Source organism: Oceaniradius stylonematis (genome assembly GCF_003149475.2).
GTDB lineage: Bacteria > Pseudomonadota > Alphaproteobacteria > Rhizobiales > Rhizobiaceae > Roseitalea > Roseitalea stylonematis.
In genome coordinates this window covers 1-113,563 of record NZ_QFWV02000009.1, presented here as the reverse complement: position 1 = coordinate 113,563, position 113,563 = coordinate 1, and the positions used below count along the sequence as shown (strand labels likewise).

Here is a 113,563-nt window from a genome sequence, read left to right as displayed (position 1 = left end):
CCGCGAAATTGACCTCGTCGACATCGGCCGCAACGGCCCGCTCGAACCCGCGCTCGTTCAGCGCAAGACCGACATAGGTAACGTCGTCGCGCGCCGGCAAGCCGGCCATCACCGCCTCCGCGTCGGCCATTTGCGGCACCTTCTTCGGATTGACGAAGCTTGCCACCTCCATGCGCCGCACGCCCGCGTCGAGCGCCTTGCCGATCAGCGCCAGCTTGTCTTCTGTCGACAGCAACGTCTTTTCATTCTGGAGCCCGTCGCGCGGCGACACTTCCACGATCTCGATGGTCGTCATCGTCTTTCTCCGGCCTGCACCGTTCGCATCCGGCACCGGACATGCGGCCGGCGGCCATGCCTGTCAACAAGGGCGCGCAAACCGCTTGATCAATTCTTGAGAATACGTATTCTCAGGCCAACAGGGAGTGATTGCCATGTCGATCCGTCATCTCAAGACCGCCAAGCCGGAAACCGAACGCGCCGAGGACGATGCCAGGGTGCGCGCCATCGTCGAGCAGACGCTCGCCGACATCGAGGCGCGCGGCGATGCGGCCGTGCGCGACCTGTCGGAGAAGTTCGACAATTACACGCCGCCGGCGTTCAAGCTCTCGCAAGGCGAGATCGAGGCGCTGCTGGCACGGGTTTCACCCCGCGACATGGACGACATCCGGTTCGCCCAGGAGCAGGTGTGCAACTTCGCACAGGCCCAGCGCGATTCGATGCTGGACATCGAGGTCGAGACGCTGCCCGGCGTCATCCTCGGCCACAAGAACATCCCCGTCCAGTCGGTCGGCTGCTATGTGCCCGGCGGCAAGTTCCCGATGGTCGCCTCCGCCCACATGTCGGTTGCCACCGCATCGGTCGCCGGCGTGCCGCGCATCGTCGCCGCCACCCCGCCCTTCAAGGGCGAGCCGAACCCGGCCGTCATCGCCGCCATGCATCTGGGCGGCGCGCACGAGATTTTCGTCCTTGGCGGCATCCAGGCCGTCGGCGCGATGGCCATCGGCACCGAAACCATCGATCCGGTGCACATGCTGGTCGGTCCGGGCAACGCGTTCGTCGCCGAAGCCAAGCGGCAGCTCTTCGGCCGGGTCGGGATCGACCTGTTCGCCGGTCCGACCGAGACCATGGTGATCGCCGACGAGACGGGCGCGGACGCCGAACTGTGCGCCACAGACCTGCTCGGCCAGGCCGAGCACGGCTACAATTCGCCCGCCGTTCTCGTCACCAACTCCGAAAAGCTCGCGCGTGACACGCTCGCCGAAATCGATCGCCTCCTCAACATCCTGCCGACCGCCGACACGGCATCGAAAAGCTGGGAGGATTATGGCGAGGTGATCGTCTGCGACAGCTATGACGAGATGCTGGCCGTCGCCGACGACATCGCCTCCGAGCATGTGCAGGTGATGACCGATCGCGACGACTGGTTTCTTGAAAAGATGACCTGCTACGGCGCGCTTTTCCTGGGCGCGCGCACCAATGTCGCCAATGGCGACAAGGTGATCGGCACCAACCACACGCTCCCGACGAAGAAGGCAGGCCGCTATACGGGCGGGCTGTGGGTCGGCAAGTTCCTGAAGACCCATTCCTACCAGAAGGTTCTGACCGACGAGGCCGCTGCGATGGTCGGCGAATATTGCTCGCGGCTGTGCATGCTGGAAGGCTTCGTCGGCCATGCCGAACAGGCCAATGTGCGCGTGCGCCGCTATGGCGGGCGCAACGTGCCCTATGGCGCCGCCGCCGAACCCAAGCTGGCCGCCGAGTGACCCGCAATGGACTCTGACCGATCCGATCCGCCAAGAGGCGGGCCCGGCAAGGTGACATCGCACGATGTCGCCGCACGCGCCGGCGTCAGCCAGCCGACGGTCAGCCGCGTCTTCTCGTCGGACCCCAAGGTCTCGCCCGATCTGGCCAGGCGCGTGCGCCGGGCAGCCGACGAGCTGGGCTACCGGCCCAACCGCCTCGCCCGATCCCTGATCACCGGTCGGTCGCGTACGATCGGGCTCGTCCTCGCCTATCTCGACAACCCCTTCTACGCCGAGGCCATCGCACACCTCTCCGCCGCGTTGGAAGCGCGCGGCTATCACATCATGGTCCGCATCGCATCCAACCTCGCCGAAGAGGTCGACGGCGTCGTCGACGACATGGTCGACCACCAGGTCGATGGCATCATCCTTGCGTCGGTCTCCATGTCCAACGCGCTGACCGGGCGCCTGCGCGACGCGAAAATCCCCTTCGTCCTGTTCAACCGGGGTCAGGAAGACGCTTCGCTCGCCACCGTCACCTCGGCCAATTTCGATGGCGGCCGGCGCGCCGCCCACTTCCTCGCCGCCGGCGGACACGAACGCATCGCCCATATTTCCGGCTGGCAGAAATCGCTCAACGGCCGCGATCGGCAAGCGGGCTTTGTCGCCGGCTTGGCCGAAAACGGCCTTGAACCGATCGACATCATCGACAGCCATTACAGCCGCGACATCGCCGCCGCTGCCACGCGCGAACTGTTCAAGGGCACGATCCGGCCCGACGCCATCTTCGCCGGCAATGATCATATGGCGTTTGCGGTGACCGAGACGCTTCGCTTCGGCCTTGGCCTGAAGGTTCCGGGAGATGTTTCCGTTATCGGTTATGACGATGTGGCGATGGCGGCCTGGCCGAGCTTCGACCTGACGACGCTGCGCCAGCCGGCCCGGCGCATGGCCGAGAGCGCCTCCGCGCTTCTGCTTGACCTGATCGCCGGCAAGGCGCCGAAGCGCAACCGCATCGAGATCGACAGCGAACTCATCGTGCGCGGCAGTGCCCGAATACCGCCCGGCTGGAAACGCAGCGCGAGAACCGGACCTTCACCAAATGGCGCGCTTTCGCACGCCCCAAGGAGACCAAAATGACACCGCAAGAGCTTGACGCGCGCATCGTCCGCTATGGCGATCTGGTGCCCTGCAAGACCGCCTTCATCGACGCCCACACGCCGGGCTCCGACCAGAAGGAAAATTTCACCATCATCGGCGGTGGTGTCTCGGAAAGCCCCGATCAGCATGTCCACATCAAGGACACGCCCGGCTTCAACATCGGCGCGGCCGGCCAGCCGCCCAAATGCCGCAACTCGCTGCATTCCCACCGCACGGCGGAAGTGTTCTTCGTCCTCAAGGGGCGCTGGCGCTTTTTCTGGGGCCGCTGGGGCACTGCCGGCGAAGTCGTGCTCGAAGAAGGCGACATCTTCAATATCCCGACAGGCATTTTCCGCGGCTTCGAGAACATCGGCACCGACTATGGAATGATCATGGCGATCCTGGGCGGCGACGATGCCGGCGGCGGCGTGATCTGGGCGCCGCAGGTGATCGAGGATGCGCGCGACCACGGGCTGGTGCTCGCCGAAACCGGCCGGCTCTACGACACCAAGAAAGGCGAGGCCCTGCCGGACGGCGTTTCGCCGATGCCGCTTCTCACGGACGAGGAACTGAAGACTTATCCCGAACCCGCCGCCGCCGACGTGATCCCCGGTTTCGTCGCCCGCTATTGGGACCTGATGGCGCTCGCCGCCGGCGAGCCGGCCAGGGTGATCGGCCCCGATGCCGTGCTCAAGGACCGGCCGGGCTTCGAGGTCGATTTCATCACACGCGGCTCGATACCCGAAGATGCGACCACCACGGACCGGCACGAAGTGCTGATGCCGGTGCGCGGCCACTGGAAGCTGACCGTCGACGGCGTTGCGACCGTGCTCAATCCCGGCGACACATGCGCGGTCCCGCCCGGTTCGGCGCGCAGTCTCGCCCCGGCCATGACGGGAGAAGCCAGCCTCTACCGCATCCGCAACACGGACGATCCGGCCGGCGCGACCAAAGCCGGCTGAACGCCTGTACCATCTGAACGCAAACGGCCGGTCGCCATCGACCGGCCGTTACAATTGCCGCGGGGTGCGGACGGCTCAGACGCCGCCCATGCAGACATATTTCATTTCGAGATAATCGTCGGCGCCGTACTTGGAGCCCTCGCGGCCGAGACCCGACTGTTTGACACCGCCGAACGGCGCGCCCTCGTTGGAGATGATGCCGGTGTTGACGCCGACCATGCCATATTCGAGCGCCTCGGCCACCCGCCACACGCGCGACAGGTCACGCGCGTAGAAATAGGCGGCGAGCCCGAACTCGGTCGCGTTGGCCTGCTCGATCACGTCCTCGACCGTGTCGAAGCGGAACAGCGGCGCCACCGGTCCGAACGTTTCCTCGCGCGCGACCTTCATCTCGCGCGTGACGTTGCGCAGAACGGTCGGCTGGTAGAACAGCGCGCCGGCGTTCGACCGGCTTCCGCCGGTGACCAGTTTGGCGCCCTTCGAAAGCGCATCGGCGACATGGTCTTCCACCTTGGCCAGCCCCGCCTCGTCGATCAGCGGCCCCATATCGACACCGTCCTCGAACCCGTCGCCACCCTTGAGCGCTTCCGCCTGCGCCGCGAACTTTTCGGCAAACGCGTCATAGACGCTGTCCTGCACATAGATGCGATTGGCGCAGACGCAGGTCTGGCCGGCATTGCGGTATTTCGACATGATCGCGCCTTTGGCGGCCGCATCGAGATCGGCATCGTCGAAGACGATGAACGGCGCGTTGCCGCCCAGCTCAAGGCTCAGCTTAAGAATCTGGTCGGCGCCCTGCCGCATCAGGATGCGGCCCACTTCGGTCGACCCGGTGAAGCTGAGCTTGCGAAGCTTGGGATTGGCGCACATTTCCTTGCCGACCTCGGACCCGCTCGTGCCGACGATCAGGTTGAACAGCCCCGCCGGCAGGCCCGCTCGCTCGCACAGGACCGCGATCGCAATGGCCGACAGCGGCGTCTGTGCGGCCGGCTTTGAGACGACGGCGCAACCGACCGCCAGCGCCGGCGCCATCTTGCGCGCCAGCATGGCGTTCGGGAAGTTCCACGGCGTGATCATGCCGACGACGCCGACCGGCTGCTTGAGGACGACAACACGCTTGTCGGCCTGCTGGCCAGGCAGCACGTCGCCATCGATCCGCTTGGCCTCTTCGGCGAACCATTCCAGATAGGACGCGCCATAACGGATTTCGCCGCCGGCCTCGCCCACCGGCTTGCCCATTTCCGAGGTCAGGATGACCGCCAGATCGTCGACATGGGCAAGCATCAGATCATTGAGCTTGCGCAGCATCGCCGACCGCTCCTTGGCGGTCTTGGCGGCCCATTGCTTCTGCGCCACATAGGCCGCATCGATCGCCCGCGCAGTCTCGGCGGCGCCCATGTCCGGCAGGGTGGCGATCGTCTCGCCATTGGCCGGATTGGTGACACCGAACGCCTTGCCGCTGTCGGATTTTGCGATCCACTCGCCGTTCAGATAGCCGGCGGCCGGCAGCAGGCCGGGGTCTGTGAGTTTGCCCAGAAGTTTATCGGAAATCGCCATTCATGCCTCCCGTGCAGCGCGGATGGACGCTTCGAGAATGTCGAGCGCCTCGGAGAAAATCTCGTCCTGGATCGTGATCGGTGCGAGAAACCGGATGACGTTGCCATAGACGCCGCACGTCAAAAGGATCAAGCCCCGCGAAAAAGCTTCGGTGCGGACGCGGGTTGCAAACGCCGCATCGGGGGATTTGGTTGCCGCATCGTTGAATTCGACCGCGTTCATGAAACCCGGCCCGCGAATATCGGCGATCTCCGGTACGTCGTCCCGCAGGCTTTCGAGGCGCTGCTTGAGGCGCGCGCCAAGCTGGTCTGCCCGCGCGCACAGCCCCTCCTCCTCGATCACGTCGAGCACCGCATGGGCTGCGGCGATGCCGATCGGACTGCCGCCATAAGTACCGCCAAGACCGCCCGGCGCCGGCGCATCCATGATGTCCGCCTTGCCTGTCACCGCGGCCAGCGGGAAGCCGCCGGCCAGGCTCTTGGCCATGGTCACCAGATCCGGCTCGATGTCATAATGTTCGGTCGCAAGCAGTTTGCCCGTGCGCGCAAAGCCCGTCTGCACCTCGTCCATGATCAGCAAAATGCCGTGCTCGTCGCAGATTTCACGCAGGCGCCGGAGGAAGCGCGCGGGCGCCTGGTAGAAACCGCCCTCGCCCTGCACCGGCTCTATGGCGATCGCCGCCACCCGCGCCGGATCGACATCGGCCTTGAAAAGCTTGTCGAGCGCGGCCAGCGCATCGTCCTCGGTCACGCCGTGCAGCGGCACCGGAAACGGCGCATGGAACACGTCCGCCGGCATCGCGCCGAAGCCCAGCTTGTAGGGCGCGACCTTGCCCGTCAGCGCCATGCCCATGAAGGTGCGGCCATGAAAGCCGCCCGAAAAGGCAATGACCGCGTTGCGGCCCGTCGCGGCCCGCGCGATCTTCACCGCGTTTTCGCACGCCTCCGCGCCGGTCGTCACGAACACCGTTTTTTTCGGCGTCGGACCCGGCACGATTGCGTTCAGACGCTCGGCGAGCGCGACATAGTTCTCATAGGGCACCACCTGATGGCAGGTGTGCGTGAAGCGTTCCAGCTGGCCACGCACGGCTTCCATCACCTTCGGATGCCGGTGCCCGGTGTTCAGAACCGCGATACCCGAGGCGAAATCGATAAAGCGTTGGCCCTCGGCATCCCAGATTTCCGCATTCTCCGCGCGGTCCGCATAGACCTGTGTCATCATGCCGACACCGCGCGCAATGGCGTCCGTCCGGCGGGCCTGAATCTGGGCGTTGATCATGGCGGGCTCCTCAAAGCGAATATCGGTGCCAGCCTTTCAATATATGGATCAGATTGTCAAATATATTAATCACACTGCCGACGCACGCTTGCTCGAAACCGACCTGCCATGACACAAGATGAGCCATCGCATCGATCCGGGAGGGGCGCGTGACCGAAAACGAGGTGGCCGAACGCCTGCGCGGCGTCCGCGAGGAGCGCGGCCTGTCACAACGCCAACTGGCAGCCGCCGCCGGCATCACCGGCTCGATGATCTCGATGATCGAGCAGGGCCGCACCAGCCCTTCGGTCGCCACGCTCAAGAAGATCCTCACCGGGCTCGGCATGTCGCTGGGCGACTTTTTTGCCGACGACGAAACCTTCACAGGCCAATGGCACTACAAGGCCAATGAACTGCGCGAGATCAATCCCGAGACGACATTCGGCACCCAAAAGCCCGACGCGGCCAGCCGCATCAGTTTCCGCCAGGTCGGCGCGGCCGGCCAGAGCACAATCCAGATGCTGCACGAGCATTATCCGCCCGGCGCCGACACGGGTCCGGAACGCTATGCCCATGAGGGCGAGGAAACCGGCATCGTGATCGAGGGTGAAATCGAGATCACCGTGGGCGGAGATACACGGACCCTGACCAAGGGCGATGCCTATCTGTTCGACAGCCGACAGCCGCACCGGTTCCGCAACGTCTCCGGCAAGCCCTGCACCATCGTCAGCGCCTGCACCCCGCCGACATTCTGAGCTCGGTGGGGATCGGACGGCGGGCCCTTGTGCCCGGCGCACCGATGGACGATGAGACGGGAACGCCATCGAGCCTGCGCAGGGAAGACATGAACACACGCGAACTTCTCGGCCGCCTGATCGCCTTCGACACGGTCAGCCACCGGCCAAACATGCCGCTTATCGTCTTCTTGCGCGATCTTCTCGAAGACGCCGGCGCGGACGTTCAGCTGATCTCCGATGAGACGGGCACCAAAGCCAATCTCTACGCCACGATCGGCCCACACGACCGGCCCGGCATCGCCCTTTCGGGGCACACCGATGTCGTGCCGGTCGAGGGCCAGGCCTGGACCGTCCCGCCGTTCGAGATGACCGAGCGCGACGGCAAACTGTTCGGACGCGGCACGGCAGACATGAAGGGCTTTGTCGCCGCCGCGACCGCCGCTGCCTTGAAGGTGGCCCGAACCGATCTGCAAACACCGCTGCATCTGGCGTTCTCGCACGATGAGGAAATCGGCTGCATCGGCGTGCGCAGCCTTATCGGCATGCTCGCCAAAGCGCCCTTCCGGCCGCGCTTCTGCATCGTCGGCGAGCCGACCTCCATGCAGGTGGGCACCGGCCACAAGGGCAAGACCGCATTGCGCGCCGTCTGCACCGGACGCGAGGCCCATTCCGCGCTGGCGCCGACCGGCGTCAACGCCATCCATCTGGCGACCGATCTGGTGGCCCGTCTGCGCCAAATGCAGGCAGACATCGCCGACCGGGGGGCGTCGGACACCGCCTATGACATTGCCTACACGACCGTGCACGCCGGCATCATAACCGGCGGCGTGCAGGTCAACATCGTCCCCAATCGCTGTGTCCTCGACTTCGAGATCCGCAATCTCGCCGAGGACGATCCGGCGGCGATGATCGCTTCGATCAGTGAAGCCGCACACGCGATTGCCGCGCAATATCATGACGTTGCGCCCGAAAGCGGAATCGAGATCGCAACGCTCTTTTCCTATCCCGGCCTTGAAACGCCCGTCGACGCCGACGTTGTGTCCTTCGTCAAATCGCTGACCGGCGGCAACGACACGATCAAGCTCGCCTACGGCACCGAAGGCGGGCTGTTTCACCGCGATCTCGGCATCCAGACGGTGATCTGCGGTCCCGGCTCCATGGCCCAGGGCCACAAGCCCGACGAGTTCGTGACGGTGGAACAGCTCGAACGGTGCGATGCGATGCTCGATGCACTGATCGACCGGCTCAAAGGCGGCGTCTAACCGTCCATATCCCGCAGATAGCTGTTCCGCTCCCGGCTCGCCGCAAAGGCATCGGGATCGACATCGGCGACGATCAGCGCATCGCCCTCGACCGGCGCCGATGCCAGCGCGGTGCCGTCGGGCGCGACGATGGTCGACATGCCCTGATAGGCAAAACGGCCATCGGTGCTGCAATTGTCCGCATAGGCGATGAAGAGCTGGTTCTCGAACGCGCGCACGGGAACCATGGTCGAGGCGATGAAGGCCGCGTCGGGCCCGAGCGGCAGGGCCGTCGGAACGGCGATCAGATCGGCGCCGGCCAGCGCCAGCCGCCGCACATTTTCCGGGAACTCCACGTCATAGCAGATCAGCATGCCGATCTTCAGCCCGCCAAGGGTGACGATCACGGTTTGCGGCGCCGCCGGATCGAACAGGTCCTTTTCGTAGGGCCCGTAGAGATGGGACTTGCGGTAGATGACGGGCGCCGCACCGCCCGTCACGAAGGCGGCGCTGTTGTGAAGGCACGCTTCGCCCTTTTCGGCGAACCCGGCCACGATTGCGATGTCGTGCGCTTCGGCCATCGCGCCGAGTTGCACGAGCGGCGCGTCACCGGGCGAAAGGCCGGCCATGGCCTCTCCCGCGCCATAGCCGCCGAGCGCCAGTTCGGGCGCGACAAGCACTCGGGCGCCCATGTCCGAGGCACGCGCAGCCGCATCGCCGATGCGTGTCAGATTGGCATCCACATCGCCGGGCACGGCCTGCATCTGGAGGACAGCGACCCGCATCGTCAGCCCTCCGACCGCATCGCGCCCAGAAGCCGGCGGATATCGCCAAACCGGGCGATCAGGCCGAAGACCAGTGCGGCCAGCAGCACGAAGACGACCGATGCCGACGCCATGGTCGGCGTGTATCCGTAGCGCAGCGCATTGAAGACCTTGATCGGCAGCGTCTCGACGGTGAACCCCACCGTCATGTAGGCGATGATGTATTCGTTCAGCGACAGAACGAACGCAAACGCATAGCCCGAAATGATGTAGGGCACGATCAGCGGCAGGATGATGGTGCGCACGATGGTGCGGTCGTCGGCGCCCATGGTCGCCGCCGCTTCGAGCAGGGCGCGGTCGATGGTGGTGAAACCCAGTGAGATCGTCACCAGCGGCAGCGTCACGAAGAAGATGGCGTGGCTGATCACCGCCGTCACCGGCTGGCCGTAAATGCCCGCCGTCGCCCAGAAGCTGAGGAAGCCCAAGGCCGTGATCACCGGCGGCAGGATGAAGGGCGCAACCCCCAGAAGCCGGAACACGTTGGCCCAGGGCGCGATGCGGCGCCACAAAAAATAGGCCAGCGGCAGGGCGATGATCACCGCAAGCGCGGCGGCGAAAGCGGCCAGAAGGAGCGAGGCGACCAGCGCGCCGCGCCAGCCCGGATCGGTGAAGAGTTCGCCATACCAGGCCAGCGACAGGCCGTCCGGCGGGAAGGTCAGCGACTTCTTCTCGTTCACCGACACGCCGGCGACGACGATCAGCGGCATGGCGAGGAAAAGGCCGACCAGCCCCAGGAACACATGCTGCAGGATGCGGCCAGCCATCATGCCTCCCTTCGTCCGCCGGCCATCACCGTCAGGCCGACCAGCGCAAGCGAGATGAGGACAAGGAAGACCGCCATCGCCGCGGCGAACGGCATGTTGGATTGCAGGATCGCCTGATCGGTGATCAGCACCGACAGCGTCCAGTGCCGCGGCCGCCCCAGGATCTGCGGCAGCAGATATGAGCCGAGCGCGAAGACGAACACCATGATCAGCGTCGCGACAATCGTGTTGCGCAGGGCCGGGATCACCACGTTGAAGAACGCCCGTGTGGGCGAGGCGCCAAGCGTCCGCGCCGCTTCCATCAGCGTCGGGTCGAGCCGGACGATCGCCGGATAGAGGATCAGGATCGTGTAGGGCAGCGCCTGATAGACCATGCCCGTCAGCACGGCGCCGAAGCCGGGCAACAGCGCGCGCGGCGCCTCCATCAGCCCGATCGCGACGAACAGGTTCGTGATGCCAGCGGTCCGCGACAAAAGCGTCGACCAGGAAAAGCCGATGATCACCTCGGACAGGGACAGGACCGACAGGAGCGCGACCAGCCAGAGCGTCTGCGCGCGGCGCGAGGCGCGCGTCAGAAGGACCGTGAACGGCACCGACACCGCAACGCAGATGATGGCCACCAGGATCGCAAGCAGCAGCGAAAAGCCCAGCACCGATCCGAAAAAGGGCGACAGGAAGCGCGCATAATTGTCGAAGACGAAATCGGGCGAATAAAAGCCCGCCGGATTGCGCCGGAAGAAGCTGACCGCGAGCATGATCGAGAACGGGATCACGAAGAAGATCACCAGCATCGCGCCCGGAAAGACGATCGGCGCGTAATCGGCGGCGTTTCTGGGCGGTTCGCGCCTCATCGGGCAAGCACCACGCACGCCTCGGGCGGAAAGACGACGCCGACGGGATCGCCGGCCTTGATGCCGGTCCTGTCACGCGGTGTCGTCACGGCGACGATGGTCGTGCCGCCGATATTGACGAACGTCTCTATCGTCCCGCCCAGATCGCGCACAAAGGTCACGGTGCCGGCATGACCCTCGCCTGGACTGGCGATGTGCACGTCCTCGGGCCGGATCGAGATGCGCCCCTGGCCCAGCCCGTCGGGCGCTTGAAGGCCGGCAATTACCCCGCCGAGCACCTCAAGGCGCCCCGCGCCGTCGGTCCGGAAATCGAGCAGGTTGGTCGATCCGATGAAGTCGGCGACGAACGCATCGGCCGGCTGCCGGTAGATCTCAACGGGCGCCGCCGCCTGCCGTATGCGCGCTTCGCCCATAACGACCACCAGATCGGCCATCGTCATCGCCTCGCGCTGGTCATGGGTCACGACGATGGTCGTGATTCCCAATTGCTGCTGCAACTGGCGCAACTCGACCTGCATCGCTTCGCGCAGCTTGGCATCGAGCGCCGAAAGCGGCTCGTCCAGCAGGAACAGTTTCGGCGAGAGCGCGAGCGCGCGGGCGATCGCGACGCGCTGGCGCTGGCCGCCCGACAATTGCGAGATGCCCCGGTCGGCATAGCCGGACAGATGGATCAGCTCCAGAAGCTCGTCGACGCGCGCCCTCTGTTTGACGCTGTCGATACCGCGAATGCGCAGCGGATAGGCGATGTTCTCGCCCACATCGAGGTGCGGAAACAGCGCCAGCGACTGGAACACCATGCCCAGATTGCGCTTGTGCGTGGGCACGGGCGTCATGTCCTGGCCATCGATGACGATGGACCCGTCCGTCGGCTCCTCGAGCCCCGCGATCATGCGCAAAAGCGTCGTCTTGCCGCAGCCGGACGGTCCCAGCAAGCATACGAACGTGCCGTCCGGAACGTTCAGATTGATGCTGTCCACCGCCGTGAACGTGCCAAACCGCTTGGTCACGTCACGCAGTTCAAGGCCCGACATCGCGCCCCCCGCTCATGTGATGGCACCCCGCCCCGGCGATCCCCGCGGCGGGGCGGGATCGCAAAATCAGCCGACGATCAGCTCGGTCCATTTCTGGTTCAGCCAGTCGCCCTTCTCCGTGTAAAGATCGTAGCGCGGCACGATCGGATCGATCTCGGACGACACGGCCGAGAACTCCTCGTCGGTCAGGTCGAGCACGCCGCGTGCAAGCGTCGGCGCGGTGCCCACCTTGCGCGACAGCAGACCCTGGGTTTCCGGCCGGCTCATGAAGTCGATGAAGACATGGGCTTCGTCCGACTTGACGGACGCGCGCGACAGGCACCAATTGCCCGAATCCAGAATGCCGCCCTCCTTGGGGAAGGTCGACCGCACCGGATGGCCATCGGCGGCCGCAAGGCCCGTCACATCGTGGTAGTACTGCCCCATCGGGATCTCGCCCGACTTCAGCGCCTGCTCGAACTGCGCCTCGTCGCGGTACCACAACCGCACGTTCGGCTTGACCTCGGCGAGCTTCTCGAACGCGGCCAACTGGCCCTCTTCGGTGTCGAGCGCATCGGTTCCGCCCATATGCGTCTTGGCCGTCACCTCGAGCAGGAACGAGTTCGAGACCAGCGCAAGAAGGCCGAGCTTGTCCGCATTGGCCTCGTCCCACAGCGCCATCCAGCTTTCCGGCGCCTCGGGATAGGTGTCGGTGTTGGTGACCAGCGTGATGTACCAGGCAACGGCGCCGACCCCGGCCAGCCGTCCATCGGGATATTCGGCGACGAAGGTCGGCAGAAGATCGTCGAAATTGGAAATGCGTGACGGGTCCAGCGGCGCCCAAAGATCGGTGGTCATGCCGCGGCGGGTCGGCGTCTGTGCCATCATCGACACGTCGGCCGGAGCCTGGCCGGCACGGGCCGCCTGCTCGAGCTGCACCAGCCAGGCCTCGCCGGTCGGCTCGGCGATCGATTCAACGGCAATGCCGGTCTCTTCGGTGAAGACCGGGAAGATGTTGGCGTCGAACGAATCCTTGAAGTAGCCGCCATAGACGCCGACCTTCAGCGAGCGGTCCTGGGCCCGCAGGATGGACGGCATGGCCAACGTGCCGGCCATCGCCGCCGCGCCGCCAAGCACCGTGCGCCGGCGCATCGCCTTGTTGAACAATTCAGTCATCATCGTCTCCCTTGTGCGTTTGAGCGCCCGGCGCATCGGCACCGCCGCCGCATGGCCCGTCTGTCCCGTCTATGTGTTTATCGCGCCGATGGCCGGGCTGAAAACCATCAGGCTCAATATCTCGAACAACACCTGCGCGCCCGCATGCGCCGTGTTCGTGGTCGCATCATATTGCGGCGCCACCTCGACCACGTCGCCGCCGACCAGGTTGACACCCTTGAGCGCGCGCAGCAATTCAAGAACCTCGCGTGTCGTCAGGCCGCCCACTTCCGGCGTTCCCGTGCCCGGCGCAAACGCCGGATCGATGGAATCGATGTCGAACGACAGGTAGACCGGGCCGTCGNCTCATGCCGCTTTCCGCCGAGAACTCCCACAGATATTCCGCCGAACCCCGAATGCCGATCTGGATCGTCCGCTCGGGATCGAGAACGCCGTCGAGCACCGCGTTGCGGAACGGTCCGCCATGATGGAACTTGGTGCCATCGAACGCGCCGCCCGTATCGCAGTGGGCGTCGATATGGATCATGCCGACCGGACGTTCACGCCCGACGGATTTGAGGATCGGATGGCTGATCGAATGATCGCCGCCGGCGGCCAGCGGGGCAACGCCGGCGGCGACGATCGCATCGACATAGCGTTCGATGTCGTCATGGCTCTGTTCGAGCCGAAAACGGCTGGCAAACGGCACGTCGCCAATGTCGGCGACAGCCAGATCGAAAGCCGGCGCCGTCTCCAGCACGTGATTGTAGGGTCCGATCCGTTCGATGGCGCGCAAAGCCCTGGGCCCGAACCGCGAACCGTTCCGGTTGGTGACGCCGAGGTCCATAGGCACGCCGAACAGGGCGACCTGAAGCCCCGACAGGTCGGGTGCTGCGGGATCGATCGGCCGGTAGGGCGCGCTGAGAAGCGTGGGCAGCCCCGCATAGGGAGCAAGGCGCGTGCCGTCCTTCGAAAAGATACGGTCTCCGACCGCGCGGAATGCGCGATCGTGAATTTGCCCGCCATGGCCCTCGCCATACTTGTCGCGCAGGGCATTCAGCTTCTTTTCGTTCATGCCGCTCCACCGCCGAATTGACGATGAAAGCGTCGCAAGCGTCCTTTGAAAAATCAATTGATATTGTTAGAGAGATTTCTGTGAACATTTCTCACATCAATGACAGCATATGAAACGCCGCCTGCCCCCGCTCAATCCGCTGCGCGCCTTCGAGGCGACCGCCCGCAACCGGTCGCTGACCAAGGCCGCGCTTGAACTGTCGGTCACCCATGGCGCGGTCAGCCACCAGATCAAGGCGCTGGAAGCGGCACTCGGAGTTTCCTTGTTCCGCCGCGAGGGCCGTCAGCTCGATCTGACCGAACACGGCGCCGAACTGCTGCCGTCGGTTTCCTCGGCCTTCGACGAAATCGCGGCGGCCACCACGCGGATGACCCGTCCGGCAACCTCGGGCAGCCTTTCGGTCTCCTGCGTTCCGGCGCTTTTGTCGCTCTGGCTGATCCCGCGGCTGACCGATTTCACCGCCCGCTTCCCGCAGGTCCGCCTGAGCGTGCATGCGGGCAACGACGCCGGACAGATCCAGAATCCGGACATCGACATCGCCATCCTTTATGGCGATGGCAGCTGGCCCGACTGCTGGGTCAGGCTGTGGACGCGGCTGAACCTTTTTCCGGTGGTCAGCCCGTCATTGCTCAACACCCATCCGGTTCGGTCGGTTCGCGACATCGCAAAACATACCATCCTGCACGCCGACGACGGCATGGAGTGGCGGACGTGGCTGACCGCCGCCGATGCGCTCGACCTGGAGCGCGGTCCGCACCATTTCATGAGCGATGCCCGCCTTGCCATGGAGGCCGCACTCGTCGGCCATGGCGTGGCCCTTGGCGACAGCCTGACGGTCGCCGGCATGCTCAAACGGGGCCAGTTGGTGGCGCCGCTCAATCTTGCCGTGCCAGCGTCTCACAGCTTCTTTCTGGCCTGCCGCAACGATGTGCGCGCCGCGCCGATCGTCGAGATGTTCATCACCTGGCTGACCGAGCAGATCGAGGAACCCGACGCGCGCGTCGAACCGCATCTCGTCGCGCGCCGGGCCTTGCGCAAGAGCGCCGGCAGCCGTACGGGCAAGTCGCCCGCCAACGCAAAGCGGGTTCGCCAGACCGCCCGCAAGCGCACCTGACACCGCGCCGTTCCGGACATCACGATGACCCACCCGCCCTTCAATCCGCTCGTCGCCGGCGTTGCCCCGCCGCCCATTCCCGAAATCATGCGCTGGGCGCGTGACTATGACGGCGCGCTCGGCCCGCCGATCGACATGTCGCAGGCGGTACCCGGCTATCCGCCGCACCCGGACCTGTTGGGATGGCTCGGCGAGATGGCGGCCTCTCCCGCCTGCGCCGGTTATGGCGATATCGAGGGCGAACCGGCCCTGCGTGCCGCCTACGCCGAATGGTCCGCCGCCCTTTATGGCGCCGACATCGCGCCGGACGACATCCACGTCACCGCCGGCTGCAACCAAGCCTTCTTCGCCGCCGCCATGGCGCTGGCCGGTCCCGGCGATACGATGTTGCTGACCAATCCGAACTATTTCAACCAGGCGACGACACTGGCCATGCTCGGCATTTCCGCCAGAACCGTCACCTGCGATCCGGCCCATGGCTTCCTGCCCGATCCGGCACAAATCGCCGATGCGATCCACGACAGCGTGCGCGCGCTCGCCATCGTCACACCCAACAACCCCACCGGTGCGGTCTATCCGCCCGACCTGCTCTCCGAACTTTTCGCCATATGCCGCAAGCGGGGCGTCTGGCTGATCATCGACGAGACCTATCGGGACTTTCTGCCGCCGGGCGCCGGCGCGCCGCACCGCCTTTTCGAACAGCCGGACTGGCGCGACACGCTCATCGGGCTTTACAGCTTTTCCAAGAGTTTCTGCATTCCCGGCCACCGGCTCGGCGCGGTCACCGCCGGCGCGCCGGTCATCGCCGAGATCGCCAAGGTGATGGACAATCTTCAGATCTGCGCGCCAAGGGCACCGCAGGCCGCGGTGGCGCGTGCCATTCCCGCACTGCAAGGCTGGCGCGAGGCCAACCGGCAGGTGATCGCCGACCGCGCAACAGCGCTGCAGGGCGCGCTGGCACACGCGGCGGGCTGGTCGATCGATGCGATCGGCGCCTATTTCGCCTTCGTGCGCCACCCGTTCGATGAGCTGAGATCGACCGAGACCGCACGGTATCTGGCGCAGAAGGCGGGCATCGTGACCGTTCCCGGCGCCTGCTTCGGCGACGGACTGGATGCCTATCTGCGGGTGGCCTTCGCCAATGTCGACGAAGCCGCCATTGCCAAGCTGGCCGATCGCCTGCCGCGCTGACCGGCCCATGACCTTCCAGCACATGGCTGCGGCCGGCCTTGGTGACGGCGGTCCGGCAACCCTCCAATTCCGTTGTTACGCCGGACGGGCCAGCCAGGCGGCAAGCGCCGCATTGACCGCGTCGGGTGCCTCGAGCGTCGTGATATGGCCGGCGCCTTCGACGATCACGAGATCGGCGTCCGGCAACAGCGCGGCCATCTGCTCGTGGATGACGGGCGGGCACATACGATCCTCGGCGCCACACAGGACCAGTGACGGACCCGCAAAGCCCGACAGCGTGCCGGTCTGGTCCGGCCGGTCGCGCAAGGCCAACGACTGACGCGCGAACACATCAGGTCCAAGGATCATCGCCATGTCGAGGAACAGGCCGTTGAGGTCGGTGTCTGCACTGTTCGCCTCGGCCAGATAGTGCGGCTTCATTTCGGTCAAGAAGAGCTCGCGCAGCCCGCCGGCTCGCGCGCGTGCGATCTGATCGTCGCGGATGGCCTTGCGGCGGTCGCTGTCGGCTCCGAAGCTCGTATCGAGCAGCGCGAGGCGCATGACGCGTCCGGGTGCCTTGCGCGCCATCTCCTGGGCGACGATGCCGCCCATCGACAGGCCGGCCAGGTTAAAGCGATCCGGCAGTTGCGCAAGCAGACCGTCCGCCAGCCCGGCCATCGTCTCGGCGCCGGTGATGTCGCCAATGACGATGTCATGGTCGGTGCCAAGCGCATCGACCTGAGGCGCAAACAGCCGCCCGTCGCACATCATGCCCGGGAGGAGGCAAAGCGTTTCGCGGGCCATGGTGTCAGGTACGATCCGATGCCAGTTGCGCGCCTAGGGCAAGCGTGGCCAGCTTGGCATAGGCGATCTCCGGATCGACCGCGCCGAAGCCGGCGAAGGTTCCGAAACCGCAATCGGAGCCGGCGATCACCCGGTCGGCGCCGACAATGCCGACGAAACGCTCGATCCGCTGGGCGACAAGTTCGGGGTGCTCGACGAAATTGGTCGTTGTGTCGACCACACCCGGAACAAGGATACGATCGTCGGGAATCTCGGCTTTCCGGTCGCGGAACACGGTCCATTCATGGGCATGGCGCGGATTGGAGGTCTCGAACAGAAGGTAGCGCGCCTTGGCTTTCATCAGCACGGGAAAGACCTGCGCCATGTCGATGTCACACACATGCGGGCCTTCATAATTGCCCCAGCAGATATGCACACGCACCCGCTCCTGCGGCACGTTCTCGAGCGCATGGTTGAGCGCCTCGACATGGCTCTCGGCGATCTTCACGAATTCGGCGTCGGAGAGGTCGGTGAACAGCATGTGGCGCGACAGCGCCAGATCGGGGCAATCGAGCTGCAGGTCGAGACCGGCGGCGACGATCGTCTCATATTCGGCGCGCATCGCGTCGGCGAGCGCGGCGAGATAGGCATCGCGCGTCGGATAATGCTCGTTCTGCAGGAACAGCGAGATCACGCCGGGCGATGCGGCGTTCATGAAGCCGCGCGCCGCGCCGTGCGTCTCGATGCCGGCCTTGAGGTTGGCGATGTCCTTTTGCAGTTCGCCCTGCCCCTTNGAATGTGGGAAACCGCTTGAGATCGGCCGGCGCGTTGCGCGGGCTGTCGCCGGAAAAGCCGGTGTAGCGATCCTTGACGTAGGTCGCATAGGAGATTTTCGAGGTTTCGCCGTCCGAGACGATGTCGATGCCCGCCTCGACCTGGCTGCGCACGGTTTCGCCGACGGCCTCGGTCATCGCCGCATCGAATTCGGCGGGGTCGTATGGCTCCTCGCGTTCGCGGGCGAAGATGAAGTCGACGACCTTTTGCGTGCGCGGCAGCGAGCCGACATGGGTGGTTGCAATTCTGGTCATGAGCGGCAGCCCCTATCCCGTCTGCAGAGCGATCTGCTTCCAGATCGCCGTTTCGTCATAGAGCACATATTCGCGCCGAAGGCCGCGCGGGCCGTATTCGGCGTGGCCGATGCCCAAAACGTAGACGTCGGCGCCGGTCGGACGGCCAAACGCGCCCCACCCGTCATGCTTTCCGGTCAGCGACCAGCGCACCGCCGCGCGCGGGCTCATCATCGCGTCCTGATTGCCCATCACATGGTCGATGCTGAAAGTCGCCGAAGGGAAGGATGCGCGCAGGCCCATCCAGAACCGGTCGGCCGCCTCGCGTCCGTGCGCGGTCGCGCCGCCAGGATGTTCCAGATGGCATCCCCGGTCATATTCGGTACCGATCACCGCCATCTCGGCATCCATGATGCGCGTCAGCATGTCGGCGTAACGCGCGCCATAGGCGTCATCATTGCCCTTGCCCCCGTAGGGTCCCGGCCGGTCGTTCGCCGGCGTCAGCGGTTGGACGCAGGCGTCCGGTCCGCCCTCGCGATCGATCTGCGTGCGGGCATAGTCGGCCGGGTCCCAACCCATCTGCCGCACGATGGCGCCCTGATCGCGGATCAGCCATTCATCGTCGATCCGGTTGTCGATGGCATGGCAGTCCGCAAGGATGCGGTAGGTCAGTCTGGTGCCCGTGGCCGCGCCATAGACGCCGTCGCCCTCATGGGTCGCTGTCGACACGATGCGGTGCGAGGACAGCATCCCGGTCTCCGGAGTGCCGCACCAGATCACGTCCTCGCCCAGCAATTGCCGGTCTGGAAACTCGGCCAGCGTCGCCATCGTCGCGGCGATGACGCCCTGATTGCCGACCACGACCGAACCGGGCGAACGCACGACGATGTCGTCGGCATAATAGCGGTGCAGCGTGTGAATGCCGCGATCTTCCCAGATTTCCTTGGTGATGCCCAAAATGTAGTCGGGAAAATCGGTGAACCGGTCGTCAAAGCCCTTCATGTGTCCCAACCCTCGGGTATGCGCGCGGAGCCCCGCACGACCAATGGTGCGGGCAGCACGTGCTGCTCGGCACGGGCGCCGGGTTGCTCGATCATCTTCAATAGCGTCGCGACGGTGCGCTCGACCATCAGATTGGCGCGCTGGCGGACGGTCGTCAGGTCGTAGGCCGGCCATGAGGCGGGCGGCACATCGTCGAACCCGACGACCGACACGTCGCCGGGCACCGACAGACCCAATTCGTAGCGCAAGACGTCCATGACGGCGAACGCCATGTGGTCATTGGCCGCAAAGACGGCATCGGGGCGGTCAGGACGGTCGAACATGCGCCGTGCCGCCGCCCGTGCTTCGTCGATCTGGAAATTGCCGACCTCCCGGTCATAGCGGTCGATCCCCGCTTCGCCCAATCCGTCGGCAAATCCCTGTTCGCGGTCGCGCTGGGTCGAGGCCCCTTCCCAGCCGGCAATGTGGCCGAACCGCTTGTGCCCCCCGTCGAGCAGGAATCGTGCCACCGCCCGCCCGCCGGCACGGTTGTCGGAGGTGACCGCCGAAATGCCCGCATCGTCCTGCGCCCGGTTGAACAGCATGACCGGCACGCCGGCGGCCTGGCAGCGCGCCGTCAGTTCCGACGACAACGCCACCGACGCCATGATGATGCCATCGACCTGATAATCGAGGATCTCCTCGAGCACGGTGTCGATATTGCCCGCGGTCTGCGAGGCCATGAAGATCAGGACATGGTAGCCCTCGGCCTGCAGCGCGTTGGAGAGCTTTTCAAGCGCCTCGGGATAGAAGTAATTGTCCAGATAGGCGACGACGAGCCCGATCATCCGGCTGCGCCCGGTGATCAGCGAACGCGCCAGCACGTTGGGCCGATACCCCAGTTTCTCGGCAGCATCGCGCACCTTTTCGGCCGTATGGGCCGAAACGCTCGCGCCGGGCGTGAAGACCCGGCTCACGGCCGAACGGCTGACACCGGCGAGCCGGGCGACATCGATCGAGGTGACCCTTTCGTGCGCCATCACGGTTCTCCGACCGGAAACGGAATCGGCGCCATCGAGCGCGCCTTGTTGAACTCGCGCAGCCGGGCGAACACGTCGACGCCCAGCTGCCGGTAGGCATCCAGAAGGTCCACCAGCACCCAGTTTTCCCGGATCAGCCCGTTCTCGATGCGCCAGAAATCAAGGCTGCGCATGGTGATGCGCTTGCCAGATGGCGCGATACCCATCCAGCCGTCATGGGTCACGGTCTGGATCATGTTCGGCCAGCCCGTGACAGCCACATAGTCGCCGTCGCCGAAGAAGTGATAGACGATCTCGTCGACATACCGGCCGCGATCGGGCATCGCATTGAGGAACGGGATCTGGTGCCAGTTGCGGAAACCCGCAATGCCGCGCCCGGTGCCGATCCCCGAGGGGCCGTACCAGTTCATCTTCGGATGCCAGAAACGCTCCATCTCCATGACGTCCGGCCCGCCCTGGGACGGATGGCGCTTGAGCGCCTCGAGCATATCGATCACATGCTGGCACGACACCGCACTGCGCGCCTCGTCGCGCGGCCCGCGGACCAGTCCGTCCATCGTCGCCGGCGCCGGAACCTGCCATTCGCGGCCGAGCGTCGGCGCCATCGGCCAGGCGCCGGCCTGGATCATCACCTCGGGGATGTCCCACAGCGCCTGCATCTCGGTGACGCGGCCATCCTCGAAGCGGAAGAACTCGTGAAAGCGCATGGCGACCTGATGGCCGGTCGGCGGAATGTCGAGCCACGGCGCGACAAACGTGCCGGTGTAGTAGCCGCCGCACCCGACCCAGTCGGCACCCTCTTCAGTCCCGCCCGCCATGACAATGTAGTCGCGCCGCTCCAGATCGGGCAAAGCGGCAAAAAGCGGCGCATAGGCCGTCTCGTACAGCGCTCCTGGCCCTTCCATCTCGCCCAGCGGATGCGCCAGCCGCACCGGTGCGTCGGGCGCCAAAAGCGCGTTGAGCGCGGCCTTCACGCCCTCTTCGGTGAAATCGTACATCGCGGCCCGAAGCGGTGCGACGGCCGCCTTGTGGGCGGAATGACGGTCGACCGGCATCGTCATGCCGCAGCCTCGCTCCGCGGGCGCGGCGGCATCCGCTCGCCCCGGTCGAACGCTTCCCAGCCCTCGCCGCCGAACACGTCGACGCCCAGCTGCGCCAGAATATGGGGGAAATCGACCATCACCCAATTGTCGACGATCTTGCCGTCGACCACCTTCCAGAAATCCATGTAGCGGATTTCAACGCGCTTGCCGGTTGGCGCAACGCCCATGAAGGCGCCCGAATGGGTCGCCTCCTGACGACCGAAAGCGGCCGCCCACTCGCCCATATAGAGCCGTGCCTCGTCGACGCAGACCTTGTCGGAAAACGCCGCCTGGAACGGCCGCTGCCAATGGTCCTGGAACTCGCGCAGACCGGTCTTGGTGCCGCAGCCGAAATTGCCCATCCAGCGAAAGCTCTCGGCAAAGAACTCGCCCATGTCAGCGATGCGGTGATCGTTGAGCCCGTCGACCATCTGCTCGATGACGCGGCGCGTATCCTCGGTCCTGGACATGTCCGTATCGCGGCTGAGCACCGCCTGCTCGGGTCGGGACCCCTTCATCCTTTGACGGCTCCCGCGGTCAGGCCGCTGACGATCTGGCGCTGGAAGATCATCACCAGCAGGAACAGCGGCGCAGTGATCGAGACGGCAGCGGCAACCGCCTCGACCTGGTCGGTCGTCGTCGTCTCGCGGTTGAAATAGCCGGCAATCGCCGGGACCATGGTCTGGTTCTGGGCGTCGAGCAGCAGCGAGGTCACCAGCAGATCGTTGTAGGCGAGGAGAAACGAGAACAGGCCCGTCGTGATCACGCCGGGCCACATGACCGGCATGATCACCCACCGGAACGCCTGGAAATGGGTGCAGCCATCGACGCGCGCCGCCTCGTCCAGTTCGTTGGGGATGTTCTGGAAGAACGAGCGCAGCATCCAGATCGTGAAGGGCTGGTTGATCGCGACCAGCACGGCGATCACCGCCAGCGGCTGGCCGTAGAGCGTCGGCGCGTTGTCGCCCAGGATCGGCCGCAGGATCTCAGCCGAGTTGATGAAGACCGGCAGATAGCCGGCCACCAGAACCGAATGGGGCAGTGCGCGGAAGATCAGCGCGATGATCAGGATCCAGAAGGCAAGGTTGGAGCCCGACCGCGCCAGCCCATAGCCGGCCAGCGTGCCGACCGTCAGCGAAATCGTCACCACGCCGGCGGTAACGATCAGCGAATTCTGGAAGTTGCGCCAGAAGCCATTTTCGATCCAGACGGAATAATAGTGCTCGGCGGTCAGCCCCAAAACCGGTGCGCCCAGCGGACCGGCGACGGAGTTGAGCACCCCGAGCACCGCCGGCAGAATGCCGAAGAAGACGACCAGAAACCCGATCGCATAGGCGCCGGCACCGACAAGCCAGCCGATGACGGTCATGCCCTGCGGCGACAACCGGTCGACCCATTTGGGAAGCCGGGTGAAAGCCAAACGCACGGCGGCGATCAGGACCGCAAGGCCGATCGCGATGTCGAGGATCGAAAGACCGTCGCCGCCGGCGCGGGTCGTCGGCCCGAAAATCACGTCGAGCGGGTTGGCCGAGAACGCATCGACCGGCGATTTGAAGCTCATCACCGCGATCCAGAAAATCGGAAAGGCGGCAATCAGGCACCAGAAGGCCAGGAAGGAGGCAGAGGCGAACCGCAGCGAGAACGGTTGCTGGAGCGCTTTGGGCGTTGCCATCAGTGCGCACTCCCCTTGTGGTCGCGCCAGGTGCGGCGCAGCAGCGGGATCAGCAGGATGACGATGCCGATCATGGTCAGCATAGCGCTCGCCGAGGCGCGGCTGATCGCCCGGTTGCCCGCATCGTCCGGCTCCAGAAGGTCATAGGTCAGCCATTGCAGCGTTATGCGGTGTGCCTGCGAGGAGAAGCCGACCACCTCCTCGAAAGCGCGGTAGGCATCCATCAGGTGGATCAGCGCCACGAAGATGATCAGCGGCATCAGATGCGGGACGACCACATAGCGCAGACGCTCGAACCGGCTCGCCCCGTCGATGATGGCGCTTTCGAGCGTATCCTGATTGACCGTCTGTAGTCCGGCATAGAAGATGACAAAGGCGAACGGCGCCACATGCCAGACGCGGTAGAACATCATCAGCAGCTCGATCGCCCAGCCATTGGCGGCAACGGAAATGTCGGTGGCCAGCATGTCCTCGAGCAGGGCCGTGACGATGCCGTCGCCATAGAAAAGCCAGCGGATCGACAGCGCGCCGATGACGGGCGTGATGATGAAGGGCAGAAGCGACACGAAGATGATCTGGCCGCGGATCGAACGGGCCGCATTGTTGACGGCGAGCGCGATCGCCAGGCCGAGCCCGATCACCAGCGGCAGGGTGACGAGCGTGAAGGTCAGCGTGAAGCGCAGCGCTTTCCAGAAGTCGATGGCCAGAATGGAGCTCCAGGTACCGCTGGCGATCGCCGCGCCCACCTGGTCGAGCTGCAGAACCCGCGCATAGCTCAGGAGCCCGACCCATTCGGTCGTCGTCTGCGGATTGCCGAACTCATCCAGGACCGGCGTCGTCTTTGTCTCCGTGACGCAGGTCTGGCCGACAAAGCCGGGTGTGCAGGTCTCGACTTCGACGGTCTCGACGACCGGCTGGGTGATCTGGAAGCTCTGCAGAAAGACGCTGGCAAGCGGGAAGGCGATGAACAGCACCATCATGAAGACCGACGGCCCCACGAACCACGCCAGTGTCCTGAATTTCATGATCGCCTCCCGTGCCGGAAAGTCCGGGGCTGCTCCGCAGGCGGACAGGCCGCCCGCAGAGCGCCGCCCCGGTCCTTATTCGATCAGGCCGGCTTCCTTGGCCGCCGTGATGTAGGCTTCCTCGATGGCTTCGAGCGTCGCCGCGGCATCGCGTTCGCCGGTGAAGAAGGCCGGAAGCTCATTGCCGAGCGCGGTGTGCATGAGGCCCATCTGGCTGGTCGACGGGTAGGATTGCGGCGCCGGATCGGCACTGGCCGTGGCGATGGCGCCCTGGGCCAGACGGTTCGGCTCATAGCCCGAAATCAGCCAGATCGCATCGTCGTTGTTGGCCGTCACCATCTCCGTGTCGAGGCCCTCCATGGCCACGCGGAACGCAGCCTCGGCCTCCTCGTCGGAAATGTTCTTGGCGATGACGATGCCGTCCCACCAAAGCGTCGTGGCCGGCGCGCCGCCTTCCATGGCGAGCGGTGCGGCGGCGGCGTTGACCTTGCCGACGACCTGGCTCTCGGCCTCGTCGTCCATGGCCGCGCCGCGGCTGGCCCACAGGTTCGCCATGGCGATCTTGCCCTGCTGGAACTGCTGCTGCACGTAGGTGGAGTCCGACACCAGATATTCGGGATCCATGTACTCGGTCATGCGCATCATCATGTCGAGCGCCTTCATGCCGGCTTCGGTGTTAACCGTCGGCATCGAGTCGGCACCGGTGAACTGGCCGCCAAAGCCCAGGAACATGTTGTTGAAGTCCTGGGCCAGGTTCCAGCCCGACTTCATCGTCGCACCGAGCGGATAGTCGACGACGCCGGCTTCCTTGATGGCGGCAGCCGCTTCGAGCACACCATCCCATGTTGACGGCACTTCAAGGCCCAGATCGTCGAAAATGTCCTCGCGGTACATCAGGTGCTGCGTGTTTACCATCATCGCGACCGCCATGGTCTCGCCATTGATCTTGATGAGCTGGTTGGGGGCAAGGTTCTGGCCGTGCGCGGCGATCAGGTCGTCGAGCGGCCGGATCGTGCCCTCGTTGAGCAGCGGCGTGACCGTGCCGTTCGAAACGCCGCCAATGTGGTAAAGCGACGGGTTGGCTGCGAACGCGGCGGGCTGCTTGGTACGGAACTCCTGATCGAGTTCGGCTTCGACATTGCCGCATTCGGCCATCGCATCCGTCACCGCCTTCCACGCTTCAAAGCCGGCCGACAGCGACTTGACGGTTACTTCGTTCTCGAATGCGCAATCGGCCTGCGCGCCGGCCGTGGCCAACAGCGACACCGCACCGGCCATCAACAAGGTCTTCAATTTCATGGTTTTCTCCCTTTGGCTGGCGGGCGCATCCAATCACGCACGCCGTAGTAGTTTGCGGATCATTCCGCGGCGATGCGCGCGCCCGTCTGCGCATCGAACAGGTGGCAGATCTCCGGCGATACCGACAGGCTCACCGTGTCGCCGATCTCGGCGCGGAACTCCTTGTGCGCCTTGACCGAAACCATCGCGCCGCCGGCGCGCACGGCGATCATCGTGGCATCGCCCAGAAGCTCCATCGTGTAGACAGGCGCGCTGATCTCGCCCTGGTCATCGCCGACATGGGCGTCTTCGGCGCGGAAGCCGAGCGTGACAGGCCCGTTCGGGCCATTCAGGCCGGAAATCGAGACACGGTCGCCGGTGAACGTTCCGTCTTGAAGCGTGCCTTCCATCAGGTTCATGGCGGGCGAACCGATGAAGCCGGCAACGAAGGTGTTGGCCGGCCGGTCGTAGATCTCGGTCGGCGTGCCCACCTGCTGGACGACGCCCTGCTTCATCACCACGACCCGGTCGGCCAGCGTCATCGCCTCGATCTGGTCATGCGTGACGTAGATCGTCGTCACCTTGAGTTCATGGCTGAGGTTCTTGATCTGCGCCCGGGTCGATACGCGCAGCTTGGCGTCGAGGTTCGACAGCGGCTCGTCCATCAGGAAGACGTTCGGCTCGCGCACGATGGCGCGCGCGAGCGCCACGCGCTGGCGCTGGCCGCCGGACAGTTCGGCCGGCTTGCGGTGCATGAACGGTTCGAGTTCGACCATCGCCGCCGCACGCTTGACGCGCTCGTCATGGCTGTCGGCATCCACCTTCCGCACTTTCAGCGGAAAGCGGATGTTCTCGTAGACATTCATGTTCGGATAGAGCCCGTAGCTCTGGAACACCATGGCGATATCGCGATCCTTGGGATCGAGATCGTTGACCACCTGCCCGTCGATCGAGATCGTGCCCTCGGTGACATCCTCGAGCCCCGCGATCATCCGCATGGTGGTGGTCTTGCCGCACCCCGACGGGCCAAGCAGAACGAGAAACTCCTCGTCCGCGATCGTCAGGTTGAAATCGTCAACGCCGACGAAACTGCCCCAGCGCTTGGACACATTGCGAAGCTGGATCTCAGCCATTCGTACCTCCCTGTACGTGGTGGCCGCGCGCTTGCACACGATTGCAAAAAGCGTAGACTCAGCTTCCCGAATTTGGCAAGCGTTTTTTGCACACGAGTGCAAACACGCCTCCGGCAACAGGAAGACGATCAGCGATGAGCGATTGGCGCGCCGATACACACACTTTTCTGAACGCATTGATCCGCATACCGGATTCCGATCTGGACGCCTTTGCAAGGACCATGATCGGCGCCGATTGCGTCTGGGACGTCGCCGCGCCGGTCGGCCGCCTCAAGGGCGTCGATGCGGTGCTGGATGGCCTGATCCGGCCGCTGCGCCGCGCATTGTGGCGCGTGCACCGGCGCGACGAGATCTTCTTCGGCGCCCGCAACCGCCGCCACGAGCGCGGCAACTGGGTCTGCTCGGTGACACACTATGTCGGCATCCACGACCGCGACCTGTTCGGGGTCCGGCCGGCGGGGCGCCTGGCTTTTGTGCGCTCGGGCGAATTCTACCGCATCGAGGGCGGCATGATCGTCGAGGCGAAGATCATCATCGACTTGCTGGACCTGATGCGGCAGGCGGGACGTTATCCCCTGCCCCGCATGCTGGGCACGGAGATGCTGTTTCCGGGCCCTGCCACCCATGACGGCATTTTGCCCAACGACCCCGCGCGCGGCGACGCCTCGCTCGACATCGTCGAAGCGATGATCGGCGATCTGCACGACTTCGATCCCGACACGTTCCATTCCGAAGCCCAGACCGGCACGCACGGCCACTGGCACGAGGACATGATGTGGTACGGGCCCGGCGGCATCGGCTCCACCTTCGGCTGGGACGGCTTCGTCAATCACCACCGCGCATCGTTCCTGCGTGCCTTTCCCGACCGCAGGGGCGGCAACCACTTCTGCCGGATCGGCGATGGCGACTACGCCGCCTTTTCGGGCTGGCCGTCGATGACGATGACCCACAGGGGCGATTATCTGGGTGTGCCGGCGACGGGCCGGTCGATGACGCTCAACGTCATGGATTTCTACCGGATTGCCGACGCCAAGATCGTCGAGAACTGGGTGTTGCTCGACTATGTCCACCTGTTCGCGCAGATGGATGTCGATGTGATCGCCCGGTCAGCGGCCATGGACAGCCATTTCAGCTAGCGCGACGGGCGCCGCTGCGGCCCGCCCTCGATCTCGGCGGACTGGGCCCACAGATTGATGTCTTCCTCATGAGCGAGCTTGTCGATCTCCGCCAGCTCCGCGTCGGTGAAGTCCAGATTGCCGACGGCGCGGGCGCAGTCGATCACCTGTTCGGGCTTTGACGCGCCGATCAGCGCGGTGGTCACCCGGCCGTGCCGCAGCACCCACGCGATCGCCATCTGCGCCAGCGTCTGGCCGCGCTTTTCGGCAATCGCGTTCAGCCCGCGAATGCTGTCGAGCGCCCGGTCGGTGATCATGGACGGAAACAGCGACTTGTCCTGCGCCGCACGGCTGTCCTCGGGTACGCCGTTCAGATATTTGCCGGTGAGCATGCCCTGCGCCAGCGGCGTGAACGCGATCGAGCCGACCCCCAGATCGTCCAGCGTGTCGAGCAGGCCGTCACGTTCGACCCAGCGGTTGAGCATGTTGTAGCTCGGCTGGTGAATGAGGCACGGCGTGCCAAGCTCCTTGAGGATCGCCACCGCTTCGCGCGTGCGTTGGGAATTGTACGATGAAATCCCCGCATAGAGCGCGCGCCCCGACCGGACGATGTGATCGAGCGCGCCCATCGTTTCCTCAAGCGGCGTGTCCGGATCGAACCGGTGCGAATAGAAGATGTCGACATAGTCGAGCCCCATCCGCTTGAGGCTCTGGTCGCACGAGGCGATCAGATATTTGCGGCTGCCCCACTGGCCGTAGGGGCCGGGCCACATGTCATAGCCAGCCTTGGACGAGATGATCAGTTCGTCGCGATAGCCGGCGAAATCGGTACGCAGGATCGCGCCGAACGCTTCTTCGGCGCTGCCGGGCGGCGGGCCGTAATTGTTGGCCAGATCGAAATGGGTGATGCCGCAGTCGAACGCGGTCCGGCAGATCGCCCGCTTGGTCTGATGCGGCGTGTCCTCGCCGAAATTGTGCCACAGCCCAAGCGAGATCGCAGGCAGGTCGAGGCCGGACCGGCCGCACCGGCGATAGGCCATCGTCTCGTATCGGTCTTCGGCGGGAACATAGCTCATCGGGTCATCCTCGCTTGTCGGCATCGCGGGCCGCCACCGCTACACGCCGTGCAAAGCAGCCGCAAGCGGTGCGAGACGGCAACGGTTCACGGGATCAGCGCAGCGCCGCTTCGATGTTGCCGCCATCCACCGTCATCACATGGGCCGTGGTCCGGTCGGCGCGGGCGAGCGCAACGAACGCCTCGGCCACATGGGTCGCCTCGACCTCGGCACGCAGAAGGTTGCCGGCCATATAGTCGGCCGTACTCACACCGCGCGCCTCGGCCCGCTTCTCGATGAAATCGTCGGTCAGCAGCCCGGAGCGTATCCGGTCCGCATTGACGCCATTGACCCTGATGCCCTCGCCGCCCAGCTCCAGCGCCAGTTGCCGCACGAGGAAGAAGGTCGCCGCTTTCGGCAGGCCATAGGCGCCAAACCCCCTGCCCGGATTGACCGCCTGCTTGGAGACGTTGAACAGAAGCTGCCCGCCCCGCCCCTGCGCGCGCATCGTGGCCGCGGCGGCCTTCGCCAGCGCCAGATGGGAAAAGAAATTGAGTTCGAAGCTCTTGCGCAGCGTTTCATCGTCGAGGTCCATCAGCATCCCCTGCATGGCCGCGCCGGCGTTGGAGACGACGATGTCGATGCCGCCGAACCGTGCGCACACCGCATCGATGACCGCCGCGCCGGCACCCGCCGCCGTGATGTCGGCCTGGACCGTCAGCGCCTTGCCGCCAAGCGCTTCGCCGGCCTTGTCCAGCGCATCGGCGGAAAGATCGGCGATCGCCACGCTGGCGCCGAGCGCGGCGAACGCCTTGGCCGTGGCGAGCCCGATAGCCCCGCCGCCGCCTGTCACAAGCACGATCTTGCCGGCAAAGGCCTTTGGCGTGGATTTGGCGAGCTTGGCCTGTTCAAGCGACCAGTATTCCATGTCGAACGTGTCGGCTTCACCGATCGGCCGGAACCCGCCGGCCGCTTCGCCCAGCGTCATCACCTCAATCGTCTGTTCGCCGATATCGGCAGCCGCTGCCGCGGACGCTGTGTCCTTGCCGATTCCCACCAGTCCCACGCCTTCAATCCATGCCAATCCCGGGATCGGCTCCAGCATGGTCTTGATGCCGCCGACCCGTTCATTGTGGCTCGCGAAATAGGCCTTGTAGGCATCCGCCCATGCATCGACTGCGGCGCGAATGGCATCGGCGCCGGCATCGATTTGCGCGCGGGCCAGATGCAGCGGGAACGCCTTCGTGCGGATGACATGGTCGGGCGAGCCAACCCCGCGCCGCGACAGGCTGTCGAGATCGCCGCGCGCCAGGAACCGTTCGATGGCCGGCCCGCCGCGTACATCGAAGACGGGCATCGGCATGTCGGCATCGTGATGGGCGGATCGGATGGCACCGAGCACCCCGCGCAGCGCGGGCAGTACGCCGGATGCTCGGCCTGGGTCGAGCGGGGCGCGTACCGTATGCACGGTCGTATCAAATGTGCGGCCGCCGGCCCGGTCGGCAAGCCATTGCTCGACCCGGTTGGTGTGGTCGATCACCCGGTCATAACTCTGCTTCGCCGTGTCGCCGAAGGTGAAGTGACCGTGGTTGAGCAGCACCAGACCCTCGACCTCCGGGTCGGCTTCAAAGACCTCGGCGGCCTTCTTGGCAAGCGCAAAGCCCGGCATGATGTAGGGCACCACCGCCAGCCTGCCGCCGAAAAGCTCCGCGACGATATCGGTCGCATGCGGCAGGTTGGCTAGAGCCAGAAACGCCGTTGCATGCGTGTGATCGACAAAACTGTGCGGCAGAAACGCATGGAGAAGCGTCTCGACCGACGGGTTGGGTGAGGACGACTGCAACAGCGCGGCGCGCTGCGCGTCGACCATCTGTTCGTCCGACAGGGCGTCCAGCGGCCGCAGCGCCAGGAGAGGATCGAGCCACACGCCCGGCAGGCCGGCCCCCTCGATCGTGTTCAGATCCCAGCCGCTGCCCTTGATGTGCAGGACACGCTTGTCTTCGCCCTGCAGCGTCGGGCGTATCACCTTGACCGACGTGTTGCCGCCGCCATGCATGACCAGATCGGGGTCCGAACCGATCAGCCGCGACGAGTAGACACGATGGCCGAGCGCGCGGTCGGCAACGGACGTCCCTTCGGCCGCCGCAAACCGGTCGGCATCGTCGTCGTTCCAGCGATTGTCGCGCATCAAGCTCTCTCCGAAATGCCGTGTCCGACCCGTTTTGACAAATGTCAGAACCTGATGTCAAATAGCTAAAATCGGGATTGACGCAAACATGCCTTCGACTTCGGTGCGGCGTTCGGCCGGACAGATCAGCGGCGAGGACATCGTGGTGGAGGCCGCGTGGCTCTACTACCATGACGGGCTGAACCAGAACGACATCGCCANTCACGCTGGCCACCGAGCCCTTCACCAATCACCGCCTTGCCGGCGAATTGTGCGGCACGCTGGGCCTCAGGGCGGCCTATGTGCTGCCCGATGGCGCGGGCGGCGAAAAAGAGCAGTTCGACCGTGTCGTGCGGGGCGCGGCCAATTGGCTGCCATCGCTGCTGGAGGCCGGCGACCGGCTTGGCGTCGCCTGGGGCAAGACGATCTACGACATGGCCGAACATATCGAGCCGGTCAGTATCCCCGATCTGGAAGTGATCCAGCTCGTCGGCTCGATGGCGACGCCCTACGGCTTTTCCGCCGAGATCTGCTCGGCCAACATCGCCCGCAAGCTCGGCGCGAACTGCGTCAATTTGCATGCCCCGGCGGTCCTCAGCACGCCTGAGATCGCCGCGACCCTGCGCAAGGAGGCGATCATCGCCACCCAGCTCGACGCGATCGCGCGCTGCAACAAGGCGCTGTTCGCGGTCGGCTCGTGCAACCATGACAGCCATATCGTCACATCGGGGCTCGCCAGCCATGACGATCTGGACTGGTATGTGGCGCAAGGCGCGGCCGGCGTGGTGTGCGGACGGTTCATCGATGCGAACGGCGAGCCTGTGCGCGGCCCGCTCGACGAGCGCATGATCGGCATCGAACAGGACATGCTGCGCGGCAAGCAGATGGGGCTTCTGGTTTCGGTCGGTCTCGACAAGGCCGAAGCGATGCTGGCCGCCCTGCGCGGCGGCTATGCCACCCACCTCGTGACCAGCCAGTCATCGGCGCGGCATCTTCTCGAGCGCGCCGGCAAATCCTGACGACCCGCATTCGCAGAAGCGTCAATCGCGCCGTTCGGGAAACAGCGCCAGCAGGCCTTCACGGCTCGGCTCGGCAATGCCGCGCTCGGTGATCAGGCCTGTGATGAGGCGCGCCGGCGTCACATCGAAGGCGGGGTTGGCGCCGGGCGTGCCGTCCGGCGAAATCTGCACCGAGGCGGTCGAGCCGTCGTCGAGCTTGCCGAATACCCTGGTGACCTCGGTTTCGTCGCGCTGCTCGATCGGGATTTCGGCCAGCCCGTCATGGACGGTCCAGTCGATCGTGCTCGAGGGCAGCGCGACATAGAAGGGAATGTCATTGTCGTGCGCGGCAAGGGCCTTCAGATAGGTGCCGATCTTGTTGCACACGTCACCCGATGCGGTCGTCCGGTCGGTGCCGACAATCACCACATCCACATCGCCATGCTGCATCAGATGGCCGCCCGCATTGTCGACCACCAGATGGTGGTCGATGCCGTGGCTGTTGAGCTCCCATGACGTCAGTTGCGCACCCTGATTGCGCGGCCGCGTCTCGTCGACCCAGACATGCACGCCCAGCCCGTCCTCGACGGCATGGTAGATCGGCGATGTGGCCGTGCCCCAGTCGACGGTGGCGACCCATCCCGCATTGCAATGGGTCAGCACATTGACCGGCTCGCCCGGCGCCTTCTTGCGTGCGATCGCGCGCAGGATTTCGAGGCCGTGCAAGCCGATCTGGCGGTTCGCCTCGACATCCATGTCACAGATTTCCGCAGCCCGGCGCATCGCCTCGTCGGCGCGCCGCTCGACCGGCGTGTTGCGCAAAAGCGAGCGCATGTCATCGAGCGCCCAGCGCAAATTAATCGCGGTGGGGCGCGTTTCGTGCAGCACGTCCCAGGCATTGTCGAGCGCGGCGTCCGACGGATCGCGGGCCATCTCCACGGCGATGCCGTAGGCGGCGGTGGCGCCGATCAGCGGCGCGCCGCGCACCCACATGTCGCGAATGGCGGTCTCGAAGTCCTCCAGCGTATCGAGGCTGACGATCCGGAACTCGTGCGGAAGCCAGCGCTGGTCGATGATCATCACCTTGCCGGTCTCGTCCTCGCGCCAGATCGAGCGGTAGTGCCGGTCGCCAACCTTCATTGGGCTTCTCCTCTGGCGGCAATGCGTGTGGTCGCGATCACCTGATCGATACCGGCAAAACCGGCGCGGCTGAGAACCAGCGTCCGGCCGAGCCGCAATGCCTTCTCCTCAAGCGGCGCACGCACGTCCGGGTCCTCGATCGAATCGAACTCGGCGATATGCGCCAGCCCCAGAATGCGGCGGTGCATCTCGATGCCCGCAAAACCCATCGCGTCGCGGAAGATTTCGCCGAGCACCTCGCGCAGCGCCGCCTCGGAGGCCAGATGGTCTCCCTGATCCTCATAGAGCGTCCGGGCATAGAGGATGCCGGTGCGTTCTGTGTGCCAAAGCCGCGAGAACTCGCCGGCGAATGTCGCCCACGTCTCGCCGACCACATCGAGCAGCCAGTCCTGGTAGGCGGTACAGGCCGCATCGTCCGCGACATGCGCCGGCATGGCGAGACAGGCCATCAGATAGTTGCCGATCAGCATGCCCGCATCGAAGCCCATCGGACCGTAGAAGGCGAATTCGGGATCGATGATGCGGGCCTGATCGTCGGTGACCATGATCGAGCCGGTGTGCAGGTCGCCATGGCACATCGTCTCGGCGCGGCTGGTGAAGGCACGCTTGAAATGCTGGGCGGCGATCTTGAGCTGTTCGTCGCGCCGCAATTCGGCGACCACACCGTCGAGTTGCGGCGCGGTGTGGCGATTCATCTCGGCGTCGAAATAGGGATCGGTGAAGACGAGGTTTTCCGTGATGTCGCACAGTTCGACATTGCCCGAAAACAGAGCCACGTCCGCCTTCTTGTCGGGGGCCTGCATCGACAGGTCCGATCCGCGAAAGGCCGTCCGCGCGCAGAATTCGCCCAACGTCCGGCCCAGCCCCGCGACGCGCCGACCGGCCATCATCTGCTGGCGCAGGATGATGTGCGGCGACAGATATTCCATGACGATCAGGGCCTGCGCCTCGTCATAGTGGAAAATCTCGGGAACGCGGCCCGGATCGCGCGCCGCCTGGCGCGTCAGCGCATGATACTCGAAAAAGGCGCGGGTCAGCGGCAGCGGCCAGCTTTCGCCGACCAGCCGCACATAGGGCAGCGCCTGCTTGACGATGGCCGCGCCCTTGGGGCCCTCGACGATGAACACCAGATTGAGATTGCCGTCGCCCACTTCGCGCACCGACCAGGCCGACGCATCGGGGCCGATCCGTGACGCCAGCGCCTCCACGCCGCCGAGCCTTGCGCCCAGCGTCTCCGGCGACAGGGCCTGATAGTCTTCGCTCAACGCCATCCTCCCCTAGCTGCTCGCTGCGCGACGGGTTTGCGCGATCGGACGGTAAAAGGCAATTCAATCAGTTGTCAATATACGTTGACTTTTGTCATATCCCTTGGTTTGCTCTGCGCCGGGAGGAAATTGATGTCGACCCTATCGTGCCGGATTTCCGCCATCGACAAGGCGTTCGGTGAAAACCGCGTGCTCTGCAAACTCAGCCTCGACCTGCCCGCCGGCACGGTGACCGCGCTGATGGGCGCCAACGGCGCGGGCAAATCGACGCTCGTCAAGATCCTCAGCGGCGTTCACGCGCGCGACGGCGGTTCGATCGAACTGCTCGGCGCGCCTTTCGCACCGGCGACCCCTTCGCAGGCCATTCGCGCCGGCGTCGTCACCGTCCACCAGAACATCAATGACGGCGTCATTCCCGATCTGGACGTGGCGTCCAACCTGATGATCGACCAGCTGGCCGAACGCCAATACGGCTTCATGATCAAGCGCGCGCGCCTTCTGGCCGAAGCGCGCAGGGTGGCCGCGCGCATGGGGCTCGATGATATCGACGTGCGCACGCCGGTCAGCGAACTGGGCGTCGCCGACCGCCAGCTCATCGCCATTGCCCGCGCAATGGCGCATGAACCCAAGCTGCTCATTCTGGATGAGCCGACCTCGTCGCTGTCTGCCGCCGAGGCCGAGCGCCTGTTCGCCCTGATCGAGACGCTGAAAGCACATGGCGTGGCCATCCTCTATATCTCGCACCGCATGTCCGACATTCGCCGCATCGCCGACCGCGTGGTCTCGATGCGCGACGGCGAGATTTCCGGCGTCTTCGAGGGCCCGGAGATCGACTATGAGGGCGCGGTGCAGGCCATGCTCGGCCATCGCATGACAGAGGTCGACATCACGATACCGCCCGCCGGCCAGCCGGTCGTCGGTCTGCGCGATGTGCGGCTGAAGGCAGACAGTCCGGCTTTCTCGCTCGATCTCGGCGACAAGGAGATCGTCGTCGTCACCGGCCTTTTGGGCTCCGGCAAGACCGCCCTCGCCCAGGCGCTTTTCGGCATGGCATCGCCGTACGCCGGAACCATCACGCTGGACGGCAAACCGTTCGCTCCGAAAAGCCCGGGCGATGCGGTCCGCCGCGGTGTCTTCATGTCGCCGAAAGACCGTGCCAGCAACGCGGTCATTCAGGATTTCGACCTGGCGCGCAACATGACGGTGCCGTTCCTGTCGCGCTACGGGCGGCTCGCCTTCATCGATCGCAGGAAGGAGCGCCGAACAGCGCAGGACATGATCGACGCGCTGTCGATCGTCTGCCAGTCCGAGGCCGACGGCATCGGCACGCTGTCGGGCGGCAACCAGCAGAAGGTCATGCTGGGGCGCTGGCTGGCCCAGCCCAGCCGCCTTCTGATCCTCGACGAGCCCTTCCAGGGCGTCGACATACGCGCCCGGCGCGACATCGGTCGCAAGATCCGCGAGACCGCCCGCGACCGGGCGACGCTCGTGTTGGTTGCCGAACTGGACGAAGCCTTCGAGATCGCCGACCGGATCGTGGTCTTCCACGACCATGCGGCGGCCGCCGAGTTCCGCAACGAAAACATAGACGTCAATGCCGTTCTCGCAGCGGTCACCGGTTCGCCGGCCGATGCGCGCGGCAAGTCCCGACAGGCCGCATGAGATGAGCGTGGACAGCACTCCCGATCAGACAACCGGCGACGGCAGCAACACCGAGGCGCTGCCCAGGCGCAAGCGCGCAACGCTGGTCGATCATTCCATTCGCTACGGCTTTCTTGGCCTGCTGCTGGGCCTGATCGTGTTCTTCTCGATCTTTGCGAGTGGCTTTGCAGGCCCCCGCTCGGCGGTGTTCATCTTCCAGTCGGTTGCCATCACCGGCATTCTGGCGCTCGGCGTGACCTGCACGCTTGTCGTCGGCGGCTTCGACCTGTCGATCGGCTCGGTGGCAACCTCCTCGATGATGCTCGCCGCCTACATGATGGTGATCTTCGAACAGTCGGCCTTCGTGACCATCGTTGCCTGCCTTGCCATGGGCGCCTTCATCGGGCTCATCAATGGCCTTTTGATCGTCAAGACCAGGGTCCCCGATCTTCTGGCGACGCTGGGCATGATGTTCCTTTTGGTCGGCCTCCAGCGCATTCCGACCGAGGGCCGCTCGATCGCCACCGGCATGACGCTGCCGGACGGATCGACCGCCGAAGGCACCTTTTCGCCCTTCTTCCTCGCCATGGGCCGCCACCGCATCGACCTTGTCCTCGAAGACCTCATTCCGGTGTCGGTCATCTTCCTGATCGTGATCGGCATCCTGGTCTGGATCTTCCTCGAGATGACCCGTCACGGCCGGCTGATGTACGCGATCGGCTCGAACGAGCGCGCGGCCAGCCTGACCGGCACCAATGTCAACAACTACAAGATCATGGCCTACATGATTTCCGGCACGCTGGCCTCGGTCGGCGGCATGCTGCTCGCCGCCCGGCTCGGCCGCGGCGACATCGCGTCGGGCACCAATCTCCTGCTCGATGCGGTCGCCGCCGCGCTGATCGGATTTGCCGTGCTTGGCGCCGCCAAGCCGAACGCCTTCGGCACCGCGATGGGCGCGCTCTTCGTCGGCATCCTCTTGCAGGGGCTGACGATGATGAATGCGCCCTACTACACCCAGGACTTCATCAAGGGCTTCGTTCTGGTGATCGCCCTTGTCTTCACGTTCTCGCTTTCGGCGCGAAAGGCCGGAAGCCACTGACGGCCCCGGCCGCCAGACAAAGCTGCAAAAGGAGGAGACCTCATGAAAATTGTTCGCAGAACGGCACTGGCGATGGTCGCCAGCATCGCCGCATCGGCCACATTGCTGTCCGGCGGCATCGCCAACGCCGAAATGCCGGCGCCCCTCGACAATCCCGGCGACGTCAAGATCGCGCTTGTGCGCTATCTGTCGACCGGCGACTTCTTCCAGGCCTATCTGTCGGGCGTCGAAGCCCAGGCCGAGGCGCTGGGCGTGGACCTGCGCGTCTTCGACAGCCGCCAGGACGCCGCCCTTCAGGCCGACATGGTCGATCAGGCGATTGCGCTCGGCGTCGATGGCATCGTCATCCAGCACGGCCTGACCGAGTCGATGAAGGAAGCAGCCCAGCGGGCCGTCGACGCGGGCATCAAGGTCGTCGCCTTCGATGTCAATGTGGAGAACGAGGCGATCCCGCAGATCGAGCAGTCGGACTATCTGCTCGGCAAGCTGGCACTGGAACAGGCGATCGAGGACAATGGCAACGAGTGGAAGGCCGGCTATGTCTACGTGCCCGGCATCGCGCCGCTCGACCGGCGTCACGTCGCCTGGGAAGAGATCAAGGAGGCCAATCCCGGCATTGAGGAAGTCGCCCAAATGGGCACGCTCGACAACCCGATCGCCAACTCGAACGCCAACCAGGCGCGCTCGGTCCTGCAGGCCAATCCCGACATCTCGGTCTTCTTCGCGCCCTACAACGAGTTCGCCAAGGGCGTGAAGATCGCAGTCGACGAGGCCGGCATGTCCTCCGACGTTTCGATCTATTCAGCCGACGTTTCGACCGCCGACATCGCCCAGATGCGTGAGCCGGGCAGCGCCTGGAAGGCCACCGTGGCGACCAACCCGGCCGTTGTCGGCGAAGTCTCCGTACGGGCGCTTGCCATGATGCTGGCGGGCGAAGATCCGGGTGCCCAGGTGATCGTGCCGCCGACCCTGATCACGCAGGCCTTCCTCAACGAGAACGACATCTCCAACATGGAAGACCTGTCGGCCAAGCTGCCGCAATTCGCCCATGCCGACGTGGCGATGACCGACTGGATGCCTTTGCCGCCGCGCTGAGGCACATAGAACCGGGGCCGCCTTGCGCGGCCCCTTTTCTGTCCGGAGACCGCATATGCTCAAGAACATCGATCCGCGCATGACGCCCGAACTGATGGATTGCCTGATCCGGCTTGGCCATGGCGACGAGATCGTCATCGCGGACCGCAACTATCCCGCCGCCTCGACGGCGGCCCACTGCGTCATGCCCGACGTGATCCGCCTTCCCGGCTTTTCGTCGCCCGAAGCGGTCGCGCTGATCACGCAGCACATGCCGATCGACGGCTTTACCGATTACGGCGCCCTGCGCATGCAGGTCGATGGCGAACCCGATCGGGTCGAGCCGGTGCACCGCGACGTGTTCGACGTGCTCGAGACGGTCAAGCCGGCGGAGGCGAAGCTGGGCAGCATCGAACGTCAGGCCTTCTACGCACACGCCCGCAACGCCTTTGCCGTGATCGCCTGCTCGGAAGACCGGCCGTTCGGCTGTTTCATCCTGCGGATGGGCGTCGTCTTCCCCGACTGACCCGTCTAGCGCGCGCCGGGGACCGCATCGACCGCCCGGCGCATGGCGGTGACCGCCTCGCCGATCCTGTCGCCATGGCGCAGCAGGCTGCCCCCGATCAGATAGACGACGTCATCGCCATACATGGCCGCCATGTCCGCCGCCCGGTCGACGCTCATGCCGCCGCCAGGGCTTGGAAAGATCGGCTTGCCGATGCCGGCGGGATCGCGGCATGCATCGGCGATCGAGACGCATTCTTCCGCCGAAAAGCCGAACCGCCCGCCGACATTGGGAAAGACGGAGATGTCCGAGCCGGCAAGGCGCTGCAGCACGCCATACATCATCGCATGGGTGAAGCCGGTTTCCGGCGACAGGACGAACGGACCGGTAAAGCTCGGATGCGTCATGATCGGCAGGCCGAATGCCGGGTCCGCCGCAAGCTGCTGGACGATCTCGAAGCCCAGGAGACCCGGCATCAGCAAGACGCCGCCTGCTCCGGCCCTCTTGGCGAAGAAGGCACGTTCGACAAGCTCGTCCGACCGGCCGGTGATGTTGGCGAAATGCAGCGCCGACATGCCGAACTCGGCATTGGCCCTGGCGACCGCCGCTGCGACCTTTTCGGTGCGTTCCTCGAACGGGGCCATCGGCTGGTCAGCGAGGCCGTGATCGTCCTTGATGATGTCGGCACCGCCGGCCACGCAGCGGAAGGCGATCTCGGCCAGCGTTTCGGGCGATGAGCCCTGCGGCTTGATGACCGGCGAGATGAGCCCGCCCTTCGGCCGGTTCGCGCGCGCCCTGACACCCTCGATACCAAAGCGTGGACCGGCAAAGCGCTCGGCGATCGTCGCGCCCGGCTCGAACCCCACCACCTTCACGCCCTGCTGAATGGATGAGTTGCCGAAGATGACATTGAGCAACTGACAGAGTTCGGTGCCAACACTGTCGGGCGAATAGGAGATCGCCACATCGAAGACACCACGCTCTCCCATCTCCGCACGGCCGACCTTGCCGACGATCTCATCGGCAATGAACCCTTGCGGCACGACATCGGCAGGGACTTCGACCGTCTGCTCAAGCGCCACGTCATGGGCGCGCCGCATGGCTTCTGCGGCACTGTCGGCGAAGATGCGGTAGACGACCCGGAATCGCTCCATCGTGCCGGCGCTCACGTCCGGCCGGCCTTTGTCCGGATGCCGGACCGGCCTGTGCCTCGCATTCCGGCTTGCCGAACATGCTCGTGTCCGCCCGTCGCCCCCTGCCCGTCTGATCGTCGAATCCGCACGACCGTCACCTCCTTGTTCGCGGTGACACTAGGCATTGATAGACAATTGTCAACAAAGGTGTCTTTTGTTCAGAACGGTGGAGAGGATCGTCCTCAAGCCGCTCCGGCGGCGGTCAGCCGCGCGGATCGAGGAGTTTGGCCATCACGTCGGCGCGGCTGATCCGGCCGACGACTTCGTCCCCGTCTGTAACCGCAACCGCCTCGACCGCGCGGAGCTTTTCCATCACGTCGCGCACGCTCATGTCGGCGCCGACCGTGTCGGTCGCACCCTCCCCTGGCGGCCCCATAATGTCGCGGGCGCACAGGACGCCCAGCGGGTTCATGTGGGCGACAAAGTCGGCGACATAATCGTTGACCGGGTCGGAGAAGATCTGCTGCGGCGTGCCGCACTGGACGATCCGCCCGCCTTCCATGATGGCGATCCGGTCGCCGAGCTTGAACGCCTCGTCCAGATCGTGACTGACGAAGATGATCGTTCGCTTCAGCTTGCCCTGCAGGTCGATCAGTTCGTCCTGAAGCCGCGTGCGGATCAGCGGATCGAGCGCCGAGAACGGCTCGTCCATCAGAAGGATCGGCGCGTTTGTCGCAAAGGCGCGCGCCAGACCGACGCGCTGCTGCATGCCGCCCGACAGTTCCCCGACCTTGCGGTCGGCCCAGCCATCGAGGCCCACCAGCGCCAACTGGTCGTCGACCTGCCTGTTGCGCTCGGCCTTTTCGAGGCCGGCCAGTTCCAGCCCCAGCCCGACATTGTCGCGCACGGTACGCCACGGCAAAAGCCCGAACTGCTGGAACACCATGGCGACGCGCTCGAGCCGGATACGGCGCAAGGTGGCCGCGTCCGCTGACGAGACATCGACCATCCGGTCGCCATCATTGACGCGCACCGCGCCGCGCACCACCGGATTGAGCCCGTTGACGGCGCGAAGCAGCGTCGACTTGCCGGAGCCCGAAAGGCCCATCAGCACGACGATCTCGCCCTCGCCCACTTCGAGCGAGCAATCGTGAACGCCGAGCACCTGCCCGGTCTCGGCCTGGATATCGCCGCGTGTGCGGCCTTCATCCATCAGCGGCAGCGCCTCCTGCGGGCGGTCCCCGAAGACGATGTTCACCGCGTCGAACGCAACCGCGACACTCATTTGCGCGCCTCGATGCGCAGCATGCGGTCCAGCATGATCGCAACCACGACGATGATGAAGCCGCTCTCGAAGCCGAGCGCGGTGTCGACCCGGTTGAGCGCCCGCACCACAGGCACGCCCAGTCCGTCGGCACCGACCAGCGCGGCGATCACCACCATGGAGAGCGACAGCATGATCGTCTGGTTCAGCCCGGCCATGATCTGCGGAACCGCATAGGGCAGCTCCACCTTCCACAAGGTCTGCCGGGGCGTCGCACCGAACGCGCGCGCCGCTTCGAGCAGCGGCATCGGCGTCGAGGAAACACCCAGATGGGTCAGCCGGATCGGCGCGGGCAAGACGAAGATCACCGTCGCGATCAGGCCCGGCACCATGCCGATCCCGAAAAAGACGATCGCCGGAATGAGATAGACGAAGGTCGGCAGCGTCTGCATCAGATCGAGCACCGGCCGCATATAGGCGTAAAGGCGCGGCCTGTGCGCTGCCGCAATGCCGATCGGCACGCCGATCGCCATGCAGACGAGACAAGCCGACAGGACCAGCGTCAGGCTTTCGGTGGTCTCTTCCCAATACCCCTGGTTGAGGATGAACAGAAAGCCGAACCCGACCAACGCGCAGACCGACCAGCGCCGCTGCAGCACCCATGTCAGCGCGACGAAGGCGGCGACGACGATCAGGGGATGTGGCGTCTGCAGAACCCACAGGATCGCTTCGATCAGGACGTCCATCGCATCGGACAGGCCGTCAAAGAAGAAGGCCCCATTGTCCTGCAGCCAATCGAAGAAGGCGCCGGCCGCATCGCCAACGGGGATTTTGTTGTCGGTCAGCCAATCCATGGAAACCCTGCTCGCCAGTTGCGCCGGAGACGGCCGCTGCGGCCATACCCAAAGCGAAAGAGCCTCCCGCGAAGGGGAGGCTCCAGGTGGCCGTTACATGCCGAGAGCGGACTTGACGGCTTCCATCGCGTCGCCGCCGTCCAGCGTCGTCACGCCGTCGAGCCACGGGCCCAGCGTGTCGGGATTGGCGGTAAGCCAGGCCGTGGCCGCATCGGCCGGGTCCTCGCCATCGTTGAGGATGGCGCCCATGATCTCGTTTTCCATGGCCAGCGTGAATTCGAGATTTTTGAGGAACGTGCCGACATTGGGGCATTCGTCCACATAGCCAGCGCGTGTGTTGGTCATCACCGTTGCGCCGCCCAGATTGGGGCCGAAGAAATCGTCGCCGCCGGTCAGATAGGTCAGCTCGAAATTGGCGTTCATCGGGTGCGGTTCCCAACCCAGGAACACGATCGGCTCGTCGCGGCGCGACGCCCGTTCGACCTGCGCGAGCATGCCCTGCTCGGAGCTTTCGGCCACTTCAAAGTCCGACAGGCCGAACGCATCGCCCTCGATCATGTCGAGGATCAGACGGTTGCCGTCATTGCCCGGCTCGATGCCGTAAATGGTCGAATCGAGCGCTTCCGCCTGTGTAGCGATGTCAGCGAAATCGGCGATGCCGAGCGCCGCGCCCGCCGCATTGGTCGCCAGCGTGTACTTGGCGCCTTCCAGATTGGTGCGCACCGTGTCGACCGTGCCTGCCTCGCGATAGGGCGCGATGTCGGCTTCCATGGTCGGCATCCAGTTGCCCAGGAACACGTCGACATCGCCCTGCGCGAGCGATGTGTAGGTCACCGGCACCGACAGCACCTTGATGTCGGTCTCGTACCCCAGCGCCTCGAGCACGACGGTTGCAACGGCGGTGGTGGCGGTGATGTCGGTCCAGCCGACATCGGAGAAGGTCACGGCCTCGCATTGGGCATGGGCCTGTGAGCCCATCGCGGTCGACAAAGCGAGCGCGGCGAACATCGTCTTGAATTTCATGTGGGCCTCCCGGGTTTGGTTTGACGGATCGTTGCGGTTTTTGTTGATTGACGAGTCAATTAACTTTGTTTACGCCGAAAAGACAAGCCCCACCGGGAATTCGCCATGCCAAAGGTCGGAATGGAGCCGATACGCCGCGATGCGCTGGTCAACGCAACCATCGCCGAAATCGGACGTGCCGGATCGCTGGATGTCACCGTGGCCCAGATCGCCAAGCGCGCCGGCATGTCCTCAGCCCTGGCGCATCATTATTTCGGCAACAAGGACCAGATCTTCCTGGCCGCCATGCGCCATGTCCTGACCGTCTACGGGCACGATGTACGCGCCGCGCTGAAGCAGGCCAAAGGCCCGCGCGAGCGGCTCGAAGCGCTGGTCGAAGCGAGCTTTTGCGTGCACCAGTTCGATGACGAGATCATCGCAGCGTGGCTCAACTTCTATGTGCTCGCGCAGACCTCGGAACCCGCGCGGCGGCTGCTCGCGGTCTACCAGAAGCGCCTCCTGTCCAACCTGGTACACGAACTGCGGCCCCTTGTGGACGATGCCGCCCCGGTGATCGCGCTCCGCATCGCCGCACTGATCGACGGGGTCTATCTGCGCCAGGCGCTGCGCGACCGCGCCATGGACAACCGCTCGGCGACGCGCCTGGTGCTCGACGCCGCCGAGACCTGGATCGGCAGAAAGACCAACGCATGACCATCGCCAACATCGCAGCGAAGCCCGAGGCCAGCCACTTCGTCGGCGGCGCCTACATCGAAGACGAGGCCGGCGCGGCCATCGACGTGATCTATCCGGCAACGGGCGAAACGATCGCCACGGTCCGTAGCGCAACGCCGGCGATCGTCGATCGCGCGCTGGAGACCGCCGCTTCGGCCCAGGCCGAATGGGCTGGCCGGACAGGCGCCGAACGCGGGCGCGTGCTGCGCCGCGCCGCCGACATCATCCGTGCGCGCAACCGGGACCTGTCCGAACTCGAAACGCTCGACACCGGCAAGCCGCTGTCGGAAACGCTGGTCGCCGATGCCTCGTCCGGCGCCGATGCGCTGGAATATTTCGGCAATCTCGCCGCCACTCTGACCGGCGAGCACATCGCGCTCGGCGGCGATTTCGTCTATGCGGTGCGCGAACCTCTGGGCGTGTGCGCCGGCATCGGCGCGTGGAACTATCCCACGCAGATCGCCTGCTGGAAGGCGGCGCCAGCGCTTGCCTGCGGCAATGCGATGGTGTTCAAACCGTCCGAAGTCACGCCGCTTTGCACGCTGAAGATCGCCCAGATCCTGATCGAGGCCGGCGCGCCTCCGGGTCTGTTCAACGTCGTCCAGGGTTATGGCGATGTCGGCGCGGCGCTGGCCACCGATCCGCGCGTTGCCAAGGTCTCGCTCACCGGCTCGGTGCCGACCGGACAAAAGGTCTATTCGGCCGCCGCCGGGCACATGAAGCATGTGACGATGGAGCTTGGCGGCAAGTCGCCGATCCTGGTCTTCGACGATGCCGACATCGAGGACGCGGTCGGTGGCGCGATCCTCGGCAACTTCTATTCCTCCGGCCAAATCTGCTCGAACGGCACGCGCGTCTTCGTCCAGCGCGGCCTGCACGACCGCTTCGTCGAACGGCTGGTCGAACGCACCAGGGGCGCGGTGATCGGCGATCCGCTGGATGAGGCGACCAGTTTCGGCCCTCTGGTTTCCGAAGCGCAACTCGACAAGGTGCTTGGTTATGTCGATATTGGCCGCGCAGAAGGCGCGGAGATCGTTGCTGGCGGCAACCGAATCGACCGACCGGGCTTCTATATGGAGCCGACCATTTTCACCGGCGTCACCGATGAGATGACCATCGCGCGCGAGGAGATCTTCGGCCCCGTCCTGTCGGTCCTCGCCTTTGACGACGAGGACGAAGCCGTCGCCCGCGCCAACGCGACCGAATTCGGTCTGGCGGCCGGTGTCTTCACCCGCGATCTCGCCCGCGCGCACCGTGTGATCGCGCAGCTTCAGGCCGGCACCTGCTTCATCAACGCCTACAATCTGACGCCGGTGGAAGCGCCGTTCGGCGGCGTCAAGCAATCCGGCGTCGGCCGTGAGAACGGCCATGCGGCCATCGAACACTACAGCCAGCTCAAGACCGTCTATGTCGGGCTCGGCCCGGTCGAGGCACCCTTTTGACCCGCTGAATCGCTTTATCAACGAGCCGATTCAATCTGTGATGAAACATCGATCAAGGCGCTGAAGTGCAAGCAGATTTCGTCATCATCGGCGCCGGCTCAGCCGGCTCGGCCATGGCCTACCGCCTGTCCGAGGACGGCCGTCACACGGTGCTCGTCATCGAATATGGCGGAACCGATGCCGGTCCTCTGATCCAGATGCCGGCCGCGCTGTCCTACCCGATGAACATGAAGATGTACGATTGGGGCTACCGGTCCGAGCCTGAACCGCATCTGGGCGGACGGCGGCTGGCCACGCCGCGCGGCAAGGTGATCGGCGGCTCGTCCTCGATCAACGGCATGGTCTATGTGCGCGGCCACGCCTGCGACTTCGACCGCTGGGCGGAGCTGGGCGCCACCGGCTGGGCCTATGCGGATGTGCTGCCCTATTACAAGCGCATGGAAAGCTGGGATTCGGGCGGCCATGGCGGCGATCCGGACTGGCGCGGCACCGGCGGACCATTGCATGTCACGCGCGGCAAGCGCGACAACCCGCTTTTCGCCGCCTTCGTCGAAGCCGGACGGCAGGCTGGCTACCAGGTCACCGGCGACTATAACGGCGAGAAGCAGGAAGGCTTCGGCCCGATGGAGCAGACGGTGTTCAACGGACGGCGCTGGTCGGCTGCTAACGCCTATCTGAAGCCGGCGCTGAAGCGGAAAAACTGCACCATCGTGCGCGCCCTCGCCCGCAGGATCGTCATCGAGGATGGCCGCGCCACCGGCGTCGAGATCGAGCGCGGCGGCACAATCGAAACGGTGCGCGCCAATCGCGAGGTGATCGTTGCGGCCTCTTCGATCAATTCGCCCAAGCTTCTGATGCTGTCGGGCATCGGGCCGGCATCGGACCTGATGAAACTTGGCATAGAGGTCATCGCCAACCGGCCGGGCGTCGGCCGAAACCTGCAGGACCATCTCGAACTCTACATCCAGATGGCCGCCAGCCAGCCTGTGACGCTTTACAGATATTGGAACCTTGTCGGAAAAGCCTGGGTCGGCGCGCAATGGCTGTTCACGCGAAGCGGCCCCGGCGCGTCCAACCAGTTCGAGAGCGCCGCCTTCATCCGCTCCAAGGCCGGCGTCAAATATCCCGACATCCAGTATCATTTCCTGCCGATCGCGGTGCGCTATGACGGACAGGCCGCCGCCGAAGGCCACGGCTTTCAGGCCCATGTCGGGCCGATGCGGTCGGCGTCACGCGGCGCGGTCACGCTCCGCTCATCGGACCCGCGCGAAGCGCCGAAGATCGTCTTCAACTACATGTCGAAGTCCGAGGACTGGGCCGATTTCCGCACCTGCATCCGCCTGACGCGCGAGATCTTCGCCCAGGATGCGTTCACGCCCTTCGTCCGGCACGAGATCCAGCCCGGCGCCGCGGTGCAGAGCGACGACGAGCTCGACGGTTTCATCCGCGAGCATGCCGAAAGCGCCTATCACCCCTGCGGCACCGCCCGGATGGGCCGCGCCGACGATCCGCTGGCGGTGGTCGATCCCGAATGCCGGGTGATCGGCGTCGACGGGCTGCGCCTCGCCGATTCCTCGATTTTCCCGACCATTCCGAACGGCAATCTCAACGCGCCATCGATCATGACCGGCGAAAAGGCATCGGACCACATTCTGGGCAAGACGCCGCTTGCGCCCTCCAATGCCGAACCATGGATTCACCCCCACTGGCAGACGAGCCAGCGCTGACGGCTTGCATTTGGCGCCGCGGCCAGCCAGATGGGTTCAAAGGGACCAAGGCGCGCCGATGAAGTTCTTCGATTTCGATCACCCCTTTTTCCGCCCGTTGTGGCGCCGCATCGCCACGGTCGGCGTCACGGCATCGTGGGGAATCTTCGAATTCCTGATGGGCAACCATTTCTGGGGCACACTTTTCGTCGGCATTGGCGCCCTGTCCTTCTACGGGCTGTTCATCACCTTCAACCCGCGCGATCCCGAGCCGAAGGACTAGGCTCCAAGCCTCCCTGCCTGGTTGCGCGCCTTTCGGCGGCCATAGAGCTCGAGCTTGTGATAGACGATGTCGTAGCCGAGCTCGGCGGCAATCTCTGCCTGCAGCTTCTCGATCTTGTCGGATCGGAACTCGATCACGTCGCCGGTTTCAAGATCGATCATGTGGTCGTGATGCGGCGTATCGGCGGTTTCGAAACGGGCCGGCGCGCCCTCGAAGGTGAGCCTGTGCACCACACCCTTGTCCTCAAGTATGCTCAATGTCCTGTAGACCGTCGACAATGACACGGTCGGCTCGAGCGCGCTGGCGCGGCTGTAGAGCTCGTTGGCATCGGGATGGTCGTCGGCTTCGGCGAGAATGCGCAGGATCGCGCTGCGCTGGCGCGTGATCCGCACGCCGGCGTCCCGCAACGCATGCTCCAGTTCGCGCGCACTCATCTGGCTGGATTCGTTCATGGCCCGAGTCTTGTCCAGTTGCGAGGCATTTGCAAGAGCCAGTTGGGAATTGCGGTACGCCGTCCCGCAGCGCCCCGCAGGCCGCTGCCTGCAATCCGGTCAGCCGGCGTCCGACGGCGCGGCGGCAAAGGCGCGAATGATGTCGGCAAGCGCCACCGGCTGCTCGACGCAGGGTATGTGCCCGCAATCCTTGAGTTCGTCGTACCGTGCGTCCGGGATCATCTTGGCCATTTCGGCGACCAGCGCGGGCGGCGTCGAGCCGTCCTGATCCCCGACCACGCATGAGGCCGGCACCGTCAACGTCCTGGCGATGTCGGTGTAGTCGGCATCGCGGATCGCCGCGCAGGTGCCGGCATAGCCCTCGACCGGCTGGCGGACGAGCATGTTGCGGTAGCCGAGATATTCGGCATTGTCCGGCCGCCGGAAGGCGGGTGTGAACCAGCGCTCCATCACCGGATCGGTCAGCGCCGCAAGTCCCTTGTCGCGCACCGTCTCGATCCGGTCGTTCCAGAGCTTTTCGGTGCCGATCTTGGGCGCGGTGTCGCACAGGATCAGCGAGCGGACGAGATCGGGCCGCGCCTTGAACAGTCCCAGCGCGATCATCCCGCCCACCGACAAGCCGCAGACCGTCGCCTTCTTGACCGCGAGATGATCGAGCAGCCCCGCCAGATCGGCGACGTGATCGTCCATGGCGTAAGGCGCCGGCGGCGCATCCGACAGGCCATGGCCGCGCTTGTCGTAGAGGACGAGACCGAATTCGCCGACGAGCCGTACCACGACATCGCGCCAAATGCGGAAATCGGTGCCCAGCGAGTTGGCGAAGACCAGCGTCGGCTTGCCCTCGGCCGCACCGATGACCTGATAGTGAAGCGTCACGCCATTGATCTGGGCAAATTGCACCGGCCTAGTCTCCCTTTGGCGGTTCGGGTGCCCAGTCCCTACAGATCGGGTCGGCGCGGTCAAGCGGCAGGCGGACGGTTTGGCCGGCCCGTGCCGACTTGTAGACCGCGGCGACGAACTCGATCGAGCGCACACCTTCCTGCCCCGTCACCATATCTGCCGCACGGCTGTCCAGATGATCGGCAATCGCCGCGAACTGGCCGGCATAGCCGACCGGACGGGCATCGATGCCGGCCGCCGCCTCCGACAAGACATCGTCCAGCGCGGACTGGCCGAGCGGCGCGCGCGCCTCGAACGTCCAGTCGTCGGCGCCCGGCGCATAGGGGTTGCGCCCGCTTTCGGCGGTCAGCGTCTCGAAGACGAAGCGCAGGCGCGATGTGTCGCGCGCCCCGCCCAGGGTGACCGACGACGTGACGAGCGCACCTGTTTCGCACCGCATGGCGAGCGCCGCGCAATCCTCCGTCTCGATGGCATTGACCCGCGTATCGGTCATTGCGGTCACCTCGGTCACCGGCCCGACAAAACGCGTAACCAGATCGTGCGCATGGATCGCGTGGCCGAGCACCGCCCCTCCGCCTTCGCTGCGCCATCGGCCGCGCCACGGCACCGCATAATAATCCGAGCCCCTGTTCCAGTGCGTTTCCAGCGTCGCCACAAGCGGTTTGCCGGACAGGCCGCGCCGCTGCAATTCGGCAAGCTGATAAAGGCCGCGCCCATAGCGGTACTGGAACACCGGCGCCAGCATGCGACCGGCCTTGTCGGCCGCCGCCGCCATCCGGTCGGCATCGCGGACCGATCCCGCCAGCGGCTTTTCGCAGATGACATGCTTGCCCGCCTCGAGCGCGGCTATGGCGACCGGCGCGTGCAGATGCGGCGGCAGACAGATGTCGATCACATCGATATCCGGGTCGGCGAGCACCTCGTCGATATCGGCGGTCACGCTGCAACCGGGCGACTTCGCCGCCACGGCATCGGCCTTGTCCGGGTCGAGATCGCAGACTGCCATCACCTTCCAGCGATCGGGCAGCGCACGATAACCGTCCATGTGCTGCGCGCCGATGCCGGCGCCTAAGATCGCCACGTGCGGCATGGTCAGTTCCTCAGATGGCCGAGGCGCACCGCCTGCGCCTGGGTTTTCAGGGCCAGCTCCATCACCTTGAAGCAGTGTGTCTGGCTCATCGCCGTCTCGGTGCGGTCGCGCACATCGGCGGCAAGGCGCTCGAAATAGGTCAGCTTCTCGCCGGACGCGTCGAAATGCTCGCAGCGCTCGCCATTGACCAGGAACACATGGTCGGTGCCGTCGCGCCCGCAGACATCGACATATTTGCGCATCTCGATCGTGCCTTCGGTGCCCAGGATCGTCAGCCGCCCGTCGCCCCAGGTCGGCAGCGCATCGGGCGTGTACCAATCGACGCGGATGTAGCCGTTGCCCCTGTCCGAGCGCAGCAGCACCTCGCCGAAATCCTGCAGGCCCGGATCGTCCGGATGGGCGAAGTTTCCGACAGAGGATGCGACGATCTCCGCATCGTCGGAGCCGGTGAAGAACAGGAACTGGTCGATCTGGTGGCTGGCAATATCGCACAAGATGCCGCCATAGGCGGCTTCATCGAAGAACCAGTCCGGCCGCGTGGGGCGGTTCAGCCGGTGCGGACCGAGCCCGACGGTCTGGATCACCTGACCGATTGCGCCATCGGCGACCAGCTCGGCCGCCTTCTGGTTGGCCGGAACCTCGAACCGCTCGGAAAAATCGATCGACCAGATGCGGCCGGTTTCGGCGACGGCCTGTTTGATCGCCGCCAGTTGGTCGAGCGTCGTGCAGCCCGGCTTGTCGGTCATCACATCCTTGCCCGCGCGCATCGCCTCGATGGCACGGTCGGCGCGGCGCACGGGAATGTCGGCCAGAAGGATCAGGTCGATCTCCGGATCGTCCAGCAGCGTCCGCCGGTCGGCGACCCGCGGCACATCGGGGAAGCGCTTGACGAAGCCCTCGACCGGCTGCGGATCGCCCTCGGTCCACCAGCCCTTGCAGGTGGCCCCGACATCCAGCATGCCCTGCAACTGGCCGAAAATATGCCGGTGATCGATGCCGATCACCCCCACCGTCAAAGACGACATGGATCAGTCCCCGTTCCGGATTGTGATTGCGCGCCCCTCGCGCGACGAAGTGACGAGCGCATCGATCAGATCATGCACTTTCAGCGCCTCGCGCCCGGTCACGGACGGCGCCCGTCCCGCTTCGACCGCATCGGCAAAGTCCAAAATCAGGTCGCGGTGCCAGTCGAACGGAAACGCCATCGGGTCTGCGCCGCCGCCGGTGCCGCCGGCCGACTCGCCGAACGTCTCGGCACGCCCGTCACGCCATTGGACCGTCAGCGTCCCCGACCGCAGATGCGCCGAGCCCTTTTCGCAGTCGAGCGTGATGGACTCGGCCTCGCCCGGAAAGGCGGCTACCGTCGCCATGACCGAGCCCATCGCGCCGCTCTCAAAGCGCATTCCGCCGGCGACGAAATCCTCCGCCTCCATCCGGTGGAACGGCGTCGTGCCGGCCACCGCCTGCACGTCCGAAACCGGCCCGGCGATCGACAGCATCAGGTCCAGCGTGTGGATCGCCTGGGAGATGAGAACTCCGCCGCCGTCGCGCGCATAGGTGCCGCGGCCCGGCTCGTCGTAATAGCTCTGATCCCGCCACCAGGGCACATTGGCCCGCGCCAGGCCGATCGCGCCCAGATCGCCGGAAGCGACAAGCTTTGCAAGCACTTGCGAGGCTTGCCGGAATCGGTGCTGGAAGACGATGCCGAGTTCGACGCCGGCGGTTTCGCAGGTTTGAACGATGGCCCGCGCCGCTTCGCTTGTCCGCTCGACCGGTTTTTCCATCAGGATATGCTTGCCGGCTGTGGCGAACCGTTCGACCAGCTCGGTGCGCTGGTTGGGCGGCGTGATGACGATGACCGCCTTCACCTCCGGATCGTCCGCCAGCGCGTCGATCGATTCCGCTTCGGCAAAGCCATATTCGGCGCAAAAGGCGGCGCGCTTTTCCTCGGTGCGCGAATAGACGCCGCGCACGGTGACGCGATCCTCAAGGCTTTTCAGCGCCAGCGCATGCGGCTTGGCCGCCATGCCCGTGCCGATTACGCCGACACCAAACTTGGTCGATGTCATCCGGCCGCTCCACCATCTGCGTCGATGCCGTTGACGATCACCTTGCCCTCGGCATCGAAGACATGCAGCACCTCGCGTCGGAAACGCAGATGCACCATCTCGCCGCGGCCGACCGGGAACTGGCCAAGCTGGTGCACCGTGATCTGCGGCAGTCCCTCCGGCGTGCAGAAGAGATAGGTCTCCCCGCCCAGTTGCTCGGTCAGGTCGACCGGCGCCGATATGTCGGCGTCCCCTTCATCGACAATGTCCATATGCTCGGGCCGGATGCCGAAGGTGACGCCGTCGCCTGGCTCCACGCCCTCGATCGGCGGCAGCGAAATGCGTTGGCTGCCGGCGAGCAGCACAACACCGCCGTCCTCGCCCGCCTGGGCCACCGCTTCCATCAAATTCATGCGCGGCGAACCGATGAAGCCCGCCACGAACGTGTTTTTGGGCGTGTTGTAGAGTTCGAGCGGCGAGCCGGCCTGTTCGACCCGGCCCGCATTGAGGACGACGATCGTGTTGGCCAGCGTCATGGCTTCCACCTGGTCGTGCGTCACATAGATCATCGTGCCGCCGAGCTTGGCGTGCAGCGCCGCCAGTTCCTTGCGCATGGTGACACGCAGCTCGGCGTCGAGGTTCGACAGCGGCTCGTCGAACAAAAACGCCTTGGGATCGCGGACGATGGCCCGACCGATGGCCACGCGCTGGCGCTGGCCGCCCGACAAGGCCTTGGGCCGCCGCTGCAGATAGGGATCGATCTGCAGCAGCTTCGCTGCCTCGTGGACGCGGTTTTCGATTTCGGCGCGCGGCATGTTCGAGTTCTCGAGCCCGAACGCCATGTTCTTGTAGACCGTCATGTGCGGATAGAGCGCATAGGACTGGAACACCATGGCCAGCCCGCGCTCGGACGCTGGCACCGCATTGACCACATCGCCATCGATCACGACATCGCCGCCGGTGACCGGTTCGAGACCGGCGATGATCCGCAACAGGGTCGACTTGCCGCATCCCGACGGGCCGACGAAGACCACGAACTGGCCCGACTGCACATGCAGGTCGATGCCGTGGATCACCTCGACATCGCCATAGGCCTTCTTGACCTTGTTCAACTGGATTTCTGTCACCGGACCCCCGCTCTTTGTGTCGTTACCGGCTGCGCGCCATCGCCGCCAGGCGCGGTTCGGCGCGTTGCAGATGCATCGGCGGCAGCCCGGCGAGGATCTGCCGCACATCGTCGATCATCATGGCGCGGATGCGCGCATAGGACGCCTCCATCCCGCCGGCCAGATGCGCCGAAAAGAGCGCGTTGTCCGTCTGTCGCGCCGCGTCTTCCACCGGCACCGGCTCTTCGGGAAAGACATCGATGGCCACCCGCAGCCGGCCCCTTTGGGCCTCGCCAAGCAGCGCTTTGAAGTCCACCACTTCGGCGCGCGACGCCAGGATGACGCTGGCGTCTTCCGGGATCGCCGCCAGCCTCTCCGCGGTCAGAAAGCCTTCGTTCTCACTGGTCGCACCGGCCAGCAGGAAGACGAACCGGCTGGTCGGCAGCAGATCGTCGAGCGGCATCGGTTCAAGCCCCTCTCCCTCCAGAAAGGCGTCCGACAGGAACGGGTCGTGCACGGCGATCTGATCCGTGAAGGGCCGCAGCAGCGGCACGAGGGCGCGGCCCAGATTGCCGTAGCCGATCAGGCCGACCGGCGCGTTGAACAGCGAATAGGCCGTGCCGTTGCCGGCGATGCCGTAGCGCTCGGTCCCGGCTCTGAAATCCGCGTCCGCCGCAACCAGCCCGCGCGCCAGATTGATCGCCTGTCCGAGGCAGAACTCGGCAACGGCCGGTGCCATGGCGGGCGCCGCCGACAGCACATGGATGCCGCGCGCCTGCGCGTATCCATAATCGATGTTCGGCTCCCAGTTCGCCTTGACGTTGACGATCGCCTTGAGGTTCACCGCGCGGTCGAGCCGGGCGCGATCCATCGCCGTCTGGCCGATGATGACAGCGACCTCGTCCAAGATGCTCTCGACAAGTTCGTCCGGCGCACGCGATCCGAAATGGGTGACCAGCCGGCCCATGCCGCGCAACGCCTCCTCCGCGTCGTGCGTCAGCACCATCGCCTCGGTGCGCGGGAACGGGTCCATGAAGATCAGCGGGCGCATGACGGTCATTTCATGCCCGACGAAGCGATGCCGGTGGTGATGAAGCGCTGCAGGAAGGCGAACACGACCGTCACCGGGATCAGCGCCACAACGGTCATGGCCAGCACGAAGTGCCACTGGACGTTCAGTTCGCCCTGGAAGGCGTTCAGGCCGATCTGCAGCGTGTAGACTTCCGACCGGTTGAGCACGATCAGGGGCCAGAGGAAATCGTTCCAGCGCCACATCACCGAGAAGATGGCAAGCACCGCGATCGCCGGCAGCGACAGCGGCAGAACGATGCGCCAGTAGATCTGCCACTCGGACGCCTTGTCCATGCGCGCCGCCTCGATCAGGTCGCGCGGAATGGTCAGCATGTATTGCCGCAGCAGGAAGACGCCCGTCGGCGTCGCACAGCCCGGTATGATCACTGCCCACAGCGTGTTGACCATGCCAAGCTGCGTGACCACCAGATAGGTCGGCACCAGGATGATGGTGATCGGGATCATCAGCGTGCCGATGACGAACAGCATCACCGTGTTGCGCCCCCGGAACTCGTAGATCGCCAGCCCGTAGGCGGCCATCGAATTGATCAACAGCGTGATCAGCGTCGCCGCCGCCGTCACGATGACGGAATTGTTCAGATAGGTGAGGAAGTTGAAGGTCTCGAGCGGCTTTGTGTAATTCTCCCAAGCGACACGCATTTCGCGGATCGGTTCGCGGTCGTTGATCGACACCTGGATGCGCTCTCCGGGATTATCGGGATCGACCATCTGCGCCATGATGCCGACGCGCCGCACCTGCGCGAGTTCCTCCACCGTGCCGTCCTCCATGGTCACGCGGAACAGCGGCAGCGGCTCGTCATAGCCCTCGACCTCGACGGAGATCTGGCCGAGCGGCAGCAGCGTCGGCGGAAACTCCTGAAGCCCGGCCTGGGTCTTGAACGAGGAAAGCACCAGCCAGACGACCGGCCCGAACATCAGCGCCACGCCCAATGCCAGATAGATATAGGTGAAGACATCGGTCCAGTGCAGCCGGCCATTGCCGCGCGTCGCGGTCAGCAATGCGCCGAGCGTCCGGGTCGGTCTGGCAACGACGTCCGTCATCAGCCCTGATCCCTTCTGCGCACGACGGCAAGCTGGAGAAGCGTGAGCACGAACAAGACGACGCCGAGGACGACGGACGCGGCGGCGGCCAGCCCGAAATTCTGCACCTGGCTCGAAAAGCCGGTCGTGTAGATGTACTGGACGATGAACTGCGTCGCGGTGCCCGGGCCGCCGCCGGTCAGGACGAACACCTCGTCGAACACCTGCACGGACTTGATCAGCGCCAGGACGATGACCACCAGCATGTTCGGCCAAAGGAGCGGCAGCGTGATGCGCCAGAAAACGCGCTCGGGCTTGGTTCCGTCCATCTCCGCCGCTTCATAGAGGTCTGGCGGGATCGCCTGCAGGCCGGCGAGCAGGATCAGCGTGTAAAAGCCCATGTTCGCCCAGATCGACACGAAGATCGCCCAGAACATCGACCATTGCGGATCGACGAAGAACAGGATGCGATCGAGCCCCATGCCGACAAGGCCGGCATTGAGAACGCCGTCGCGCAGCAGGATCCACTTCCAGATCAGCGCCACGACCACCGGCGACAGCAGCACCGGGAAGAAGAAGGCCGCGCGGTAGAAGCCGCGATAGCGAATGTCGCGATTGAGTATGAGCGCCGTGATCAGCGAAAACAGCACCATCAGCGAGACCTGGAAGAACACGAACACCATCGTGTTGTAGATGCCGCGCCAGAACCGGTCCTCCCGGCATGTCGCCGGATCGAAATGGTTCGCGCAGGTCGCAAGGAACTCATACTGTTCGGCGCCGACATAGGGCCGGTCGGCGAGGAACAGGTTGGTGCCGCCGGTCACCGAAAAGGCGAAATTGATGAACAGCGGCAGGACGACGAACGTGCCGAAGAAGATCATGTTCGGCAGGATGAAGAAATAGGGCATCGCGCCGATGCCGAAAATCCGCTGCAGAAAGCGGAACGGCACATCGAGAACGGTCGCCAGCAGCTTGATCGGCCAGGCGGCCGCGGCCTTGGCGCGATCGGTCAGCGTGACCGGTTCGGACGGAGCGACATCATTGAGTGCCATGAAGCCGGTCACCTTTCAGCGCTGGCTGGCAGGGGTCCGGCGCGACCACATGGCCGCGCCGGATCGATAGCGCAAGGATGCAAGACGGCGATCAGCCGTCGCGTTCCTTCTCCGCGATCTGCTGGGCGACGTCCTGCTCCATGCGCTCATAGGCTTCGTCCAGCGTCAACTCGCCGACGATCGCCTCGCCGAGGCGCGAGATCAGCGCGTTGAACATGACGCGGTTGTTGACGTAGCCCTGAAGATCGAACGCGGNAGTCCACGCCGCCCTCGGCAAGGCCGAGATGGCCCGGAATGAACAGCGTGCGGCCGTAGAACTCGGCGAGCACCTCTTCGCTCGAAAGGTAATCCATCAGCTTGCCGACTTCCTCAGGATGCTCGGTGTCCTTGAGGGCGACGAGAGCGGCGCCGCCGGGCATGCCGGTGCAGGCTGCCGGACCGCACGGTGCGGGCACCGCCCACCAGTCGAACGCATCGCCGATCGTTTCGGCGAACTGCGGGATCTGCCACGAGCCGGACATGTACATGACGACCTGCGCGTTGGCGAATTCCTCGTTGGCGCCCAGATACTGGTTGCCCGAAACCGAGCCCCATAGCTCCTTCGGCATCGTGCCGTCCTGGTGCCAGTCATAGAGCTTCTGGGCCATCATCTTCAGCCCGTCATCGACCAGCGCCGGCTCGCCCTCGTCGGTGAACATCTTGGCGCCCATCGAGATCGCCGGCCCCGAAACACGGTGGCCGGAGCGGTCCCAGGCCATCGGATAGGCGATGTCGAGCGCTTCGGCCACCTGCCTGGATGCCGCTGCCCAATCGTCCCATGTGGCGCCCTCGCCGGGCAATTCGACACCGGCCTGCTCGAACAGGGTCTTGTTGACATAGGGCCCGGTCACGGTGAGCTGGGTCATGAAGCCGGCGATCGCGCTGTCATTGCCCGGCTCGCGCTTCCAGTTCAGGAACGGGCCGAAATTGGTCTCCCAATATCCGGGATCGGAGATGTAGGGCGTCAGGTCGAGATAGTATTGCGCAAGCCCGCCAAGGTCGGTGACGCGCGCAAGGTCCGTGCCCTCGCCGGCGGCAAGCTGCACCGGAAGGCTCTCGAGGATCGCCTTGTAGGGCACCGTGTCCAGAACGACGGTGATGTCCGGATTGGCCTCCTCGAACCGGTCGAGCAGATCGCGCATGACCTCGCCCTCATTGCCGTCATTGTACCAGGTGATCCGCAACTCGGTTTCGGCGAGGGCTGTGCCCGCCATCAGCGCCAGGGCGGCACTGCCCAGCACAAGCCTCTTTGCAAAACGTCCAGTCATTTATGTCTCCTCCCAAGGGTCATTCACGTACCAACGTTACTGGTATACTAGTATGGTCTCAAGGCACTCGCAAGCGCCTGTCGCCATCTTGAACCGGATCGTGGCCCGACGCCCCGCCGGTTTCAAGCACGGAATGGATATGGGCCCGCATGCGCGCCTCCGCCGCATCGGCTTCGCCCGCGGAAATCGCGTCGAGAACGGCCAGATGCTCCCGATAGGCCGCCATGGAGCGGCCCTTGATCGACGACATCAGCGCCAGACGCTGGCGGTCAACATGCGCCTTCATCGACTGGATCAGCCCCCACGCATTGGGGACGCCCGCCAGCCCGGCAAGCGCTGCGTGGAACGCTTCGTCATGGCGGAAAAACGTCATGTAGTCGTCATGTTCGGCAGCCCTGAACTGCGCCGCCAGAAGCGGTTCGAGACCGGTCAGATCGGCGCCGGTCTCGGCAAGGTGCCGGACGACGGCGCACTCGATGGCCGCCCGCACGAAGACCGCCTCGTTGAGCCGCGCTTCGTCCAGCGGCGCCACCACGGTGCCCACTTGCGGACGCACCTGCACCAGTCCCTCGCTGGCCAGGTTCTGGATCGCCGCGCGCACCGGCGTCCGGCTGACAGCGCACAGCCGCGCCGTCTCCGCCTCGGAGATTACCGCGCCCGGCGGAAGCCGGTTGTCGATAATGCGCGTTCGCAACATGTCATAGACCTGCGGCGCGATCGGTCGGCTCGTATCGATGGTGGCTTCGGCGAAGACCGAAGCCGGGTCGAACAGGGCGCGATAGGTTTCAGGCCGCGGCATGGTTCGCCTCCAGCGCCGTCATGATGCCGCGCAGTTCGGCCAGGCCCTTCAAGCGGCCGATCGCCGGATAGCCGGGCTGGCTGCCGCGCGCCGCATCGTCGAGGATCTCGTGGCCGTGGTCCGGGCGCATCGGAATCTCCCAATCGGCCCTGCCCTCGGCCTTGCGCCGCCGCTCCTCTTCCAGAAGCGCACCGATCACCGCCACCATGTCGGTGTCACCGGCCAGATGCTCGTCTTCGGCGAAACTGCATGGCACCGCGTCCGCTTCCCGCGTCACGTTGCGCAGATGGACGAAATGGATGCGGGGGCCGAATTCGCGCACAATGGCGGCGAGATCGTTGTCGGCCCGCGCGCCGAACGAACCGGTGCACAGCGTCAGCCCGATGGCCGGGCTCGGCACGGCATCGAAGACGTGGCGCACATCGTCCGCCGTCGACCAGACACGCGGCAGACCGAGCAACGGCCATGGCGGATCGTCGGGGTGGCAGCAAAGCCGTACGCCCTGGGTCTCGGCGACAGGCGCCATCGCCTCGAGGAAATCGACATGGTGACGGCGCAGCCGGCCGGCATCGATGCCGCGATAATCGGCGAGTTTCGCGCGCACATCGTCCAGCGTCCAATGCTCGGCCGCGCCGGGCAGCCCGGCGGTCACGTTGGCGGCCAGTTCGGCCTTGCGGTCGCCGCTCATCGCCGTGAAGCGCTCCGCCGCCGCGTCGATCACGGCGCGAGGGTAATCGTCGCGCGCGCCGACCCGACGCAGAATGTGCATGTCGAACGCGGCGAAATCGATCAGATCGAACACCATCGCGGCCCCGCCCGCCGCGGTCGGAGCGCGCAGATCCGTGCGGGTCCAGTCGAGCACCGGCATGAAATTGTAGCAGACGGTGCGGATGCCGCATGCCGCCAGATTGGCCATGCTCTCGGCATAGCGGTCCAGATCGCCGCGCCAGTCGCCGCTCTGCGTCTTGATCGCCTCGGAGACCGGCAGGCTCTCGACCACCTCCCAGGCGAGCCCGGTGGGCGGGCCGTCCGGATGCGCGGCCACCTCGCGCTGCCGCTGTTCGATCTCGGCAACCGGCCAGATCGCGCCCGGCGCGATATGATGCAGCGCCGTGACGATACCTTCGGCGCCGGCCTGCCGCGCATCGGCGAGCGTGACCTTATCGACCGGCCCGAACCAGCGCCATGTCTGCCGCATGACACGTCTCTCCCAATTGCGGAAACACTAGTATACCAGTAGCCTTGGACGCAACCGCTATTGCCCGCGAAGGGGCCCATGATGCCGATCACGCGCGACGAACTGCGCACGCTTTTGCGCCTGCCGCCGACGGACGCGGAACCCGCTCGCATCGGCGTGGACGACGAGACGGTGCGTAACGGCATCCGCCACCAGCGCGTCACGCTGCAAGGGACCGGTCCCGCCATTGCCGGAATTTTGCTGCTGCCCGCAACGGGCGGTGGGCGAGCCCCGGCCATCCTTTACTGCCACGCCCATGGCAACCGCTACGATATCGGCGCCGCCGAACTGGTGGACGGCCGACCCGCGCTTCAGGACCCGCCCTACGGGCCGCTGCTCGCGGAACGCGGATATGCGGTCCTGTGCATCGACATGTCCGGCTTCGGCAGCCGCCAACTCGACGGCACGGAAAGCGCGCTCGCCAAGGCCGCGCTGTGGCGCGGGCAGACCCTGTCCGGCGCAATGCTCGGCGATCTGACGGCGGCGCTTGATGCCCTGACCGCCCACCCGGCAGTCGATCCGGCCCGCATCGGCACGCTCGGCATCTCGATGGGCGCGACGCACGCCTATTGGCTCGCCGCGCTCGACGAGCGCATCGCCGCCTGCGCCCACATGTGCGCGTTCGCCGATATAGGTCCGCTGATCGACACCAATGCACACGATCTGCACGGCATCTACATGACCGTTCCGGGCCTGCTCGAAAATGGCGATATGGGCGATGTAGCGGCTCTGATCGCTCCCCGCCCGCAACTGGCCGCATCGGGCCTCAAAGACCCGCTCACGCCGCCCGTCGCCTTGAATCCGGCGCTCAGCCGATTGCGCCAAGCCTATGAAACGCAACGCGCTTCGGACCGACTCACTGTACTGACATCACCCGACACCGGCCATCAGGAAACGCCGGAGATGCGGGCGGCGGTGCTGACCTTTCTCGAAAACGCGCTCGGCGCCTGAGCCCTACTCCGCCGCCTCCCGCTGCACCGACGGATTGTTGGGGTGCTCGGTCCAGTTGCCATAGTCCGGATCGATCGGCTTGCCGGTGCGCGGATCGGTGCCGGAAATCTGTTCCATGGTGATGCAGTCATCCACCGGGCAGACATTGACGCACAGATTGCAGCCGACGCACTCCTCGTCGATCACCTCGAACTTGCGCACGCCATCGACCATGTTGGTGATCGCCTGGTGCGAAGTGTCCTCGCAGGCGATGTGGCACCGCCCGCAGGAGATGCACAGATCCTGGTTGATGCGCGCCTTGGTGACGTAGTTGAGGTTCAGATACTGCCAGTCGGTGACGTTGGGCACCGCCATGCCGCGGAAATCCTCGATCGTCGCATGGCCCTTTTCATCCATCCACGCTTCCAGCCCGGCGATCATCTCCTGGACGATCTTGAACCCGTAGGTCATCGCCGCCGTGCAGACCTGCACCGTGCCGCAGCCCAGCGCGATATATTCGGCTGCATCGCGCCATGTCTGGATACCGCCAATGCCCGAGATCGGCATGCCGTGCGTTTCGGGATGGCGCGCGATCTCCGAGACCATCGACAGCGCAATCGGTTTTACGGCAGGCCCGCAATAGCCGCCATGCGATCCCTTGCCGTCGATCGAGGGCACCGGCGAATAGCTGTCCAGATCGACCGAGACGATCGAATTGATCGTGTTGATCAGCGACACGGCGTCAGCGCCGCCGCGCTTGGCGGCTTCGGCCGGCTTGCGGATATCGGTGATGTTCGGCGTCAGCTTGACGATCACCGGCAGGTCGGAATGCTGCTTGCACCAGCGCGCGACCATCTCGATATATTCGGGCACCTGACCGACCGCCGAACCCATGCCGCGTTCGCTCATGCCGTGCGGGCAGCCGAAATTGAGTTCGACCGCATCGGCGCCGGTTTGTTCGACCGAAGCGAGGATGTTCTTCCAGGGCTCCTCCTCGCACGGCACCATCAGCGAAACGATCATCGCCCGATCGGGCCAGTTCTTCTTGACCGTCTCGATCTCGCGCAGATTGACCTCGAGATCGCGGTCGGTGATCAGTTCGATATTGTTGAGCCCCAGAAGCCGCCGGTCCGGACCCCAGATCGCGCCATAGCGCGGTCCGTTGACATTGACGACCGGCGGGCCGGCTTCGCCCAGCGTCTTCCAGACAACGCCGCCCCACCCCGCCTCGAAGGCACGCTCGACATTGTACTGCTTGTCGGTTGGCGGGGCCGAGGCCAGCCAGAACGGATTGGGCGACGAAACGCCGAGAAAGTTGGTGTGCAGATCAGCCATGGCTCATGCTCCTGCTTGGCGCGTGATGCGCAGTATCGGAAAAGACGACCTTGAAGCGCTCGCAGATCAGTTCGCGCTGCTCGTGCCACTCAAGGCCCAGCCCTTCGCAGACCGCGCGATAGTGCGCGCCGTTGCGGGCCTTCCATGTCTCCAGCGTGCGGTCCCATTCGCCATAATCATGGGCAAACATTGCATCGACCTCGCCGAACGGGGTTTGACTGACCTGCATTGTCTCGACGACGGCCCTGGGCCGGGCGTTGCCGTCGATCACGACGCTCAAGGCGCCCGGAAACGGGATTCCGATGTCGACAAGCTCTTCGGGAAGCGAGCTCGTTGCCGTCTTGATGCCGGACACGATGAGATCGGCCCCTCCGTCCGCGCTCTCGTCGGTATCGCCCACGCGAAAGACGTCGAACGGTTCAGAGCCCGCATCCGGATGGGCCGCGCGGAACCTCGACCAGAAACGTGAGACCTCCGCGTTCATCCTGTCAGCCGCTTGTGAATGCTGGCGGCGGCGATCTTGCCGTCTTCGACGGCGACCACCGTCAGGTCTTCGCCGCCGGCGATGCAGTCGCCGCCCGCCCAGACCTTGTCATGGCTCGTGCGCCGGTCGTCATCGGTGAAGATGCGCCCGCCCGACAGATCGAGCGAGACGCCGCCGAAGAGGCCCTCGACCGGCTTCTGGCCGATCGCCTTGAACACCTGGTCGGCGTCCAGCGTCACGGTCTCGCCGGTGCCGCTCAGCTTGCCGTTCATCGCCGTATATTCGAGCGTGATACCCGTGACCGCGCCATCATCGTTGCGCACGAGCGCCTGCGGCTGAAGCCAGTGGCGGATCGTCACGCCATGCGTCTGCGCCACCTCCTGCTCGTACTGCGAGGCGTTCATCTGTTCGGGTCCGCGCCGGTAGCAGATCGTCACCGTCTCGGCCCCGAGAAGCTTGGTCTGCACCGCGACATCGATCGCCGTCATGCCGCCGCCGATGACGACGATGTTGCGGCCGACCGGCAGCGCCGACAGATCGTCGGTCTGGCGCAGCTTCTCGATATAGGCGACGGCATCGATGCAATTGTCCGCATCGTCGCCTTCGAGGCCCAGATCGTTGACCCCGGGCAGGCCCATGCCCAGGAACACCGCGTCATGGCCCGCCACCAGATCGTCCAGCGTTACGTCGCGGCCGAGCGCCATGCCGTTCCTGATCGCGATTCCGCCAATCCCGGTAATGAAATCCACTTCGCGCTGGGCAAAATTCTCCGTCGTCTTGTAGGCGGCGATGCCGTGCTCGTTCAGCCCGCCGGCCTTCTCGCGCGCCTCGAAGATGGTGACGTCGTGGCCGTGGCGGGCGAGCGCATGCGCGCAGGACAGGCCCGCCGGCCCGGCGCCGACAATCGCCACCGATTTGCCCGTCGGCGCGGCGCGCTCATAGGGGTGCTGCTCGGCCGTTTCCAGGAAATGATCGGTCGCGTAGCGCTGCAAAAGGCCGATCTTGACCGGCTTGCCCTCGGCCACCTCGCGCACGCACACTTCTTCGCACAGCGTCTCGGTCGGGCAGACGCGGGCGCACATGCCGCCCAGAATATTCTGGTCGAAGATCGTCCTGGCCGCGCCATTGGCGTTGCCGGTCGAGATCTGCCGGATGAACATCGGAATGTCGATCGATGTCGGGCATGCGGTCTGGCACGGCGCGTCATAGCAGAAATAGCAGCGGTCGGCCTCGACAACCGCCTCATGCCGGTCGAGCGGTTCGTGCAGATCGTCGAAATTGTCGGCGTACTGATCGGCCGGCAGACGCCCGGCCTGAATGTCCGGTGAAACACGGTTTGGCGCCATCGCGCGGTCTCCCTCCGAGAACCCGAATTGTCGACGGCTCTTGGCGGCCGCTTGTCGTGGGCGAAAGCTTTCAATAATTTGATCAAAAGGTCAAATTTTTTCTGCGCCTGCTCAGAAACAAAAAAGGCCGGCTTTCGCCGGCCTTTTCCGCGTCATGAGAAAGACGATTACATGCCCTTGACCTTGTTCATGATCGCGTCGGTCCAGGCGCCTTCCGGCCGGGCCGTGATCACCGGGTCCGAACCGCCGGCAAGCAGCGAGTCGACCGTCGTCTCGGCCGCAGCCGTATCGAGCGTTCCGTCGGAATCGCCGATGAGCTTGCAGATCTCGCCGGTCATGCGCACCTGGTGCTCCTCGGTCTGGGCGCCGGTCGCGTCGTTCTCAAGCACGATCTCGGCCGCTTCCTGCTGGTTCTCGCAGGCATATTCCCAGCCGCGCATCGAGGCCGCAACGAACCGCGCCAGCTTGTCGGCCATCGCCTCGTCGGCAAGGCTTTCCTCGAGCACGTAGATGCCGTCTTCCAGCGTCGCAACGCCCTGGTCGGTATAGTTGAAGACGACCAGATCGTCCGGCGAGAAGCCCGCATCGATGACCTGCCAGTACTCGTTGTAGGTCATGGTCGACACGCAGTCGGCCTGCTCCTGGATCAGCGGATCGACGTTGAAGCCCTGCTTGAGCACCTCGACGCCGTCATCGCCGCCCTCGGTCGGAATGCCGAGCTGGCTCATCCAGGACAGGAACGGGAACTCGTTGCCGAAAAACCACACGCCCAGCGTCCGGCCGCGAAAGTCTTCGGGCGTCTCGATCCCGGTTTCCTTGCGGCAGGTCAGCATCATGCCCGACCGCTGGAACGGCTGGGCGATGTTGACCAGCGGAACGCCCTTCTCGCGCGCGGCGAGCGCGGCGGGCATCCATTCGATGACGACATCGGCGCCGCCGCCGGCGATCACCTGCGGCGGCGCGATGTCCGGCCCGCCCGGATTGATGGTCACGTCCAGATCGGCTTCTTCGTAAAAGCCCTTGTCTTTCGCCACATAATAGCCGGCGAACTGCGCCTGCGTGACCCATTTGAGCTGCAGCGTCAGTTCATCGGCGGCGTTGGCGGCCGATGCCGCCGTCAGCCCCATCGCCGTACCTGCGGCCAGTGCTATCCATTTGCGCATTTTGGTTCTCCCTGTTTGCTCCGTTGATTGATCGTGTCGGCACCCGTCATCCCGTTTTATGGCCGCTCGCTTCGCATGGACGGATGCCAGAATGTCACCGACCGCTCGACCAGCGCAATCGCGCCGTAGGAGAGCGAGCCGGCAAGCGCGGCGACGAATATCGTGGCCCACACCATGTCGACATTGAGCCGGCCCACTTCCGCCGAAATGCGGAAGCCCATGCCGACAATGGGTGTGCCGAAAAACTCTGCGACGATCGCACCGATCAGCGCAAGCGTCGAATTGATCTTCAAGGCGTTGAAGATGAACGGCATCGCCGCCGGCAGCCGCAGCTTGATGAGCGACTGCGTGCGCGTCGACGCATAGGTGTGCATCAGATCGCGCTCCATGTGCCCGGCCGCATCCAGGCCGGCGACCGTGTTCACCAGCATCGGAAAAAAGGTCATCACGACGACCACGGCGGCCTTGGACTGCCAGTCGAAGCCGAACCACATCACCATGATCGGCGCGATGCCGACGATGGGCAGCGCGGAGACGAGATTGCCGATCGGCATCACGCCGGCCTTCCAGAAGCGCGAGCGGTCGACGAGGACGGCGACGAGAAAGCCGAGCGAGCAGCCGATCAGATAGCCCGAGACGACGCCCTTGAGATAGGTCTGCTGGAAATCGGCCCAGAGCGTCGGCACTGACGAAATGATGCGCTCCCAGATCATCGATGGCGGCGGCAGGATGACGGTCGGCACGCCGAAGCCGCGTGTGATCCCTTCCCAGAGCGCCAGGATCGCCGCGCCGAACAGCACCGGGATGGCGAGATTGACAAGCGTGACCATCGGCCCGCGTTCGGGCCGCAGGGCGGCGAGCCTTGTGTTGGCATACCAGGCCGCCAGCCAGAAGACGATCGCGGCAATGAGGATGGCCGTGTTGGTCACGCCCGCGCCTCCCTGACGCCCATGCGGCGGTTGAGCCAGCCGCCAATCCAGCCGATCAGCCCGACGAGCAGCCCGGCCAGCACAGCGGCGACGATCAGCGCCGACCAGATCTGCACGGTCTGGCCGTAATAGGACCCGGCCAGAAGCCGCGCGCCCAGGCCCGCCACCGCGCCGGTCGGCAGTTCGCCGACGATCGCGCCGACGAGGCTGGCGGCGATGCCGATCTTCATCGAGGTGAACAGGAACGGCACCGAGGACGGCCAGCGCAGCTTCCAGAAGGTCTGCGCCCGGTTGGCTGAGTAAGTGTGCATCAGGTCCATGTGCATGGTTTCGGGCGAACGGAGCCCCTTCACCATGCCGACCGCCACCGGAAAGAAGCTCAGATAGGTCGAGATCAGCGCCTTGGGCAGAAGGCCGGTCACGCCGACCGAATTGAAGACAACGATGATCATCGGCGCCAGCGCCAGGATCGGGATCGTCTGCGAGGTGATGATCCAGGGCATCATCGACTTGTCGAGGACGCGCGAATGCACGATGCCGACGGCCAGAAGGATGCCGAGCGCGGTGCCCATCATGAAGCCGAGCAGCGTCGCCGACAGCGTCACCCATGCGTGGTAGATCAGGCTGCGCTTGGAGGTGATGTTCTTTTCGACCGTCGTTTCCCAGATTTCCACCGCCACCTGGTGCGGCGCCGGCAGCACCGGCCGCTGCTGGCTCATGGTCTTGGGCAGGATTTCGGCGAAGCCGATCGTCTCGCCGGCCCGCTCGGCGGCGTTGCGCTCGAACGGGGCGTTGAGGATCACCGCGAACGCATACCAGACCGCGATGATCGCCGCGACGACGGTGAGGATGGGCAGGATGCGGGTGCGGATCATGATGGCGCTGCCCCCGTCGAAGAGCCAAACCCCCACCCTTCATCCCTCCCCACAAGGGGGAGGGAAGAGATCAACGCCGTGCTCATTTCTGCACGATCAAACCTGGCTCGCAAACCGGCGAGGTCGCGAGGTGCCGATGTCCTCCCTCCCCCTTGTGGGGAGGGATGAAGGGTGGGGGTATACGCCGCCCTGCCCTCACTCATAGGCATGCCCCGCAGCCAGCCCTTCGCGCACTTGATGGGCGATCTTCAGAAACTGAGGCGTTTCGCGCACCTCCAGCGGCCGCTCGTCGCCCAGATCGCAATCGATCACCTCGTGGATGCGGCCCGGCCGGGGGCTCATCACCACGATCTTGGTGGAGAGATACACCGCCTCGGGAATCGAGTGCGTGACGAAGACGATGGTCTTGTGCGTCGCCGCCCACAACTTCAGCAGCTGCACATTGAGATGGTCGCGCACGATCTCATCGAGCGCGCCGAACGGCTCGTCCATCAGCAGCATGTCCGGCTGCACGGCGAGCGCGCGGGCAATCGAGGCGCGCTGCTGCATGCCGCCCGACAATTGCCAGGGAAACTTCTTCTCGAACCCGGCCAGATCGACCAGTTCGAGATTTTCGCTGACGCGCCTGTCGCGCTCGGCCCTGTCGAGACCCATCACTTCGAGCGGCAGGCCGACATTGTCGGCGATGGATCGCCACGGAAACAAAGCGGCGGCCTGAAACACATAGCCATAGGCGCGCTTCAGCCGCGCCTCGTGCGGCGTCAATCCGTTGACCGTGATCGTCCCGCCGGTCGGGTGTTCAAGATCGGCGATGACGCGCAGCAGCGTGGTCTTGCCGCAGCCCGAGGGGCCGATCAGCGAGACGAATTCGCCCTTTTCGATATCGAGCGAGATGTCCGACAGCGCATGCACCGGCCCGTCATTGGTCTCAAAGACAAGATCGAGGCTGTCGGCGGAGATGACCGTTTCGGATTGCGGGGATGGCGAAAGCATCGGAGCCGGTCAGACCCCGCTTGCCGGAATGCCGGTGCGCTCGATCTTGCGCGGGGCGGTCAGTTCCTTCCAGGTCGACAGCGCGGTGTTGACCGGGTTGTTCGGCGGACGCTCGACGAACTGGCCATGGCCCTCCTCGGTGCGCACCTCGCCATCGTGGACGGCCACCTTGCCGCGGGTGAGCGTGAAGCGCGGCAGGCCCTTCACATGCTTGCCCTCGAAGACGTTGTAGTCGATGGCCGACTGCTGGCTGTCGGCGGAGATGGTCTTTTCCTTGTAGGGGTCCCAGACGACGATGTCGGCGTCCGCACCCTCGAGGATCGCGCCTTTCCTGGGATAGACGTTCAAAATCTTGGCGATGTTGGTCGAGGTGACGGCGACGAACTCGTTCATCGTCAGCCGGCCGGTGTTGACGCCATGGGTCCACAGCATCGGCATCCGGTCCTCGAGCCCGCCCGTGCCGTTCGGAATCTGCGTGAAATCGCCGACGCCGTTGCGCTTCTGCTCGGTGGTGAAGGCGCAATGGTCGGTGGCAACGACCGACAGCGAGCCCGACGACAGCCCGTTCCAAAGCGAATCCTGGTGTTGCTTGTTGCGGAAGGGCGGGCTCATGACGCGCCGCGCCGCATGGTCCCAGTCCTTGTCGAAATATTCGCTCTCATCGAGCGTCAGATGCTGGATCAGCGGTTCGCCATAGACGCGCTTGCCGGCCATCCGGGCCCGGCGGATCGCCTCGTGCGCGTCCTCGCAGGAGGTGTGGACGATGTAGACCGGCACGCCCGCCATGTCGGCGATCATGATCGCGCGATTGGTGGCTTCCCCTTCCACCTGCGGCGGCCGCGAATAGGCGTGGCCTTCGGGGCCATCATTGCCCTCGGCGAGCAGCTTCGCCTGCAGATCGGCGACGACATCGCCGTTTTCGGCGTGCACCAGGGGCAGCGCGCCCAGTTCCGCGCAGCGGCGGAACGAAGCGAACATCTCGTCATCGTTCACCATCAGCGCGCCCTTGTAGGCCATGAAGTGCTTGAAGGTGTTGATGCCGCGCTTGGTGATGTCCTCCATCTCGTTGAACACCTGCTCGCCCCACCAGGTGATCGCCATGTGGAACGAGTAGTCGCAATTGGCGCGGGTCGACTTGTTGTCCCAGCGCTGCAGCGCCTCCAGCAGCGACTGTTCGGGGTTGGGCAGGCAGAAATCGACCACCATCGTCGTGCCGCCGGCGAGCGCGGCGCGGGTGCCGGACTCAAAGTCGTCCGACGAATAGGTGCCCATGAACGGCATTTCGAGATGCACATGCGGGTCGATGCCGCCGGGCATGACGTAGCAGCCGGTCGCATCCAGTTCCTCGCCACCCGACAGGTTCTGCCCGATCTCGGCGATGACCCCGTTTTCGACCTTCACATCGGCCTTGTAGGTCCGGTCGGCGGTGACGATGGTGCCGTTCTTGATGATGGTGGTCATGCGGGTTCACTCCTGGCTTGGCGCAAGGGCGTAGAGGTTGAGATGTGTGGCAAGCGCAATGTCAATCTCACGCATCTGGTTCGGTTCAACTTCACCGATCACGCGGCGCGTTTCCAGTTGCGGGATCGTGACGATCTTTTCGGTCTGAACCCAGCTTTTGCGCTTCAAACCGTTTCTCGTGGTCGGCTCTATCGGGACGCGCAGCGCAGAACCCTCTGACGGCTCCGACGTGACCAAACAAAGCGTCAAACTGTCGAAATGGTCTGTGCTCGCATCCGATTGGATGACCACGGCAGGTCGAACCTTATTGTATGCGCGTGAAGCAACCATCAGGACAATCGTACCGCGCTTTACCATTCGTAGTTTGGTTCATCATCGAGCATGTCGTCCAGAAGCGCATCGAGGAGCTCCAGCGTTCCGTCGCGTTCATCAGCCGCGCGGATGATTTCGCCTTCGCGCTTCCATTCCTCCTCGGTCAAACTCAACCGATGAGCGGTGACAGTTTCATACTTGCGTTCTTTCGGGTCCATGTCCGGCTCCTCGGCGAACAGCCTATCACGCGCAAAAGGTGGCGACGATGGCGCCGTTCTTGATGATGGTGGTGGTCATCCGTACCCCCTCAATTGTTTATTCGGTGAGCCATGGCGGCCACGTTCACCCCACAATCTCCGCCTTTTCCATCACCGCGTGGAACAGGACGTCGGCGCCGGCCTTGGCCCATTCCTTGGTGATGTCCTCGGCCTCATTGTGCGACAGCCCGTCGACGCAGGGGCACATGACCATGGCGGTCGGCGCGACGCGGTTGATCCAGCAGGCATCGTGTCCGGCCCCCGAAATGATGTCCATGTGCGAATAACCGAGCCGCTCGGCCGCTTCGCGGATCATCCGCACACATTCCTCATCGAAGGCGGGCGGGTCGAACTGGCCGACGATCTCGGCTTCGAACGCGACGCCGATATGCTCGCAGAGCTTGGGCGCCTGGGCCATCAGCCGCTCGACCATCGCGTTCAGCGTGTCGAGTTCATGGCTCCGAAAATCGACCGTGAACACCACCTTGCCCGGAATGATGTTGCGCGAATTGGGATACACATCGACATGGCCGATCGCACCGACCGCGTTGGGCGCGTTCGACATGGCGATGTCATGGACCAGCTCGGTGATCTGCGCGAGACCCCTACCCGCATTCTTGCGCATCGGCATCGGCGTCGAGCCGGTGTGGCTTTCCTTGCCGGTCACCGTGCACTCGATCCACCTCAGGCCCTGTCCGTGCGTGACAACGCCGATGTCCTTGCCTTCGGCCTCGAGGATCGGCCCCTGCTCGATATGCAGCTCGAAAAACGCATGCATCTTGCGGTCGCCGACTTTCTCCTCGCCCTTCCAGCCGATCCGTTCCAACTCGTCGCCGAATTTCTTGCCCTCGGCGTCGGTGTGTCCGTAGACATCGGCCTGGTCGAGCACGCCGGCAAACACGCCAGATGCCATCATCGCCGGTGCGAAGCGCGTGCCTTCCTCGTTGGTCCAGTTGGTGACGACGATCGGGTGTTTGGTCGTGATGTCGAGATCGTTCATCGTGCGGACGATCTCGAGCCCGGCCAGAACGCCCAGGACGCCATCATAGCGCCCGCCCGTCGGCTGGGTGTCCAGGTGCGATCCCACATAGACCGGCAGCGCGTCGGGGTCGGTGCCCTCGCGCCGCATGAACATGGTGCCCATCTGATCGACACCCATCGTCAGGCCGGCATCCTCGCACCATTTCTGAAACAGGCGGCGGCCTTCGGCGTCCTCGTCGGTCACGGTCTGGCGGTTGGAGCCGCCCGCAATGCCCGGGCCGATCTCGGCCATGGCGTGGATCGAATCCCACAGCCGGTCGCCATTGATTCGAAGGTTCTCGCCGGGTGCTGCGGGCATGTCGCGCTCCTGTCCTCTTTTATGCCGGGAAGGTGAACACCGCGCCGTCCTTGATCCCTTCGGGCCAGCGCTGGGTGATCGTCTTCAGGCGCGTGTAGAAGCGAACGCCCTCCGGCCCGTAGATCGAATGGTCGCCGAACAGCGACCGCTTCCAGCCGCCGAACGAATGATAGGCCACCGGCACCGGGATCGGCACGTTGACGCCGACCATGCCGACCTCGATCCGGTCGCAGAAGTCGCGTGCCGTGTCGCCGTCGCGGGTGAAGATCGCGGTGCCGTTGCCATATTCGTGGGCGTCGATCATCGCGGTCGCCTCGTCATAGGTCTTGGCGCGCACGACCGACAGCACCGGCCCGAAAATCTCTTCCTTGTAGATCGTCATGTCGGTGGTCACGCGGTCGAACAGCGTGCCGCCGACGAAATAGCCGTCCTCATAGCCCTGCAGCGAGAAGCCGCGCCCGTCGACGACCAGATCGGCGCCTTCCTCGACGCCCTTGTCGATGTAGCCAAGCACACGCTCCTGCGCGTCCTTGGTCACCAGCGGCCCCATGTCCGCGTCCGCGTCGGTCGACGGGCCGATCTTCAGGCTCTCGACGCGCGGCTTGAGGCGCTCGACCAGCGCGTCGGCGGTCTTTTCGCCCACCGGAACGGCAACCGAGATCGCCATGCAGCGCTCGCCGGCCGAGCCGTAGCCGGCGCCCATCAGCGCGTCGGCCGCCTTGTCCATGTCCGCGTCCGGCATCACCACCATGTGGTTCTTGGCGCCCCCCAGCGCCTGAACCCTTTTGCCGGCCGCGGTCCCCCGCGAATAGACATACTGCGCGATCGGCGTCGAGCCGACGAACGAGACCGCCTTGATGTCGGGATGATCGAGGATCGCATCGACGACGACCTTGTCGCCATGGACGACATTGAGCACACCGTCCGGGAAGCCGGCCTCGCGAAACAGGTCATAGACCAGCATCGGCGCGGACGGGTCGCGCTCGGACGGCTTGAGGATGAAGGTGTTGCCGCAGGCGACCGCCACCGGATACATCCAGAGCGGCACCATGGCCGGAAAATTGAACGGCGTGATGCCGGCACAGACGCCAAGCGGCTGCCGGTCCGAGAATGTATCGACGGACGGGCCGACATTGCGGGAGAATTCGCCTTTCAGAAGATGCGGAATGCCGCAGGCGAACTCGACGACTTCGATGCCGCGCGCCACTTCGCCCAGCGCATCGTCATGGGTCTTGCCGTGCTCGCGCGAGATCGCACGCGCGATGTCGGCGGCCCGGGCGTCGAGCAGTTCCTTGAACTTGAACAAGAAACGCGCCCGCTTGAGCGGCGGCATCGCGGCCCAGCCGGGCAGCGCGGCCTTGGCCGCTTGAACCGCCGCATCCAGTTCGTCGACCGTCGACAGCGGCAGTTCGGCGACCGGCTCGCCGGTTGCGGGATTGAAGACGGGCTGGCGCCGCGTCGATGCCGAAGGCGCCGGCGCGCCACCGATCGCGTTGTGAATGATCTCGTTGGCAGCGCTCATGGGTCACCTTGGCAGACTTGGAAAATTCTTGACTAACTGGTCAAATTTGGACGCTATGGGAGCGATTGACCATGGTCAAGACGGTATTTAAATTGATCAAAAACATCAACTTTTAATCATTGCAGGGGCGGAAATTGGCTCAAAGCGCAGCAAGGTCCAATGGCGGCAAGCAGAGCCGTATCCAGACCGAAAACCGTGCCCTGATCATGCAGGCCGCCCTCGATGTCTTTTCGACCGACGGCTATCGCGGCGCCACCGTCGACCGCATCGCCGAGCGTGCCGGCATGTCCAAGACCAACCTGCTCTATTACTACCCCTCCAAGGAGGAGATCTACCGTTCGGCCATCGAGCAGACGGTCGAAGCCTGGCTCGATCCGTTCGATGCGATCGATCCGGACGGCGACCCGATCGAGGAACTGCGCCGCTACATCACCGTCAAGCTGAAGATGTCGGACCAGAACCCGGAAGCCTCACGGCTGTTCGCCAATGAGGTCCAGCGCGGTGCGCCGCTCGTCGGCGAGTTCCTGTCGACACGGCTCAAGGCGCTGGTCGACGAAAAGGTCGCCGTCATCCGCACCTGGATCGACCAGGGCCGGCTCGCGCCGGTCGACCCCTACCACCTGATCTTCACCATCTGGGCGACGACCCAGCACTATGCCGATTTCGAGGTGCAGGTTCAGGCTATCCTGGGCAAGCAGGCCAAAAAGCCCGGCTTCAGCGAGCAGGTCGCCCATGCGGTGCTGTCGATCCTGCTGAACGGGATCAGGCCGCGGTAGGTGGCGGGCGCCCCGCCTCCCCCTTGAGGGGAGGCACGCGAAACCGAGCTTGCGCTGGTTGAGCGGGTGGGGGTGACAGTCAAAGGCCGCAGCTGACATAGGCCCCCACCCGGCTCTGCCTCGCTTGGCTCGGCACTCGCCGACCTCCCCTCAAGGGGGAGGTTGGAACGCCGTCAGAAAAACGCCTGCAATCCGGTCTGGGCGCGGCCAAGGATCAGCGCGTGCACGTCGTGCGTGCCTTCATAGGTGTTGACGGTTTCAAGGTTGGCCATGTGGCGGAACACCTGGAACTCCTCGGAGATGCCGTTGCCGCCATGCATGTCGCGCGCCATGCGCGCCACATCGAGCGCCTTGCCGCAATTGTTGCGCTTGACCAGTGAGATCATCTCCGGCGCCGCCTCGCCCTCGTCCAGCAGCCGCCCGACCCGCAATGAGCCTTGCAGGCCCAGCGCGATCTCGGTCTGCATGTCGGCAAGCTTCTTCTGGAAGAGCTGCGTCTGCGCCAGCGGCTTTCCGAACTGTTTCCGGTCGAGCCCGTATTGCCGTGCCGCGTGCCAGCAGAATTCGGCGGCGCCCATCACGCCCCAGGAAATGCCGAAACGCGCCCGGTTGAGGCAGCCGAACGGGCCTTTCAGCCCTTCGACATGCGGCAGCAGCGCATCCTCGCCCACCTCGACATTGTCCATGACGATCTCACCGGTGATCGAGGCGCGCAGGGACAGCTTGCCGCCGATCTTGGGCGCCGACAGCCCTTTCAGCCCCTTTTCGAGCACGAAGCCGCGGATCTTGCCGCCATGGGCTTCCGATTTCGCCCAGACCACGAACACGTCGGCGATCGGCGCGTTGGAGATCCACATTTTCGAACCCGACAGCGCATAGCCATCGGCGGTCTTTCTGGCGACGGTCTTCATCCCGCCCGGATCGGAGCCGGCGTCCGGCTCGGTCAGGCCGAAACAACCGATCCATTCGCCCGAAGCCAGCTTCGGCAGATATTTCGTCCGCTGCTCCTCCGAGCCGTAGGCGTGGATCGGATACATGACGAGCGAGGATTGCACGCTCATCATCGACCGGTAGCCTGAATCCACCCGCTCGATCTCGCGGGCGACAAGCCCGTAGGAGACATAGCCCGCGCCGACACCGCCATACTCTTCCGGGATTGTCACGCCCAGAAGCCCCATCTCACCCATCTCGGCGAAGATCGACGGATCGGTCGTCTCCTCGCGATAGGCGTCGATCACGCGCGGCTGCAGCCGGTCGGCGGCATAGGAGCGCGCCGCATCGCGGATCATCCGCTCATCGTCGGTCAGTTGGTCCTCGAGCCGGAACGCATCTTCCCAGTCGAACGGTGAAAGGTCGGGTTTGGCGGGCTGGAGCATCGGCGGAACCCCGTGGTTTTGGCGATTTGCCTCCACCTAGACCCGCCGCACCCGACCGCGCAATACCCCTCCCACATGGATGGCACACCGGCCATGCATGGCGCGGCAGGTTCACACGAACCGGTTGACGATGTTCTCGAGCCGCTCCTGCCTGCCCGAACGCGGTTGGGGGTCGATCGGCCGGTCCCGCACGCATTCTTCGCAATGTTCGAGCGTGGCGTGATTCAACAGCGCCCGGGAGTCGTCCGTATCCCAGCCCGAATACCGCTCGGCGCGCAGCCGCTCCAACGTGCCGTCTTCGAGCATCGCCACCGCCGATTTGAGTGCCTTGGCGCACACATCCATGCCGCCCACATGCGCCGCGATCAGGTCTTCGGGATCGAGCGACTGGCGGCGGAGTTTCGCGTCGAAATTCGTGCCGCCCGTGGTGAAACCGCCCGCCTTGAGAATTTCGTAATAGGCGAGCGTCACCTCCGGCCCGTTGTTCGGAAACTGATCGGTGTCCCAGCCGGACTGGTAGTCGTTCCGGTTCATGTCGATCGAACCGAAAATGCCGAGCGCCGTGGCAAGCGCAATCTCGTGCTCGAACGAATGACCGGCGAGGATCGCGTGTCCCTGCTCGATATTGACCTTGATCTCGTCTTCCAGCCCGTGGCGCTTCAGGAAACCGAAGACCGTCGCGACGTCATAATCGTACTGGTGCTTGGTCGGCTCCTGCGGCTTGGGCTCGATCAGGATCGTGCCGTCAAAACCGATCCTGTGCTTGTATTCGACCACCATGTTCATGAACCGGCCAAGCTGGGCGTCCTCGCGCGCAAGGTCGGTGTTCAAAAGCGTCTCATAGCCCTCCCGGCCGCCCCACAAGACATAGTTTGCGCCGCCGAGCTTGTGCGTCGCATCCATGCAGGTCTTCACCGTCGCCGCCGCGAAAGCGAAAACGTCCGGATCGGGGTTGGTGGCCGCGCCGGCCATGTAGCGCCGGTGCGAGAACAGGTTCGCCGTGCCCCAGAGCAGCTTTGTGCCGACCGCCTCCATCTTGGCGCCAATATAGTCGACCATCTCCTCAAGGTTGGCCGTATTGCCGGCAAACCCGTCGCCCTCGGGGCGGATATCGGCATCGTGGAAACAGAAGAACGGCTGGCCGAGGATCGCAAACATCTCGAAGGCCACGTCGGCTTTCAGCTTGGCCAACTCCATCGTGTCGCCGAACCATGGCCGCTCGAATGTCTGGCCTCCGAACGGATCGCCGCCCGGCCAGGCAAACGAATGCCACCAAGCGACCGCGAACCGCAAATGGTCTTCCAGCCGTTTGCCCATCACCACTTCGTCCGCATTGTAGTGGCGGTAAGCCAGCGGGTTGGCGCCGTCCGGTCCCTCGTACCGGATCGGCTCGATTCCTTTGAAGAAGTCGCTCATCACAGCATCCTCGTCTGGGCATAGGCGGTTTGATAGCGCACATGGGCGCCGGCGAACGCGTCGGCCAGCGCCGCATCGGGATCAACCGTCTTGGCGATCGGTGGCGGGTTCAGGCCCGACGCATCGAGATCGCCGGCAGCCATCATCGCAAGGCGCGCGGCGCCAAACGCGCCGCCGAAATCGCCGGCGACCGGTACGTCGATCGGCACTGCCAGCGATGTCGCCAGCGCCTTGAGCCAGTAGTCCGATTTGGCGCCGCCGCCGACAGCCAGAAGCCGGTCGAACCGGGTGCCCGTCGCAGCCAGCGCGTCGCGGCAGTCGCGTACGGCATGAACGACCCCTTCGAGCACGGCGCGGGTGACCGCGTCGCGGTCGCTGGCATGCTCGAGCCCGATGAGCGCGCCACGCACGGCGGCGTCATTGTGCGGTGTGCGCTCGCCGCCAAGATAGGGCAGGAACAGCGTCCGGCCCGGCGCGGCGAGATCGCCGAGCGCGCCGGTCAGCGCGGCGGGATCATCGCCCACAAGCAATGCATACCAGTTGAGCGCGTCGGTCGCGGACAGGATCACCCCCATCTGGTGCCAGGTACGGGGTAATGCGTGACAGAATGTGTGGACTGCGGTCTCCGGCGCCGGCGCATAGGCATCGCATGCCGCAAACAGCACGCCCGACGTGCCCAGCGACACGAACGCCTCGCCTGCCTCAGTAACGCCGGCGCCGATCGCCGACGCGGCATTGTCGCCGCCGCCGCCTGCGACGACACAGTCTCCAGACAAGCCCCACCGGTCCATGATCTCGGCGCGCAGCTTGCCCGTCACATCGCTTCCGTCGACCAGTGCCGGCATGTGGATCATGCCCAAACCCGTCTTGGCCAGAAGTCTTTTCGACCAGACGCGCTTGCCCGTGTCGAGCCACGCCGTTCCGGCCGAATCCGACTTGTCGGAATGATAGCCGCCCGTCAGCCACAGGCGCAGATAGTCCTTCGGCAGCAGCACCTTGGCAATGCGTTCGAAAATGTCGGGTTCATTGTCGCGCACCCAGGCGACCTTGGGCGCGGTGAATCCGGGAAAGACGATGTTGCCCGTCACCGCGCGGAACTCGGGATCGGCATCCATCGCCGCCGCCTGTTCGTGGCTGCGCGTGTCGTTCCACAGCATGCAGGGCCGCAAGACGGCATCGGACGCGTCCAGCAGCGTCGCCCCGTGCATCTGGCCCGAAAGGCCGATCGCCCGCACGGCGGACAGGTCGTGCGCCTTGGCAAGTTGATCGAGAACGCTTTCGGCTGCAGCCAGCCAGTCGCTCGGCGCCTGCTCCGACCAGCCCGGATGGGGGCGCGACACGGTCAGCGCCTCATGCGCCTCGCCGACGACCGACTGGCGCTCGTCGATGACCAGCCCCTTGAGGCCGGACGTGCCCAGGTCGAGACCGATATACATCACGCTGCCATTTGCGGCTTTTTGCCGGCGATGATCATCGCCAGAATGTCATCGACCGAGACCGAGTCCACATCGACGACGCCGACCAGTTCGCCATTCTTCATCACTGCCGCCCGGTCGCACAGTTCCTTGACCTGGTGCACATCGTGATCGATCAGGAAGATGCCCAGACCCTGTCGCTTCAACTCGTCGATCAGGTCGGCGACCATGCGCGTTTCCTGCGGCCCGAGCGCGGCGGTCGGCTCGTCCATGATCAGGATCCTGGCGTTGAAATAGACCGCGCGGGCGATCGCCACCGACTGGCGCTGGCCGCCCGAAAGCGCCGAGACCGGCGCGGAGAACTTCTGGAAGTTCGGATTGAGCCGGCCCATGATCTGACGGGTTTCGGCCTCCATGCGCGCATCGTCGACAAGCCCCACCGGCGTTGTCAGCTCGCGGCCCAGAAACAGGTTCGAGGCGGCGTCCAGATTGTCGGCAAGCGCCAGCGTCTGGTAGATGGTCTCGATGTTGTAGCGCCGCGCATCGCGCGGATTGTTGATCGCCGCCTTGTCGCCATTGATGAAGATCTCGCCCGCATCCATCCGGTAGGCGCCCGAAAGGCATTTGATCAGCGTCGACTTGCCGGCGCCATTGTGGCCGAGAAGCCCGACCACCTCGCCCGGAAACAGATCGACGGAGACGTGGTTGACAGCCTTGATGCCGCCGAAGGCGATCGAGATGTCGCGCATCTCCACAAGCGGCGTGCCGGAACGATCGATCGTGTCGGCCATGGTCAGTCTCCCGTCCGCTTGCGGTAGATCGTGTCGATCAGGACGGCGACGACGAGAACCGTGCCGACGACGATGTTCTGGAACGGCGCATCGACGCCGACCATCGCCATGCCCGATTGCAGCGACTGCATGATGAGCGCACCCAGGATCGCCCCGTAGATCGTGCCGACCCCGCCGGCCAGCGCCGTGCCGCCGATGACGGCGGCGGCGATGACGCGCAACTCGTCCAGCGTGCCGATGTCGTTGGAATGGAACGTCTGGCGCGAGGAGGCGACGACCGCGCTGATCGCGCACAAAATGCCCATCATGATGAACACTTTAACCGTCAAGAGGCGCGTGTTGATGCCCGACAGTTCAGCCGCGTCCGGATTGCCGCCGGTGGCAAAGATGTAACGGCCAAGCCGCGTGCGGTTGGCGATAATCGTCATCGTTACCGCGACCGCGATCAGCAAGAGCACCGAGATCGGCAGCCCGTATCCGGCGGTGAAGCCCTCCGGCAGCACCTCGCCGCGCGCCTCGAACATGCGCTCCAGCCGGCGTTCCGGGATCTGGTAGGCATTGAGGATGGCGATGAAGCCGAGGATCGCGGCGGTCACGAGCGCGCCCAGCGCGATTTCCGCCCACAGCGGTTTGACCGGAAAATCGTGGCTGATCTTGTTGCGCCGCGACTGCCAGATCGCATAGAGCGCCGCCGCTGCGCAGATCAGTCCGAAGACCCAGCTCCAGGTTTCGCCCAGCGTGCCGCCAATGCCGCCGAAGAGCTGGAAATTGCCGTCGAGCGGGCCGATCGTCTGCCCGTTGGTCAGATACCAGGCGACGTTGCGCCAGACAAGAAGCCCGCCCAGCGTGACGATGAAGGCCGGAATGCCCAGATAGCCGATCAGCCAGCCGTGGAAGGCGCCGATGACGATCCCGGTTCCGAGCCCGACGACGATCGCGGCCGGCGCCGTCAGCGGGTGGTTGAGGCCGAGCCCCAGCCATTCCGGCGTCACCAGCGTCTGGGTCATCGCCATCATCGCCGAACAGGTCGCCAGCAGCGAGCCGACCGACAGGTCGATGTGCCGCGTGACGATGACGAACACCATGCCGGTCGCCATGATGCCGACGGAGACGGTCTGGATGGTCAGGTTGAAGATGTTGCGCGGCGTCAGAAACCGCCCGTCGGTCAGGAAATGGAACACCAGGCACAGCGCGATGAATGCGCCGATCATGCCCAGAAGACGGGTGTCGATCTCAAGCGTCCGCGCAAGATTGCGCATGCCGGGCGCGGCTTTCGGCAGGGCGGGGCTGTCGCTCACGGCCTAACTCCGGAAATGAGGGCGCCCTCCCCCGCGCATCGGCGCGCGGGAGAGAGCGGGTGTCAGGCTGCGATCAGTTGCAGGGAGCGGGACCGCCGGTCACGCCCTGACAGAGCGTTTCCTGGTCGATCCAGCCCGCATCGACGACCACCGTCAGATTGTCGGCGGTGACCGGAACCGGCTCGAGGAACCGGGCGGTCATCTCGGTGCCGGCGGGCGATGTCCACGCCGCCGCGCCCTCGATGTCGCCCATCGCGGTGCCGTTGGCCATGGCAACGGCGATCTCGCCGGCCGCGCGGCCCAGATCGCGCGCATCCTTCCAGACCGATACCGTCTGGGTACCGAGCGCGACGCGGTTCAGCGCCGCATGGTCGCCGTCCTGGCCGGAGACGGGAATGCCCTCCATGCCCTGTGCGGTGAGCGCGGCAACGACGCCGCCGGCGGTTCCGTCATTGGAGGCGACGACCGCATCGACATTGTTGTCGTTGGCAGTCAGGATCTGCTCCATGTTGCGCTGGGCGTTGGCCGGAAGCCAGCCGTCCGTATAGGCCTCGCCGACAATGGTGATGTCGCCGGCATCGATGGCTTCCTGCAGCACCTCCTGCTGGCCGCCGCGCAGGAAGTCTGCGTTCGGGTCCTGCGCCGAGCCCTTGATCATGACATAGTTGCCGGTGGGCTGCGCGGCGAAAACGGCGCGCGCCTGCATCCGCCCGACCTCGATATTGTCGAAGGTCAGGTAGAAAGCGCGCGCATCCTCGATCAGCCGGTCATAGCCGACCACGGGAATCCCTTCGTCGGCAGCCGCCTGCACGGCGGGCCCGATCGCCTGGGCGTCCTGAGCCAGGATGATCAGCGCATCGACGCCCTGCGCAATCAGGCTTTCAATGTCCGACAATTGCTTGGCGGACGATGATTGGGCGTCCGCCGACACATATTCGGCGCCCGCTTCCTCAAGCGCGGCCTTGATCGCCGCTTCGTCCGTTTTCCAGCGTTCTTCCTGGAAATTCGACCAGCTCACGCCGACGGTAACGCTGTCCTGGGCCAGGGCGGTTGAAGACAGTCCCACAGCCAAGGCGGCCGCAAGCACGATTGCTTTACGCATGATGATTTCCTCCCGTATGTGCGCCTCCTCCGGCGCGGCGACCGTAAGGCCGTACGACACCATCGCATATTAAATTCAATTGTCAAAATTAATTTGACGCCTTTCGCTGAAAAAGACTACCCTCGGCTTGGGAGGAAGCGCCGACATGGCGTGTTTCAACGCGATCCCGGTCGCCGGAACGCCATTATTTATGTCGGCGCCTGAAGAAAATGGCCGTTGACGTCCTTTTGCGCAGGGATTTGCCAAATCTCGCACCGACCGGATGCGGCCCGCTGACGCCGCCCCTGTCCAGTTCGATCAAGCCGTTGCGCCAGCAGGTCTTCGAGGCAATCCGTGCGGCCGGCTCGATCGCGCGCGTCGATGTGGCCCGCAAGGTCGGCATAAGCCCGGGCTCGGTCACCGCAATCACGTCCGAGCTGATCGACACCGGCCTGATCCGCGAGACCGGCTCGCCGCAACGCGACGCCGAAAGCGGACGCGGACGGCCACCCGTGGCGCTCAGCGTGCGGCCCGGGGCCCGCTTTGTCGCCGGCATCAAACTGTCCTCGCCCAGCCATTCCGCGGTGATCGTCGACTTTGCCGGCAACCGGATCGGTGAGGCCAGCGCGCCCCGCGCCCATGCGCGTCATTCGACCGCCGACATCCTCACCGAAACCGCCGACATGCTCGACGCGGCGCTCCGGGCCGCCCGCCTCGGTCGCGACGACCTGGCCGCCGTCGGCCTTGGCGTGCCCGGCTTCGTCGACGCCGACCGCGGCCGCATCCAATGGTCGCCCATCATGGCCGACACCGATGTGCCGCTGGCCGAAATGGTGGCCGAGCGGATCGGCAAGCCGGTTTCTGTCGACAATGACGCCAACCTCTTGACCATGGCCGAACTCTGGTTCGGCGCCGGACGCGCCCTGCCCGACTTTGCCGTCGTCACCATCGAGCACGGCGTCGGCATGGGGCTGGTCGTCAATCACGAGATCTATCGCGGCGCCGGCGGCATGGGCATGGAGCTTGGCCACACCAAGGTGCATCTGGACGGCGCGCTGTGCCGCTGCGGCCAGCGCGGCTGCCTTGAAGCCTATGTCGCCGACTATGCGCTGGTGCGCGAGGCATCGACCGCGCTCAACTGGACCAGCGCCGAGCGCGAACCGCAGATCATCCTCGAAAGCCTGTTCAGCCACGCCAAGGCCGGCAACGCCGCCGCGCGCTCGATCTTCCATCGCGCCGGGCGCTTCCTCGCGCTGGGGCTCGCCAATGTCGTCACGCTTTTCGATCCCGGTCTGATCATCCTTTCGGGCGCGCGCATGCGCTACGACTATCTTTATGCGCGCGACGTGCTCGCCGAGATGACCAGTCTCTCGCCGGCGACCCATGCCAAGGGCCCGCGCGTTGAAACCCATGCCTGGGGTGACATGATCTGGGCGCAAGGCGCGGCCGCTTTGGCGCTCGCCGCCGTGACGGACGATCTTCTCGGCGCGCAGACAACCGGAAAATGAGGCGGGCGATCCTCCTCATCGCCTTGCTCGCCCATGCCGCGCCGGCGCACGCCAATGGCGATCATCCGGTCTTTGTCGACCGCTCCGCCGATCTGCCGGTCCAGCACATCTATGCGGGCGGATGGGAGCACTTCGTCGGCGGCGGCGTGGCGGTCTTCGACTGCAATGGCGATGCCAGACCCGACGCCTATGCTGCAGGCGGCGAAAACCCGGCACGGCTTTTCGTCAACGTCAGCGAAGCGCCGGGCGCGCCGGTCCGGTTCGAACGCGGCGCCGGCCTGCCCGAACTCACCGGCGTTACCGGCGCCTACCCGCTCGACATCGACAGCGACGGCCATATGGACCTGGTCGTCCTGCGGGTCGGCCCGAACGTGATCCTGAAGGGCGGAGCAGATTGCCGCTTCACCGATGCAACCGCTCAATGGGCCCTGGCGCCGGGCAATGGCTGGTCGACGTCCTTTTCCGCCACATGGGAAGACGGGCAGCACTGGCCGACCCTGGCGGTCGGCAATTATGTCGACCGTGCCGATCCCGAAGGCCCGTTCGAAGCGTGCGATGCCAACGAACTGCACCGGCCGGCCGGCCGCCGCTTTGCTCCGCCGATCCGCATCGAGCCCGGCTTTTGTGCGCTGTCCATGCTGATTTCCGACGAACGGCGCCTGGGCAGGCCCTTTCTGCGCATCTCCAACGATCGCCATTACTATGTCCGCGGCGGATCGGAGCAGAAGCTCGATCTCGAGACGTTGCGCTTCCTCGATGAAACCGACGGTTGGCCGAACGTGTCCTTGTGGGGCATGGGGATCGCCGCGCGCGACCTGACCGGCGACGGCCGCGCCGAAGTGATGTCCACGTCGATGGGCGACCAGCTCCTGCAGATCGCAACCGACACGGGCTATGAAGCAGCACCCTTCGAGATGGGCTCCTACGCGCACCGCCCGTTCATCGGCGACGACGGACGCCCGTCGACGGGGTGGCATGCCGAATTCGGCGATGTCGACAATGACGGCCGCGACGATCTGTTCATCGCCAAGGGCAATGTCGACCAGATGCCCTCCAATGCGATCGAAGACCCCAACAATCTGCTGGTCCGGCAACCGGACGGCTCGTTTGCCGAAACCGCCCATCTGGCCGGCGTCGCCACGACCGACCGCGCTCGCGGCGCCGCGCTCGCCGACCTGAACGCCGACGGGAAACTGGACCTGATCGTCGTCAACCGCCGCGCGCCGCTGGAGGTGCATGAAAACGCAACGCCCCACGCGGGCAATTGGCTGATGGTCGATGTCCGCCAATCGGGCAGCAATATCAACGCGGTGGGCGCAATCGTTGAATCGCGGATCGATGGCCGCATTCACACGCGCGAGATCACCATCGGCGGCGGCCATGCCGGCGGATCGGCCCTGCCTCAGCATTTCGGCCTCGGCGACGCCGAGACGGCGGAGATCCGCGTGATCTGGCCGGATGGAACGATGACCGAATGGCGAACGCTCGCCGCCGGCCGCATCTGGACCATCACGCGCGACGATTGAGCAACGTTCCGCTCAATCTCGCTGGCGTTCGACCTCCAGCCCGCTCGGCACAGCGTCGGGAATGCCGAACCGGCCCTTGGCGGCGGCTTGGTCCGTCAGCGTTCCGAGGAACGCCACGAGCGCGGCAATGTCCGCATCCGCCAGCGGCACCGGTTCGATCTCCACCGCCTCGGCAATCGCCGTCCGCTCGTCGGCATCGTTCAGAACGGCGAAATCGTCGGCGCCTTGCAGCGTGGCAAGCACGGCCTGACCGGGATCATAGGCGGCAAGGCCTGCCGCCGGATCGACATGATGGCGCAAAAACGCGTCCAGTTCTCCAAAAGCCCCGGCATGGCCGTAGGGCGCCGTCAGAGCGACGTTGCGCAGGCTTGGTGTCCGGAACTTGTAGGCGTCGGCGGGGTCGCCCGTCACCCGCATCCGGCCAATGTCGCGCGCATGGGCCTCGAACCGTTCGGCCTTGCCCGGCCCGATCTGCGGCTGCCCCATGGCGTGAAACCCGTGATCGGTCAGGAACGGGCCGGCATGGCACGTCGCGCAGCCCGCTTCGCCATAAAACAGGTCCAATCCCTTGGCCGAAGCGCCGGTCGGTTCCGCCTCACCGCGCAGCATCGCATCGAACGGCGCCTTGTCGGAACGCCACTCGAACGCAATGAAGGCGGCGATGGCGTTCGAGATATCCGTGAATGCGATGGCCCGGCCCGCCCCGATCTCCGGATAGACCGTCTCGAACTGGGTCCGGTACGCATCGATCGCCGCCACGCGCTGCGAAATCCGGTCCCAGGCGCCGCCCTCGCCGGTGATCCGCCCCATGCGGACGGCCAGCGACACCTCGTTCTCGCTGTAGTGGCCAGCCATCTCGTCCTGCGACAGGACCGGAAACATGGTCTGCGCGGACAGGATGTTGGCGAAACCGGCGGTCATCTCGTCTTCGAGCGGCGTGCGCAGGCCCGAGGGCCGTGTCTCGTCCACCTCGATCCGGCCGTCATGGAACAACACCGTGAATTCGCGCGCGCCGAGATTGAACAGCGCCGGCGCGTTTCGCGGAATGCGCTGTTCGGGCGGATTTTCGGGATCGACGCGCCGGTCGGGACCGAGCCCGATGCCGCCCTCTCCCAAGGCCAGCGACACGCCGTCGCCGGTGCCGAAATCGGGATGATGGCACGTCGCGCAGGAGATGTTGCGGTTGCCCGAAAGGACCGGATCCCAGAACAATTGCCAGCCAAGCCGCGCCTCGGCCTCGTCGACCGGCGCGAACATGTCGTCGGTGACAGGCGGCGGCAGGTCGGCGGCAGCGGCGGTCCCGAGCGGCATGCACAGCATCAACATCAACAGCGAGCGGCGCATCCGTTCCTCCCGATCATGCGCTGGCAGACTGCCGCCTCGACATGCGATTTGCAATCGCCGCGACAGCCGTCGCCAAGCAAAGCCGATTTGGCGGTTGACTATGACAGCGCCCCGATGGAGGAACCGGCATGCGGTGCGGCCTTTCGGGACCTCGATGAGATGAACACCTATTCCAACACGCCCTGGGACGCCCTTGAGATAGGCATGGAGGCGTCCGCCAAGCGCCTCTGCCGCGCCGAGGATTTTCTCGTCTACGCGTCTTCTTCGGGCAATCACAATCCGGTTCACCTGCCCAAGGGAGACCATGACGGCGACGGCGAGGCCGATGAGCCGATCGCTCCCTCCATGTGGGTGGCTTCGCTGATATCGGCGGTGCTCGGCAACCAGTTGCCCGGCCCGGGAACGCTCTACAAAGGCCAGAATTTGCGCTTTCTGGGCCGCGCCCATGCCGGCGACGAACTGACCGTCACGATCCGGCTAGCCAAGAAGAAACCCGAACGCCTGGCAGTCTTCGCGACAACGGTGACCAAGGCGGACGGCGCGCCGATCGTCGAGGGCGAGGCGACGGTCATCGCGCCGAAGACGAAACTGAGTTTCGCCGCCGACGACCTGCCCGGCCTGACCGTGCAGCGGCACGTCCATTTCGACAGGCTGCTTGAGCTGGCCGAACCGCTGCCCGCTCTGCCCACCGCCGTTGTCTGCCCCGACGATCCCAAGTCGCTTGGCGGGGCGCTGCTGGCCGCCGAACACACTCTGATCGTGCCGATCCTCGTCGGCGACGAGAAGAAGATCCGCGAAACGGGCGTCGAAATGGGCGTCGATCTGCACCCGTTCGAGATCATCGACGCGCCGACCGATTCGGTCGCGGCGGCCCGTGCCGTCCAGCTCGTCCACGAGGGCCGTGCCGGCGCTGTCATGAAGGGCCATCTGCACACGGACGACCTTCTGCGCGCCATCGTCAAATCCGACGGCGGCCTGCGAACAAGGCGGCGCCTCAGCCACGTCTTCTGCATGGATGTGCCCGGCCTCGATCATCTGCTGATGATCACCGATGCGGCCATCAACATCGCGCCGGAACTGCATGAGAAGGTCGACATCATCCAGAACGCGATCGATCTGGGCCGCGCGCTGGGCGTCGAGGTGCCAAAGGTCGCCGTCCTGTCGGCGGTCGAAACGGTCAATCCCAAGCTGCCATCGACCATCGAGGCGGCCGCGCTCGCCAAGATGGCCGACCGTGGCCAGATCCGGGGCGGAATCGTCGACGGTCCGCTCGCCATGGACAATGCGGTGGACGAGGATGCGGCGCGCACCAAGGGCATCCGCTCGCTGGTCGCCGGCCACGCCGACATTCTGATGGCGCCGAACCTGGAATCGGCCAACATGATCGCCAAGCAGCTGACGTTTCTGGCCCATGCCGAGGCGGGCGGCCTCGTGCTCGGCGCCAAGTGCCCGGTGATCCTGTCGAGCCGCGCCGATGACGACAAGGCACGGCTTGCCTCCTGCGCGGTCGCCGCGCTCTACCACCAATGGCAACTGAACCAGTAGGCACACCATGTCGGACGCGGCGATCCTGACGCTCAATGCGGGCTCGTCCTCGGTCAAGTTCGCGGTCTATGCGCAGGGCGATGGACCGGCGCTCCGCGCATCGGGACAAGTGGAGAATCTGTCGCCCACCCAGCAGACAAGGCTGATCGTCGAACGCGGTGGGGACAAGCAGGTTGTCGGTATCGAGGCCAACGACCATGCCGGCGCGCTTTCCGCGATTCTCGGTCGGGCGGACGTCCTGTTCGGTGGTTCGACCGTTGCCGGCGTCGGCCACCGTGTCGTCCATGGCGGCACTGACTTTGTCGCCCCCACTGAACTGACGCCGGAGGTCATCGGCAAGCTGCGCACGCTCGAGCCGCTCGCCCCCCTGCACCAGCCGCACAATCTCGACTGCGTCGAGGCGGCCATCGCCGCCTTTCCGGACGCCGTCCAGATCGCCTGTTTCGACACGGCGTTCCATCGCACCCATCCGTTCGTCAACGACACGTTCGCCCTGCCCCGCAAATGGTTCGACGAAGGCGTGCGGCGATATGGCTTCCACGGCCTGTCCTATGAGTACATCGCCTCGGAAATCGCTCGCACCGAGCCGGACCTTGCGCGCGGACGCGTCGTGATCGCCCATCTTGGCAATGGCGCCTCCATGTGCGCGGTGCGCGACGGCCTAAGCGTCGGATCGACCATGGGCTTCACCGCGCTCGACGGTCTGCCCATGGGCACGCGCTGCGGCCAGATCGATCCGGGCGTGCTGCTCTACATGATGCAGCATCACGGCATGGACGCCGATCAGATCGCCAACCTTCTCTATCGGGAAAGCGGTCTCAAGGGCCTGTCCGGCCTGACGCATGACATGCGCACGCTGGAACAAAGCGACGATCCGCACGCCCGCGAGGCGATCGACTATTTCGTCTTCCGCATCCGCCGTGAACTGGGCGGCATGAGCGCGGTGCTCGGCGGGCTCGACGCGCTGATCTTCACCGGCGGCATCGGCGAGAACTCGGCACGCATCAGGCGCGAGGTCTGCGCGGGTATGGAATGGCTCGGCATCGCGGTCGACGAGGACAATAACGCCGACAACGCCCGCGACATCGGCACCGGCCGGGTCCGCGTCATGGTGGTTCCGACCAATGAGGAACTGGTGATGGCCCGCGCCGTCGGCGCCGCGCTGTCAGGCGCTCACTGAACCGAGCGGAACCATTCGACAATCGCGCGGCGCTCTTCATCCTCCATGAAGGACACGTTCGCCGGCGGCATAGCGTGCGTGACGCCCGACTGGATGTAGATGTCGCGCGCATGCGCGGCGATCTGCGCATGCGTTTCGAGCCGCACGCCGTTGGGCGGGAAGACGATGCCGTCCCAGAATGGCTCGGTGGCATGGCACATCGAGCAGCGTCCCTGCACGATCGATGCGACCTCCTCAAAGCCCTCGGTCGCCATGATCCGCTCCTGATAGGGCGTGGCCCTGGCGTCCTCTGGGTTGGCCGGATCGTCCGAAAAGAGCGGCCAGGTCGAAATCGCCATGATGAGAACGAACAGGATCGCCGTCGCCAGCCACGTCCAGGTCGGGTTGCCGGCGCGCGCATGACGCGTGTTGAAATAGTGCCGGATCGTCACGCCCATCAGGAACACCAGCGCCGCGATCAGCCAGTTGTATTCGCTCGCAAACGCCAGCGGATAATGGATCGACAGCATGAAGAAGATCACCGGCAGGGTGAGGTAGTTGTTGTGCGTCGAGCGCAGCTTGGCGATCTTGCCGTATTTGGCGTCGGGTGTGCGGCCGGCCTTGAGATCCGCGACGACGATTTTCTGGTTGGGAATGATGATCAGGAACACGTTCGCCGTCATGATCGTGGCGGTGAAGGCGCCAAGGTGCAAAAGCGCCGCCCGTCCCGAAAACACCTGCGTGTAGCCCCAGGCCATGACCACGAGCAGCACGAAAAGGAGCAGCATCAGGACGGTCGGCGTCTCGCCGAGCGGCGACTTGCAGAGCTGGTCGTAGACGATCCAGCCGAACGCCAGCGACGCCAGCGAGATGGCGATGGCGAACGGGATCGAAATGTCGGCAACGTTCGGATCGACCAGATAGAGATCGGCGCCCAGATAATAGACGAGGACGAGCATGGCGAAGCCCGAAAGCCAGGTGGCGTAGCTCTCCCATTTGAACCAGGTCAAATGCTCGGGCATCGCCTCGGGCGCGACGAGATATTTCTGGATGTGGTAGAAGCCGCCGCCATGGACCTGCCATTCCTCGCCATCGGCCGGGCCTTCGATATCCCGGTTCAGACCCAGGTCGAGCGCGATGAAATAGAAGGACGAGCCGATCCAGGCGATGGCCGTGATGACATGCAGCCAGCGCACGGCGAACTCGGCCCATTCCATGAAGACGGCGAGATCATACATCGGTTCGGCCCTTCGCCCCGCTAGCTGCCCCGATAGGTCGAATAGCCATAGGGCGAAACCAGAAGCGGCACGTGATAGTGGGCCTCGCCGTCGCTGATGCCGAAGCGGATCGGCACCTGGTCGAGAAACAGCGGCTCGTCGCCGGCAAGCCCGTTGGCGCGCAGATAGTCGCCCGCATGAAAGACCAGCTCGTACTGGCCGGCCTTGAACGTGCCCGCCGGCAGGATGGGGCCATCGGTGCGCCCGTCATCATTGGTCACCGCCTCGGCGATCTTTGTGTGCGAATTGCCCGACACCCGATAGAGCTGGATCGCCATGCCCGCCGCCGGCACGCCGCGTGCCGTGTCCAGCACATGGGTCGTCAGAAATCCGCCTTCGGCCATCGCGCTCGCTCTCCCCGCATGCTTGTCTGATCGGCCGAAAATCGGCATGACAAGTCCATGCACCATCTGACAGCATCCCGCGCGCTTGTGAAGTCCGGCGCGCCACACAGGAGCCGGCGGCCATGAACCGCTACCCCCGCGACATGCACGGCCACGGCCAGACCCCGCCCGACCCGAAATGGCCGGGCGGCGCCAAGATCGCCGTCCAGTTCGTCGTCAATTATGAGGAAGGCGGCGAAAACTCCCTTCTCCATGGCGACGAGGCTTCCGAAGCCTTCCTGTCGGAGATTGTCGGCGCCGCCGCCTGGCCGGGTCAGCGCCACTGGAACATGGAGACGATCTACGAATATGGCGCGCGCGCCGGCTTCTGGCGCTTGCACCGGCTGTTCGTGCAGGCCGGTGTTCCGGTGACCGTCTATGGCGTCGCAACAGCCCTCGCCCGGTCTCCCGCGCAGGTCCGCGCCATGCAGCAAGCGGACTGGGAAATCGCGTCGCACGGCCTCAAATGGATTGAGTACAAGGATTTCTCCCCCGATCAGGAAAAGCACCACATGGAGGAGGCGATCCGCGTCCACCGCGAGGTGACGGGAGAGCGTCCCCATGGCTGGTACACGGGCCGCTGCTCGGTCAACACGGTCGATCTGGCCGCACAGGAAGGCGGTTTTGCCTATGTGGCCGACTCTTACGCCGACGATCTGCCCTACTGGCACCATTATGACGGGCACGACCAGCTCATCGTGCCCTACACGCTGGACGCCAACGACATGCGGTTCGCAACGCCGCAGGGCTTCAATGCGGGCGACCAGTTCTTCGCCTATCTGAAGGACACGTTCGACACTCTTTATGCCGAGGGCGAACAGGGCCAGGCCAGGATGATGTCGGTCGGCCTTCATTGCCGGCTCGCCGGCCGGCCCGGCCGGGCGATGGCACTCAAGCGTTTCATCGACTACGCGCAATCGAAATCCGGCGTCTGGTTCGCCCGGCGCATCGACATCGCCAACCATTGGCGCGCCCTTTTTCCGCCCGAGCATCGCGCCAAGCCCTCGCGGCTCGACAAGTCCGAATTCATCGAGGCGTTCGGCGGCATCTTCGAGCACTCGCCCTGGATCGCCGAGCGCGCTTTCAACGACGAACTCGGCCCGGCCAACGACACCGCCATCGGCCTGCATGCCGCGCTCGCCCGGCAGTTTCGTGCCGCCTCCCATGACGAACGTCTTGGCGTCCTGAAAGCGCACCCCGATCTCGCCGGCAAGCTCGCTGCCGCCAAGCGGCTAACCGCCGATTCCACCGCAGAACAGGCCTCGGCGGGTCTCGACGCCCTGACCGACCGGGAACGCGCCCGGTTCGAGGCGCTGAACCTTGCCTACACGGAAAAGTTCGGTTTTCCGTTCATCATCGCGGTACGCGACCACGACAAGGCGTCGATCCTGCAAGCGTTTCAGCAACGGCTTGAAAACAGCGCCGAACAGGAATTTGCCGAAGCCTGCCGGCAGGTCGAACGGATCGCCCTGCTTCGCCTGGGCGAAATACTGCCCCACGGCGGCGACCTGTCGGGTTAGAGCCGTTCGTCTTTAGCTGCCTTTGTCGGCCCGACCTGCGCCAGCGCCGTTGTCGGCGGGGGCTGGCGCAGCATGACCGGCCTTTTCCCATGGCGAAACGGCAAGCAATCCCTCGGCCTGCCGAACGGCGTCGAGCGCGTCCAGCGCGACGATATCGGCGCCCGCAGCCCGGTAGCGATCAGGACTTGCACTGACGGCAACGCCGCCGAGACAAATCCTGACGTCGCGGCGGGCGGAGGCCTGCCGGGTCCGGGCGACCATGTCGGTGGGATCGCACGCATCGTCGCGCGCAAAGGCAATGGCCACGAAAGGAAAGTCGCCGGCCTGCAGCGTATCGTAATAGTCGGCGCCCGGCCGGAGATCGGCGCCGCCATCGACGTTCCATCCCGCGTCCTGGAAGAAGGCTTCGGCCATCGAAAAGCCCAGCGTGTGCTGATCCCCGCCGGTGTTGGCCAGCAGGATGCGCCGGCGCCCGTCTTCGTGCCAGGGCGTCCGGCCGGCCATGCGCCGCGTCACGAGCTGATTGCACATCAGCCGCAGCCGCGTCGACACGATCTCGACCCTGACGAAGTCGACCTCGTCCTCACACCAAAGATCGCCAAGCTTGGCCGCAACGGGGCGCACGATTGTCTTGTAGAAGGCCGAAAGGCTGACGCCGCTGTCCAGCAGCGTCGGCACGACTGAATCGAGAAAGGCCTGATCGGAAACAAGGAAAGCCTCAAGGACCGTCTCGGGATCGAGCCGGCCAACGCGGTCATCATCGCCGCCAGAAGGCGCCGCGACCTCGCCCACCTGCGCGGCCACATGGCGTTTGATGGCACGCTCGAGCAATTGTGTATCCAGTCGACNCCACTGGGTCGTCCGGTGTCTGCCGGCGCCCTGACATTTTGCCTCCTCAGCGGCGGAAAAGACCGCACGCTCGAAAACATCTTATGATGAAATTTGACGGGAGACGAGAGAGCCGGCGAGCAACATGCGACAAAATCGTCCTTGTGGACATCATGCCCTCGGGGAAAGTGGAAACGCCGGCTCGTGACGGCGGTAAACGGCGCATAAACAAGGCGTTGTGTCCGGCTTCCGCCGGGGGATCGCCACCGCGGAACACGTCATCTGCGGTCCGGCCGGCCACCTTTGGAAGCAACATCGCGGCATTAGACATCAGTCTAATGCCGCGATGTTCAGCCATTGCGTGCGCTGCAAAAAGAAAAGACCCGCCGGACAGGAGCCGGCGGGTCGATATCCGGTCGCTGCGGAATCTATTCGGTGGCCGCTTCGCCTTCGGCCGCTTCGGCTTCTTCGGCCGCTTCGCCTTCTTCGGACATCTCGGAGAACTGCGCCAGATAGGCGATCACGTTGGCGATTTCCTCTTCGCTCTTCAGGCCGACAAACGCCATGCGGTTGCCCCGCACATAGCCGCGCGGATCGGCCAGATAGGCGGCGATCGTTTCCTCGTCCCAGACCGCGCCGCTNGACCAGGTGCGGCCCGACCTTGTTGCGCTCTTCCTCGACATTATGGCAGGTGCTGCATGTGCGGAACACCTGCTCACCGGCCGCCGGATCGCCGTCGATGGCGTGCGCCGATGTGGATACGAGCACGGCGCCCGCCGCGAAAAGAAATGTCTTAAGCGATTTCACGTGGTTTCCTCCGGTTAAAATCCCTTCGCGGCTACACCTAGCACCCCAATGAGACGCGTCAACAGCTTGCAGGTGTGACCGCGGCGGTTGTGGCGCAATTTCGCGCCAACCCGTTAACGCGCTACAACTTTAGTTGGTTTCACCGGCGGGAAAAACGTCGTGGAAATCGACGACTTGCCATGCCAGAATGTCAATTGAAATTGACACTTGGAAGCCAGATCGGGGAGCAACTCATGTCGGCACCATTTCCCTTTGCCGCGATCGTCGGCCAGGAGGAGATGAAGCAGGCCCTTCTGATGGCCGCAGTCGACCCGCTCCTGGGCGGTGTTCTGGTGTTCGGCGACCGGGGAACGGGCAAATCGACCGCGGTGCGCGCCCTGGCCGCGCTTCTGCCGAAGATCGAACTGCGCGAAGGCTGCCGCTACAATTGCCAGCCGGACAAGCCGGTCGACATATGTCCTGCGTGTACCGGCGACAAGCCGCCCCGCGTCCGCACCGAACCGGCCCCGGTCATCGATCTGCCGCTCGGCGCCACCGAGGATCGCGTGTGCGGCGCACTCGATCTGGAGCGTGCGCTGGTCTCTGGCGAAAAGGCGTTCGAGCCGGGGCTGCTGGCGCGCGCCAATCGCGGCTTTCTCTATATCGACGAAGTCAATCTGCTCGAAGACCATCTGGTCGACCTCCTGCTGGATGTCGCGGCGTCGGGCGTCAACCTTGTCGAACGCGAGGGCCTTTCGGTGCGCCATCCCGCCCGTTTCGTGCTGATCGGTTCGGGCAATCCGGAAGAGGGCGAACTCAGACCCCAATTGCTGGACCGGTTCGGCCTGTCGGTCGATGTCGCCTCGCCCGATACGCTCAAGGAGCGGGTCGAGGTGGTGCGCCGCCGTGAAGCCTATGAGCGCGACCGGGACGGGTTTGTCCGCGCATGGAGCCGCAAGGACGCAGCCGTCCGGCGCAAGGTCGCAAAGGCACAAGCCATGCTCGACCAGGTGGAGACGCCGGACGCCGTCCTCGAACTGGCCGCCAACATATGCCTGCGTCTCGGCGTTGACGGACTGCGCGGCGAACTCACCCTGATGCGGGCCGCCCGCGCCCGCGCCGCCCTCGCCGGCCGCAATGAGGTGACAAAGGTCGATCTGGTGGCCATCGCGCCCATGGCCCTGCGGCACCGGCTGCGCCGCGACCCGCTCGACGAGGCGGGCTCGGCGGTCCGGGTCGAGCGCGCCGTCGGCGAGGTGGCCAATGGCGCCGCCGGCCATGCTTGAAAGCGGCCCGGCGGATTTCCCGGCACCGGCGGCCGAGCCTGCGCCTTCGGCCGACCATTCCAGCGCCGGCGATCCGGCCTGGGCCGACGCGCTGTGCGCGGCGCGGATTTTTGCCGCGGCGCCGGCGGCACTGGGCGGCATCCACGTTATCGCCCGCGCCTCGCCCGTCCGGGACCGGTGGCAGGAGGCGGCGCGCGCCATGCTGCCGGCGACCAGGCCGGTCAAGCGTATCACGCCCGCCGTGTCGGCCGGCCGCCTGACCGGCGGCATCGACATTGCCGCGACACTGGCCGGCGGCACGCCCGTGCACGAAGCCGGTCTGCTCGAGACGCTCTGGGGCGGTTGCCTGATCGTCGCCATGGCCGAACGGCTCGCGCCAGGCACCGCCGGCATCATCGCCCGCGCCCATGACGCGACATCGGGCTTCGGCATCGTCGCGCTCGATGAAAGCGACGGCGACGAGGATCATGCGCTGCCCGGTGCCGTCGCCGACCGGCTGGGATTGCGCGTCCGTCTCGACGGCATCGCGATCGGCGACGCGACGATCGAACGGCAAACGCCTCAGCCGCCGGACGAAAGCGCAGTCCAGGCCGTCACCATCGCCGACCCGCTGGCCGAGACGATCGTTGCGGTCGCCGCCATGCTGCGCGGCGCATCGATGCGCGCGCCTGCCCAGGCCATGCTGGCCGCCCGCATTCTTGCCGCGTCCGCCGGCCGTTCCGAAGCCTCGCCGGACGATGTCGCAACGGCGCTGCGGCTCACCTGCGGCGCGATGATCGAGGCGCCGGCGGATCAGGCGGACGGCAGCAGCGCGGACAACGACGCCGGAAACGACACCCCTCCGAGGGATGAGCGGCGCCCCGACCGGCCCGATGCCCCCGAAAAGGACAGCGAGACCGAAACCGCCTTCGACCCCGAACAGCTCAAGGACCTTGCCATCGCCGCCACGCGAGGCGCCAAGCTCGATCTGGCCCTGTTCCACCAGGCCAACATGACGCGCACCCGCGCGCAGAGCGCGGCGGGCAAGTCGGGCGCGGTGCGCCAGGGCGCCCGGCGGGGCCGGCCGGCGGGCCTGGTCACCCGGCCGCCCTTTCCCGGAGCCCGGCCCAACGTCGTCGCCACGCTTCGAAGCGCCGCGCCCTGGCAGATGATCCGCCGCAAGGCGCGCGGCCTGCCCGCCTGGACACCCGGGGAACCGCTCTGCGTGCGACCGTCCGACTTCCGCTATGTCCGCTACGCCCACAACACCGAGTCCACTGCGATTTTTGCGGTCGACGCATCGGGCTCGACCGCCCTCGAAAGGCTCGGCGAGGCCAAGGGCTGCGTCGAACTGCTTCTGGCCGATTGCTATGTCCGCCGCGACCAGGTCGCGCTGGTCGCCTTCCGCGGCGAAGGCGCCGACGTGCTGCTGGAGCCGACCCGTTCGCTCGTCAGGGCCAAGCGGTCGCTGACCGCCCTGCCCGGCGGCGGCCCGACCCCGCTTGCCGCCGGCCTTTGCCAGGCACTCGATCTTGCCGATCGCGCCCGGCGGCGCGGCCAGTCGCCGCTGATCGTGCTTTTGACCGACGGCAAGGGCAATGTGGCGCTCGACGGCACGCAGGATCGTCAGGCGGCGCGCGCCGATGCCGAAGAGATGGCCCGGCGTGCGGCCCTGACCGGCATTCGTTCGGTGATCATCGACATTGCCCGGCGGCCGCGCGACAGCGCCCGAACCCTCGCAGAAGCCATGCACGCCGACTATGTCACGCTGCCGCGTGCCGATGCGGGCGCCATGTCCGGCATCGTCTCGAACTATCTGAAGGCGCCGCGCTGATGGCCGCCCCGGCCGACCCCGCCCCGCCCGAGGGCTGGCATGCGGTCGAGGGCCGATGGCCGAACGCCGAGCACAGCCGGTTCGTGCGGGCCGCCGGCCTTGTCTGGCATGTCCAGCGCATGGGCGAGGCCGGCGCTCCCAAATGCCTGCTTGTGCACGGCACGGGCGCATCGACCCATTCGTTCGGCGCGCTGATGCGGCTTTTGGCCGAACGGTTCGACGTGCTCGCGCCCGACCTGCCCGGTCATGGTTTTACCTCCGAGGCGCGCGGCCGCGTCCTCTCCCTGCCCGGCATGGCCGACGCGCTGGCCGGACTGCTCGACACGCTCGATTTCGCGCCCGCCATCGCCGCCGGCCACTCGGCGGGCGCGGCCATTCTCATCGAGATGGCGCTCGGCGGCCGGATCGAACCGGCCGCGCTGATCGGCCTCAACAGCGCGCTCGAACCGATCGAAGGCAATGCCATCTTCTCGCCGCTGGCCAAGGCGCTCTTCGTCAACCCGTTCACCGCCCATACAGTGGCCTTCCAGGCGCGCCACACGCGCCTGCCCCGCCGGCTCCTGGCCAACACCGGATCGGCGCTCGACGAGACGACGATCGGCCACTACGAAACCCTCGTCGGCATGCCGTCCCATGTCGCCGGGGCCTTGGGCATGATGGCCAACTGGAATCTCGAGCCGCTGCAGCGCCGGCTGGCCGACCTGAAGACGCCGACGACGCTCATCGTCAACGAGGACGACCGGATGGTGCCGCCGCGCGTCTCGCGACATGCGGCGACGCTGACAAACTCGGCCACCATCTTGTCCCTGCCGTCGGGCGGGCACCTGGCGCATGAGGCCGCCCCGCACCAGTTTGCTGAAATCATTGAGGAAACGGCGCGTACCGCCGGCCTTCTCGATACCGCCGAGGCGGCGCAATGAGCGCTCTTTCATCCTTCCCCGGCAGTTGCCAAAGCGGCAGCCCGTGTCTTTACTTGGGGTCATGATGACCGTTCACCAGACACCTCCGCCGGTCGAAACCGAACCTGACCAGCGTCCCCACGCGGTGGTGATCGGTGCCGGATTCGGCGGACTTGCCGCCGCAGTGCGCATGACCGCGCGCGGCTATCGCGTCACCGTGATCGACAAGCTCGACGATGTCGGCGGGCGCGGATATGTCCACCGGCAGGACGGGTTCACCTTCGATGCCGGGCCGACCATCATCACCGCGCCATTCGTCTTCGAGGCGCTCTGGACGCTGTTGGGCGAGCGCATGGCAGACCATGTCACGCTCAAGCCGCTGGAGCCTTATTACACGATCCGCTTCGATGACGGGCGGACCTTCCGCTGCTGGTCCGACGAAGACAAGATGCGCGAAGAAATCGCCGCGTTCGAGCCCGATGACATTGACGGCTACGAGGATTTCCTCGTCGAAAGCGAGAAGTGCTACCGGACCGGCTTTCAGAAGATGATCGACCAGCCGTTCCATTCGCTCGCCGAGATGGTGCGGCAGATGCCCGGCCTCGTCGCCCGGCGCGCGGACCGCTCGGTGCACGCTCTTGTGTCGAAATATGTCCGAAACGACCATCTCCGCCAGTCGCTGAGCTTCCATCCGCTGTTCATCGGCGGCAATCCGATGCGCACATCGGGCGTCATGAGCCTGATCTCGTTTCTCGAGCGCGAGTATGGCGTGCACTATGCCATGGGCGGCACCGGCGCGCTCGCCAGGGGCATTGCGGATCTGGCCGAGCGGCACGGCGCGCGTTTCCGGCTTGGCGTGCAGGTCGATGAGATCATCGTGAAAGAGGGGGCGGCAAAGGGCGTCCGTCTTGCTGGCGGCGAGACCGTCGCCGCCGATTGCGTCGTCTCCAATGCCGATGCCGGCTGGACGTACACGCACCTTTTGCGCAACCACAAGCGGAAACGCTGGACCGACCGCAGGGTGCGGCGCATGAACTATTCGATGAGCCTTCTGGTCTGGTATTTCGGCACCAGCCGCCGCTACGACGATATCGGTCACCACACCATCCTGATGGGGCCGCGCTATGGCGGGCTGCTGACCGACATCTTCGACAGGAAAGTGCTGGCCGACGACTTCTCGCTTTATCTTTATCGGCCGTCGGCATCCGATCCCTCGGTGGCGCCGGAAGGCTGTGACGCGTTCTACGCGCTGTCGCCAGTGCCCAATCTCGATGGCGACACCGATTGGCATGCCACGGCCGAGCCCTATCGCCAACGCATACAGGATCATCTCGAACAGACAATGATGCCAGGCCTGTCGGACGCGATCGTCACGACGAAGCTGACGACGCCGCTGGACTTCCGCGACCGGCTCCTGTCGACCAAGGGCGCCGCTTTCGGCATGGCGCCGACCATCTTCCAGCTTGCCTGGTTCCGCCCGCACAACGCCTCCGAGGAAGTGCGCGATCTCTACATGGTCGGCGCGGGAACCCATCCCGGCGCGGGCCTTCCCGGTGTCGTCTCGTCGGCGGCCATTCTCGACAAGCTGGTGCCCCATGCCACCGCACGCGCGTAGGACCCCGCTTCTGAGCGCGCGCGACCGGCGCCTGTGCCACGAATCGATTCGCGCCGGCTCGAAGAGCTTTCACGCCGCCTCGCGTCTTTTGCCGCGCGACGTCCGTCTCGGCGCGCGCGCGCTTTACGCCTTTTGCCGCTCGTCGGACGATCTGGTCGACGATGCGGGCAATGACGGGCGCGCATCGCAGCGCCTCAAAAGACGGCTTGAGCTGATCTATGAAGGCTGTCCGATCGATCTGGTCTGCGACCGCGCCTTCGCGGCAGTCGTTCAGACCTATCACATCCCCATCGAGGTGCCGCTGGCCCTGATTGAAGGTTTCGAATGGGACGAAGCGGGCCGCGAATACCGCACCTTCGCCGATGTGAAAGCCTATGCGGCCCGCGTCGCCTCGACCGTCGGTGTCATGATGACGATGGCGATGGGCTGCCGCGACCGCGCCGTTCTGGCACGCGCCGCCGATCTGGGCCTTGCCATGCAACTGACCAACATTGCGCGCGATGTGGGCGAGGATGCGCGGCGCGGCCGCATCTACCTGCCGCTCGACTGGCTGGCTGAGCAAGGCGTCGACCCGCGGGCCCTGATCGATGCGCCGAGGTTCACGCCGCAACTCGGCCGCGTCGTCGCGCGCCTTCTGGGCGAGGCCGATGCGTTGTACGACCGGGCGCTGACCGGCGTTGCCGGCCTGCCGCTCGACTGCCGGCCGGCGATCCGCAGTGCGGCCTTCGTCTATCGCGAAATCGGTCGGGAAATCGGTGCGGCGGAATACAATTCCATCGACACACGCGCCCACACCAGCCGCCGCCGCAAGGGCGAACTGATCGCCGTCGCCACACTGATGCCGTTCCCCATGCGACCGCCCGCGAGCGTCCCAGCCGACCCCTCGGCCGCCTTTCTCGTCGACATCGCCGCTTCGTCCGATCCGGTCCCGCCGCGCACCATCGACGCCAAGCTCGGCCGCATGCTGGAAATCATGGGCGACGCCCGCGACCGGCAGCGGCAGGTCCGCCTCGCCGGCGCGCAGCGGGGGTGACCGGTGGAAAATCTCGGCATCATCGAGGTGATCTTCGGCGCCGTCGGCTTTGCCGTCTTCTATGTCTGGCAGATGCGCACGCTGAAACGCGACAAGGCCGCGCTCAAGGCCCGGCTTGAGGCCGAAGCAAAGGCCGATCAGGAGCCATAGCGCGCCCGGCGCGGCATGCGGAACGGCAGCATCGCCTTGACCAGCGGATTGCCAAAGCGCAGGCCCGAAAAGCTCTCATGCATCAGCCGGACCTTTTGGCCGAACAGCACCGTGTCGACCGTCTGGCGCAGGTAGAACGGCCCGTCCTCGAGCGTTTCGACCAGCACCGGCGCATGGCCCGGATCGGCATGGGCGCCGCGCGCCACGCCCCAAAAGCCGGACTTCAGCGCCGTATGGGGAAGTTCGTCGCGCTCGGTGATCGTGCCGTCGCGGCCAAAATGCAGGACCAGAAAACCGCGCGAGCCGTCTCGCCGCTCGGTGTCGTAAAGGATCACCGATTCGCCGTTCTCCAGTTCGCCGCGCGCCCAGTCCCAGCGCGCGAAACTGTCTTCAAGCCCGATTTCGCCCCAATTGCTGTCGAGATAGCCATGGCCGGACCAGTCGGGCATGCCGCCCCTCGAAAAGCTGACGGCAATGTCGCCCGACGGCGCGATGGGCCACCAGCGCTGATGCCCCTCTGCGTCGATCGGAAACGCGCGATCGGTGATCGCGTGCGGCGTCAGCACGATGCGGCCCGCCACCCGCTGCGGCAGCCACTGGCGCGGCGGTCGCGGCACGGCGATCTCGTCGAAATCGATCGACAGCCGGCCATCATTCCAGGTCAATTGGCTCGGTCCGACGCGGAAATGGGTGGCATCGCGGCTCATCGCGCCGCGGCCGCGCTCGGTCATCGTCCAGCGGTTGCGCCCGGGCGCGTAGAGCGCGACATTGATGCACACATGATCGTCCGGATCGCGCCGCCCGCGCCAGGCGTAATAGGGCGAAAAGACCGAACCGACGAAGGCGATCACCGAGACGCCGTAGCGTCCGCAGGCGCTCATTCCATCGACATACCACCAGAGATAGCCGCCGCGGGGAACGATGGCGTCGAAAACCGGTCCGACAGAAAAGCGTCCGCCGCCAGCATGCCGGAAAGCGTCGCCATCGGCACGCCCGGCCCCGGATGAACGCTGCCCCCCGCCAGATAGAGGCCCTTCAGGGCCGTCCTCGCCCCCGGCCTGCGAAAGCTCGCCATCCAGCCGTGCGACGCCCGTCCGTACAGCGCCCCGCCGCTGCCCGGAAACAGCCGGTTGAACGACGCCGGCGTCGTCACCCGGGCTTCCAGCGCCGTCCGGTCGATGTGCAGGCCGCATCGCGAAAGTTGGTCGAGGGTCAGTGTCAGGCATTTGTCGGCCTCTTGATCGTCATACTCTGTCATGTCGCCGTCGCCCGGCGCATTGATCAGCATCAGCACGCGCTCGGTGCCCCGCGCCCGCGCCTCGGGGCTGAGCGTGCCGTCGCTCGCACGGTCCTGCGCACAGATATAGGCGGTCGGCGCGGCTGTTGTCGCGCGCCGCTCGAAGATCGCTCCGAACTCGTCGGCATAGTCCGGCGAGAAGAACACATTGTGATGGACCAGCGGAAACTCCGGCACCGTCATCAGCCCGGTCCATGCCATCGCCGAAAGGGAGCGCTCAGCCGGCGTGACGGGCTTGCACTTGGCGGCGAGCGCCGCCGTGCCGAGCGCGCCGTTTGCCAGCGCCGACACATCGCCGTTGAAGACGACGGCACTTGCCTCGATCGCCTCGCCGCCATCGAGCACGACACCGGTGACGATACGATCCTCACGGGTGACGATGCGGCTGACGCCGGCGCCGAACCGGTAGCGCACGCCGCGCGCCTCGCCGAGCCGCACAAGCCCCTTGGCCAGCGCATGCATGCCGCCATCGACCATCCACACCCCGTCCTGCTCGACATGGGCGACGAGCATAAGCGTTGCCGGCGTCATGAAGGGCGACGAGCCCACATAGGTGGAATAGCGCGCAAAGAGCTGGCGCAGGCGCGGGTCGGGAAAATAGCCGCCCAGCGCCGACCAGATCGTCTGAAACGGCCTGAGCGCGAGATGCCGGTGGATCGAAAGCGGCCCGATCCGCCACAGGAACTGGGCCATGTTCGGCCGCTGGTCGGCCATGAACGGTTCCTTCAGCGTCTCGAACATGCGCCGGCTGTCGGCACAAAAGCGGCGGTAGCCCGCCGCATTGGCGTCATCGCTGAAGGCTGCGATCGCCTCGGCCGACCGGTCGATATCCGCGTGCAGATCGAGCCTCGTGCCATCGGTCCAGAAATGGCGCGCCAGAACCTTTGCCATGCCAATGTCGACCACATCCTCAAGCCGCTGCCCGGATCCTTCCAGCAGCCGGTCGAACACCCATTTCATCGTGAAGACGGTTGGCCCGCCATCGATTGCCGCATCGCCGACCATGACGTGCCGCGCCTTGCCGCCGGGCGCCGCCTCCTTCTCCAGAACCAGGACATCGTAGCCATGTCCGGCCAGACCGATCGCCGCGGCCAACCCACCCATGCCCGCCCCGATGACGATGATCCGCTCGCGCTGCGCGTGTCTGCTCATGCCGCGTTGACATTTTCCGCCGTTGTGTCAATTTTACTTTACAGTCTTTTATGTCGTTGTAAATTGACGAACGGCATCGGATCGGGAGCCAGCCATGGACATGCAAAAGCGGATCGAGCGCGCCCTTGAAACCGCGATCAAGCACGCCACGGCGGGCAACCAGCCGCCGAAGATCGCAAAGGCCCTGCGTTATGCGGTGTTTCCCGGCGGAGCACGGGTGCGCCCGCGCCTGTGCCTTGCCGTTGCGATGGCGTGCGGTGACGACCATCCCGAGGCGTCCGACGCCGCTGCCGTGGCGATTGAACTGCTGCATTGCGCCTCGCTCGTCCATGACGACATGCCCTGTTTCGACAATGCCGATATCCGCCGCGGCAAGCCCGCCGTCCACTCTGCCTTTTCGGAGCCGCTGGCGCTTCTGGCGGGCGATGCGCTGATCATCGCCGCCTTTGAAACCATCGCCCGGCAATGCGTCGGCACCCCCCACCTGATCGCACCGCTCACCGGAACCGTCGCCAAGGCGGTCGGCATGCCGCACGGGCTGGTCGCCGGCCAGGCATGGGAGAGCGAGGACGAGATCCCGCTGGTCGAATATCACCGCGCCAAGACCGCCTCGCTGTTCACCGGCGCGACGATGGCCGGCGCGATTGCCGCCGGCGCCGACCCGCAGACCTGGCGCGCAATGGGCGACGCGCTCGGCGCGGCCTATCAGGTGGCTGACGATCTGCGCGATTTCGCCGCCAATGAAGCCGAGATCGGCAAGCCTTGCGGGCAGGACGACGCCAACGGCCGGCCCAATGCGGTTGCCGCCGGTGGCCTCGACGCCACGATCGCAAGGCTGCATGACCTGGTCGGCCGGACCGTCGCCGCCGTACCCGACTGCCCCGGCGCACCGATGCTGCGCGACCTGATCGCCGGCGAAGCCAAGCGGCTGATGCCCGAGAGCCTTGCGAGCCGCGCCGCCTGACGGCCATGGCCGACGCTGCGCATGCCCCGCCGGAGCCAGCCATGAGCCGCAAGGCAACCCCTTCGCGCGCGTCGCTGTCCGACCGCATTCGCACTTGGCGAAACCGGATGATCGCCGATCCGGCATTCCGCCGCCGCGCCCGCAACTGGCCGATCCTCCGGCGGATCACCAACAAGCGTGCCAATGAGCTGTTTGCCCTCACTGCCGGATTCGTCAATTCTCAAGTGCTGCTGGCCTGTGTCGAACTGGACCTGTTCGCGGCGCTCGAAGACGATCCAAAAGACACTGCCGCCCTTGCTCGCCATGTGCGTTTGCCGGGCGATGCCGCCGATCGGTTGCTGCGCGCCGCCGAAGGGATCGGCCTCGTCGCCCGCACGAGCGACGGGCGCTGGACGCTCGACGATCATGGCGCCGTTCTCACGCAAAGCCCCGGCATCACCGCGATGATCCGGCACCATGGTGCCGTCTATCGCGACCTCGCCGATCCGGTCGCGCTGCTGCGTGATCCTCCGGCTGAAACCGAAACGTCCCGCTTCTGGTCCTATGTCGGCGGCACGGTCGGCGCCGAAGACGGCGCGGCCTATTCCGAACTGATGCGCATCAGCCAGGACATGGTGATCGAGGAAGTGCTCGATGCCTATCCGATGGACCGGCATCGGCACCTTCTCGATGTCGGCGGTGGCAGCGGCGCCTTCGTCACGGTCGCCGGCAACCGCTGGCCCAGCCTGGAGCTATCGCTGTTCGATCTGCCCGCCGTTGCCGAAACCGCCCGCCAGCGATTGGCCAATGGGCCGCTCTCCGGGCGGCTGACCGTCCATGGCGGATCGTTTTTGGACGACGCGCTGCCGCGCGACGCGGACTGCTATGCGCTGATCCGCGTCCTCTACGACCATGACGATGCCGCGGCTTTGCGCATCCTGTCAGCCATTCACGAGGCGATGGAAGACGGCGACACGCTGATCATCGGCGAGCCGATGGCCGGCGACGCGTCCGGTGCGCGGCAGGTCGCCGCCTATTTCACCTTCTATCTGATGGCCATGCGCTCGGGCCGCTGCCGTGCGCCCGACGACATCTTCGCCCTGCTTCAGGCTGCCGGTTTCCGGCACATGCGACAACACCGGACCCGAATGCCAGTGGTCGCCGGCCTTGTGTCCGCACGCAAATAGGGATCGTGGTCGAAAATGTGTAAAAATTAGTTGACACATTTGGATGTAATTCTAGGATGACGCTTGGAGGCAGAGTCTGAACCTCGCATCGAGGACAGGCCCGTAAGCGATGAACACACACGCGATCGTTCTGGAAAAGCCCGAGACCATCGCCCTGCGCGATGTGGGCCTGACCGCGCCGCAGCCCGGCGACGCCGTCGTCGATGTGTTGTGGAGCGGCATCTCAACCGGCACCGAGAAGATGCTCTGGGACGGCACGATGCCCACTTTCCCGGGCATGGGATACCCGCTGGTTCCCGGCTACGAAGGCGTCGGCCGCGTGCGGGAGGTGACGGACGGGTGCGGCCTCTCAGAGGGACAATTGGTCTTCGTGCCCGGTGCGCGCTGCTATGAGGATGTCCGGCCATTGTTCGGCGCCAGCGCCGCGCGAGTCGTCGTCGGCGGCAAGAAGGTCTACCCGGTCAGCGAAACGCTCGGCCGCGACGCCGTGCTGCTGGCCCTTGCGGCCACCGCCCATCATGCTCTGACGCTGCCCGGTGTCGCCCTGCCCGGCCTCATAATCGGCCATGGCGTGGTCGGCCGGCTGCTCGCCCGGATCGCCATGGCGCTGGGCGCCGATGCGCCCACGGTCTGGGAGATCAATCCGGCGCGCCGCGATGGCGCAACCGGATATGCCGTCACCAATGGCGATGACGACGACCGCCGCGATCACGCAACGATCATCGATGCCAGCGGCGATCCGGCGATCATCGACCGGTGCGTCCCGCGCCTTGCCCGCGGCGGGCAGATCGTCCTTGCCGGCTTTTACGGCACGCCGCTGAGCTTCACGTTCCCGCCCGCCTTCATGCGCGAGGCCTCGATCCGCATCGCGGCCGAGTTCCAGCCCGGCGATGTCAATGCCGCGCTCGATCTCGTCACGGCCGGAAAGCTCGACCTTTCGGGCCTGATTTCCAATCAAGCGTCCGCCAGAGACGCCAACGCGGCCTACCGGACGGCCTTCAACGATCCGGCCTGCACGAAAATGGTTCTGACCTGGGAGAAAGACGCATGACCGACTCCATGAGCCGGCCCGGCGCCGACATGTACGACAAGCTGCGCGACGAAGCCGCGCAAGAGCCCGATCCGGTCCCGACCGGTGAGGTGAAGAAGCAAACGCAGATCATCGCGATCTACGGCAAGGGCGGCATCGGCAAGTCCTTCACGCTTGCGAACCTTTCCTACATGCTCGCCCAGACCGGCAAGAAGGTGCTGCTGATCGGCTGCGATCCGAAGTCGGACACCACCTCGCTCCTGTTCGGCGGCAAGGCCTGCCCGACCATCATCGAAACCTCGTCCAAGAAGAAGGAAGCGGGCGAGGAAGTTGCCATCGGCGATGTCTGCTTCAAGCGCGACGGCGTCTTCGCCATGGAACTGGGCGGTCCCGAAGTGGGGCGCGGCTGCGGCGGGCGCGGCATCATTCACGGTTTCGAGACGCTCGAGAAGCTCGGCTTCCACGACTGGGATTTCGACTATGTCCTGCTCGATTTCCTGGGCGACGTGGTCTGCGGCGGCTTCGGCCTGCCCATAGCACGGGACATGTGCCAGAAGGTCGTCGTCGTCGGCTCCAACGACCTGCAATCGCTCTACGTTGCCAACAATGTCTGCTCGGCGGTCGAGTATTTCCGCAAGCTGGGCGGCAATGTCGGCGTCGCCGGCATGGTCGTCAACAAGGATGACGGCACGGGCGAAGCGGCCGCTTTTGCCGAGGCCGTCGGCATCCCGGTGCTCGCCGCGATCCCGCAGAATGAGGACATCCGCCGCAAGAGCGCCAACTACCAGATCATCGGCTATCCCGAAGGCCAGTGGGGCGACTTGTTCGGCGTACTGGCCGACAACCTCTGCGAAGCGCCGCCGCACCAGCCCGCGCCTCTGACCCAGGACGGGTTGCTGGCCCTGTTCGACACCGAGGAAACCGGCGCGGATTTCGTTCTGACCCCCGCGACGATCGACGACATGTGCGCTGCCGGCAAGATCGACAAGCCGTCGCTCGAAGTCGTCTACGACGAGGTCTGAGATGGCGACGACGACGCTCATACGCGATCCGCACATCCCCAAGGACGCCGAGCCTGCGCCCGACAGGGATGCGGAACTGGCGCGTCAGGCCGCCGCGCAATCGGCGATCGACGGTGCCGGCTGCCATGCCGGCCCCGAGCAGATGAAGGCGGCCGCAAAGGCCGCCGGCAATGCCGGACTGATGGATGGCTTCGAGCGCGATTATCCCAAGGGCCCGCACGAGCAGCCGCAATCGATGTGCCCGGCCTTCGGCAGCTTGCGCGTCGGCCTGAGAATGCGCCGCGTCGGCACGATCCTTTCGGGCTCGGCCTGCTGCGTTTACGGGCTGACCTTCACCAGCCACTTTTACGGCGCGCGCCGCTCGGTCGGCTATGTGCCCTTCAATTCCGAAACGCTCGTCACCGGCAAGCTCTACGAAGACATTCGCGATGCCGTCCACGAGATGGCCAAGCCCGAAGACTATGACGCGATCGTCGTCACCAACCTCTGCGTGCCGACCGCATCGGGCATCCCGCTGCAGGCGCTGCCCAAGCAGATCGATGGCGTGCGCATTGTCGGCATCGACGTGCCCGGCTTCGGCGTGCCGACCCATGCCGAGGCCAAGGACGTTCTCTCCGGCGCGATGCTGAAATATGCCCGCACCGAGGCTGCCGCCGGCCCGGTTCTGGCGCCGCGCGAGGGCATCGAGGAACGCCCGACCGTCACGCTCGTCGGCGAGATGTTCCCCGCCGATCCGGTGGTGATCGGCCAGATGCTGGAGCCGATGGGCCTGGCATGCGGTCCGGTCGTTCCGGTGCGTGAATGGCGCGAACTGTATGCGGCGCTCGACTGCGCCGTCGTCGCCGGCATCCATCCCTTCTACACAGCGAGCTTCCGCGAGTTCACCGCCGCCGGCCGGCCCATCGTCGGTTCCGCCCCGGTGGGCGCCGAGGGCGTCGATTCCTGGCTCCAGGCCATCGGCGACAAGGCCAATGTCGCCAAGGCGAAGATCGACGCGGCGCGCAACGCCTTCGTGAACGCCACCCGCGGCGCCTTGGCCGCAAACCCCATCGAGGGCCGGATCACCCTGTCGGGCTATGAGGGGTCGGAACTGCTCGTCGGTCGCCTGCTCGTCGAAGCGGGTGCCGATCTGCGCTACGTCGGCACCGCCTGCCCGAAAACGCCTTGGTCCAAAGACGATGCCGAATGGCTCGCCGCCAAGGGTGTCGAGGTCAATTTCCGCGCTTCGCTCGAACAGGACATCGCCGCCTTCGAGGAATTCAAGCCCGATCTGGCCATTGGCACGACACCCGTCGTCCAGCATGCCAAACAGGCCTCGACCCCGGCGCTCTACTTCACCAACCTGATCTCGGCGCGGCCGCTGATGGGCCCGGCCGGTGCCGGCTCGATCGCCACCGTGATCAACGCCGCAATCGCCAACAAGGCGCGTTTCGACGCGATGACCGCGTTCTTCGAGGGCGTCGGCACCGGCGACACGGCCGGCGTCTGGGAAGACACGCCGCAAATCAACACCGCATTCCGCAAGAAATATGCGGCCCGCACGAAGATCGCAAAGAACGCCGTCGATTCCGGCGAGGCGGTGGGCACATGAAGATGGTCAAGACATCGCTCCCAACCTCCTCCTTGAGGGGACATCGGCGAGTGGCGCGCGAAGCGCGACAGAGCCGGGTGGGGGTGAAAGTCACCGATACCGCCCAATTGTTACCCCCACCCGATCAGCTTCGCTTCGGGGCAAGCCCGAAGGTTGCTTCTCGTGCCTCCCCTCAAGGGGGAGGCAGTCCCGTCATCACGGGAGCCGCGCCATGACCCTGATCATCGATCATGACCGCGCCGGCGGCTATTGGGGTTCGGTCTACGCCTTCACCGCCATCAAGGGCCTGCAGGTGATCATCGACGGTCCCGTCGGCTGCGAGAACCTGCCGGTCACATCGGTCTTGCACTACACCGACGCCCTGCCCCCGCACGAACTGCCGATCGTCGTCACCGGCCTTGCCGAAGAGGAACTGGGCCAGACGGGCACCGAACAGTCCATGAAGAACGCCCGCGCCGTGCTCGATCCCGATCTTCCGGCGGTCGTCGTCACCGGCTCGATAGCCGAAATGATCGGCGGCGGCGTGACGCCCGAGGGCACCAACATCCAGCGCTTTTTGCCGCGCACGATCGACGAGGACCAGTGGCAGTCCGCCGACCGCGCGATCAAGTGGCTGTGGACGGAGTTTGGCCCCAAGAAGGGCAAGGTGCGCCCACCGAAGGACGTCAAGGAAGGCGAAAAGCCCAAGGTCAACATCATCGGGCCGATCTACGGCACCTTCAACATGCCGTCCGATCTGGCCGAGATCCGGCGACTGATCGAGGGCATTGGCGCCGAGGTCAACATGGCCTTCCCGCTTGGTTCGCACCTTGCCGATGTGCCCAGGCTCGCCAACGCGCACGCCAATGTCTGCCTTTATCGCGAGTTCGGCCGCGGCCTGTGCGAGGCACTCGACCGGCCCTATCTGCAGGCGCCGATCGGCATCCATTCGACCACGGCTTTCCTGCGCACGCTCGGCGAGATGCTGGGCCTCGATCCCGAACCGTTCATCGAGCGCGAAAAGCACACGACGCTGAAACCGATGTGGGATCTGTGGCGCTCGGTGACGCAGGATTTCTTCGCCACCGCCTCCTTCGCCATCGTCGCCAGCGAAACCTATGAGCGCGGCGTGCGCAACTTCCTTGCCGACGAGATGGGTCTGCCCTGCACCTTCTCTTATCCGCGGCGCGCCGGAATCAAGCCCGACAATAAGGCGATCCGGCAGGCGATCAAGGACACGCCGCCGCTGATCCTGTTCGGCTCCTACAATGAGCGCATGTATCTGGCCGAAACCGGCGGCAAGGCGATCTACATTCCGCTGTCGTTTCCCGGCGCCATCATCCGCCGCCACACCGGCACCCCTGTGATGGGCTATTCGGGCGCCTCCTGGATGATCCAGGAAGTCTGCAACGGCCTGTTCGACGCGCTGTTCAACATCATCCCGCTCGCCACCGATCTCGACTCGGTCGAGGCGACACCGGCCCGCGTCAACCGCTCCATGCCATGGAGCGTTGAAGCCCAATCCGACCTCGACCGGATCGTCGAGGCGCAACCTGTCCTGGTGCGCATCTCCGCAGCCAAGAACCTGCGCGATGCCGCCGAAACCATTGCCCAGAACGAGAATGCCGAGCGTGTCGACCGATCCCATGTCGAACGCGCGCGGCTTCAGGCCGTGACGGGCAAGGCCGCATGACCGGCCACCAGCAAGTCCGCGCCGGGCGCGGGCGAAAGGAGTGACGCGATGACGACACCGATGCCATCGATCAAGGCCGCCCGCCATCACCGCAGCGTGCGGCGGCGGGACCGGCTCGAATACCGGGCGCTCGTGGCCGTTTCGTTCCTGCCATGCCTCGCCGCGGCCGCGCTCAAGCGCACCGGCGCGCAGGCACCGGTCGGCGAGACAGTTTTTTCGGAGGCGCTGTCTTCGGCCCGCGCCGCCGCCGGTTACGCCCTTTTGGTGTGACCGATATCGAATTCACCGGGGTCAAATCCGGTGAACGCGGACGGAACGGTGCCAGCACCGGTCCCGAAGCACCCCGCCGCGGGGGCACCGCGGCAACCGTGACTAGGAGGTCTATATATGTCTAGTCCACAAAGCGTTTCGCTGTCCGGCATGACGGAAAGCGAAGCCCAGGAGTTCCACGGCTTCTACATGCAAGGTTTTGCGATCTTTACCGCAATCGCGGTGGTGGCGCATCTTCTTGTCTGGTTCTGGCGGCCCTGGATTCCGGGACCGGAAGGTTACGCATCTCTCGAGAGCGTCAACCAGACGGTGTCGGCCCTCCTGCCCATGCTTTCGTAAAGGAGTAGCAACATGTGGAGAATCTGGATGGTCTTCGACCCGCGCAAAACGCTGGTCGTACAGGGCGTCTTCCTGTTCTCGCTGGCAGTTCTGATTCATTTCGTTCTGCTCAGCACGGACCGCTACAACTGGCTCGAAGGCAACCCCGTCGGGGGTGCAGCTATGGAAACGAGCGAGTTGCCGGCGGCCACGCCGCGCATGCTCGGCTGACGCTGCGACACAAAAGGTGGCGGGCATCGCCGAAGGGCACGCGTTGCCCGCAGGTCTGCCCGCCGCCGATCAACCGTTATTGGGCGGAACCGGCTCTCTGCCGGCATCCGCTTTTGGAGGCTAACCATGGCAATGCTCAGTTTTGAGCGGAAATATCGCGTTCGCGGCGGGACGCTGATTGGCGGGGACCTGTTCGACTTCTGGGTCGGTCCCTTCTTCGTCGGCTTCTTCGGCGTCACGACCGTGTTTTTTGCCGCTCTGGGCACGGCGCTCATCATTTATGGTGCATCGCTGGGCCCCACCTGGAACATCTGGCTGATTTCGATCAACCCCCCGCCCATCGAGTACGGGCTCGGGCTCGCACCGCTGTCAGAAGGCGGCCTGTGGCAGATCATCACGATCTGCGCGGTCGGCGCCTTCGTCTCGTGGGCGCTGCGCGAGGTGGAAATCTGTCGCAAGCTCGGCATCGGCTATCATGTGCCGTTCGCGTTCGGCGTGGCGATCTTCGCCTATGTGACGCTGGTCGTCTTCCGGCCGCTCCTGCTCGGCGCCTGGGGGCACGGCTTCCCCTATGGCATCATGAGCCACCTGCAATGGGTGTGGGACACCGGCTATCAGTACGGCAATTTCCACTACAACCCCGCGCACATGATCGCGATCACATTCTTCTTCACGACCTGTTTCGCGCTGGCGCTGCATGGCGGCCTGATCCTTTCAGCCGCCAACCCGTCCAACCACAATTCGCTGAAGAAGGAGCCCGCCGAGGTCAAGACGCCCGAGCACGAAGACACCTATTTCCGCGACACGATCGGCTATTCGATCGGTACGTTGGGCATCCACCGGCTGGGCCTCATACTGGCGCTCAATGCCGGGTTCTGGAGCGCGGTCTGCATCTTCATTTCCGCCGGGCCGATCTATGGCGGCTCGTGGATCGAATGGTGGGAGCCGCTGCGCAATCTCTCGCTGAGATGGGCGGAAGGATGAAACGATGAGCCTGCTACCCGAATATCAGAACATCTTCACCACCGTTCAGGTGCGCACGCAGCCTGAAATGGGCATTCCGATCGAAAGCGGGATGGACCGGACCAAGTCGGCCACCTTCTCGTGGTGGATCGGCAAGATCGGCAACGCCCAGCTCGGGCCCATCTATCTGGGCTTTCTGGGCGTCGCCTCGCTGGTCACCTTCACGATCGGCTTCGTCATCATCGGCCTGAACTACTGGGTCCAGGTCGACTGGAACCCGGTGCGTTTCGTCCTCGAAATGCCTTGGCTTACGCTCGACCCGCCGCCGCCCGAATACGGGCTTAAGGTCATGCCGCCGCTCAACGAGGGCGGCTGGTGGCTGATCGCCGGCTTCTTCATCACCACATCGATCCTGTTGTGGTGGGCCCGGATGTATCGGCGTGCGGTGGAACTCGGCATGGGGCTTCACGTGCCGGCGGCCTTTGCCGCCGCGATCTGGCTTTATCTGGTGCTCGGCTTCATCCGCCCGATCGCCATGGGCTCGTGGAGCGAGGCCGTGCCGTTCGGCATTCTGAGCCATTTGGACTGGACCAACAACTTCTCGCTGATCTGGGGCGGCAGCCTGTTCTGGAACCCGTTCCACATGCTGTCGATCGTGTTCCTGTACGGATCGGCCCTGTTGTTCGCCATGCATGGCGCGACCATTCTGGCGACCAGCCGTTACGGCGCCGAGCGCGAACTGGAACAGATCACCGACCGGGGCACGGCCGCCGAGCGCGGCGCGCTGTTCTGGCGCTGGACGATGGGCTTCAACGCGACGATGGAGTCCATCCACCGCTGGGCCTGGTGGTTCGCCATGCTGTGTGTGTTGACCGGCGGCATCGGCATCCTGCTCACCGGCACGGTGGTCGATGACTGGACGGCCTGGGGCATCAAGCACGGCATCGTGCCGGAGGATGCCAGCTGGTGGCCGATCACGCCGGATTCGACCCGGTCGTCCTGGGGAGACGGCAACTGAAATCAGGGCAACTGCCGGGCGGGCGCACCCCGCCTGCCCGGCATGCCGCACAGCCGGCGGCGCGCCATGGCGCCGGCTTTGCGGCGGCACCGGACGGCCGGTCACTGTCCTCCAAACATCGGGCCGGTCTGCAACCTCCGCTTCGGACGCGAAGCGGAGGTTTTTTCGTGTCGGCAACCTGGGGGGTTCGGCAGCGCTCTGGCGCTCAGATCTTCAGGTCCGGAAACCGGTCGCAATAGATGCGGAACCAGGGCGTATAGGCTTCAGGATCGCGGGCCATGTCGGCGCGCAGTTCGTCCGCCGTCACCCAGCGCACCGCCGCCACCTCATCCGGGTTGGGCCGGATCACGAGAGTGTCGCGATCCGCATGGCCGATGAACATCGTCACCCGCTCGTGCTCGTGCAGCCCGTTGCTGACATCGGCCGAATACTCCACCTCGTGTCGCTCGGTGAGCGGAACGCCGAAGCCGAGCTCCTCGCGCAGACGCCGCGCCGCGCTGGTGGCGACCGGTTCGTCCCAGTGAGGGTGCGTGCAGCAGGTGTTCGCCCACTGGCCGCCGCAATGATATTTGTGCTTCGCGCGCTGCTGGATCAGCAGATGCTCGCCCGAAAAGACGAACACTGAGACGGCCAGGTGAAACACCGCTTCGCGATGCGCCTGCATCTTGCCGATCGGATAGAAAGAGCCGTCCTCGGCGATGGCCGGTATGATCGGGTCGGTGTCGCGTATCGTGTCCATCGTCTCAGGCCGCCTGCCGCGATCGCATGTCGTCCGTCACCGGCTCGGCGCCCGAGGCGAACCGCTCGAGACCCGGCCATGCGCCTTCGACGCCCAGAAGGTTGAACCGCGCAAAGAGGGATTCGGCGAACCAGCCCTCGTCCCACGCACGCCGGACGGCGGTGCCATGGGTCGGACTGTTGAGCGAAAAGTCACGCATCGCCGCCTCGTCGTCCCAGATCGAAAAGGTCATCTGGTGCTTGTAGGGCACCTCGCCCATGCCCATCATGAAATGCTGGTGCGCGTCGGCCTCGGCCATATCGGAGATCGCAGGCACCAGCGACCAGAAAGCCGCCAGCTTCGACCAGCGCAGCGTCGCGCGGGTCAGTGCCACGATCGGCCCCTGCGGCCGCGTTCCCGCATCGACGGCAAACGGTTCGGCACCGCTCCACTGCCCTCTTGTCTGCGTCGCGGCCATGAGAAGCGTTGCGGAACGGTCGGCGCGTGCCCGGTAGCGGGCAAAAGGCTCGGCGGTATCAAGCGCCTTGCGCGCCGCGGCCATATCGTCCCAGACGCACAGAAGCGTGTAGGTGGAAAGATCAGGCGTCGTTGAAAAGCCGGCACCGGCCCCGGTGCCCATCATCTTGTAAAATCGCAGACCCTCCATGCGGGCGACCGCCGGGCGCATCAGCCCCATCTGCGAAAACGCCCACAGCTTCGCCGGCGGGCCGGCAAAGTGATAGAGCGAGAGTGTCACGATCTGCATTGTCGGTTGCGGACCTTTCCGCCGCCTGAGCGTCGCGCTCACAGTCTAACGTAACCCTGCCCTTACGCAATCCAACCTATACCTTCGCATCAAGCCCGGCTTTGCCGGGCTCCCCTCACCCCTCTTGCGGGCAGAGGACGAAAGTGACGGGCAATCGCCGAAATGACGCCTTGCGCCCCTACGCCACGGCGCGTGCCAGCGCGCACTGGCTCCACAGGTCGCACAGGGCGCTGGACAGGTGCGCGATGTCGGCGTCGGTGTGGAACGGCGTCGGCGTGATGCGCAGCCGCTCGGTGCCGACGGGCACCGTCGGATAGTTGATCGGCTGCACATAGATGCCGTAATCGTCCAGAAGGATGTCCGAGATCCATTT

General features: G+C 65.3%; 106 protein-coding genes and 3 pseudogenes (1 of these 109 cut by a window edge). 41 read left to right on the top strand and 68 right to left on the bottom strand.

The annotated features are described in order from the left end of the window. Positions 1 to 295: the 5' end (the start) of a hydroxymethylglutaryl-CoA lyase gene (locus DEM25_RS16825; protein WP_109767728.1), read on the bottom strand. It extends 602 nt beyond the left edge of the window; only the first 295 of its 897 coding nucleotides appear in the window; its start codon is at positions 293 to 295; its stop codon lies beyond the left edge, outside the window. 136 nt (positions 296 to 431) lie between these two features. Between DEM25_RS16825 and hisD the strand changes: the two genes are divergently transcribed. From hisD to DEM25_RS16810, 3 genes are read left to right on the top strand one after another with little or no spacing between them, the layout of a single operon-like run. Further along, positions 432 to 1,763 carry a histidinol dehydrogenase gene (gene hisD / locus DEM25_RS16820; RefSeq protein WP_109767688.1) on the top strand — a complete coding sequence of 444 codons (1,332 nt, stop codon included), beginning with the start codon at positions 432 to 434 and terminating at the stop codon, positions 1,761 to 1,763. A gap of 6 nt (positions 1,764 to 1,769) precedes the next feature. Beyond that, entirely contained in the window at positions 1,770 to 2,882 is a 1,113-nt protein-coding gene (locus DEM25_RS16815) for a LacI family DNA-binding transcriptional regulator (protein ID WP_109767689.1), read from the top strand. After that, positions 2,879 to 3,844 carry a cupin domain-containing protein gene (locus DEM25_RS16810; protein ID WP_109767690.1) on the top strand — a complete coding sequence of 322 codons (966 nt, stop codon included), beginning with the start codon at positions 2,879 to 2,881 and terminating at the stop codon, positions 3,842 to 3,844. Before DEM25_RS16815 ends, DEM25_RS16810 begins: the two co-directional genes overlap by 4 nt. A gap of 75 nt (positions 3,845 to 3,919) precedes the next feature. On the opposite strand, the gene DEM25_RS16805 is transcribed toward DEM25_RS16810, so the two are convergent. Together DEM25_RS16805 and DEM25_RS16800 are read right to left on the bottom strand one after the other, a co-directional pair. Continuing rightward, positions 3,920 to 5,401 carry an NAD-dependent succinate-semialdehyde dehydrogenase gene (locus DEM25_RS16805; RefSeq protein ID WP_109767691.1) on the bottom strand — a complete coding sequence of 494 codons (1,482 nt, stop codon included), beginning with the start codon at positions 5,399 to 5,401 and terminating at the stop codon, positions 3,920 to 3,922. After that, complete coding sequence (locus DEM25_RS16800; RefSeq protein WP_109767692.1) at positions 5,402 to 6,679, bottom strand: 4-aminobutyrate--2-oxoglutarate transaminase; 1,278 nt, start codon at positions 6,677 to 6,679, stop codon at positions 5,402 to 5,404. Positions 6,680 to 6,828: 149 nt separating this feature from the next. Between DEM25_RS16800 and DEM25_RS16795 the strand changes: the two genes are divergently transcribed. Continuing rightward, positions 6,829 to 7,413, top strand: coding sequence for a cupin domain-containing protein (locus tag DEM25_RS16795; protein WP_109767693.1), 585 nt, complete (start codon positions 6,829 to 6,831; stop codon positions 7,411 to 7,413). Positions 7,414 to 7,457: 44 nt separating this feature from the next. Then, positions 7,458 to 8,657 carry an acetylornithine deacetylase gene (argE, locus tag DEM25_RS16790; protein ID WP_342633490.1) on the top strand — a complete coding sequence of 400 codons (1,200 nt, stop codon included), beginning with the start codon at positions 7,458 to 7,460 and terminating at the stop codon, positions 8,655 to 8,657. Here the strand turns inward: argE and DEM25_RS16785 are convergent. The 7 genes and pseudogenes from DEM25_RS16785 to DEM25_RS16760 form a co-directional block, all read right to left on the bottom strand. Next, positions 8,654 to 9,421, bottom strand: a complete 768-nt coding sequence (locus DEM25_RS16785; RefSeq protein WP_109767694.1) for a carbon-nitrogen hydrolase family protein — start codon at positions 9,419 to 9,421, stop codon at positions 8,654 to 8,656. The genes argE and DEM25_RS16785 overlap by 4 nt on opposite strands. A gap of 2 nt (positions 9,422 to 9,423) precedes the next feature. After that, positions 9,424 to 10,224, bottom strand: a complete 801-nt coding sequence (locus DEM25_RS16780) for an ABC transporter permease (RefSeq protein WP_109767695.1) — start codon at positions 10,222 to 10,224, stop codon at positions 9,424 to 9,426. Then, complete coding sequence (locus tag DEM25_RS16775) at positions 10,224 to 11,075, bottom strand: ABC transporter permease (RefSeq protein ID WP_109767696.1); 852 nt, start codon at positions 11,073 to 11,075, stop codon at positions 10,224 to 10,226. Before DEM25_RS16775 ends, DEM25_RS16780 begins: the two co-directional genes overlap by 1 nt. Then, positions 11,072 to 12,106, bottom strand: a complete 1,035-nt coding sequence (locus DEM25_RS16770) for an ABC transporter ATP-binding protein (RefSeq protein ID WP_109767697.1) — start codon at positions 12,104 to 12,106, stop codon at positions 11,072 to 11,074. The genes DEM25_RS16775 and DEM25_RS16770 overlap by 4 nt, the downstream gene beginning before the upstream one ends. Positions 12,107 to 12,172: 66 nt before the next feature. Then, positions 12,173 to 13,261, bottom strand: coding sequence for an ABC transporter substrate-binding protein (locus DEM25_RS16765; protein ID WP_420578899.1), 1,089 nt, complete (start codon positions 13,259 to 13,261; stop codon positions 12,173 to 12,175). Between the two features lie 69 nt (positions 13,262 to 13,330). Beyond that, positions 13,331 to 13,603: pseudogene (locus tag DEM25_RS18540) on the bottom strand (arginase family protein); the annotation flags it as partial. Positions 13,604 to 13,607: 4 nt separating this feature from the next. Continuing rightward, positions 13,608 to 14,315: pseudogene (locus tag DEM25_RS16760) on the bottom strand (arginase family protein); the annotation flags it as partial. Between the two features lie 109 nt (positions 14,316 to 14,424). Here DEM25_RS16760 and gcvA point away from each other — a divergent pair. Then, positions 14,425 to 15,429 carry a transcriptional regulator GcvA gene (gene gcvA / locus DEM25_RS16755; protein ID WP_109767699.1) on the top strand — a complete coding sequence of 335 codons (1,005 nt, stop codon included), beginning with the start codon at positions 14,425 to 14,427 and terminating at the stop codon, positions 15,427 to 15,429. A 24-nt stretch (positions 15,430 to 15,453) separates the two neighbouring features. Further along, the gene (locus tag DEM25_RS16750; RefSeq protein WP_109767700.1) at positions 15,454 to 16,620 is read left to right on the top strand and encodes an aminotransferase; all 1,167 of its coding nucleotides are present in this window, start codon (positions 15,454 to 15,456) and stop codon (positions 16,618 to 16,620) included. Positions 16,621 to 16,695: 75 nt separating this feature from the next. Here DEM25_RS16750 and DEM25_RS16745 read toward each other — a convergent pair whose 3' ends face one another. The 11 genes from DEM25_RS16745 to DEM25_RS16700 form a co-directional block, all read right to left on the bottom strand. Further along, a complete protein-coding gene (locus DEM25_RS16745) occupies positions 16,696 to 17,403 on the bottom strand; it encodes an alpha/beta fold hydrolase (protein ID WP_196780428.1) in 708 nt (235 codons plus the stop codon). Between the two features lie 4 nt (positions 17,404 to 17,407). Continuing rightward, entirely contained in the window at positions 17,408 to 18,097 is a 690-nt protein-coding gene (locus DEM25_RS18250; RefSeq protein WP_245412960.1) for a uroporphyrinogen decarboxylase/cobalamine-independent methonine synthase family protein, read from the bottom strand. Next, positions 17,988 to 18,470, bottom strand: coding sequence for a uroporphyrinogen decarboxylase/cobalamine-independent methonine synthase family protein (locus DEM25_RS18245; protein ID WP_245412959.1), 483 nt, complete (start codon positions 18,468 to 18,470; stop codon positions 17,988 to 17,990). The genes DEM25_RS18250 and DEM25_RS18245 overlap by 110 nt, the downstream gene beginning before the upstream one ends. Before the next feature lie 12 nt (positions 18,471 to 18,482). Beyond that, positions 18,483 to 19,451, bottom strand: coding sequence for a nuclear transport factor 2 family protein (locus DEM25_RS16735; RefSeq protein ID WP_109767702.1), 969 nt, complete (start codon positions 19,449 to 19,451; stop codon positions 18,483 to 18,485). Continuing rightward, positions 19,448 to 20,470, bottom strand: coding sequence for a LacI family DNA-binding transcriptional regulator (locus tag DEM25_RS16730; RefSeq protein ID WP_109767703.1), 1,023 nt, complete (start codon positions 20,468 to 20,470; stop codon positions 19,448 to 19,450). The genes DEM25_RS16735 and DEM25_RS16730 overlap by 4 nt, the downstream gene beginning before the upstream one ends. Beyond that, positions 20,470 to 21,531 carry an ester cyclase gene (locus tag DEM25_RS16725; protein ID WP_196780427.1) on the bottom strand — a complete coding sequence of 354 codons (1,062 nt, stop codon included), beginning with the start codon at positions 21,529 to 21,531 and terminating at the stop codon, positions 20,470 to 20,472. Before DEM25_RS16725 ends, DEM25_RS16730 begins: the two co-directional genes overlap by 1 nt. Next, complete coding sequence (locus DEM25_RS16720; protein WP_109767704.1) at positions 21,528 to 22,070, bottom strand: ester cyclase; 543 nt, start codon at positions 22,068 to 22,070, stop codon at positions 21,528 to 21,530. Before DEM25_RS16720 ends, DEM25_RS16725 begins: the two co-directional genes overlap by 4 nt. Beyond that, a complete protein-coding gene (locus tag DEM25_RS16715; protein WP_109767705.1) occupies positions 22,067 to 23,224 on the bottom strand; it encodes a carbohydrate ABC transporter permease in 1,158 nt (385 codons plus the stop codon). Before DEM25_RS16715 ends, DEM25_RS16720 begins: the two co-directional genes overlap by 4 nt. Next, positions 23,224 to 24,249: a carbohydrate ABC transporter permease gene (locus DEM25_RS16710; protein ID WP_109767706.1), complete on the bottom strand. Its 1,026-nt coding sequence runs from the start codon at positions 24,247 to 24,249 to the stop codon at positions 23,224 to 23,226. Before DEM25_RS16710 ends, DEM25_RS16715 begins: the two co-directional genes overlap by 1 nt. Before the next feature lie 75 nt (positions 24,250 to 24,324). Beyond that, a complete protein-coding gene (locus tag DEM25_RS16705; protein ID WP_109767707.1) occupies positions 24,325 to 25,548 on the bottom strand; it encodes an ABC transporter substrate-binding protein in 1,224 nt (407 codons plus the stop codon). A 59-nt stretch (positions 25,549 to 25,607) separates the two neighbouring features. Then, a complete protein-coding gene (locus DEM25_RS16700) occupies positions 25,608 to 26,660 on the bottom strand; it encodes an ABC transporter ATP-binding protein (RefSeq protein ID WP_109767708.1) in 1,053 nt (350 codons plus the stop codon). Between the two features lie 134 nt (positions 26,661 to 26,794). Here DEM25_RS16700 and DEM25_RS16695 point away from each other — a divergent pair, with 134 nt between their 5' ends. Then, entirely contained in the window at positions 26,795 to 27,796 is a 1,002-nt protein-coding gene (locus DEM25_RS16695; protein ID WP_109767709.1) for a nuclear transport factor 2 family protein, read from the top strand. Here DEM25_RS16695 and mgrA read toward each other — a convergent pair. Beyond that, the gene (gene mgrA / locus DEM25_RS16690; protein WP_109767733.1) at positions 27,793 to 28,851 is read right to left on the bottom strand and encodes an L-glyceraldehyde 3-phosphate reductase; all 1,059 of its coding nucleotides are present in this window, start codon (positions 28,849 to 28,851) and stop codon (positions 27,793 to 27,795) included. The genes DEM25_RS16695 and mgrA overlap by 4 nt on opposite strands. Before the next feature lie 94 nt (positions 28,852 to 28,945). After that, entirely contained in the window at positions 28,946 to 31,018 is a 2,073-nt protein-coding gene (locus DEM25_RS16685; RefSeq protein WP_109767710.1) for a bifunctional aldolase/short-chain dehydrogenase, read from the bottom strand. 248 nt (positions 31,019 to 31,266) lie between these two features. On the opposite strand from DEM25_RS16685, the gene DEM25_RS16680 reads away from it, so the two are divergent. Next, the gene (locus DEM25_RS16680) at positions 31,267 to 32,016 is read left to right on the top strand and encodes a sugar-binding transcriptional regulator (RefSeq protein WP_196780426.1); all 750 of its coding nucleotides are present in this window, start codon (positions 31,267 to 31,269) and stop codon (positions 32,014 to 32,016) included. Positions 32,017 to 32,037: 21 nt separating this feature from the next. Here DEM25_RS16680 and mtnA read toward each other — a convergent pair whose 3' ends face one another. Beyond that, entirely contained in the window at positions 32,038 to 33,135 is a 1,098-nt protein-coding gene (mtnA, locus tag DEM25_RS16675) for an S-methyl-5-thioribose-1-phosphate isomerase (RefSeq protein ID WP_109768403.1), read from the bottom strand. Further along, on the bottom strand, positions 33,132 to 34,406 hold the full coding sequence (mtnK, locus tag DEM25_RS16670; protein ID WP_109768404.1) for an S-methyl-5-thioribose kinase: 1,275 nt from the start codon (positions 34,404 to 34,406) through the stop codon (positions 33,132 to 33,134). Before mtnK ends, mtnA begins: the two co-directional genes overlap by 4 nt. Before the next feature lie 126 nt (positions 34,407 to 34,532). Between mtnK and DEM25_RS16665 the strand changes: the two genes are divergently transcribed. The 4 genes from DEM25_RS16665 to DEM25_RS16650 all read left to right on the top strand — a co-directional run bounded on the left by DEM25_RS16665 (position 34,533) and on the right by DEM25_RS16650 (position 38,740). Then, positions 34,533 to 36,062, top strand: a complete 1,530-nt coding sequence (locus DEM25_RS16665) for a sugar ABC transporter ATP-binding protein (protein WP_109768405.1) — start codon at positions 34,533 to 34,535, stop codon at positions 36,060 to 36,062. A gap of 1 nt (position 36,063) precedes the next feature. Further along, positions 36,064 to 37,140 carry an ABC transporter permease gene (locus DEM25_RS16660; protein WP_109768466.1) on the top strand — a complete coding sequence of 359 codons (1,077 nt, stop codon included), beginning with the start codon at positions 36,064 to 36,066 and terminating at the stop codon, positions 37,138 to 37,140. 72 nt (positions 37,141 to 37,212) lie between these two features. Then, entirely contained in the window at positions 37,213 to 38,235 is a 1,023-nt protein-coding gene (locus DEM25_RS16655; RefSeq protein WP_428981903.1) for a substrate-binding domain-containing protein, read from the top strand. Positions 38,236 to 38,290: 55 nt separating this feature from the next. Further along, positions 38,291 to 38,740 (top strand): RbsD/FucU family protein, encoded by a 450-nt coding sequence (locus DEM25_RS16650; RefSeq protein WP_109768407.1) that lies wholly within the window; start codon positions 38,291 to 38,293, stop codon positions 38,738 to 38,740. A gap of 5 nt (positions 38,741 to 38,745) precedes the next feature. Here DEM25_RS16650 and DEM25_RS16645 read toward each other — a convergent pair whose 3' ends face one another. The 4 genes from DEM25_RS16645 to choX all read right to left on the bottom strand — a co-directional run bounded on the left by DEM25_RS16645 (position 38,746) and on the right by choX (position 42,978). Then, the gene (locus tag DEM25_RS16645; RefSeq protein ID WP_245412958.1) at positions 38,746 to 39,888 is read right to left on the bottom strand and encodes a RuBisCO large subunit C-terminal-like domain-containing protein; all 1,143 of its coding nucleotides are present in this window, start codon (positions 39,886 to 39,888) and stop codon (positions 38,746 to 38,748) included. Positions 39,889 to 40,114: 226 nt separating this feature from the next. Continuing rightward, complete coding sequence (choV, locus tag DEM25_RS16640; protein ID WP_109768408.1) at positions 40,115 to 41,137, bottom strand: choline ABC transporter ATP-binding protein; 1,023 nt, start codon at positions 41,135 to 41,137, stop codon at positions 40,115 to 40,117. Next, positions 41,134 to 41,970: a choline ABC transporter permease subunit gene (gene choW, locus DEM25_RS16635; protein WP_109768409.1), complete on the bottom strand. Its 837-nt coding sequence runs from the start codon at positions 41,968 to 41,970 to the stop codon at positions 41,134 to 41,136. The genes choV and choW overlap by 4 nt, the downstream gene beginning before the upstream one ends. 93 nt (positions 41,971 to 42,063) lie before the next feature. Then, positions 42,064 to 42,978: a choline ABC transporter substrate-binding protein gene (gene choX, locus DEM25_RS16630; RefSeq protein ID WP_196780438.1), complete on the bottom strand. Its 915-nt coding sequence runs from the start codon at positions 42,976 to 42,978 to the stop codon at positions 42,064 to 42,066. A 120-nt stretch (positions 42,979 to 43,098) separates the two neighbouring features. On the opposite strand from choX, the gene betI reads away from it, so the two are divergent. From betI to DEM25_RS16610, 4 genes are all read left to right on the top strand, one after another. Then, entirely contained in the window at positions 43,099 to 43,686 is a 588-nt protein-coding gene (betI, locus tag DEM25_RS16625) for a choline-binding transcriptional repressor BetI (RefSeq protein ID WP_109768411.1), read from the top strand. Positions 43,687 to 43,697: 11 nt separating this feature from the next. Beyond that, positions 43,698 to 45,149 (top strand): betaine-aldehyde dehydrogenase, encoded by a 1,452-nt coding sequence (gene betB, locus DEM25_RS16620; protein WP_196780437.1) that lies wholly within the window; start codon positions 43,698 to 43,700, stop codon positions 45,147 to 45,149. 65 nt (positions 45,150 to 45,214) lie between these two features. Next, on the top strand, positions 45,215 to 46,876 hold the full coding sequence (gene betA, locus DEM25_RS16615) for a choline dehydrogenase (protein ID WP_109768413.1): 1,662 nt from the start codon (positions 45,215 to 45,217) through the stop codon (positions 46,874 to 46,876). Between the two features lie 58 nt (positions 46,877 to 46,934). Beyond that, positions 46,935 to 47,138 (top strand): hypothetical protein, encoded by a 204-nt coding sequence (locus DEM25_RS16610; RefSeq protein WP_109768414.1) that lies wholly within the window; start codon positions 46,935 to 46,937, stop codon positions 47,136 to 47,138. Here the strand turns inward: DEM25_RS16610 and DEM25_RS16605 are convergent. The 12 genes and pseudogenes from DEM25_RS16605 to uxuA form a co-directional block, all read right to left on the bottom strand. Next, on the bottom strand, positions 47,135 to 47,590 hold the full coding sequence (locus tag DEM25_RS16605) for a Fur family transcriptional regulator (protein WP_245412957.1): 456 nt from the start codon (positions 47,588 to 47,590) through the stop codon (positions 47,135 to 47,137). The genes DEM25_RS16610 and DEM25_RS16605 overlap by 4 nt on opposite strands. Before the next feature lie 99 nt (positions 47,591 to 47,689). Continuing rightward, a complete protein-coding gene (gene pcaD, locus DEM25_RS16600) occupies positions 47,690 to 48,490 on the bottom strand; it encodes a 3-oxoadipate enol-lactonase (protein WP_109768415.1) in 801 nt (266 codons plus the stop codon). A gap of 4 nt (positions 48,491 to 48,494) precedes the next feature. Continuing rightward, positions 48,495 to 49,580 (bottom strand): Gfo/Idh/MocA family protein, encoded by a 1,086-nt coding sequence (locus DEM25_RS16595; protein WP_109768416.1) that lies wholly within the window; start codon positions 49,578 to 49,580, stop codon positions 48,495 to 48,497. Between the two features lie 2 nt (positions 49,581 to 49,582). Continuing rightward, positions 49,583 to 50,605: a Gfo/Idh/MocA family protein gene (locus DEM25_RS16590; RefSeq protein WP_109768417.1), complete on the bottom strand. Its 1,023-nt coding sequence runs from the start codon at positions 50,603 to 50,605 to the stop codon at positions 49,583 to 49,585. A 3-nt stretch (positions 50,606 to 50,608) separates the two neighbouring features. Next, positions 50,609 to 51,649, bottom strand: coding sequence for a Gfo/Idh/MocA family protein (locus tag DEM25_RS16585; RefSeq protein WP_109768418.1), 1,041 nt, complete (start codon positions 51,647 to 51,649; stop codon positions 50,609 to 50,611). Next, entirely contained in the window at positions 51,646 to 52,755 is a 1,110-nt protein-coding gene (locus DEM25_RS16580; RefSeq protein ID WP_306049477.1) for an ABC transporter ATP-binding protein, read from the bottom strand. The genes DEM25_RS16585 and DEM25_RS16580 overlap by 4 nt, the downstream gene beginning before the upstream one ends. A gap of 22 nt (positions 52,756 to 52,777) precedes the next feature. After that, the gene (locus tag DEM25_RS16575; protein ID WP_109768420.1) at positions 52,778 to 53,794 is read right to left on the bottom strand and encodes an NAD(P)-dependent oxidoreductase; all 1,017 of its coding nucleotides are present in this window, start codon (positions 53,792 to 53,794) and stop codon (positions 52,778 to 52,780) included. Beyond that, positions 53,791 to 54,867: a carbohydrate ABC transporter permease gene (locus DEM25_RS16570; RefSeq protein WP_109768421.1), complete on the bottom strand. Its 1,077-nt coding sequence runs from the start codon at positions 54,865 to 54,867 to the stop codon at positions 53,791 to 53,793. The genes DEM25_RS16575 and DEM25_RS16570 overlap by 4 nt, the downstream gene beginning before the upstream one ends. Further along, positions 54,867 to 55,898: a carbohydrate ABC transporter permease gene (locus DEM25_RS16565; RefSeq protein ID WP_109768422.1), complete on the bottom strand. Its 1,032-nt coding sequence runs from the start codon at positions 55,896 to 55,898 to the stop codon at positions 54,867 to 54,869. The genes DEM25_RS16570 and DEM25_RS16565 overlap by 1 nt, the downstream gene beginning before the upstream one ends. A 91-nt stretch (positions 55,899 to 55,989) precedes the next feature. After that, positions 55,990 to 57,205: pseudogene (locus tag DEM25_RS16560) on the bottom strand (ABC transporter substrate-binding protein). Between the two features lie 58 nt (positions 57,206 to 57,263). After that, positions 57,264 to 58,004, bottom strand: a complete 741-nt coding sequence (locus tag DEM25_RS16555) for a GntR family transcriptional regulator (RefSeq protein WP_109768424.1) — start codon at positions 58,002 to 58,004, stop codon at positions 57,264 to 57,266. Next, entirely contained in the window at positions 57,991 to 59,202 is a 1,212-nt protein-coding gene (gene uxuA / locus DEM25_RS16550; protein WP_109768425.1) for a mannonate dehydratase, read from the bottom strand. Before uxuA ends, DEM25_RS16555 begins: the two co-directional genes overlap by 14 nt. 81 nt (positions 59,203 to 59,283) lie before the next feature. On the opposite strand from uxuA, the gene DEM25_RS16545 reads away from it, so the two are divergent. Then, entirely contained in the window at positions 59,284 to 60,192 is a 909-nt protein-coding gene (locus DEM25_RS16545; protein WP_109768469.1) for an alpha/beta hydrolase, read from the top strand. Positions 60,193 to 60,195: 3 nt separating this feature from the next. On the opposite strand, the gene preA is transcribed toward DEM25_RS16545, so the two are convergent. The 12 genes from preA to DEM25_RS16485 all read right to left on the bottom strand — a co-directional run bounded on the left by preA (position 60,196) and on the right by DEM25_RS16485 (position 72,187). Then, positions 60,196 to 61,506: an NAD-dependent dihydropyrimidine dehydrogenase subunit PreA gene (preA, locus tag DEM25_RS16540; protein WP_109768426.1), complete on the bottom strand. Its 1,311-nt coding sequence runs from the start codon at positions 61,504 to 61,506 to the stop codon at positions 60,196 to 60,198. Beyond that, complete coding sequence (locus tag DEM25_RS16535; protein WP_109768427.1) at positions 61,499 to 61,990, bottom strand: ASCH domain-containing protein; 492 nt, start codon at positions 61,988 to 61,990, stop codon at positions 61,499 to 61,501. The genes preA and DEM25_RS16535 overlap by 8 nt, the downstream gene beginning before the upstream one ends. Continuing rightward, positions 61,987 to 63,336 carry an NAD(P)-dependent oxidoreductase gene (locus DEM25_RS16530; RefSeq protein ID WP_109768428.1) on the bottom strand — a complete coding sequence of 450 codons (1,350 nt, stop codon included), beginning with the start codon at positions 63,334 to 63,336 and terminating at the stop codon, positions 61,987 to 61,989. The genes DEM25_RS16535 and DEM25_RS16530 overlap by 4 nt, the downstream gene beginning before the upstream one ends. 167 nt (positions 63,337 to 63,503) lie before the next feature. After that, positions 63,504 to 64,499: an ABC transporter substrate-binding protein gene (locus DEM25_RS16525; protein ID WP_109768429.1), complete on the bottom strand. Its 996-nt coding sequence runs from the start codon at positions 64,497 to 64,499 to the stop codon at positions 63,504 to 63,506. 56 nt (positions 64,500 to 64,555) lie between these two features. Then, a complete protein-coding gene (locus tag DEM25_RS16520; protein WP_245412955.1) occupies positions 64,556 to 65,428 on the bottom strand; it encodes an ABC transporter permease in 873 nt (290 codons plus the stop codon). After that, complete coding sequence (locus DEM25_RS16515) at positions 65,425 to 66,303, bottom strand: ABC transporter permease (RefSeq protein ID WP_109768471.1); 879 nt, start codon at positions 66,301 to 66,303, stop codon at positions 65,425 to 65,427. The genes DEM25_RS16520 and DEM25_RS16515 overlap by 4 nt, the downstream gene beginning before the upstream one ends. Positions 66,304 to 66,498: 195 nt before the next feature. Next, positions 66,499 to 67,296 carry an ABC transporter ATP-binding protein gene (locus DEM25_RS16510; RefSeq protein WP_109768430.1) on the bottom strand — a complete coding sequence of 266 codons (798 nt, stop codon included), beginning with the start codon at positions 67,294 to 67,296 and terminating at the stop codon, positions 66,499 to 66,501. A gap of 9 nt (positions 67,297 to 67,305) precedes the next feature. Next, entirely contained in the window at positions 67,306 to 68,757 is a 1,452-nt protein-coding gene (gene hydA, locus DEM25_RS16505) for a dihydropyrimidinase (protein ID WP_109768431.1), read from the bottom strand. A 6-nt stretch (positions 68,758 to 68,763) separates the two neighbouring features. Then, positions 68,764 to 69,114 carry a type II toxin-antitoxin system PemK/MazF family toxin gene (locus DEM25_RS16500; RefSeq protein WP_109768432.1) on the bottom strand — a complete coding sequence of 117 codons (351 nt, stop codon included), beginning with the start codon at positions 69,112 to 69,114 and terminating at the stop codon, positions 68,764 to 68,766. Continuing rightward, on the bottom strand, positions 69,108 to 69,287 hold the full coding sequence (locus tag DEM25_RS16495; protein WP_120222791.1) for a hypothetical protein: 180 nt from the start codon (positions 69,285 to 69,287) through the stop codon (positions 69,108 to 69,110). The genes DEM25_RS16500 and DEM25_RS16495 overlap by 7 nt, the downstream gene beginning before the upstream one ends. Before the next feature lie 124 nt (positions 69,288 to 69,411). After that, on the bottom strand, positions 69,412 to 70,665 hold the full coding sequence (locus DEM25_RS16490; RefSeq protein WP_109768433.1) for a Zn-dependent hydrolase: 1,254 nt from the start codon (positions 70,663 to 70,665) through the stop codon (positions 69,412 to 69,414). Between the two features lie 19 nt (positions 70,666 to 70,684). Continuing rightward, positions 70,685 to 72,187: a CoA-acylating methylmalonate-semialdehyde dehydrogenase gene (locus DEM25_RS16485; protein WP_109768434.1), complete on the bottom strand. Its 1,503-nt coding sequence runs from the start codon at positions 72,185 to 72,187 to the stop codon at positions 70,685 to 70,687. Positions 72,188 to 72,321: 134 nt separating this feature from the next. Between DEM25_RS16485 and DEM25_RS16480 the strand changes: the two genes are divergently transcribed. Next, a complete protein-coding gene (locus DEM25_RS16480; protein WP_375565565.1) occupies positions 72,322 to 72,963 on the top strand; it encodes a TetR family transcriptional regulator C-terminal domain-containing protein in 642 nt (213 codons plus the stop codon). A gap of 173 nt (positions 72,964 to 73,136) precedes the next feature. Here the strand turns inward: DEM25_RS16480 and DEM25_RS16475 are convergent, their stop codons facing one another. The 6 genes from DEM25_RS16475 to xylF all read right to left on the bottom strand — a co-directional run bounded on the left by DEM25_RS16475 (position 73,137) and on the right by xylF (position 80,361). Then, positions 73,137 to 74,339, bottom strand: a complete 1,203-nt coding sequence (locus DEM25_RS16475) for an acyl-CoA dehydrogenase (RefSeq protein WP_109768473.1) — start codon at positions 74,337 to 74,339, stop codon at positions 73,137 to 73,139. A 111-nt stretch (positions 74,340 to 74,450) separates the two neighbouring features. Further along, positions 74,451 to 75,755 carry a xylose isomerase gene (gene xylA, locus DEM25_RS16470; RefSeq protein WP_109768435.1) on the bottom strand — a complete coding sequence of 435 codons (1,305 nt, stop codon included), beginning with the start codon at positions 75,753 to 75,755 and terminating at the stop codon, positions 74,451 to 74,453. Continuing rightward, a complete protein-coding gene (gene xylB, locus DEM25_RS16465; RefSeq protein WP_109768436.1) occupies positions 75,755 to 77,191 on the bottom strand; it encodes a xylulokinase in 1,437 nt (478 codons plus the stop codon). Before xylB ends, xylA begins: the two co-directional genes overlap by 1 nt. Then, positions 77,191 to 77,961 (bottom strand): ATP-binding cassette domain-containing protein, encoded by a 771-nt coding sequence (locus DEM25_RS16460; protein ID WP_109768437.1) that lies wholly within the window; start codon positions 77,959 to 77,961, stop codon positions 77,191 to 77,193. Before DEM25_RS16460 ends, xylB begins: the two co-directional genes overlap by 1 nt. Before the next feature lie 2 nt (positions 77,962 to 77,963). Next, entirely contained in the window at positions 77,964 to 79,259 is a 1,296-nt protein-coding gene (locus DEM25_RS16455; protein WP_196780424.1) for a sugar ABC transporter permease, read from the bottom strand. Between the two features lie 73 nt (positions 79,260 to 79,332). Next, positions 79,333 to 80,361 (bottom strand): D-xylose ABC transporter substrate-binding protein, encoded by a 1,029-nt coding sequence (xylF, locus tag DEM25_RS16450; RefSeq protein ID WP_109768475.1) that lies wholly within the window; start codon positions 80,359 to 80,361, stop codon positions 79,333 to 79,335. Between the two features lie 209 nt (positions 80,362 to 80,570). Between xylF and DEM25_RS16445 the strand changes: the two genes are divergently transcribed. Next, positions 80,571 to 81,848 (top strand): ROK family transcriptional regulator, encoded by a 1,278-nt coding sequence (locus DEM25_RS16445; protein WP_109768438.1) that lies wholly within the window; start codon positions 80,571 to 80,573, stop codon positions 81,846 to 81,848. Further along, entirely contained in the window at positions 81,845 to 83,374 is a 1,530-nt protein-coding gene (locus DEM25_RS16440; protein ID WP_109768439.1) for a CRTAC1 family protein, read from the top strand. The genes DEM25_RS16445 and DEM25_RS16440 overlap by 4 nt, the downstream gene beginning before the upstream one ends. Positions 83,375 to 83,386: 12 nt before the next feature. Here DEM25_RS16440 and DEM25_RS16435 read toward each other — a convergent pair whose 3' ends face one another. Further along, the gene (locus DEM25_RS16435; RefSeq protein WP_109768440.1) at positions 83,387 to 84,718 is read right to left on the bottom strand and encodes a cytochrome-c peroxidase; all 1,332 of its coding nucleotides are present in this window, start codon (positions 84,716 to 84,718) and stop codon (positions 83,387 to 83,389) included. A gap of 159 nt (positions 84,719 to 84,877) precedes the next feature. Between DEM25_RS16435 and DEM25_RS16430 the strand changes: the two genes are divergently transcribed. Both DEM25_RS16430 and DEM25_RS16425 read left to right on the top strand, forming a co-directional pair. Beyond that, entirely contained in the window at positions 84,878 to 86,263 is a 1,386-nt protein-coding gene (locus DEM25_RS16430; RefSeq protein WP_109768476.1) for a bifunctional enoyl-CoA hydratase/phosphate acetyltransferase, read from the top strand. A gap of 7 nt (positions 86,264 to 86,270) precedes the next feature. Next, positions 86,271 to 87,443, top strand: a complete 1,173-nt coding sequence (locus tag DEM25_RS16425; RefSeq protein WP_109768441.1) for an acetate/propionate family kinase — start codon at positions 86,271 to 86,273, stop codon at positions 87,441 to 87,443. Here the strand turns inward: DEM25_RS16425 and DEM25_RS16420 are convergent. Continuing rightward, entirely contained in the window at positions 87,437 to 88,660 is a 1,224-nt protein-coding gene (locus DEM25_RS16420; RefSeq protein WP_109768442.1) for a urate hydroxylase PuuD, read from the bottom strand. The genes DEM25_RS16425 and DEM25_RS16420 overlap by 7 nt on opposite strands. A 20-nt stretch (positions 88,661 to 88,680) precedes the next feature. Further along, complete coding sequence (gene uraH / locus DEM25_RS16415; protein WP_109768477.1) at positions 88,681 to 89,043, bottom strand: hydroxyisourate hydrolase; 363 nt, start codon at positions 89,041 to 89,043, stop codon at positions 88,681 to 88,683. Positions 89,044 to 89,165: 122 nt separating this feature from the next. Here uraH and puuE point away from each other — a divergent pair, with 122 nt between their 5' ends. Next, on the top strand, positions 89,166 to 90,602 hold the full coding sequence (gene puuE, locus DEM25_RS16410) for an allantoinase PuuE (RefSeq protein WP_109768443.1): 1,437 nt from the start codon (positions 89,166 to 89,168) through the stop codon (positions 90,600 to 90,602). Positions 90,603 to 90,614: 12 nt separating this feature from the next. On the opposite strand, the gene DEM25_RS16405 is transcribed toward puuE, so the two are convergent. Further along, on the bottom strand, positions 90,615 to 91,433 hold the full coding sequence (locus tag DEM25_RS16405) for a cobalamin B12-binding domain-containing protein (protein WP_147393348.1): 819 nt from the start codon (positions 91,431 to 91,433) through the stop codon (positions 90,615 to 90,617). 1,037 nt (positions 91,434 to 92,470) lie between these two features. On the opposite strand from DEM25_RS16405, the gene bchI reads away from it, so the two are divergent. The 6 genes from bchI to DEM25_RS17845 all read left to right on the top strand — a co-directional run bounded on the left by bchI (position 92,471) and on the right by DEM25_RS17845 (position 99,012). Further along, the gene (gene bchI, locus DEM25_RS16395) at positions 92,471 to 93,502 is read left to right on the top strand and encodes a magnesium chelatase ATPase subunit I (protein ID WP_109768446.1); all 1,032 of its coding nucleotides are present in this window, start codon (positions 92,471 to 92,473) and stop codon (positions 93,500 to 93,502) included. Further along, the gene (locus DEM25_RS16390) at positions 93,480 to 95,315 is read left to right on the top strand and encodes a VWA domain-containing protein (RefSeq protein WP_109768447.1); all 1,836 of its coding nucleotides are present in this window, start codon (positions 93,480 to 93,482) and stop codon (positions 95,313 to 95,315) included. Before bchI ends, DEM25_RS16390 begins: the two co-directional genes overlap by 23 nt. Further along, the gene (bchO, locus tag DEM25_RS16385) at positions 95,315 to 96,235 is read left to right on the top strand and encodes an alpha/beta fold hydrolase BchO (protein WP_109768448.1); all 921 of its coding nucleotides are present in this window, start codon (positions 95,315 to 95,317) and stop codon (positions 96,233 to 96,235) included. Before DEM25_RS16390 ends, bchO begins: the two co-directional genes overlap by 1 nt. Before the next feature lie 61 nt (positions 96,236 to 96,296). Next, a complete protein-coding gene (gene crtI / locus DEM25_RS16380) occupies positions 96,297 to 97,829 on the top strand; it encodes a phytoene desaturase family protein (RefSeq protein ID WP_109768449.1) in 1,533 nt (510 codons plus the stop codon). Further along, a complete protein-coding gene (locus tag DEM25_RS16375) occupies positions 97,810 to 98,862 on the top strand; it encodes a phytoene/squalene synthase family protein (RefSeq protein WP_109768450.1) in 1,053 nt (350 codons plus the stop codon). The genes crtI and DEM25_RS16375 overlap by 20 nt, the downstream gene beginning before the upstream one ends. Positions 98,863 to 98,865: 3 nt before the next feature. Further along, positions 98,866 to 99,012, top strand: a complete 147-nt coding sequence (locus DEM25_RS17845; RefSeq protein WP_158585294.1) for a hypothetical protein — start codon at positions 98,866 to 98,868, stop codon at positions 99,010 to 99,012. Here DEM25_RS17845 and DEM25_RS16370 read toward each other — a convergent pair. Continuing rightward, on the bottom strand, positions 99,000 to 99,893 hold the full coding sequence (locus DEM25_RS16370) for a carotenoid 1,2-hydratase family protein (protein ID WP_245412954.1): 894 nt from the start codon (positions 99,891 to 99,893) through the stop codon (positions 99,000 to 99,002). The two genes, DEM25_RS17845 and DEM25_RS16370, sit on opposite strands and share 13 nt — an antisense overlap. Next, a complete protein-coding gene (gene crtD / locus DEM25_RS16365) occupies positions 99,890 to 101,461 on the bottom strand; it encodes a 1-hydroxycarotenoid 3,4-desaturase CrtD (RefSeq protein ID WP_109768451.1) in 1,572 nt (523 codons plus the stop codon). The genes DEM25_RS16370 and crtD overlap by 4 nt, the downstream gene beginning before the upstream one ends. A 94-nt stretch (positions 101,462 to 101,555) precedes the next feature. On the opposite strand from crtD, the gene DEM25_RS16360 reads away from it, so the two are divergent. The 11 genes from DEM25_RS16360 to pufM all read left to right on the top strand — a co-directional run bounded on the left by DEM25_RS16360 (position 101,556) and on the right by pufM (position 111,706). After that, complete coding sequence (locus DEM25_RS16360) at positions 101,556 to 102,425, top strand: polyprenyl synthetase family protein (protein ID WP_109768452.1); 870 nt, start codon at positions 101,556 to 101,558, stop codon at positions 102,423 to 102,425. 41 nt (positions 102,426 to 102,466) lie between these two features. Continuing rightward, complete coding sequence (locus DEM25_RS16355) at positions 102,467 to 103,591, top strand: methyltransferase (RefSeq protein WP_109768479.1); 1,125 nt, start codon at positions 102,467 to 102,469, stop codon at positions 103,589 to 103,591. A 109-nt stretch (positions 103,592 to 103,700) separates the two neighbouring features. Continuing rightward, positions 103,701 to 104,642 carry a chlorophyll synthesis pathway protein BchC gene (gene bchC / locus DEM25_RS16350; RefSeq protein ID WP_109768453.1) on the top strand — a complete coding sequence of 314 codons (942 nt, stop codon included), beginning with the start codon at positions 103,701 to 103,703 and terminating at the stop codon, positions 104,640 to 104,642. Beyond that, complete coding sequence (locus DEM25_RS16345) at positions 104,639 to 105,643, top strand: chlorophyllide a reductase iron protein subunit X (protein ID WP_109768454.1); 1,005 nt, start codon at positions 104,639 to 104,641, stop codon at positions 105,641 to 105,643. Before bchC ends, DEM25_RS16345 begins: the two co-directional genes overlap by 4 nt. Before the next feature lies 1 nt (position 105,644). Then, complete coding sequence (gene bchY / locus DEM25_RS16340) at positions 105,645 to 107,234, top strand: chlorophyllide a reductase subunit Y (protein ID WP_109768455.1); 1,590 nt, start codon at positions 105,645 to 105,647, stop codon at positions 107,232 to 107,234. Positions 107,235 to 107,445: 211 nt separating this feature from the next. Continuing rightward, entirely contained in the window at positions 107,446 to 108,906 is a 1,461-nt protein-coding gene (gene bchZ / locus DEM25_RS16335) for a chlorophyllide a reductase subunit Z (protein ID WP_109768457.1), read from the top strand. A 48-nt stretch (positions 108,907 to 108,954) separates the two neighbouring features. Continuing rightward, on the top strand, positions 108,955 to 109,176 hold the full coding sequence (locus DEM25_RS16330; protein ID WP_109768458.1) for a hypothetical protein: 222 nt from the start codon (positions 108,955 to 108,957) through the stop codon (positions 109,174 to 109,176). Positions 109,177 to 109,293: 117 nt separating this feature from the next. Continuing rightward, positions 109,294 to 109,515 carry a light-harvesting antenna LH1, beta subunit gene (gene pufB / locus DEM25_RS16325; protein ID WP_109768459.1) on the top strand — a complete coding sequence of 74 codons (222 nt, stop codon included), beginning with the start codon at positions 109,294 to 109,296 and terminating at the stop codon, positions 109,513 to 109,515. 12 nt (positions 109,516 to 109,527) lie between these two features. After that, positions 109,528 to 109,725 carry a light-harvesting antenna LH1, alpha subunit gene (pufA, locus tag DEM25_RS16320; protein ID WP_109768460.1) on the top strand — a complete coding sequence of 66 codons (198 nt, stop codon included), beginning with the start codon at positions 109,528 to 109,530 and terminating at the stop codon, positions 109,723 to 109,725. A 126-nt stretch (positions 109,726 to 109,851) separates the two neighbouring features. Then, positions 109,852 to 110,709 carry a photosynthetic reaction center subunit L gene (gene pufL / locus DEM25_RS16315; protein ID WP_109768461.1) on the top strand — a complete coding sequence of 286 codons (858 nt, stop codon included), beginning with the start codon at positions 109,852 to 109,854 and terminating at the stop codon, positions 110,707 to 110,709. 4 nt (positions 110,710 to 110,713) lie between these two features. Next, positions 110,714 to 111,706 (top strand): photosynthetic reaction center subunit M, encoded by a 993-nt coding sequence (gene pufM, locus DEM25_RS16310; RefSeq protein WP_109768462.1) that lies wholly within the window; start codon positions 110,714 to 110,716, stop codon positions 111,704 to 111,706. A gap of 205 nt (positions 111,707 to 111,911) precedes the next feature. Here pufM and idi read toward each other — a convergent pair whose 3' ends face one another. From idi to DEM25_RS16295, 3 genes are all read right to left on the bottom strand, one after another. After that, positions 111,912 to 112,445, bottom strand: coding sequence for an isopentenyl-diphosphate delta-isomerase (idi, locus tag DEM25_RS16305; protein ID WP_109768464.1), 534 nt, complete (start codon positions 112,443 to 112,445; stop codon positions 111,912 to 111,914). A 4-nt stretch (positions 112,446 to 112,449) separates the two neighbouring features. Beyond that, positions 112,450 to 113,190 (bottom strand): spheroidene monooxygenase, encoded by a 741-nt coding sequence (locus tag DEM25_RS16300; protein ID WP_109768465.1) that lies wholly within the window; start codon positions 113,188 to 113,190, stop codon positions 112,450 to 112,452. 178 nt (positions 113,191 to 113,368) lie between these two features. Beyond that, on the bottom strand, positions 113,369 to 113,563 hold a 195-nt coding region (locus DEM25_RS16295; RefSeq protein ID WP_120222711.1), incomplete at its 5' end, for an aminotransferase class I/II-fold pyridoxal phosphate-dependent enzyme.

Coding starts and splice junctions, on each gene's coding strand:
- bchY (WP_109768455.1), top strand. CDS start 105,645: ATGGCGACGACGACGCTCATACGCGATCCGCACATCCCCAAGGACGCC.
- bchI (WP_109768446.1), top strand. CDS start 92,471: ATGTCGGCACCATTTCCCTTTGCCGCGATCGTCGGCCAGGAGGAGATG.
- DEM25_RS16655 (WP_428981903.1), top strand. CDS start 37,213: ATGGTCGCCAGCATCGCCGCATCGGCCACATTGCTGTCCGGCGGCATC.
- DEM25_RS16705 (WP_109767707.1), bottom strand. CDS start 25,548: ATGAAATTGAAGACCTTGTTGATGGCCGGTGCGGTGTCGCTGTTGGCC.
- DEM25_RS16660 (WP_109768466.1), top strand. CDS start 36,064: ATGAGCGTGGACAGCACTCCCGATCAGACAACCGGCGACGGCAGCAAC.
- choV (WP_109768408.1), bottom strand. CDS start 41,137: ATGAGTGTCGCGGTTGCGTTCGACGCGGTGAACATCGTCTTCGGGGAC.
- DEM25_RS16525 (WP_109768429.1), bottom strand. CDS start 64,499: ATGCGCAAATGGATAGCACTGGCCGCAGGTACGGCGATGGGGCTGACG.
- pufM (WP_109768462.1), top strand. CDS start 110,714: ATGAGCCTGCTACCCGAATATCAGAACATCTTCACCACCGTTCAGGTG.
- uraH (WP_109768477.1), bottom strand. CDS start 89,043: ATGGCCGAAGGCGGATTTCTGACGACCCATGTGCTGGACACGGCACGC.
- pufL (WP_109768461.1), top strand. CDS start 109,852: ATGGCAATGCTCAGTTTTGAGCGGAAATATCGCGTTCGCGGCGGGACG.
- DEM25_RS16345 (WP_109768454.1), top strand. CDS start 104,639: ATGACCGACTCCATGAGCCGGCCCGGCGCCGACATGTACGACAAGCTG.
- DEM25_RS16430 (WP_109768476.1), top strand. CDS start 84,878: ATGAACACCTATTCCAACACGCCCTGGGACGCCCTTGAGATAGGCATG.
- DEM25_RS16810 (WP_109767690.1), top strand. CDS start 2,879: ATGACACCGCAAGAGCTTGACGCGCGCATCGTCCGCTATGGCGATCTG.
- pufA (WP_109768460.1), top strand. CDS start 109,528: ATGTGGAGAATCTGGATGGTCTTCGACCCGCGCAAAACGCTGGTCGTA.
- DEM25_RS16575 (WP_109768420.1), bottom strand. CDS start 53,794: ATGACCGTCATGCGCCCGCTGATCTTCATGGACCCGTTCCCGCGCACC.
- DEM25_RS16730 (WP_109767703.1), bottom strand. CDS start 20,470: ATGGCGCACGAAAGGGTCACCTCGATCGATGTCGCCCGGCTCGCCGGT.
- DEM25_RS16355 (WP_109768479.1), top strand. CDS start 102,467: ATGAGCCGCAAGGCAACCCCTTCGCGCGCGTCGCTGTCCGACCGCATT.
- DEM25_RS16665 (WP_109768405.1), top strand. CDS start 34,533: ATGTCGACCCTATCGTGCCGGATTTCCGCCATCGACAAGGCGTTCGGT.
- DEM25_RS16370 (WP_245412954.1), bottom strand. CDS start 99,893: ATGAGCGCCTGCGGACGCTACGGCGTCTCGGTGATCGCCTTCGTCGGT.
- preA (WP_109768426.1), bottom strand. CDS start 61,506: ATGGCTGATCTGCACACCAACTTTCTCGGCGTTTCGTCGCCCAATCCG.
- DEM25_RS16435 (WP_109768440.1), bottom strand. CDS start 84,718: ATGCGCCGCTCGCTGTTGATGTTGATGCTGTGCATGCCGCTCGGGACC.
- hydA (WP_109768431.1), bottom strand. CDS start 68,757: ATGACCACCATCATCAAGAACGGCACCATCGTCACCGCCGACCGGACC.
- crtI (WP_109768449.1), top strand. CDS start 96,297: ATGATGACCGTTCACCAGACACCTCCGCCGGTCGAAACCGAACCTGAC.
- DEM25_RS16725 (WP_196780427.1), bottom strand. CDS start 21,531: ATGACGATGCCGGTCGACCGTCATTCCGCCCACAAGGCGGCCGTCGCA.
- pufB (WP_109768459.1), top strand. CDS start 109,294: ATGTCTAGTCCACAAAGCGTTTCGCTGTCCGGCATGACGGAAAGCGAA.
- DEM25_RS16720 (WP_109767704.1), bottom strand. CDS start 22,070: ATGAAGGGGTCCCGACCCGAGCAGGCGGTGCTCAGCCGCGATACGGAC.
- DEM25_RS16490 (WP_109768433.1), bottom strand. CDS start 70,665: ATGCCCGCAGCACCCGGCGAGAACCTTCGAATCAATGGCGACCGGCTG.
- DEM25_RS16685 (WP_109767710.1), bottom strand. CDS start 31,018: ATGCGCGACAATCGCTGGAACGACGACGATGCCGACCGGTTTGCGGCG.
- crtD (WP_109768451.1), bottom strand. CDS start 101,461: ATGAGCAGACACGCGCAGCGCGAGCGGATCATCGTCATCGGGGCGGGC.
- xylB (WP_109768436.1), bottom strand. CDS start 77,191: ATGTATATCGGTCTCGACCTGGGCACGTCCGGCCTCAAGGGGCTGGTC.
- DEM25_RS16570 (WP_109768421.1), bottom strand. CDS start 54,867: ATGACGGACGTCGTTGCCAGACCGACCCGGACGCTCGGCGCATTGCTG.
- DEM25_RS16565 (WP_109768422.1), bottom strand. CDS start 55,898: ATGGCACTCAATGATGTCGCTCCGTCCGAACCGGTCACGCTGACCGAT.
- DEM25_RS16715 (WP_109767705.1), bottom strand. CDS start 23,224: ATGGCAACGCCCAAAGCGCTCCAGCAACCGTTCTCGCTGCGGTTCGCC.
- DEM25_RS16750 (WP_109767700.1), top strand. CDS start 15,454: ATGACCCACCCGCCCTTCAATCCGCTCGTCGCCGGCGTTGCCCCGCCG.
- bchZ (WP_109768457.1), top strand. CDS start 107,446: ATGACCCTGATCATCGATCATGACCGCGCCGGCGGCTATTGGGGTTCG.
- DEM25_RS16805 (WP_109767691.1), bottom strand. CDS start 5,401: ATGGCGATTTCCGATAAACTTCTGGGCAAACTCACAGACCCCGGCCTG.
- DEM25_RS16765 (WP_420578899.1), bottom strand. CDS start 13,261: ATGACTGAATTGTTCAACAAGGCGATGCGCCGGCGCACGGTGCTTGGC.
- DEM25_RS16735 (WP_109767702.1), bottom strand. CDS start 19,451: ATGAAGGGCTTTGACGACCGGTTCACCGATTTTCCCGACTACATTTTG.
- DEM25_RS16485 (WP_109768434.1), bottom strand. CDS start 72,187: ATGAGCGCTGCCAACGAGATCATTCACAACGCGATCGGTGGCGCGCCG.
- puuE (WP_109768443.1), top strand. CDS start 89,166: ATGAACCGCTACCCCCGCGACATGCACGGCCACGGCCAGACCCCGCCC.
- hisD (WP_109767688.1), top strand. CDS start 432: ATGTCGATCCGTCATCTCAAGACCGCCAAGCCGGAAACCGAACGCGCC.
- DEM25_RS16745 (WP_196780428.1), bottom strand. CDS start 17,403: ATGGCCCGCGAAACGCTTTGCCTCCTCCCGGGCATGATGTGCGACGGG.
- DEM25_RS16590 (WP_109768417.1), bottom strand. CDS start 50,605: ATGTCGTCTTTGACGGTGGGGGTGATCGGCATCGATCACCGGCATATT.
- DEM25_RS16495 (WP_120222791.1), bottom strand. CDS start 69,287: ATGGACCCGAAAGAACGCAAGTATGAAACTGTCACCGCTCATCGGTTG.
- DEM25_RS18250 (WP_245412960.1), bottom strand. CDS start 18,097: ATGAACGCCGCATCGCCCGGCGTGATCTCGCTGTTCCTGCAGAACGAG.
- DEM25_RS16500 (WP_109768432.1), bottom strand. CDS start 69,114: ATGGTAAAGCGCGGTACGATTGTCCTGATGGTTGCTTCACGCGCATAC.
- DEM25_RS16585 (WP_109768418.1), bottom strand. CDS start 51,649: ATGACATCGACCAAGTTTGGTGTCGGCGTAATCGGCACGGGCATGGCG.
- DEM25_RS16595 (WP_109768416.1), bottom strand. CDS start 49,580: ATGCCGCACGTGGCGATCTTAGGCGCCGGCATCGGCGCGCAGCACATG.
- DEM25_RS16650 (WP_109768407.1), top strand. CDS start 38,291: ATGCTCAAGAACATCGATCCGCGCATGACGCCCGAACTGATGGATTGC.
- DEM25_RS16770 (WP_109767697.1), bottom strand. CDS start 12,106: ATGTCGGGCCTTGAACTGCGTGACGTGACCAAGCGGTTTGGCACGTTC.
- DEM25_RS16330 (WP_109768458.1), top strand. CDS start 108,955: ATGACGACACCGATGCCATCGATCAAGGCCGCCCGCCATCACCGCAGC.
- DEM25_RS16775 (WP_109767696.1), bottom strand. CDS start 11,075: ATGAGGCGCGAACCGCCCAGAAACGCCGCCGATTACGCGCCGATCGTC.
- choX (WP_196780438.1), bottom strand. CDS start 42,978: ATGTTCGCCGCGCTCGCTTTGTCGACCGCGATGGGCTCACAGGCCCAT.
- betI (WP_109768411.1), top strand. CDS start 43,099: ATGCCAAAGGTCGGAATGGAGCCGATACGCCGCGATGCGCTGGTCAAC.
- gcvA (WP_109767699.1), top strand. CDS start 14,425: ATGAAACGCCGCCTGCCCCCGCTCAATCCGCTGCGCGCCTTCGAGGCG.
- DEM25_RS16815 (WP_109767689.1), top strand. CDS start 1,770: ATGGACTCTGACCGATCCGATCCGCCAAGAGGCGGGCCCGGCAAGGTG.
- DEM25_RS16785 (WP_109767694.1), bottom strand. CDS start 9,421: ATGCGGGTCGCTGTCCTCCAGATGCAGGCCGTGCCCGGCGATGTGGAT.
- uxuA (WP_109768425.1), bottom strand. CDS start 59,202: ATGCGGCAGACATGGCGCTGGTTCGGGCCGGTCGATAAGGTCACGCTC.
- xylF (WP_109768475.1), bottom strand. CDS start 80,361: ATGCGTAAAGCAATCGTGCTTGCGGCCGCCTTGGCTGTGGGACTGTCT.
- DEM25_RS16555 (WP_109768424.1), bottom strand. CDS start 58,004: ATGCCGCGGCCTGAAACCTATCGCGCCCTGTTCGACCCGGCTTCGGTC.
- DEM25_RS16440 (WP_109768439.1), top strand. CDS start 81,845: ATGAGGCGGGCGATCCTCCTCATCGCCTTGCTCGCCCATGCCGCGCCG.
- DEM25_RS16375 (WP_109768450.1), top strand. CDS start 97,810: ATGCCACCGCACGCGCGTAGGACCCCGCTTCTGAGCGCGCGCGACCGG.
- xylA (WP_109768435.1), bottom strand. CDS start 75,755: ATGAGCGACTTCTTCAAAGGAATCGAGCCGATCCGGTACGAGGGACCG.
- DEM25_RS16475 (WP_109768473.1), bottom strand. CDS start 74,339: ATGCTCCAGCCCGCCAAACCCGACCTTTCACCGTTCGACTGGGAAGAT.
- DEM25_RS16445 (WP_109768438.1), top strand. CDS start 80,571: ATGGCCGTTGACGTCCTTTTGCGCAGGGATTTGCCAAATCTCGCACCG.
- DEM25_RS16605 (WP_245412957.1), bottom strand. CDS start 47,590: ATGAACGAATCCAGCCAGATGAGTGCGCGCGAACTGGAGCATGCGTTG.
- DEM25_RS16545 (WP_109768469.1), top strand. CDS start 59,284: ATGCCGATCACGCGCGACGAACTGCGCACGCTTTTGCGCCTGCCGCCG.
- mgrA (WP_109767733.1), bottom strand. CDS start 28,851: ATGAGCTATGTTCCCGCCGAAGACCGATACGAGACGATGGCCTATCGC.
- bchO (WP_109768448.1), top strand. CDS start 95,315: ATGGCCGCCCCGGCCGACCCCGCCCCGCCCGAGGGCTGGCATGCGGTC.
- DEM25_RS16515 (WP_109768471.1), bottom strand. CDS start 66,303: ATGATCCGCACCCGCATCCTGCCCATCCTCACCGTCGTCGCGGCGATC.
- DEM25_RS16530 (WP_109768428.1), bottom strand. CDS start 63,336: ATGGCGCCAAACCGTGTTTCACCGGACATTCAGGCCGGGCGTCTGCCG.
- DEM25_RS16390 (WP_109768447.1), top strand. CDS start 93,480: ATGGCGCCGCCGGCCATGCTTGAAAGCGGCCCGGCGGATTTCCCGGCA.
- idi (WP_109768464.1), bottom strand. CDS start 112,445: ATGGACACGATACGCGACACCGACCCGATCATACCGGCCATCGCCGAG.
- DEM25_RS16425 (WP_109768441.1), top strand. CDS start 86,271: ATGTCGGACGCGGCGATCCTGACGCTCAATGCGGGCTCGTCCTCGGTC.
- DEM25_RS16360 (WP_109768452.1), top strand. CDS start 101,556: ATGGACATGCAAAAGCGGATCGAGCGCGCCCTTGAAACCGCGATCAAG.
- DEM25_RS16710 (WP_109767706.1), bottom strand. CDS start 24,249: ATGAAATTCAGGACACTGGCGTGGTTCGTGGGGCCGTCGGTCTTCATG.
- DEM25_RS16695 (WP_109767709.1), top strand. CDS start 26,795: ATGAGCGATTGGCGCGCCGATACACACACTTTTCTGAACGCATTGATC.
- DEM25_RS16780 (WP_109767695.1), bottom strand. CDS start 10,224: ATGGCTGGCCGCATCCTGCAGCATGTGTTCCTGGGGCTGGTCGGCCTT.
- bchC (WP_109768453.1), top strand. CDS start 103,701: ATGAACACACACGCGATCGTTCTGGAAAAGCCCGAGACCATCGCCCTG.
- mtnK (WP_109768404.1), bottom strand. CDS start 34,406: ATGGCGTTGAGCGAAGACTATCAGGCCCTGTCGCCGGAGACGCTGGGC.
- DEM25_RS16300 (WP_109768465.1), bottom strand. CDS start 113,190: ATGCAGATCGTGACACTCTCGCTCTATCACTTTGCCGGCCCGCCGGCG.
- DEM25_RS16800 (WP_109767692.1), bottom strand. CDS start 6,679: ATGATCAACGCCCAGATTCAGGCCCGCCGGACGGACGCCATTGCGCGC.
- DEM25_RS16535 (WP_109768427.1), bottom strand. CDS start 61,990: ATGAACGCGGAGGTCTCACGTTTCTGGTCGAGGTTCCGCGCGGCCCAT.
- DEM25_RS16420 (WP_109768442.1), bottom strand. CDS start 88,660: ATGTATGATCTCGCCGTCTTCATGGAATGGGCCGAGTTCGCCGTGCGC.
- mtnA (WP_109768403.1), bottom strand. CDS start 33,135: ATGAAGGTTGGCGACCGGCACTACCGCTCGATCTGGCGCGAGGACGAG.
- DEM25_RS16610 (WP_109768414.1), top strand. CDS start 46,935: ATGAAGTTCTTCGATTTCGATCACCCCTTTTTCCGCCCGTTGTGGCGC.
- DEM25_RS16460 (WP_109768437.1), bottom strand. CDS start 77,961: ATGGCCGACACGATCGATCGTTCCGGCACGCCGCTTGTGGAGATGCGC.
- argE (WP_342633490.1), top strand. CDS start 7,458: ATGGACGATGAGACGGGAACGCCATCGAGCCTGCGCAGGGAAGACATG.
- choW (WP_109768409.1), bottom strand. CDS start 41,970: ATGGATTGGCTGACCGACAACAAAATCCCCGTTGGCGATGCGGCCGGC.
- DEM25_RS16510 (WP_109768430.1), bottom strand. CDS start 67,296: ATGCTTTCGCCATCCCCGCAATCCGAAACGGTCATCTCCGCCGACAGC.
- DEM25_RS16700 (WP_109767708.1), bottom strand. CDS start 26,660: ATGGCTGAGATCCAGCTTCGCAATGTGTCCAAGCGCTGGGGCAGTTTC.